Here is a 111,999-nt window from a genome sequence, read left to right on the forward strand (position 1 = left end):
TGCCATCTTGTTCCTGATGTTGGGGATTGCGGCCGGCCTGCAGATGGCGATCTCGGGCGACCACGCCGCTTTTCCCGCGCACGCGCATATCAATCTGCTCGGTTGGGTGACGAGCGCCATCTTCGGCGGCTACTACGCGCTCAATCCGCAAAAGGCGGCGCGTCGCATCGCCATGATCCACTACGGGCTCTACACTCTCGGCCTGGTGATCATGCTGCCGGCGCTGTATGTGATGCTGCAGGGAAACCCGGCGCTTGAACCGATCGTCGCCGGCGGCTCGCTCATTATCGCCGCTGCCGTTCTGGTTTTTGCTTTCGTGGTGTTTTCGCCCGAAACGGCGCGCTCGGTGTCCGGCGTGGTTCCGGCCTCTCGCTGACTGTTCGCGCGCGGCGATCAAAGTCCGACCCGCGTTCGCGACCCGCGACACGGGTTGGCCAGGCCGATGGCCGCAGCCGCTGGCTGCGGTGTCTATCGCCGCGTCGGCGTTTAACATACCCGAGTCCCACCACGTATTATTTCGTGACTATTTGGCGCCGGAACCTTCCCAGATATCGCGCGTTGCGGCGACTGTATTCGCGCTGCCTTATATATAGGCAGACTTGAGTACGTCCACAGCATGGGTTGGGGGAGGAGCAGGCCACCATGTCGAAAAGAGAAATCGGAACGTCGGCCTCACTGGGCCGACGCATCGCCGATCTGAAAGCCAGGATGCGAGACGCCAGCGTTACTGAACACGAGATGCAGACCTTCCAGAAGGTCGCAGCCATCATGGGAGGTGTCGAAGGCTCCCTACGCCTCGACGCCGACGACCTGATCGCGGCGTCCTTCGTCACCGAGGCGCTCGGCGATCCCGGGTCGAATTGAAGGTCAGAGCCCGTCGGCACTCAAGTGCCGGCGGTCGATGGCCCGGTTCGCAGCGCCGCGATGCCGGAGCGTGTCTGCACCGCCCGCGGCGGGGATTTCTTGCGCACTTTGAAGATTTCAGGCGAGCGGCCTCGACGGCGCTTGAAATATTGGGCTTCGCGTTCGTGCTTCTCGGCTGCTTCTCGGCTGTCGAAGGTGCCGAGATTGTCGCCGTCCAGCCCTTGACCACAAGGGCTAAGCCAAACCGCCAAGGCGCCTTAAACGAAGGATCCGGCCAGCCGGATCCTTCGAAATATCGCGATGCTCCGGCATCGCCTTCAGCTCATCCTTGGTCCAACTGGTGACGGCGTGGACGTCCCGGGAAACCTCTCGGAAGTCCGCGGTCGCTGCCTTACACGTCGTCGAACGGGCCGCCGCGCCTCGCCAGATCGTGACCAATGGCGGCTTCCTCGGCGTCGTCGGGCAAGGCATCGTCACTGTCCTGGTAGGGGTTGTCGTCATCCTCCTCGGGCAATTCGCCTTCCTTCTCGACACCGGTGGTGTCCGGCAGGCTTTCCTCATCTGCTCCGTCGGGCAGGACCGTTGCGCCACGTAGCGCATCCCAATCCTGCCGGCGCGGCGTCGGCGCTTCCACCTCGTCATTGGCGATCCTGTCGCGGGCATCGTTTTTGCTCGGTGGCGCCTCGACCTCGTCATTGGGTTTTCTGTTTCGTTCTTCCATGATTGCCTCCTCCGGGCGGCTTTGCGTCGAGAAGGTGGAACTCACTTCCGGCTGTCAGGTTCCGGCAACCACTCCATCTCCGTGGAACCAATTGCCGCCAGTCTGCTTTGCCAAGGACTAGTCTGCTTTGCCAAGGAGATGAATCCAGAGGAGCTGGACCATGAAGACTTTCCCCCTCATCCCATGCGTGCTGCTCTTGGCGCTGGCCGACCCGGCGGCTGCGCAGGACAATGGCGACCGGAACGGCCCTGCCGCGCCTTGCCAGGCGCAGCCTCAGGACGATGGTCAGAAGCCGCCGGTCGCCAATGGCGGCGGCGAATCGACCAGCACGCTCGGTCCCTGCGGCGGCGTGCTGCAGCCGCCGCCCAGTGGTGACCAGGGTATGACGCAGCCGCCGCCGGATCAGGGCAAGACGCCGGTGATCAAGCCTGGCGAGGTGCCTGCGCAGCCGCCGGATCAATGACCTTTGCTTGAAACTTCACGGCGTGGCACGAAGGCGGTCGGTTCCGGTCTTGGCCGGGCGACGCGGTCACCGGATCAATGCCGGCGCCGGCCGCAATCGCCACCGGAATTGGAGCCGTGCATCATCCATGTCGAAGGTCTCCTGAGGGATTGTGCTTCAATGCGAATCTTGCGGGTGCGGGTTCTGCTGGCATGACCGGGAAGCCGATCAATTTAGTCTCCGCTTGCGGAACAAGACCGTACCGGCTGCGTTTGCCTCCAGGAGCCCGCCACCTCGATCTGCGCTGTTTTCGCCTCATGCGGGAACACGGCGGAGCTCGCCAACAACGACAGGAGACGAAGATGAAAACCATCCTTATTCCCGCCGTCGCCGGGCTCGCCATGATCGCTGGTATCGGCATTGCCGCCGCCGACGAGGTCATCGTCACGCAGCCGGCACAGCAGCAGGTGATCATCACCCCGGAACAGCGCACGGTCGTGCACCAGTACGTAAAGAAACATCCGCTTGCCTCGGTCAATCTGCTCGGCGTCGAATTGAATGTCGGCACTGCCTTGCCTGACACTGTCGAGCTGCAGGAGGTTCCCGACGTTCAGTACAGATACGCCGTCGTCGACAACCATACCGTGTTGGTCGACCCCAGCACGCGCAGGATTGTCGAGGTGGTCGAGTAACGCTCGACAACCTAACCATTCATCGGTGATACGGCCCTGTCGTTCTTCCCAAAAGGGCGGCAGGGCCGAATGACGAACATGATGAAAGGAGAATTGCCATGTTGCCGCATGTCGAGACCCCGAACTCCGCCAATGTTGCGGCGTGTTGCGACAAGTTGCTGGCCGAGCGCAACACGGCGCTGCTATCGATGAAGGAAGCGATCGCGCTCCTGCGGGAGCGCACCGGCACCGATCGTTCGGATGCCGACCTCGCGGGGCTGATCGTCAAGAAAGCGGCGCTACTCGGCGTTGCGGTGATTTCCGACCCGCGCTGAGATGTCTCGTCACTCAAGACGCCGGCCGAATTTTCGGCTAATGTTTTCGTGGAATCTGGACCAACCGACCGGACCCAACCACGGAGGCTTAAGTGACGGACGACAAACAGGACCGCATTCGCCAGCGCGCGCACGAGATCTGGGAAAAGGCCGGCCGGCCTGAAGGCGCGCATCAGGAACACTGGGAGCAGGCCACGGCTGAAGTCGATGGCGCGGTCGCCAAGCCCAAAAAGGCGGCGAAGAAAGCTGACGCCAAGCCCGCCAAGGCAGCCGCCAAGCCAAAGGCGGCGAAGCCTGCCGCCGCAAAGTCCGGCAAAGCCAAATCGAAATAAGGCCAGAAATAAGGCCAGTCGAAATAAAGCAAGGCCGGAATTCGCTGGCCGGGGCCATCCTTGGCGCCCGCCGTTCAGGCGCGCCCGAGCCTCTCAACCTGACGAATTGCGCCTGCGACGGGCAGCGCAATTCCTTGTGTTTGGCGACAGGCGCCCTCATGCCTCCCAGGCATAACTCGACAGCGCAAAGCGAATGCCGGCAGCTGTCATGGCCAGTTCGCATTCGGTGATCTGGCGCAGGTGGCGCAGATAGCGCGTCACGGTCTGTGGCAGCCAGCCGGCGCAGGCCTCGACATAGGCGCGGCTGTGAACAAGGGTGCCGGTCGACAGCCTCTCGTCCTTCTCGGCAACGACTTTCAGATATTGGCGGATGAAGCGGATGTCGTCGGCGATGTCTTGGCTGGCCATTCGCCAGGCCCCGGCGAGGCGTTCGCACTGATCGAATGACAAGGGCAACAAAGGGGGCGGCAATAAAGGCGGCGGCAACAAAGGCGGCGGCAACGACGGGGGGGACAGCAAAGGCCGAGAGAGATCGGCGAAGGCAACATGGTTCGCTGTGCTCAAGGACATTCCTCTCTGCGAAAAGAGATATCGTACTTTATGTACGAATAAGCGTCAAGCCAATTTCGTACGGTTGGGACGATGGAAATGAATATAGCAGCGGTCGCTTCAGCTAATCCCGCATCGTGAATCCTTCAGGAGTCGCACCAATTTCGCGGAGGGATTTCCCCAGGATGGTGTGACTGTTTTCCCTCGTGGCGGCGTCGAACAGGTTCAAGCCGCCCCGGATCGTCTCGCGCCAGTTTTCGCCCTTGTCCCACGCTTCCATGAAGGCGAAGGCAAGGTCGTCCTGGCGACGCGTGGCTTCGAGCGCTTGGGTCAGCAGGCGCGCTTGATGGAGATCCTTCTCCCGCTTGGCGCCAGCGCTCGGCCCGCGTCGCGAGGCGACGATCAGCTTGTGGATGGCGTAGCGCTGGGGCGAGGGGACCAGCACAGGCAAGCCCGAGCGATGCAGGAGCACAGTCCGGATGGGGTCGCGGATAAGGAAATCCAGAAACCGTAAGGGCTGCGCGGAGTCTCTGCCGTTTTCTTATAATTACGTTTATCAGCTTGAATTTCAACGCAGTTATAAGAAGTTCGTGGAAACCTTATAACGCAACGAGTCGTCTGTTAACGCCCGGGCGCCCGGCACGTCTGGCCCAAAACACTTTCCCGCAGTGCCTCAACAAACGGCTTCCCCAATGCCGCGAACGGTGCTTTAACCCGCTCATCCACAGGGGTGCTCCGTATGGTCGGGGCTGAGATGAGGGCGGCAAGCCTTCGGACCCTAAAGCTGATCTGGATAATACCAGCGGAGCGAGGCGGGCGATGTTTTCAGGCGCACAGATTTCCCTTTATCCCATGACCGACGATTTCGTCGGCGTCATCCTCGGCGCGCTCGATCCCTGGCGCGATCGGCTGCGGATCGAAACCGATGACATCTCGACCCTTACGGTCGGGCCGCCCGAGGTGCTGTTTCCCGCAATGCGCGACCTGTTCGTGGCGGCGGCCAAAAGCGGCAAGCACTGCGTGCTTTCGGCGGCGGTCTCGCGCGGCTGTCCGGGTGAGCCCGACGATCCGATCTGCCGCTCCGACGAGACCGGCGGCCCCGCCATTCCGCTGGACGAGCGCAAGATCGCCGCGATCCGCGCTGTCCAGGCCACGCCGTCGACCGGCCAGCAGGTGGCGGCGCAGTTCTCGCTCTACGTTATGGGCACGGGCGACCATATGGACGAGATCTACGGCTGCATCGATTTCCTGAAACAGTCCGGCGTCTTTGAGCGCTCAAAGAACTTCTGCACCAAATTGCGTGGCGATGCCGGTGCGGTGTTTGCCACGCTCAACGAGGCCTTCTGCCGCTTCGGCCCCGGCGCCGGCCACGTCACCCTCGACATCACGATCTCGGCGAACAGCCCGAGCGCCGTCTGAGCCGCGGCTCAAGCGTCGTTCCTTGAGGATATTGCCGTGGCTGGTTTATCTGACCCATTGCGTGGAGGAGATGCCTCTGACCCCTCAGCACAAAGAGGAGGGGAGCCATTGGCGATTGGCGAAGACCGCGATGCCCACGAATCTCCCCCCTCGAGCGGGAGATGGCTGGCAGGCCAGAGGGGGTCCCAGCGCGTGGAGCGCCGACGTCCTTTTCGCATCGGCAAGGCGTGGGCGCTCTATGCTAGACGACCCCCTCTGTCGCCTTCGGCGACATCTCCCCCTCGAGGGGGGAGATTAGCCGCCGGCATCGCCAAGACCATCCCCGCCGCCTTCGCCTTCGCCCTGCTCCTCGCGGCCTGGGAGCTCTACGCCCGCTACGGCGGTGTCGCCCCCACCGTGCTGCCGGCGCCGTCGCGCGTGCTGCAGCAGGCCTGGGAGCATCGCGCCGCCCTGGCCGACAACACGCTGCCTACCATCCGCGCCACATCAGCCGGCTTCGCCTGCTCGTTGGTCGCTGCCTTCGTGCTTTCGGCGCTGGTCGATTTCCTGGCCCCGCTGCGCCGCACGCTGTTTCCGCTGCTGATCGTCAGCCAGACCTTGCCGCTGGTCGCGATCGCGCCGCTCATCGTGCTGTGGTTCGGCTTCGGGCTGATGCCAAAAATCCTGCTTGTGGCGCTCGTCACCTTCTTCCCGATGATGGTCGCGCTGGTCGAAGGTTTTGCTGCGACCAGCAAGGAGATTTCGCAGATGCTCGCCGCCATGGGGGCAGGGCGCTGGCGTATCTTCTGGCTGGCGCGCCTGCCTTCGGCGCTGCCCTATTTCTTCGCCGGGCTGCGCATCTCCATCACCTACGCCGTGGTCGGCGCGATCTTCGCCGAATATGCGGGGGCGGCGAAGGGGCTGGGCATCTACATGCTGAATGCCAAGAACAACTTTCGGCCCGATCTGGTGCTCGCCGCGGTCGCCGTCAGCGCCGCGCTCACGCTTGTCTTGTTCGCCATTGCGGTGCTCGTCCAGCGCTTCGCCATGCCTTGGGAGAATGCAGGGAGCGAAAGCCGCGACGGCAAGGTTGAAGCTGCAGAAGAGAACCGTCAATGACGCGGCTCGAACTCCGGGACATCAGGAAGAACTTCGGCGCGCTTGAGGTGCTCGCCGGAATTTCGCTTCATGTCGCGGCCGGCGAGTTCGTTTCCATCCTCGGCCCTTCCGGCGCCGGCAAGTCGACGCTGTTCCAGTTGCTGACCGGCGCACTGAAAGGTGAGGTCGACATGCGCTTCGACGGCGCGCCAATGCAGGGCAACCCCTTCGCCTTCATGCCGCAGCGCGACTCGCTGATGCCGTGGCGGCGCGTCATCGACAATGTGACGCTGGGGCTGGAAGTGCAGGGTCTTGGCCGCAAGGCGGCGCGCGAACGCGTCGCGCCTTTGTTTGCCGAGTTCGGCCTTGCCGGCTTCGAGCGCGCCTGGCCGGCGGAACTTTCCGGCGGCATGCGCCAGCGCGCCGCCCTTTTGCGCACCGTGGTGCAGCAGCGCGACATGCTGCTGCTCGACGAGCCCTTTGGCGCGCTGGATGCACTGACCCGCGCGGGTATGCAGCGCTGGCTGGAAGGCATGTGGCAGCGCCAACGCTGGACGGCGCTGCTGATCACCCATGACGTGCGCGAAGCCGTCTACCTCTCCGATCGCATCTATCTGATGTCGGCGCGGCCGGCCCGCATCATCGGCGAGATTGCCGTGCCGCTGCCGCGCCCGCGCACCACCGGCAGCGATGCCGCGCGCCAGGCCGCCGCGCTCGAAGCCGACATCCTCGACACGCTGCTCAATCCCGGGACTGACCGGCCCTCGTTCCCGCAGACCGCTCAAAGGAGTTTTTCATGACCGAATTCACACGCCGGCAGGCTTTGCTGCTGACGCTGGCTGCCGGACTGCCGCTTGCCTCTCGCGCTCATGCGGCTACGCAAAAAATCACCGTCGCGCTCGACTGGACGGTCAACACCAACCATGTCGGCCTGTTCGTTGCCCGCGACAAAGGGTTCTACCACGAGGCCGGGCTCGATGTTGAGATCCTGCCCTATGGCGATACTGGCGCCGGCACGCTGGTCGCCAACCGCATCGCCGATTTCGGCATTGCCGGCGTCGGCCTGTTCACCCAGCGGGCTGCCGGCGCCGATCTCAAGGCGGTCTACGCCGTGGTCCAGCAGGAGACCGGCCGGTTGGTCTTCAACGCGGATCGCGGCGAGATCAAGAGTCCCAGGAATCTCGACGGTCTGACCTATGGCGGCTTCGGCAGCGCCTGGGAAAACACGCTGATCTCGACCATCATCCGCCACGATGGCGGCAAGGGCGTTTTCGAGACGGTGACATTAGGCACCTCGGCCTATGAGGCGCTGGCCAACGGCTCGGTCGACTTCACGCTGGAGGTCTCGACCTGGGAAGGCGTCGCTGCCGAGTTGAAAGGCGTCAGGCAGCGCGGCTTCCGCTACGCCGACTACGGCGTGCCCGACGAGCACACCACCTTGATCGCCTCCAGCAATGCATATCTCCAGGCAAACCCGAAGGCCGCATCGGCCTTCGTCGAGGCAACGCGGCGCGGCTACCAATTTGCCTGCGATCACCCGCAGGAAGCCGGCGATCTGCTGATCGCTTCCAACAGGGATGCGCTGACCGACCCGGCGCTGATCCACGCTTCGCTGAAAATGCTGGTCGACGGACACTTCTTGCGCAGCCAGGACGGCGTCATCGGCACCATCGCCAGGGCCAAGATCGAGGCGATCGGAACCTACCTCTTCAGGGCCGGCATATTGCTCGATGGCGATGGCAAGGTTCTGAAGGAGAAGCCGGATTTCGGGGGGTATTTTACGAACGAGTTTTTGGGCGCGTAATCTCCCCCCTCGAGGGGGAGATGTCGCCGAAGGCGACAGAGGGGGTCGGTACGTCCTGACGCGACTTCCTATCGCGGACAGAGGACGTCAGCGCCTTACGCGCGGCGACCCCCTCTGGCCTGCCGGCCATCTCCCCTTCGAGGGGGGAGATTGCGCCTCACCGCCTTCTCCCTCACATATCGATCATCGAGCGCTTCACCCGGCCGATGATGGTGATGGCGCCTTCCAGCGCCGGCGGCGGGATGTCCATGTAGGAGGCCGGCTGGAAGGGCGGGTTCTCGTTGGGGCGGTAACGCTTGTAGGTGGCCTGGCCGGATTCGTCCGAAATGACGTAGCAGCCATTGGTCACCAGCCGCTTGTCCCTGAGGTTGACGAAGATGATCGAATCCGGTGGCGAGATCTTGTTCATCGACGGGCCGTCGACGCGCAGAGCAATCCATTGGCCCTGCTCCAGATCGGTGGTGGGGATGGTCGGATAGTCGCTGAGATTGACCACCATGTCCTGGCTGCCGAGTTCGCCGGCGCTGATCCATGAGACGATGGGCACATCGACGGTGGCCAGCGACGGCATCGGGATCTGCCGGCCCGACTCGTCAAAGCCGAAATGGCCCCCCGCAAGGCTGCCGCCGTCACCGTTGAACAAGAGCCAGCCGGGATCGACGCCGAACAGGCGGCCGTATTTCTCCGCCGCCTTGCGCGACAGCGGCCGGTTACCATTCTCGTGACTGATCAGCGTGTTCTTGTTGATGTCGCGCAATGCCCGCGCCGCGTCGCTCGGCGAGGCATAACCCGCCTCCGCCCGCGCCTGCTGCAATCTGTGCCTCGGTTCCTGCATCGTACAAATCGCCTGAAATTTATCGTCCAATATGTACGATTTCGCTTGCGTACGTTTCGTACATATCGTACGCTTAGCGCATGATCGAACAAACCGCAAGCGTTTCCGCAGACATCGTAAGCTTTCTCCCATCGTCCGGGCTGTCCTCCTCCCCGGTCCGGACGCAAACCGGGGCTCTTGCCCCGGATCCGGTCGAACCGTCGTCCCCCCGATCGACCGGAACGGCCGGAGCCGCTCCTCTCCCGGCTCCGGCCACCTCTTCAGCCCATGGCGCCGCCGGTGCGCCAAGGGCTGTTTCCGGCGGGCAGGGCCTTTCCTGCATCCGCACGGAAGACGGCACCGTCATCCTGTTCGACCGGCTGACGGGCAGGGCAGTTTCCGCCCTCACCAAAGCTGCCGCCGAAGCCGCCTTGCGGCATCTCGCCGGCTCGCTGCCGGCCGTCAGTATCGGCTGACCGCACCGACCATCCGCTCTGATTTCTCCCGTGGCCCTCGGGGCCGGCGCTCGGTCTTTGCGCGCGCAATCAATGGATACCGACATGACTGCCTATACCGACACCGAATTGCAGGAGATCGCCGTCTGGCTGAGGGATGGCCTGTCGGCCACAGGGATCGCCGTCCGCTTCACGGCGCTGCGCGGCAGTCCGGTCTCGCGCAATGCCATCATCGGCATCGTCCACCGCAACAGCGCGTTGAAGACCATCGGCCTCGCCAACCCCAGAGGCGGCAGGTCCGGCGGCCGACCGAGGAAGAATGCGACGGGGAAGACTGCGGCAAACGAGAATACCGCCAAGAGGAATCCGCCGGCGCAGCCAAGCAAGCTCGTAAGGGAAGTAGGAGTTTCGAAGCAGGCCGCGCCGGTCAAACCGGCCGCCAAACCGACCCGTCAGCCATCGGCCAGGCCACTGTTGCCAGCCCGTCCGGCGCCCTCGATCCCGGGCGAAGGACGGCTGGTGGTGGACGGCGAAATCTACCGCTTCAATGTGCCGGCGCCGCGCCCTGCCTCGCTCGGGCGTCAGCCGCATGTCGCCGCCATGCGCTTCATCGACTGCCTGTTCGACCGCTGCCGCGCGCCGCTCGACCTGACGCTGGAGGAAGACCCCGACAACGATGCTCCCGGCAGTCGGCCGGGGCTCGAGATGCTGTGCTGCGGCCTGCGCACAAGGGCGCTGAAAAGCTACTGCGAATATCATCAGACGCGTTTCCACCGACCTGTGGCGGAGGTGGTGTGAGCGGCTGGGCTCCGTTCCTCGCCTCCGGACGACCCCACCAATGATCGAAAGCCGGCGGGACAGCGCCCCCTCTGTCCTGCCGGACGTTCGTCGCTCGGAAAGCCAAGCAATTGGCTTTCCGTCCGCTTCGCGGACCACTCCTCAACCCTCACGAGGGGGGCGATCGGATATCGCCGCCGATTTCGCCAATTGCCAACGTTGCAGAGGCGCAGCCGCCGAAACTGCCAATCTCCCCCTCGTGGGGGAGATGCCCGGCAGGGCAGAGGGGGGCGCGAAGGAACGCCAACCTTCCGGCTCAACAACCCAATCCCACAAGGATCCTCCGATGAGCAAAAAAACCGCGCAGAAACGGCAGCCACCAAAACTCCCCACAGGCGAAGCCGAGCAGGTGCGCATCCGCCGCGAGATCGGCCATGATTTCGCGCTGAAGGACGATCGCTTCGGCCGCAAGCGGTTGAGCGTCGGCACCGAAGAGGCGCGGCGCGTCTACGAGGTCTCCAATGACGGCTACACCGCGACCGGCGGCATCGTGCGGGTGCGCAATGTCGATCCGCTGGTCGGCATCACCTCACTGACCCGCCAGCAGCGTGAGGCCGGCCAGCGGTTTCGCGACGATTTCGAGCGCGCCTCGCGTGACGGGCTGAGGCCGATGCCGTGGGAAGAGCGCATTGACGGCGGCCGCATCAATGGCGGCATCCCCGACCGCGTGCTCAACGCCGGCCGCGCCCACACCCATGCCATCGCCGCCATGGCCCACTGGGAAGTGGCGGAGGTGGTTCGCAAAATCTGCCTCGAAGGCCAGTCGGTGAAGGCGCTCGCCGAACGCACCGGCGAGGGACGAGATGTGGTGGTGAAGCTGTTGAAGGTCGGGCTCGACCTTTTGGCCGTTGATTACGGGATGATGATGCGGAAGCCGCGATAAGGCCGGCAGCCGCGTAGTGAAGCGGCCGGCCGGCAGATGCCGGCCGAACCGGTTTCACCCTATCGGATCACCGTTCGCAAACGCGAATTTCCTCGACGATCCTGTGATGATGGCGCCAATGCTTGACCAACTCTATGCGGCAATGGCGATGGTGCCTGTGATACCTGTGGTACCTGAAGCCGTTATCGTAGGCATTATACTGGTAGTAAGGGCGAGGAGCGTAGCGATCGTAATAGTCGCCATAGCTGTCATTGTAGTCATCGTCATAGTAGCCGTTGCCGATGCCGATCACGACGCGCCCGCCGGCATTCGCCGGAGCGATCATCGCCGCCGCCGCAGTGATAGCGATAGCCGAAGCAAGCAGGAGCTTTCTCATAGCTGCCTCCTATTCAAGGTTGCGCTAATATAACTCGCTGGACACGACCTCGTTCCATAATTTTGCAAGATGCGAACGACCCCTGCGCCGTGCATTGCGAGGAAAGTCAGCGTCACCTCCTGTCAGCATCGTCCCCCGATTTTTGAACCCTTCGCCGCCCCAGCCATTAATCCGGCATGAATCAGCAAGGGAAGGACGAGACCATGCATGTCATTCTTGGAGGTACCGGCCATGTCGGCTCGGCGGCGGCAATGGCGCTGTTGCGGCAGGGCGAGGATGTCACGGTGGTGACGCGCGACGAGGCGAAGGCCGCATGGTTGGTTGAACAGGGCGCGGAGGCCGCGGTTGCCGATGTGCTCGATGTCGAGGCGCTGCGTGAAGTCTTGCGGCGCGGCAAGCGGGCGTTTCTGCTCAACCCGCCGGCCGATCCATCGACCGACACCGACGCCGAGGAGCGCAAGACGGTTGGCGCCATTGCGGCGGCGCTGGAGGGCTCCGGCCTTGAAAAGCTGGTGGCGGAATCGACCTACGGCGCGCAGGCCGGCGAGGGTGTCGGCGATCTCACCGTCCTTTACGGCCTCGAGCAGAAGCTGAAGGCCCAGGCCATTCCGGCAAGCATCAACCGCGCCGCCTATTACATGAGCAACTGGGATCAGGCCCTGGAGACGGCGCGGCGCGACGGCGTCATCACCTCCTTCTTCCCGGCGGATTTCGAGCTGCCGATGGTGGCGCCGCAGGATCTCGGCGAGGCCGCGGCGAGACGTCTGCTGGAGCCGACGGACAAGACCGGCACGCACTATATCGAGGGCCCTCGGCGCTACTCAGCCGCCGATGTCGCCGCAGCCTTCAGTGCGGCGTTGCGCAAAAACGTGCGCGTGGTCACGGTGCCGCGCGAGCGCTGGACAGAAACCTACGAAAAACTCGGCTTCTCCAAAGCGGCGGCCGAGTCCTACACCCGCATGACCGGGGCCACGCTGGACAAGCCGGCGGAGCCGGAAAACCCGGAGCGCGGCACGACCAGCCTGGAAAGCTATATTGCTGCGCTCGTCGAGGGGCGGCCGGAAGACCTGTTGAAGGGTGCCGCGTAAAGTGAAGGGTTGCTGTTGAGAAACAGGCGCTTCGACGACCTACGTGGCCCGCTATTCCTATTGCCTGACCGTTCGGCAGTTGCCCGCCGGCGGCGTGGTCTTGCAGATATCGATGGAGGTGCGCGTGTCGCCGTGACCGGTTTCGGTTATCAGATTCAGGTCCAAAAGTTCGTATGTCACGAGGTATCGTATGCTGTCGTCGGGTATTTTTTGCATGGCCGATACGATCCACGAACCTGCTTTCATCTCGGTGAAATAGCTGTCGACCTTGCGTTCATACCATTTGGGTATCGGAACGAGGACGATGGTCTTCTTGCCGTGGATTTTCTTGGCGGTCGGCAGCATGATCCGGTGAATGCCGACAAAGGCGCGGCTGTCTGCCAGGCGCCGTACGCCGCCCGCAAGAACCATCGTACAAGCTGACGAACAGACTGCGCCGACGGGGTTGGCGACGCCGAAGCGGAGGTCGCCCGGCCCGCAGGCTTTCGTGTCTGGCGCGCATTCGGAGAACTCCGTCTTGCCAACCATCGTGTCGAGCCCGCTGGCGCGGATCATATGGCCAAGCGCCATCGCCGCATCGGTCTCGCCGCCCGGGGAATTCAACGCCAAAGGCAATTTGCGGGGGCCGAGTTTTTTCAGCAAAGCCTTCAGCAAAGCTGGCGTGCCGGCCACGATGTGACCTTCCGCCGAAATCCATTCCGGGCATGTCGGCTCGCATCCTGGCGTGCTGTTGCGTACAACGACGAAGTGCATCGGCGGTGTATATGCCAGTATGACAGGCTCAGGCGTCGTTTGGGCGATCGCGCCGCCAATCGCCAGCAGCACGAAAACCAACGTCCATGCGAATGTCTTCATGCCGAGCCTCGCCTGGCAGAGCATCACTTGAGAAATGGGTCTTTGCAAGCATTATCAAAACAGCCGAGCACGTGTTTCTATGGGCCGCGCACTATCTCTGCATGATGGACAGGCCGCTACTGGCGGCCCCTGTCTGAACCGTCGTCGCTTTCCGCCGCCTTCTCCCACCCGAACACACTGCGCCCTCCCAGCAGATGCGACTGGTCGAACTCGCCGGCGACGATCTCCTTAAGGCTCGGCCCGGTGACGTAGCGCTCCAGCCGGCGCGCCTCGCCATCCAGGCGCTTCAGCGCGCCAAGCTCTTCCTCGCGGCCGAGCTTGGCCTTGCCGACGGCCGATTTCAGCACCGCGATCGTCTCGTCATAGACTTTCAGCGGCACCGGGAAGGGATGGCGGTCCTTGCCGCCATGGGCAAGCGAAAAGCGCGCCGGGTCGGAGAACCGGCAAGGCGCGCCATGCACCACTTCCGCCACCATGGCCAGCGCCCGCACTGTGCGCGCGCCGACGCCGGGCACCAGCAGCAGTTCGGGAAAATTGGCCGGCCCGCTTTCGATGGCCGCCGAGATGTTGCCGTGCAGCCGGTGCATGACGATGTCGCTCTCGCGCACGTCGTGATGCGCCGGCATCACCAGATTGGGCAGCATCGGCTGCGCGGATGATTTCGCAGGCGCTGCTTTCGACGGCGGCTCCAGCACCGCTAGCTCGTCAAGGATCCGCTCCGGGCTCATGGTCTTCAACAGGTCGAGCTGTCCGGTCCGCGATGGCTCGGCGCGATGATCGGTCAGGTTGACGATCTCGCCCTGCCGCTCGCCCTCGATCGCCGCATGCGGCTGGTCGACGAAACTGGTCAGCCCTTCCGACAGCCAGTGGTAGCGGCGCGCCTGCCTGCTGTCGCCGTTCATGCCTTGCTGCACCACCACCCAGCGGCTGTCGTCGGTGACGATGAAGCCGTGCAGATAGAGGTCGAAACCGTCCTGCACGGCGGCACTGTCGACCTTGGCGACCAGGCGGCTGGCGGTCGCAAGGGCCGCGCCATCGATGCCGACGCGCTCGCCGATCGCCGCCAGCTCCTGCGGCGTCTTGCGTGAATGCGCGCCGCGCCCGCCGCAGACATGGATGCCGAGCTCGCGCGACATCGGATTGAGCCCGCGCTTCAGCGCGCCGACGACCGAAGTGGTGATGCCCGAGGAGTGCCAGTCCATGCCCATGACGGCGCCGAAAGACTGGAACCAGAACGGATGCGCCAGCCGCCGCAACAGCTCGTCGCGGCCATAATGATGGATGATCGCCTCGCACAGCACCGCGCCCAGCCGCGTCATGCGGTCACCCAGCCATTTCGGAACCCGCCCGCCATGCAGCGGCAAGTCCGCACTGCCGCTTCGCTGCGTCAAGTGAATGCTCCGTGGCTAAGGCGCACCGGCGGTGCGCCTGTGATCTAGATGGCATTTGGGGGGCGATTTGCAAGCGGGGTGGGGGCGGCGACTATCGTCGCCCTACGCTCTTCTTGGCGTCTCGCCGAAAGATGCAGTTACGCCGCCTGTCGCACCTGGCAATAAGGTCGGCTCCCTGCTTGTAGGCGAGACAGGTCTCGAATAGAGCTTACCCCCGACGGCAACTATTAAAATCAAAAACGATGTCGCAATTCTGGTGGGTAAATCACAGTCAGACCGCCCGCCAAGAGATCGACGGGCAATATCTCTGGTCGCCCAAAACTCAGAAGAATGGGGCACGCAGCGAGTTCTACAAAAATATGCGTCGGGCGACACCTGGTGACCTCGTGTTGTCTTTTTTCGGTCAAGCCGTGCGCTATATTGGTCGGGTAGCGGAGTTTGCATTCACAGCACCGAAACCACCGGAGTTCAAGAACACTGGAGCCAATTGGAACGAGGAAGGTTGGCTTCTCCCGGTGTATTGGGCGCCGCTCCTGCCGACGGTGCGCCCGTCGGACATAATTGGCGAATTGGGTCCGCTTCTGCCTGCCCGATACTCGCCCATCGACCCAAACTCCGGATCAGGCCGTCAAAACGCCTATCTCGCGAGCGTATCGCAAGAGGTGTTTCACACAATTGTCGCGGGTACAGCTTTCGACCGCGAAGCTTTGAGGCGTGGTGGCGCAAACAGTCTCACTTTCGAAGTCGTCAATGAAATTTTAGAGGACGTCGTTGAGCGCCGTATCCGAGACGACCTCCAACTCGAGGACACTGTAAAGACGAGCGTCATTCAAGCTCGTCGCGGCCAAGGTAAATTTCGTTCCAATGTCGAAGCCATGGAGCGCTCGTGCCGACTCACAGGGGTCACCAATCCCTCGTTGCTGATTGCAAGCCACATCAAACCTTGGCGCCTATGCGCTTCCGCGCAGGAGCGCTTGGACGGCATGAACGGGCTGCTCCTCACGCCTGATGCCGACCACCTCTTTGACCGTGGCTTCATCAGTTTTGAAGATAGCGGGCAGGTCCTCATATCCCAGCGCGTCGACAAGACTGATTTGCGGCGGCTCGGATTCGAGCAATTGGTGATGCAGAGTTTCGGCTTTGCCGAAGCCCCCGCCGTCTGGCGCACTAGCACCTTCACCCCGCCGCAGCAGGCTTACCTCGCTCACCATCGAGAGGATGTGTTTGTGGCATAGCTCGCATCAACTGAGCGTCAGCCGTCAGGTCCCCCTACCTCGCCGCCCCTAAAACACCGCCTTCTCCAAGAGCGGCTCCAGTGATTCAGCAAATGGCGTCGCCAGGTGGTGCCGGTCGCGGAAGGCGAGTTGGCCGTTGATGAACACGTGGCAGGTTTGGGCGTCGCAGAACTGGCTGGTCAGGTCGACATAGGTGGCGCCGGGCACGCTGCGCACGACGTCGCGCTCGGCCGCGGCGATGTCGTCGTTCGCCGCCGCGTCCCTCGGCGTGTCGCAGACTTCAGGCACCTGCCCGCGCCACAGCGCCCGCGCCACGCATTTGTCGGCATAGCTTCCATTGTAGGGAACGTCCCGGATTACCGCGACCTTGATCCCGGCCCGGCTGAATGCCGCCAGCGTCCAGCGCAGGCCGGCCTTCCACTCCTCGTTCCAATCGGCGTGCTTCAGTTCCTCGGGTGATTCCTTCATCACATTGCCGATCGAGAATTCCGAGATCACCACCATGTGCGGGTGCAACGCGATAATGTCCTTGACCGATTGCTCCCGCCACTGGTCGCATTCGGTGTAGTCGCGCTTCAGCCGCCAGTTCCAGGTCGTCACCCGCGAGGCACGGCAGGACGATTTGAGATAGGTGACGAGGCGATAATTGTTCTTGGCCGCCGCCTCGATCAGCGGCGTCGACCAGTGGTCGGCATGCGAATCGCCGAACAGCGCAATCGAGCGCCCGGCGTCCTTGTTGCCGAACACGCAGGCCTTCGGCGTCACCGTCTCAAAGGAGAGAATACAGCCGGCCGCGCGCGCCGTGGACGGCTGCGCGGCGCTGGCGGCAATGCTGCGCTGCTCAGGGTCCAGATCGTGGACGGCAAGCCTGGCATTGGCGTAGGCGGCTGCGACGCCGGTGCCGGTCAGGAGGACGGCCGGCACCAGCGCCCGCGCCGCACTGGCCATCAGCCAGCCATTGCGGCGGATCGGGTTTTCGATGACATGATAGGTGAACCCCGACAGCGCCAGCGTCAGCGCCAAGCAGCCGAGCCGCTGCAGCGGCGAAAGTTCCGGCGTCAGCATCGTGGCATACACGATCACCGGCCAGTGCCAGAGATAGAGCGAGTAGGAGAGTTTGCCGACCCATTGCAGCGGCGCCAGCGCCAGTGTCTCGATCGGGCTTTTCTTAGCGCTCTCCTGCTGCGCGTGCGCCGCTCCTGCCAGCAGCAACAGCACGGTGCCGGCCACCGGCACCAGGGCGAGGAAACCCGGGAAGGGCGTTTCGTCGCTGAAGGAAAGATAGGCGCCGGCAATCAGCGCTAGGCCGAGCCACGCCAGCGGCGTGGCGAGCCGCGGGCGGTTTTGCCAGACTTGCTGCGGCACCATGCTGGCCAGCCCGCCGGCGGCGAACTCCCAGGCGCGTAGCGGCGAGAAATAGAAGGCCCAGGGCTGCGAGACCGTGGTGAGCCACGCGCAGACGGCGAACGAGACGAGGCCGGCAATGCCGATCACCAGGATCGCGCCGCGCTTGCCGGGGCGCAGCCATGCCGCCAGCACAAGCAGCGCCGGCCAGGCGACATAGAACTGCTCCTCCACCGACAGCGACCAGAAATGGACAAACGGGTTGCTGGCCGCATCGGCGGCGAAATAATCGAACGACCAGCGGATCAGCCACAGATTGATCATGTAGGCCGAGGCGAACATGGCGCCTTTGGAATAGAGCGATTGTTCCTCCGGCGACAGGATGAAGGCGCCGGCCACCAGTGTGGCGAGGATGACGAACAGCGACGCCGGCAACAGCCGCCGAGCGCGCCTGGCATAGAAGCGCCACAGGTTGAGCCGCCCGGTCTCGGTGATTTCGGCAAGCAGGTGTTTTGTGATCAGATAGCCCGAGATGACGAAGAAGATGTCGACGCCGGTGAAGCCGCCGGGCAGGCCGGTGAAGCCGAAATGAAAGGCGATCACGCCTGCCACCGCCAAGGCACGCAGTCCTTCGATATCGGGCCGGAACGATGCTGACACGATTTGCCACCTCGTGCTGGTGCATGACCCCGCCTCGGCGAGTAACGATCGCGCCGGGATCATACGTGCGGCAGCTTTGCGCCCAACGGGACACGGCGCTGCAACCGTTGACAGTCGGACCAAGACTCCGCCCTATGGGTCGATATCGCAATGCAACAAATCTAACGCAGTGCAACATTGGAGGAGGCGACGCCGCTGATCTCCCCCCTTGAGGGGGAGATGGCCGCGAAGCGGCCAGAGGGGGTCGTCTCGCGTGAAGCGCCAACTTCCGTCTGGTGCAGGGCGCCGCGTCCAGTCGAACCGACCCCCTCTGTCGCCTTCGGCGACATCTCCCCCTCGAGGGGGGAGATTAGCGCGCGCCGTTCGCCAAATCTCCGACATCCGGGGTCGGCCCTTGCGTTGCTCCCGTCACACGCATCGGCTATCCAACCGGCAGCCATGCAATTCAAACGGAGCCTCCCATGACCAACACCACCATTTTCAAATTCGGCGCTGTCGAGCATGCCGAGGGCGGCGACTTACCGGGCTGGATCGTTGTCGCGGGCCGGCCGACCATGCAGACCGCCGTGCAGCACACCACCGCCGACGGCAAGGTGCTGTCGGGCACCTGGCGGGCCTCGCCCGGCACTTATCACGCCACCTACACCGACTATGAGTTCGTGCACATGATCGCCGGCCGCATCATCATCACGCCCGATGGCGGCACGCCTGTCGAGGTCGGTCCGGGCGATGCGTTCGTGGTCGAAGCCGATTTCAAGGGCACCTGGCAGATCATCGAGCCGGTAACCAAGCACTTCGTCGTCAAGCTTACTTGATCGACGTCGTCAAGCTTGCTTGATCGACGTCGTCAGGCTTGCCTGATCGGTGCCGATACACCTCGGCCGGCGCGGTTCATCGCCAGCGTCCCCCTCGCCCAGCAGGGGAGGGGGACGTAGCGAAGCGAATATCGGTTAAGAGGGCGTCACCTCGTTCGCTTCGAACCGATGCGGATCGAAAAGCTGAGACGATGGCGTTCTGCGGAGCCTGGTCGAGAGAACGCAGGCCAGGACTGCTGCCGGGTCGCCGGCGCGTCAGCCAAGAGCGAGCGGCGCACTTCGAGAGTGCATGCCGCCCGTCCGGCGCCGGGCCGTCAATGCTGTTGTTACGAAACCCCCCAGCCCCGTCTCAACCGCCACGGCCATGGCGTGACCCATGGCTTGCTATACGCATGCAGCACCGCGGTCTGTCAACGCCGCCCGCAATGGCCGCGCGAGGTCCCTTTTGCGCCTCCCGGCCAGCTTTCCAGCCGGCCTCGCGCAAGCCTCTCGCCGCTCCAAAATGCGCTTGAAATGGCGGTTTTCCGGGTGTTCCGGCCGCTCCGGAGGGGACCTTTGGCGCGACAGAGGTCGCGATCTAGGCGATTGGATGAATTTGTCTTTCGCGGCTGAAACGTTTCAGGAGCCGGATTGTAGACCTGACTTTTTTTGGGTGTATTTCCCTCACATCAGTTTTGCACCCCAGCCGGCCCGATCGACCTGCCGGAGGGCAAGCCTCAGGGGCCGGCGTCGGCGCTCTGAGTCTCTCGGACCGACGGGCGCCGGACCATGCCGCTGACGACATAGGCCGCCGCGCCCAGCGCCGTGATCCAGAAGCTCGTCGGCCAGTCGGTCAGAAAGGCGAGCGTCAGGCTGATCCAGGCGATGATCACGGCAAGCGCGATGGACGCCAGCACGCCGGCTCCGACGCCGCTGGTAAGCCTGAGCGCGGTGGCTGCAGGCGCCACCATCAGCGCGAAGACGAGCAGCACGCCGACGATCTGCACCGCCTCGGACGTGGCGACGGCGACCAGCACCATGAACAGGGTCGAGACAAGAGTGAGCGGCACGCCGCGCGCTTCGGCGAGTTCCGGCTGCAGGCTGGCGAACAGCAGCGGCCGCGCTATCAGCAAAAGCGCGACAAGGATCGCCACCGCCAGCACCGCAAGCACGATGACGGTGCGCAGGCTGATGCCCAGCACATTGCCGAACAGCACGTTGGTCGCCTGCGAGGCGAAGGCGGTGTAGAAATGCAGGAACAGCAAGCCCAGGCCGAGCGACAGCGTCAAAACGATGCCGATGGCGACGTCGCGATGCGCGCGCTCGCCGAGCAGGCCGATGCCGATGCCGGCGACGACGGTAAACACGGTGAGGCCGAGAAACGGCGACAGCCCGATCAGGCCGGCGCCGGTGGCGCCGGGAAAGCCGACATGGGAGAGCGCATGGCCGGCGAAGGTCTGGCCCCGGAGCACGAGGAAATAGCCGACCGCGCCCGAAACGATGCCGACGATGGTGCAGGCATAGAAGGCGTTGCGCATGAATTCATAGTCAAAGATCGTGGACATGCGCCCCGCTCTCCAGTTCGACATCGTCGGCCATGACGAAGATGCGGCCGGCAACCCGCACCACATTGATATGCGTGCCGTAGAGTTTCGACAGCACCGGACCGCTGATGACCTCGTCGACGGAGCCGATCGCCGCCTTGCGGTTGCCGAGATAGAGCACGCGGTCGACGGCGCGCAGCAGCGGGTTGATCTCGTGCGAGCAGAACAGCACGGCAATGCCGAGCCGCTCGCCGATCTGATGCACCAGGTCGATGATCGCGCGCTGATGGCCTGCATCGAGGCTGATCAGCGGCTCGTCGAGCAAAAGCAGTTGCGGATTGCCGATCAACGATTGAGCGATCAGGATGCGCTGGCGCTCGCCACCGGAAAGCTCGCCCAGCGGCCGCCGCGCAAGGTCGCCGGCGCCCACCTCTTCAAGAGCCTTCCACGCCGCCTCCTTCTCGGCAGCCGATGCGACGGGCCAGCCCCAGCGATGCCCGCCGGCGGCACTCAGCACGAAGTCGAGGCCGCTGACGCCGACATCGCCAAGCGCGCGCCGCGCCTGCGGCATATAGCCGATGTCGGCGTTGCCGCGCGTCGGCGATTTGCCGAGCACCGAAATGGCGCCGCCGGCCGGTTTGATCAGGCCGAGAATGGCGCGCAGCATCGTCGTCTTGCCGGCGCCATTGGCGCCGAGCAGGCCGACAAAGGCGCCTTGCGGTAGAGAAAAGGAGACGTCGGATAAAACCCGGCGCCCCCCATAGGTCAGCGTGACCTTGTCGAATTCGATTGCGTTCATTTAGTCACGTTCATTGGTGGTTCATTGTGTGCGGGCGGCAAGCGCCTTCTGGACCGCGTCGATCTGGCCGCCGAACCAGGTCTGGATAGTCTGGCCCGCCGGTTCCGTCTCGGTGACGCCGATGACAGTGACCTTATTCTGCCTGGCGATGTCGAGCAGCCTTGTCGTTGCCTCGTCGGTCACCTGCGAATTGTAGAACAGGATCTTGGCCGAGCCGTCCTTCAGGCTGTTTTCGAACGCCGCCACCTGCGTGGCGCTCGGCTCCGCATCGTTCATCAAGGCCACCTGGAAATCGTAGTTCAGCATTTTCAGGCCGAGCGCTTCCGCCATGTAGCCGAAGACCGGCTCGGTAGCCGTCACCTCGGTGCCGGCATAGGTGTTCTTGACGTCGGCGATTTCCTTGTCAATGGCCTCGAGCGAGGTCTGGAATGCCTTGAGATTGGCCTCGTAATGCGCTGCATTGGCCGGATCGCGTTTGGCAAGATCGGCGCTCAGCGCCTTGGCGATGGCCGGCAGCGTCGCCGGGTCGTACCACAGATGCGGGTTGTCGCCCGACTTCTTGCCGATCAGGTCGGCGGCGACGATGGTCGTGCGATCCTTGGCTGTCGAGGCGGACAGCAGCTTGTCCATCCACGGATCGTAGTCGGCGCCGTTATAGATGACGATCTTGGCGTCGGCGATGGTGCGCGCCGTCGACGGGCTGGTCTCGAACAGATGCGGATCGTCATCGGGATTGGCCAGGATGCTGGCAACGGTGACGTTGCCGCCGCCGATCTGGCGGGCAAGGTCGCCATAGAAATTCTCGGCCGCCACGATGGTCAGCTTGTCTTCGGCGCCGACAGCCGTGCCGGCCAAAAGCGGCACCGCGACGAGCAGCGCGGCGAGAAAGGGAATGCGACGCATCCGTGGTCTCCTTGCAGTCTGAAAGGTATGTCGCCGGAGAGGCGGGCTGTGTAACTGTATAACAGTAACAATATAACGTTTGCGTCGAAAATACGGCTGATGTCAATGGGCTTTTCGAGCCGCGCAGTTTTTCACGCGCACAAAAGCGTGAGCGGCCTGCGCCGACCAGGCGGAGCCACTCATGCCTGTCGGCTATATGCGAAAGGGCAGACGATCGCCGGCACCGCGAGGCCGCCGCGAGCACACCGGTCGTGGCGGTATCCCGATTGATTCGCGGCGGGTAAGTTCCTTGCTTGTTGCCGTCAGTTTTGCGGACGCCTTCCCTCCCACGCGTCCTGCAACAGGGCGCGGATTGCGGCGCGGTCGAAAGGCCGCGGATTCCAGTATGGGTTCCTGGTCGCAATCTCAGCGGCGCGGTCGAGATCGGCCTGCTTGAGGCCGAGTTCGTTCAATGTAAGGGGCGCGCCGACCGCCTTGGCGAAATCCTGGAGACCGCTGCCGGCGCTGCCGCCAAACAAGTCGGCGACTGGCTTCAACAAGTCGGGCACCGCGACGGCGTTGAAGCCGATCGTGTGCGGCAACATCACCGCATGGGTCTCGGCATGCGGCATGTCGAAAGAGCCGCCGAGCGTGTGACAGATCTTGTGATGCAGCGCCATGCCGACGGCGCCGAGCACCGTACCGCACAGCCAGGCGCCGTAAAGCGCATCGCCCCGTGCATCGATGTTTCCAGGCTCCTTGGTCAACACCGGCAGCGCAGTCTTCATGGCGCGCAATCCTTCTTTCGCCATCAGGGTGGAAATCGGATTGCGATCCTGCGCGTAAAGCGCTTCGGCCGAGTGCGCCATGGCGTTGAGTCCTGACGCGACGCTCATCGCTATCGGCAGGCCGACGGTCAGCTCTGGATCGTAGATCACCACTTCCGGCAGGATCCTTGCGTCACGCATTGTGGTTTTTTCGCCGTTCTCGGTCTGACCGAGGATCGGCGTCACCTCCGAGCCGGCATAGGTGGTCGGGATGACGATCTGCGGCAGGTCGGTGCGCCAGGCGATCGCCTTGCCGAGACCGGTGGTAGAGCCGCCGCCAAGCGCGACAACGCAGTCAGCGTTGACCTCGGTCGCCTTGGCCATTGCCGTTTGGGTTACCTCGACCGGCGTGTGCATGGCGGCGCCCGAAAAGGTGCCGGCCGCCAGCGCGCCGAGGGATTTGGCAAGCGCCTCGCCGTCGGCAGCCCGATGCGGCGTCGACAGCACCAGCGCGCGATTGCAGCCGAGTTTTTCGATCCAGGTGCCCACCTCGGACGACGCGCCATTGCCGAAGACAATATGCGCAGGGCTGCCGGAATAGGTGAACGTCCTTGTCATGCCGATCCGCTCCCTTTGCATATTATCACTGTGACGGAGCCGAAATCGAGCGACCAGCTCTCGCCGCCGGCGACATCGTTTGCGTCGTCACCGTCTCGCAAGCGGGGCCTGATCTCTCCCGCGTACTCGCAAACGTATCGCCTTGACCACAAAAACGTCAAAAAAGTATCAGTGAGGTGGACACACCGTGGTGGCGGCTGCATGAATTGCCGCCTAAGCTTCGATCACTGCAGAGAGCGGCAAACGCGGCCTGCGGGAGATGGCACTGCAACTGGTCGCATGACCGGACCGGCGCCGGGAGGAACTGACATGAATCCGGACTTGGAAGTCGTCCAGATCAGACGCGGCGAGTCGTTCAAGGCCTGGGCCCACGGCTACCCCTTCCATACCGTGCGCTGGCACTTCCACCCCGAATACGAAATCCATCACGTCGTCGCCACCACGGGCCATTATTTCGTCGGTGACTTCATCGGCGAGTTCGAGCCCGGCAATCTCGTGCTCACCGGCCCGAACCTGCCGCACAACTGGGTCAGCGACGTGCCGGCAGGCGCCAGCGTGCCGCTGCGCGGCCGCGTCGTGCAGTTCTCGCAAGAGTTCATTGCCGACGCCACCGCCGCGTTGCCGGAACTTGCCGGTTGTGAAAACATTCTCGAGCTCAGCCGCCGCGGCGCGCTGTTCTCCATCGCTACCGCCAAGCTCACCGCACCTGTGCTGGCCGAACTGGTCGAAGCGCAAGGCGTGCGTCGCATCGCTTTGTTCATGGAGCTCATCGACATTCTGAGCCGCGCCGCCGATGTGCGGACGCTCACCAGCGCCAGCTATCTGCCAGATCCCTCAGGCTTCATGTCGGCCGGCGTCAACAAGGCGCTTGCCTATATCAACGCCAACCTGACCGAGCCGTTCAGCGAAAGCGATCTGGCGGCGATTGCCGGGCGCAGCCCGAGCGCGTTTTCGCGCAGCTTCCGCCGTCATACCGGCATGGCGCTGGTTCAGTACGTCAACCGGCTGCGCATCAACCTTGCCTGCCAGCTGCTGATGAGTGAGGCCGACATGCCGATCACCGAGATCTGCTATGCCGCCGGCTACAACAACATCTCGAATTTCAACCGCCAGTTCCTGACCCAGAAAGGCATGTCGCCTTCGCGCTTCAGGGCCCTGCTGGCGGAAAACATCAGCGCGGAGATTGCCGCCTAACAGGGAGGACCGGGAGGAGCCTAGACATTTACTGAGGTAAGAACGCGGGGTGCGTTGGAGGCGTCCCGTGCTGGAGATCGCTTGTCCCGAAATCCAGAGATATAAAGAGGATGCGCAGCACGGATCAAGTGCTCCGTTGTTCCTCGCAACAGCCCGACTGCAGTCAAGGCCCGGCGCCATGTGGTGTCCAGGGCTTCATGAAACCATTCCTTGAAACGGAGCTATCGAAATGACCAGATTTGCCTGGAAATCGACGGGAGCCATCGCGCTCACTCTTTCTCTTCTTGGCGGCACCGCTGCCTTTGCCGCCCCGGTTACCGACGCCACGGTCGCCTTCTTGATGCCCGACCAGGCCTCGACGCGCTACGAGCAGCACGACTATCCCGGCTTCGTCGCCGAGATGAAAAAACTCTGCCCCGGCTGCAAGGTGATCTATCAGAACGCCGATGCCGACGCCTCGCGCCAGCAGCAGCAGTTCAACTCGGTGATCTCGCAAGGCGCCAAGGCGATCGTGCTTGACCCCGTCGACTCGACCGCCGCCGCCTCGCTGGTCAAGCTGGCGCAGAGCCAGGGCGTCAAGGTCATCGCCTATGATCGCCCGATCCCGACCGCACCTGCCGACTTCTACGTCTCGTTCAACAATGAAGGCATCGGCAAGGCCATTGCCGACTCGCTCGTCGAACACCTCAAGGCGCTGAAGGTCGACCCCGCCAGCGGCGGCCTGCTGCAGATCAACGGATCGCCGACCGACGCGGCCGCCGGGCTGATCAAGAAGGGCATCCATTCCAGCCTCGACAACAGCGGCTACAAGATCCTTGCCGAATACGACACGCCGGAATGGGCGCCGCCGAAGGCGCAGCAATGGGCAAGCGGCCAGATCACCCGCTTCTCCACGCAGATCGTCGGCGTCGTTGCGGCCAATGACGGCACCGGTGGTGGCGCCATCGCCGCGTTCAAGGCCGCCGGTGTCGATCCGGTACCGCCGGTGACCGGCAACGACGCGACGATCGCCGCACTGCAGCTGATCATCGCCGGCGATCAGTACAACACCATCTCCAAGCCGAGCGAGATCGTTGCGGCGGCTGCCGCCAACGTCGCCGTCCAGCTTCTGTCGGGCGAGACGCCGAAGGCCGAAATGACCCTCTACGACACCCCATCGCAGCTGTTCACGCCGGCGGTGGTGACGCAGGAAAACCTCAAGGCCGAGATCATCGACAAGAAGATCAACACCGCCGAAGAGCTCTGCGTCGACCGCTATGCCGAAGGCTGCAAGAAGCTCGGCATCACAAAGTGACAATGCAGGTCGCCCAAAATCGCGCAGCGGTTTTGGGATAAGACATGCATAAAAGGATGACCTAGAATCCTGATCCTGCTTTCCGGCCGCCCTTGCGGCGGCCGGAAGTTCGCAGTCACTCTTGACCGTCCATCCGGAAAGGTTTGCCACCATGTCTGACATCTCTGACGGACCGGTTTCGGCAGGCGAGCTGGTGCTCAGCCTGCGCGGCATCTCGAAGAATTTCGGCGCCGTTTCGGCGCTCACCGATATCGATCTCGATGTCCATGCCGGCGAGGTGGTGGCGCTGGTCGGCGACAATGGCGCCGGCAAGTCGACGCTGGTCAAGATTCTGGCCGGCGTCCACCAGCCGAGCTCGGGCACCATCAATTTCCGCGGCAGGCAAGTGACGATGCCCGACCCGAGCGCCGCGCTGACGCTCGGCATCGCCACCGTTTTCCAGGATCTGGCGCTGTGCGAAAACCTCGACGTCGTCGCCAACATCTTTCTCGGCAAGGAGCTCAACCCGCTGCGGCTGGACGAGGTGGCGATGGAAATTCGCGCCTGGACGCTGCTCAACGAATTGTCGGCGCGTATTCCAAGCGTCCGCGAGGCGGTCGCCTCGCTGTCCGGCGGCCAGCGCCAGACGGTGGCGATCGCCCGCTCGCTGCTGCTCGACCCCAAGGTCATCCTCCTCGACGAGCCGACCGCCGCGCTTGGCGTCGCCCAGACGGCGGAAGTGCTGAACCTCATCGACCGGGTGCGCGAACGTGGGCTCGGCGTGCTGATGATCAGTCACAATATGGAGGACGTGCGCGCCGTCGCCGATCGCATCGTGGTGCTCAGGCTCGGCCGCAACAACGGCGTCTTCGAACCCGACGCCTCGAACCAGGAACTGGTCAGCGCCATCACCGGCGCCGCCAACAATGCAGTGTCGCGCCGCGCCGAACGGCGCAAGGCCGCCGAACAAGCGAACAATCAGGAGCAGCGGCCATGAGCGCGGAGCCCAAGCAGGACACCTCCTCGTCGACGGCGCTCGACCGCAGCGACGTCCGCGTCAAGCACCAGGCCGGCGTTGGTGGCGCCATCAGCGCCTTCTTCGACCGCGTCCGCTCCGGCGACCTCGGCTCGCTGCCGGTGATTGTCGGACTGGTCATCATCTGGAGCGTGTTCACTGCCCTCAATCCGGTCTTCGTCTCGTCGAGCAATCTGGTCAATCTCCTGTTCGACTGCTCGACCGTCGGCGTCATCGCGCTCGGTATCGTCTGTGTGCTGATGGTCGGTGAGATCGACCTGTCGGTCGGCTCGATCAGCGGCTTTGCTTCGGCCATGGTCGGCACGCTGTGGGTCAACCAGGGCTGGCCGGTGGCGCTCGCCATCCTCGCCGCGATCGCCGTCGGCGGCTTCATCGGCGCGCTCTATGCCTTGCTGTTCAACCGGCTCGGCATGCCGAGTTTCGTCTCGACGCTGGCCGGCTTGCTCGCCGTGCTGGGCCTGCAGCTGTATATTCTGGGCTCCACCGGCTCGATCAATCTGCCCTATGGCTCGAACCTGGTGAATTTCGGCCAGTTGCTGGTCATGCCGGACTGGCTGTCCTATGCACTGGCGGCATTGCCCGGCATCGTCATGCTGATCAGCGGCCTGCGCACCGTCAGCCGCCGCCGGGCCGTCAATTTGTCGGCGCCGTCTGTCGGCGGCCTCATCGTGCGCGTCGCCGCCCTGACCATCCTGCTAGAACTGATCGTCGGTTATCTCAACCAGGCGCGCGGCATACCGTGGATGTTCGGCCTGTTCGTCGGCCTGGTGGTGGCGATGAACTATGCGCTGACCCGCACCCAATGGGGCCGCTCGATGACCGCCGTCGGCGGCAACCGCGAAGCGGCGCGCCGGGCCGGCATCAAGGTGCGCTCGATCTACCTCAGCGCCTTCGTCATGTGCTCGATGTTTGCCGCCCTCGGCGGCGTCCTGTCGGCGGCGCGGCTGGCCTCCGCCAGCCAGCAGGCCGGCACCGGCGACGTCAACCTCAACGCCATTGCGGCGGCGGTCATAGGCGGCACCAGCCTGTTTGGCGGCCGTGGCAGCGCCTATTCCGCGCTGCTCGGCATCATCGTCATCCAGTCGATCGCCAGCGGGCTGACCTTGCTCGATTTGTCATCGTCGCTTCGCTACATGATCACCGGCGCCGTTCTGGCAATTGCGGTCATCGTCGACTCCCTGGCACGCCGCTCGCGGGTTTCCCACGGCCGAGCCTGAACCAACAGAGAATACGAGGATAGAAGAATGGCTCAGGATTTGAGTGGAAAAGTCGCGGCGATTACCGGCGCCGCGTCGGGCATAGGCCTGGAATGCGCGAGAGCGCTGATTGCCGCCGGCGTTCGCGTTGTGCTCGTCGATCGTGCCGAAGACGCGCTGAAAAGCGTCTGCACCGAACTCGGTCCCAACGCGATCCCGCTGGTGATCGATCTGATGAAGCCGGCCAGCGTCGCGACGATGATGCCGCAAATCCTGGACAAGGCCGGCCAGCTCGATATCTTCCACGCCAATGCCGGCGCCTATGTCGGCGGCCCGGTGCTCGAAGGCGACCCGGATGCCTGGGACCGCATGCTGAACCTCAACATCAATGCGGTCTTTCGTTCCATCCACGCCGTGCTGCCGCATATGGTCGAACGAAAGACCGGCGACATCATCGTCACGTCCTCGATCGCCGGACTGGTGCCGGTGGTCTGGGAGCCGATCTATACGGCATCCAAGCATGCCGTGCAGGCCTTCGTCCACACGGTGCGCCGGCAGGTCGCCCCGCACGGCCTGCGCGTCGGCGCGGTGCAGCCGGGGCCGGTGGTGACAGCGCTGATCAGCGACTGGCCGAAGGACAAGCTTGAGGATGAACTGGCCAAGGGCGGCCTGATACAACCGGTCGAGGTCGCCGAAGCCGTGCTGTTCATGCTGACGCGGCCGAGAAATGTCACTATCCGGGATCTGGTTATCCTGCCGCAGAGCAATGATTTGTGAGGCGTTAGGCGGTAGGAAATGGGGAGAGGCTCTTGCAACTGACGGTTCACTGCTGACCATCTCGCCTACTGCCTACTGCCTACTGCCTACTGCCTACTGCCTAACTTCTGAGGTTCCCCATGTCCCACTTCCTCGGCATCGACGTCGGCACTGGCAGTGCCAGGGCGGGGGTGTTCGACAGCAAGGGCACCATGCTTGCCTCGGCGAAGCGCGACATCGCTCTATTCATCGAGCCCGGCGAAATCGCCGAACAGTCGAGCGAGGACATCTGGCGTGCGGTTTGCGCCAGCGTGCGCGAGGCGGTGACGAAGTCGGGGCTCGCTGGGCGCGACATTGCCGGCATCGGCTTCGACGCCACCTGTTCGCTGGTCGTGGTCGGCAAGGACGGCGCGCCGTTGCCGGTCGGCAGTTCCGGCGACAGCCAGCGCAACATCATCGTCTGGATGGATCACCGCGCGCTCGATCAGGCGCAGCGCATCAATGCCGGCAAGCACGCCGTGCTCGACTATGTCGGCGGCACCATCTCGCCGGAAATGGAAACGCCGAAGCTGCTGTGGCTGCGCGAGAACCTGCCCGCCACCTTCGATGCGGCCGAGCATTTCTTCGACCTGACGGACTATCTGACCTGGCGCTCAGCCGGCAGCCTGGCGCGCTCGATCTGCACGCTGACCTGCAAATGGACCTATCTCGGTCATGAGCGGCGCTGGGACGATGCCTATTTCCGTGCCATCGGCCTCGGCGCGCTCGCCGATGAAGGCTTTGCCCGCATCGGTACCGAAATCGTCGAGGGTGGCACGGCACTTGCCCAAGGCCTCACTGAGGCCGCCGCGGCCGATCTCGGCCTGCTGCCGGGAACGCCGGTTGCGGCGGGCCTGATCGATGCCCATGCCGGCGGCGTCGGCACGGTTGGCGGGCAGGGCTCGGTCGGCACCTTGCAGTCGCGCATGGCCTATGTGTTCGGCACTTCGGCCTGCACCATGGCCAGCACCAGCGAGCCGGCCTTCGTGCCCGGCGTCTGGGGTCCGTATTTTTCCTCGATGGTGCCGGGGCTTTGGCTCAATGAAGGCGGGCAATCGGCGGCGGGTGCTGCAATCGACCACCTCGTCGCTTTCCATCCGGCCACGGCTGAGGCATCCGCAAAAGCCAAGGCGGAAGGTCTCGGCCTGACCGCTTGGCTTGGTCAGCAGGCGGCGAAACAGTCCGCCGACCTGTCCGCAGTAGCGCACCTAGCCGATGGACTGCATGTCGTGCCGGAATTCCTCGGCAACCGCTCGCCCTTCGCCGATCCCGAGTCCAAGGCCCTGATCGCCGGCCTTGGCATGGACACGTCCCTCGACAGTCTGGTCGCGCTCTATGTCGCCGGCCTGCTGGGCATTGGCTACGGCGTTCGCCAGATCCTGGCGGCGATGGCCAAAAAAGGCATTGCCATCGACACTATCGTCGTCAGCGGCGGTGCGGCGCAAAGCGAGCTGGTACGTCAGCTTTTGGCCGACACCACAGGCCTGACCGTCGCCGGTTCGACCTCGCCCGAACCGGTGCTGCTCGGCTCAACCATATTGGCTGCGGTGGCGGCGCAAAAATTTCCCGATGTGATCGCGGCGATGACCGGCATGTCGCGCATCGGCGACATCTATCACCCGGCCGGTGGCGACCTCGTGCCCTGGCACGACAAGCGCTTCGCCGCCTTCGAATTGCTGCAGCAGGCAGGCCGCGCCATCCGCGATTGAACGGCTTAGCTCACGTCCAGAAATAGCGGACGATGTGGAAGAACACCGGTGCGGCGAAGACCAGGCTGTCGGCGCGGTCCATCATGCCGCCGTGACCCTCGATCAGGTGACCCCAGTCCTTGACGCCCTGGTCGCGCTTGATCGCCGACGCCACCAGCCCGCCGAGGAACCCCATCAGGCAGGCGATGAAGGCGACGCCTGCCGCCGCGAGCGGCGAGAACGGCGTCAGGAACGACAGCAGCGCGCCGAGCAGGCTCGATGACACCAGCCCGCCGATCAGCCCTTCCCAAGTCTTTGATGGCGAAACGGACGGCGACAAAAAATGCCGGCCGAACAGCTTGCCGAAAATGTATTGCAGCACGTCGCTGCCTTGCACGGTGATGATCAGGAAGGCGATGAGCAGGAGGTTGCGGCCCTCGAAACCGGGCACGTTGAGCGTCAGCAGCGCCGGCACATGGCTGACGCAGTAGACCGAGATCATGACCGCCCATTGCTGCGCGGACACGCGCTCGAGGAAGCGCTCGGTGTCGCCGTTGAGCGCGGTGATCGCCGGCATCAAGAGGAAGCAGTAGACGGGGATGAAGATGGTGAACAGCCCGTACCAGGCGGTCCACACCAGCCAGTACTGGAAGGGAATGATGATGCCGAACATGCCGAGCAGCACCCAGTGGTCGCTGCGCCGGCTGTGCGTCAGCGTCACGAACTCGCGCAGCGCGGCAAACGAGATCAGCGCAAACAGGATGGTCATGCCGGTGCGGCCGAAGAAGAAGGCGACGGTGATCGCCAGCACCATCACCCACCAGGCGTTGATGCGCTGGTTCAAGTTGACGAGCGTCGAGGGCAACGGCTTCGGCGCCCGCCACGACAGGATGCCGGCAATGACGCTCGCCGTGGTCAGCACGCAGACAAGGCCGACCAGCAGGATGACGGTTTCATGCATCGGTGGAAGCGTGAGTGGCATCAGCCGTCTCGATCCGGACGCGGGTTGAGCGACAGCAGCGTCTGGCGCGCGCGCTCGAGGAAGGTGCGGCGTTCTTCGCCGGGCGCGATCGCCACCGGCGGACCAAAGACGACGCGGCACAGAAGCGGCACCGGCAGGAACTGGCCCTTGGGCAGCACGCGCGACATGTTCTCGATCCAGCACGGGATGAGTTCGACATCGGGCCGCGCCATCGACAGATTGTAGAGGCCGGAGCGGAACGGCAGCAGATCCGCCTCCGTCGTGTTGCGAGTGCCTTCGGGAAACAGGATCAGCGAGTGGCCGTCGTCGAGCACCGACAGCATGATCGAGATCGGGTGTTGCGTTTCGTCGGTCCACTGCCGGTGGATGAGCACGGACGACAGCATGTCCTGCGCGATGAAGCGGCGCAGCCGCGACTTGCCCCAATATTCGGCCGCCGCGATCGCATGGGTGCGGGCGCGCACCTTCTCGCTCAGACAAGCCGACAGCAGGATGAAATCACCATGGCTGGCATGGTTGGCGAAGTAGATGCGCTGCCGCTCCGACGGCTGGCTGCCGTTCCAGATTGGTCTGACGCCGGTTACCACCCAGGCCGCCGCCGACAGGCCGACCGACGTCACCGTCTGCAGCAAGGTGAAGGTGTTGGCGCGCAGGTGAAGTTTTGTCATGGCTCAAACAAATGCTGCGAAAAGGGATGCCGCAGCAAACATGGCGAGCGCCATGCGCTGCCTTGTCAGCAGGCGGCGCGTGCCTGCCATGCGATGGTCGAGCGAGCGGCCGCCGGCAGTGGTGGATTTCAGGCGCATGCGCGCCAGCACATCGTCGACCGCGGCACCCCCGGCGGCCTCGCTGGCGTGGCTTGCCATCAGCCGGAACAGCAGCGCATCGAACAAAAGCAAGGCCGAAAGAGCCAGCGTGGCCACGGCGCTCGCCGCCGCGACCAGCCAGGCCGCCGCGGACAGCGCTGTCGTCTGCGGTCCGGCCACCAGGCCGATGACCGGCGCTGCCATCACAGCCGCCACCACGAGCAGGATCGGCCACACCGCCTGCACCATCAGTCCGGCGGCGAATATTTCGGCGTTCTCGGGAAAATTCTCGCCACTCATGCCGGCCAACTCATGTCGGTTCTTCCAGCCCCGGTTCATCCAGCCCGATCTGAAGGTGCACGGGCCTGCCCGACGCGGCGAGTTTCTTGCGCGCCTGTGCAGCTGTGTACGAGCGCCCCGTCACCACCAGCCAGTCGGCGACGATGGCCGCACTGCGCTGGAAGCCGAGCGCGCAGCAGACCAGAACGGTGCCGCGCCGGCGCGCCAGCTCGATCGCCGCCACGGCCCGCTCCAGCCTGTCGTGAGGCGGCGCCACGAGGTCGAGCATCGCGTAGCTGATCCAGCGGCAGGTCACGCCACCGGGCCGTTCCAACTCGCCGGCAAGGTCGATCACCGTGCCGAAACGGTTGGCCTCGTCGGCACTCGGAAACCGGCCGAGGAAAACACCGTCGATGATCTCCGCTTGCGGCGCCAGTTGGCGGGTCCATACCCACACATTGATCCGGGCGCCAAGCCGGTAGGGCAGGAGCAGGATACGGTTGGCCAGTGAGACGCTACCATCGGCTGCCTTCTGGAACACTTTGGCGCCGGCCCCAGCATAGCCGAAGGCGACGATGGCCAGCGCCAATGCCGGCCACAACAGGATGAGAAAATCGGCGGAGACCAACGCGCCCTCGGCAGCGCCGGCCAGGGCAAGGGCCGCCCCCAGCCCGTAATAAACCGCCAGCCGCCGCGCCCTTGGGTCGGCGGTCAGCCGAAAACCCCAGAATGGCAGCTCGCCCTTGGACGGAAACAGCCACAGCGCAAACAGGCCGAGCAGGGCGCCGGTCGGAATGTCGATGAAATGATGCTGCCAGGTCGTCAGCACCGAGGCGCCGATGAGAAAACACCAGACGTGCCAGACCGGGCGGAGAATGCCGCCGAGACGGTGACGTGCCAGAACGTGACGCCAATGGTCCCAGATGATCACCAGGAGTGCGATGTGCAGGGATGGCGCCTGGTTGAACGGCTTGTCGAAACCACCGAGCACCGCAAACAGAAAACCCGGCAGGCCGGTGGTTTCCGGCCGCACGAAGGTCGCCGTCAGCGGGAACGCGATGAAGCAGGCGACGGCAATGATCTGCGCCGAGAGATAGCGGCCGGCGAGCCGGTCGACGCCGCGCCTGGTCGTGTTGAGCAACAGCGACAGGCCGTAGAACAGATTGATAGACCAATAGGGCACGATCGTCCAGGCGACGAACGGGATGGCGTGTTCCCAGGCAAACACGATGCTGCCGACATGGTCGCGCCGCGACGCCAGCCAGTTGGCGAAGCCATAGGTCGAATAGAAGAACGGCGCCAGCAGCGCCAGCCAAAGGGCGGCCCTCAGCACGATACCCAAATTGTGTTCCCGAGCCGGGGCCATGGTCTCAGACGCGCCGAGCGACCGAAACAGTGAAGATGCCCCATTGGTCGATGCGCTGGTCGATCTTCTCGAAACCGGCCGCCGTCACCAACTGGTCCATCTCGCCCTGCGTGCGCCGCCGCATCACCCAGGCCTGGCCGCCGCGATGCGAGGTCAGGCTGCGCGCGATCATCTCCAGCTGCGGATGCCATGGCTGATTGGTGTAGACGAGCAGGCTGCCGGACTGCATGGCGCTCGCCAGCCCGCCGAGCGAGCGGGAAATCATCGTGTTGTCGGCGAACAATTCGTAAAGTCCGGAGACGATGGCGAGGTCCGGCGCCGGCTTTTGCCCGGCCAGCATGTCGGCATCGAAGGCGTCGGCCTGATGAAAGGTGACGCTGGTCGGCAGACGCCGCTCGGCGATCAGCTTCGAGCCGAGCCCGACATTGAGTTCGGAATAATCCTGCAGCCGCACGCTTGCTGGCGGTTCAGTGCATTTGGCGACGGCATCGAGCACATAGCGGCCGTGGCCGGCGGCGATGTCGAGCATGTGGACGGGACGGCCAGTCGCCACCAGGCTGGCGGCGGCGTTGCCGATCAGCTCTTCCAGATGCAGCTTGCGCTGGCGGATGCCGCGCCAGCCGATGGCGTCGAGGAAGGTGCGGTCGATCATGCGGCCGATGAAGCCGCTGCCGCGCGCGTCGTTCTCGTAGACATAGTCGAGCGTCGAGCCGGAATCGAAGCCGGTGGCAATGCCGGTCTTCATGCCCGAAGACAGCCAGGCGCCCACGCGGATCGAGGCGCGGCTCATCGCCCAGAAAATACCCTTGGGCGACAGCAGCGTCAGCGGCGAGGCGAGCCTCTCGGCCTCGTCGCGGGTGTAGCCGGCGCGGTCGGCCTGAAGCAAGTCGATGGTTTTCTCCGGCGTGGCAAATTGCTTTTCGAGGAATGGCCGGATCAGGTCCAGCGCCTGCTGGCGATCGCGCTCGCCCAGCGTGTCGTGGAAGAAGCCGGGCAGCACATGCCGCTCCTTGGCGCTGCTGCCGAGATTGACGAAGAATTCGTGCTGCGGTCCATGCCGCACCACCCAATCGCTGCCGGAGATCAAGAGCTGCGTCGGCACGGTGATGGCGCGCGCGTCCGAGACGATGCGGGCAGCGTGGTCGTAAAGCTCGACCAGGATGTTGGAGGCGATCGGTCGCGTGATCAGCGGATCGCCGTCGAAGGAAGCGATGCGCTCGGCATCATGCGTCAGGAACTTCGCCTTGACGTAGGAATTGACGAAGAAGCGGCCCTTGAGCTTCTGCCACAGCGCAATGCCCTCTTTGGCGAAGGGCACGTAGAGCTTGACCGAAAAGGCCGGTGAAGCCACCACCAGCGCGCGGATGTCGGGCGCATAGTCATGCACCCAGGCAGCGGCCAGCACGGCGCCGAAGGACTGCGCGATCAGCGCGATGTCGCGCTGGCCAAAACCATCCCGGCCGATCTCACGCACCAGGCAGTCGATGTCACGAACCAGGGCGGCAAAGGACGGCGCATAGCCGCGCTCGCCGGCCGAGCGGCCATTGCCGCGCGCGTCCCAGGCGTAGAAGGCATGATCGGGCATGGCGAGTTCGTCGACCAGATGCGCCATGCGGCCGCCATGCTCGTGGCCGCGATGGAACAGAAGGATCGCACCCTTTGGCGTCGACTCGGCGGCCGGCCAGTAGCGGTAGAAGATCTCGGTGCCGTCATGGCTCTTGAACGTGCGCTCCTGCGCGATGCGCTCGAGGCTTGCCGGTGCTCCGGCTGCAATGGTCTGGTGGATCATGGTTTCCCTCTGGCGGTCGGGTGCCTGACGCTTTGGCATCATGCGCCGCCCGCTCTAAGGCCGCCGCGTATCCGGTTGATGGCGGTTACGACTGACAGTGTAGCCATGACCGGAAACACAAAGGGCACAATCGCTTGGAACCATAGGCCGCAGGCGATGAGGAAGGCGATGACGCCGAGCACCAGGGCTCGGTCGCTCTTGCCGAACGGCCCGGCATAGTTGCGCCCGCTGCCTGCGGCAACGCCAAGCACGCCGGCGAACTCGACAAGCATGGCGGTAATAGCGAAGGCAACGACACCCCAGGCCGGGAACAAGGTGGCAAAGGCCAGGATCAGCGCCAGGTCCGAGACGACGTCGCAGAGTTCGTTGAGATACATGCCGAGTTTTGATGCTTGTCGATGTTCCCTGGCCAGCATCCCGTCAACGGCGTTGAGCACCATGCGCACGAACAGCACCACCGGCATCAACAGGAACACCAGGAGATGGAAGGCAAAGGCAGTGACCACCAGGCCTGTGGCGATGGACAGTGCTGCGGCGAGAAGCGTGATCTGGTTGGCGGTGACGCCGGCATCGGCCAGCCGGTCGGCCAGCGGCCGCAGCCTGGCCTGAAAGGCCGGTTTCAGTTGATAAAGCGTTGGCATGTGCGATCCCCCAACCGCGGCTCATGACAGTGTCGGCGAGATTGGTCAATCGGCAGGCAGGGCGCAAGGGCTCGCACCAGCATCCGCACCGTTGCGGGACTCGAAACTCCCGGCATGGATGCAGAGGCGCAGCCGAAGATCTCCGCCAACCAGGATGTTGCGCGCTACAAACCGTCTCGCAAATGAGAACTTTACAAGTATTCGTATTTGTGTGAAGTAAATCACTGAAAGGTCGATCATGACAAACAGTCGCTTCGCCACCCGCCTGAATTCCTTCGCCTCGCGGCCGCAAGCCGAATGGCCTGATCTCACCGGCAAGCCGTCCATGCTGCAGATGGCAGCCCGCGCGGCCAAGGTCGACGGGTTGACCGATCTTGATCTTAATTTCCCCGATCATGTCAGTGAAAAGCCGGCTGAAATCGCCCGAAAGCTCGGCGGTCTCGGGCTTTCCATCAATGGCTTTGCCATGCGTTACTACTCCAATCCGGCCTTCAAGCTCGGCGCCTTCACCAATCCGGACCCGGCGGTACGCCGCGAAGCCATCGACCTGACCAAGGCCGGTATCGATGCGGTGCGCGCGGCGGGCGCCAGTTTGATGACGCTGTGGCTCGGCCAGGATGGCTTCGACTATGCATTTCAAACTGACTATGCGACGCTCTGGCAGCACGAAATCGAGGGGATTCGTGAAGTTGCCGCGCATGATCCCGGCTGCCAGATCAGCCTGGAGTACAAGCCTAACGAACCGCGCTCCTACTCGCTGATGCCGGATGCCGCGACCACCTTGCTGGCGATCCGCGAGGTCGGCCTACCCAATCTCGGCGTCACGCTCGATTTTGCCCATGTGCTCTATGCCGACGAACAGCCGGCCTTCGCCGCGGCGCTGATCGCTCGCCACAGCAAGCTGCTCGGCGTCCATCTCAACGATGGCTATGCCAAGCGCGACGACGGCCTGATGGTCGGCGCGGTGCACACGCTGCAGACCATCGAACTGCTGCGCCAGATTCGGTGCGACGGCTATGCCGGCGCCATCTACTTCGACACCTTTCCCGACATGACCGGGCTCGATCCGGTGCGCGAATGCGAAGTCAACATCGCCACCGTCAAGCGCCTGCTGCGCGTTGTCGACCGGCTGGAGAAGGATAACCGCCTGTCCGCCGCCATGGACAGCCAGGACGCCGTGACGTCGCAGGCTATCGTCCAGGAAGCCATGCTCGGGCCGGAGACGAGGGGACGTGGATGACGTTGAGCAATCTCGATCTGAAAGCCGTGGGGCCGCGCATCCGCATGATGATGCCGCATCTCACCCCGCTTGAGGCCAAGGTGGTGGAAACCGTCTTCGGCCGGCGCGGTTTCGACGAGACCATTCCGCTCAAGCAGATCGCCGAGGAGGCCGGCGTGTCCGAGGCGATGGTGGTCAAGATCGCCAAGAAACTCGGCTTCTCCGGCTACCGCGACTTCCGCACCGCCGTCTATGAATACAGCCGCCTCCCGACCGCCGAGATGCACCAGGAACTGTCGGTCGACGACAGCTCGGCCGAGATCGTGCAGAAAGTGTTCCGCACCTCGATCCAGGCGCTGGAGGAGACGCTCGCGATCCTCGACATGGACGATTTCGACCGTGCCGCCGATCTGCTCTACCGCGCCAGGAACCGCGATTTCTATGGCGTCGGCGGCTCCGCCCAGATCGCCCGCGACGTCTCGCACAAATTCCTGCGCATCGGCATCCGCGCGTCTGTCTATGACGACTCGCACATGATGCTGATGTCGGCCTCGCTCCTCGGCGCCGACGACATCGCCGTCGGCTTCTCGCATTCCGGCAACACGTCGGCCGTCATCGACGCCATCCATCTTGCCCGCAAGAGCGGCGCCCGCACGCTGGCCATCACCAACTACGACAACTCGCCGCTGGCCCGGATTGCCGACATCGTGCTGTGCTCGACGGCGCAGGGATCGCCGCTGATGGGCGAGAACGCGGCGGCGCGCATCGCGCAGCTCAACATCCTCGACGCGCTGTTCGTGGCGGTGGCGCAGCGCGACTACCAGGCGGCGGAGCGCAATCTCGGCCGCACCATGTCGGCGGTCACCTCGAAGCGAAAAGACCGCGGCACATGACGGTTCCGCTGGTCACCGTCTTCGGCAGCCTGCACTACGACATCATGGTCGACGCGCCCGACCGTCCGCGCAAGGGCGAGACGGTGACCGGCCATGCCTGGCAGCCGAAATGCGGCGGCAAGGGCGGCAACCAGGCGGTCTCGGCGGCACGCGCCGGCGTGCGTGCGGCGATGATCGGCGCCGTCGGCGACGACGATTTCGGCACGGTGCTGCTGGCCAATCTCGATCGCGCCGGCGTCGATCGCCGCTTCGTGCGCGTGGCGGCAGGCGCAGGCTCCGGCATGAGCGTGGCGATCTTCGACAGCGATGGCGACTACGGTGCGGTCATCGTCTCCGGCAGCAATCTCACCCTGGGCGGTGATGACATCGCGGCTGCGGGCGAGGTGGTGGTACAGACGGCAGTGCTGTTGCTGCAGAACGAAGTGCCCGATGCCGCCAACATCGCTGCCGCGCGCGCGGTGAAGGCATCCGGCGGCAGCGTCGTGCTCAACGCCGCACCGGCGCGAACACTGTCGGCCGAATTGACCGCGCTGATAGACATCGTCATCGTCAACGCCATCGAAGCGGAATTTTTGGCCGGCGTTCCGGTTGTCGATACGCTCGCCGGCGCAACCGAAGCCGCGCGGCGGCTGATCGATGCCTACCCCTCGGCGATCGTCACCGCCGGCGGCGAAGGTGTCGCCTATTGCGACCGGACCGGCGCGGCCTTCGCACTGGCGGCCGTCCCGGTCAAGGTCGTCAGCACCCATGGCGCCGGCGACGAATTCGTCGGCGCCTTCGCGGCAGGCCTCGCCCGTGGCCATCCGATGGAAGCGGCGATCGCCACGGCCAATGCCGCCGCCGCCTCGCTGGTGGCGACACCGGAGGGAAAGCGCAGCTCGCGTTGAAAACTCAGGCCGCATATTGCCGCCTCCAAACCCGTGCCCCCGTCGATGAGCGAAACGGCAAACCGGGCGCGGCGAGAACCTGCTTGGCTTTGCCCTGATGGAGGCGCGGGACCAAGCTGCGTGGTCGAAAGTAGGGAGCTTCAGTCCGCTTCGCCGGCCGAACTTTTGCCGCACTGCGTCAGCACCTTGCCGATGGCCGCGCTCGAGCCGGTCAGCGGAAAGCTGTTCCCGCCATATTTGTCGGCCGTAACCGTGACGTCGCCCTTGCCGCGCAACAGGCCGAGCAGTGGATCGTCTTTGCTCAGCTCAGCCGTGAAGTAATTATACATGGCCTCGAGGTCGAGCTTTTTGGTCACGCTCTTGTCACCGCCCTTGAAGGTGAAGGAAGCGCTGATGCCGGGCTCCAGCTGCTGGCCGGCCCCACCCAGATCGTAGCTCAGCACCGGCTTGTCGAAACAGACGAGCATCAGATGCGCATCGGCCTTCGGTCCGCCGCACACCGAAGCCGTCAGCACGCTGCCGCCTTCGTCTTCTTCCATCTTGGCGCTCCAGTTGCAGGACGCGGCAAAAGCCGGCTGCGCGGCTTGCAGCGCGGCCAGAACGGAACCTGCCATCATGAACTTCGCCAATGCACTTTGCATGATCACCTCCCAAGCTTCCTTCAACGAGATCATACAGGACAAAAGGCCTGGTGACAGCGGCATATGCCGTCTTAGCCCCCGGCGCGCCCCATTGATCAAGCCTTTGAGACCGGCCTCGACGTCCAGGGCGGCTCCGGCGCGAAGCGCTTGCCGATCCACTCGGCGAAGGCGCGTGTCTTGGCGGCTTGTCCCTTGGCCGAGGGCATGACGACATAGACCGCGCCTTCGTCGGCCAGCGTCCAGTCCGCCAGCACCGGCACCAGCCGTCCGTCGGCGAGTTCGCGTCCGACAAGCCAGTCGGTGCTCATCATCAGGCCGAGGCCTTGCACCGCGGCTTCGACCAGCACCTCGGCATCGTCGCACACCATCGGCCCCGAGACGTCGACGTTGACGCGGCGTCCCGAACTGTCGGTCATCTCCCAGGTTGGAAAGGTCTGGAAGCCGGAGAAGCCGAGGCAGGCGTGTTCTGTGAGCGCTTCCGGCGCTTCCGGCGTGCCCCGGCGGGCGAGGTAGGAGGGAGCAGCGCACAGCAACCGCCGCCGTGTCGCGATCTTGCGCGCCACCAGGCGCGAGTCCTCCAGCGCGCCGAGACGGACGGCGACATCGAAGTTCTCTGCAACGAGATCGACGAACCGGTTGGAGAACTCGGCCTCGATGCGGACATCCGGGAACGTCGCTAGAAATTGCGGCAGCAGCGGCCCGATCCACATACGGCCAAAGGTTCCCGGCATCGCCAGCCGCAGCAAGCCCCGCGGAGCCCCGCTGGCATGCGCGGAAGCAGCAGCCTCAGCTTCGTCTACCGAGGCGAGGATGGCGCGGACACGCACCAGGAACTCCGCTCCGGCCTCCGTCAACGACACGCTTCGGGTGGTCCGGTGCAGCAGCCGCACGCCGAGCCGCTCCTCCAGCGATTGCAGGCGGCGTGACAGAACCGTCGAGTCGCGCCCGACGCGCAACGCTGCCTTGGTGAAGGAGCGCGCTTCCGTGATGGCCGCAAAGGCGGCCATTTCGGCAAGGCTGGCGGGGTCGTGTGATTGCTGCATAAAGCACAGGATTCAAATGTAAAAATTCCAGATTATCTGCTTGTAGCGCAGCAGATAGCTTCACTCAATCCTGACGATTGACCCCTTAAACAGGAATGCGTGAGCCATGAAAGCCATCGAACTGACCGCCGCCAAGCTGGACGCCTTTCGCGCCACCACCATTGCCACGCCTGAACCGCAGCGCGGCGAAGTGCTGATCCGCCAGCGCGCCGCGAGCCTGAATTTCGTCGATGTGGCGGTGGCCAGCGGCAATTATGGCGTGCCCGGCTTTCCGCTCATTCCCGTCGCCGACGGCGCCGGCGAGATCGTCGCGCTGGGGGAGGGCGTTACGGATTTCGCCGTCGGCGATCGCGTCGTTGCCCATGCCAAGCCGCGCTGGATCGGCGGTCCGCCCCGGCCTAACGAGATGACGCAGATGCGCGGAATTTCGCTGCCGGGGTCGCTCGCCGAATATGTCGCGCTGCCGGCCAACTCGCTCGTGCCGGTACCGGCTCGTCTCTCCTTCGAGGCGGCGTCGACCCTGCCGATCGCCGCGACCACCGCCTGGAACGCCGTCCGCGCCGCCGATGTCGGGCCGGGCTCGGTCGTCGTGCTGCTCGGCACCGGCGGCGTCTCCATCTTCACCCTTCAGCTGGCGAAAGCCGCCGGCGCAACCGTCATCATCACTTCTTCGTCGGACGAGAAGCTGGAGCGGGCGAAGGCACTCGGCGCCGATCATCTCATCAACTACCGCGCAACGCCCGACTGGGACGGCAAGGTGCTGGAACTGACCGGCGGCCTCGGCGCCGACCTCGTCGTCGAGACCGCCGGCACCGCCACCTTCGCCCGCGCCGTCAACGCCACCGCGCCTGGCGGCACGCTGTTCACCATCGGTTTCGTCACCGGCGCCGAGGCCACGGTCGACCTGCTGCCGATCATCATCAAGGCACTGAAGGTGGTCGGCAACAACACCGGGTCGGTATCTGACCTTCGCGCCGCCGTCCGCGCCATCGCCGCCGCCCGCATCGACCCGGTCGTCGACAAGGTGTTCAGCCAGGAGCAGGCGGCCGAAGCCTACGCGCACATGGCGGCAGGCGGGCAGCATTTCGGCAAGCTTGCGTTCAAGCTCGACTGGTAACCGAGGCGCGCGAGCTGCCAATCTCCCCCCTTGAGGGGGAGATGCCCGGCAGGGCAGAGGGGGTCGGTCCGACCGGGCTCGACCTACTGCGGCGGAAGGAGGTTGGCGCTCTACGAGAGGCGACCCCCTCTGTCGCCTTCGGCGACATCTCCCCCTCAAGGGGGGAGATTACGCACGCCGCTTCCTAGATCAACTTCTCCAGCGTGATCGGCAAATCCCGCACTCTTTTTCCCGTCGCATGGAACACCGCATTGGCGATCGCTGGCGCTACGCCGACGATGGCCAGTTCGCCGACACCCTTGCCGCCGAGCACCGAAGAGTGCAGGTCGGGAATGCCGACCGAGATGACCTCGATATCGGGGATGTCGGCATTGGTCGGCACCAGATAGTCGCCGAGATTGTTGTTGACGATGCGGCCATGCCTGCGGTCGACAATGCCTTCTTCCAGCAGCGCCTGGCCGATGCCCATGATGATGCCGCCCTTCCACTGGCTTTCGGCCAGCTTGGGGTTGTAGAGCCGGCCCGAATCCAGCGCCGATACCACGCGCGACACGCGCACCGTGCCGAAATCCTCGTCGACGCGCACCTCGATGAAATGCGCGCACCAGGAGTGGCGCGAGTAATCGCCCTCGGTGTGCGGCAGCGCCGCCGCGATGGTGGTGTAGTTCTTGTAGCGATCCTCGGCGGTCGAGTTCGCCGGCATGGTGTCGCCGGTGGCCTCGATGCGGTCGCGGCCGACGCTGGCCAGCAGTTCGGCAATCGAGACATCGGGACCGTCGCCGCGCGGCGACCTGATGCGGCCATTGGCGATGACCAGCGTGTTGGCCTGCAGCGCGTGGAAGGGCGAGCGCGGATCGCTGATCGCCAGTCCGACAAGCTGATCGAGCGCCGATGTCGCCGCCTTGTAGACCGCGCCCGTCATCACGCCGGCCAGCCGCGACCCGCCGGCCACGCCGGCGCGGGGATACCGGGAATCGCCGAGCTTCACGACGACATGGTCGGCCGCCACGCCGACCGTTTCGGCCGCCGTCTGCGCCAGGATCGTGTACGTGCCTTGGCCCATGTCGATCGAGGAGCTTTCGACCTCGACCGAGCCGTTGGCAAGGATACGCACGATGGCCTCGCCATAAGCGCGCCGCACCGGATAGGTGCCGGCGGCGACGCCCCAGCCGATCAGCTGGTTGCCGTCGCGCATCGAACGCGGTTTGGACGTGCGCTGGGCCCAGCCGAAGCGTTCGGCGCCAGCCGCGAAAGCCTCGCGCAACTGCCGCGTCGACCAAGCCTTTTTTGCGTGCGGATCCTGCTCGGCGTAATTCCTCAGCCGGATCTCCAGCGGATCGATGCCGACCTCGTAGGCGAGCTCGTCAATGGCGCTTTCGATGCCGAAGGCGCTAGGGTTTTCGCCCGGCGCGCGCATGGCGCCAGGCACCACCGAATTCACCCGCACGACATTCTGCTTCGAGGAGAAGTTGGGCGTCGCATACATGATCGAGGTGACCACGCCCAAAGGCTCGACCCACATGCCGTCGATCGACGTTTCATTGACGCCGCGATGCACGATCGACTGGATTTTTCCGTCACGGTCGGCGCCGATCGTCACCGTCTGGCGGGTCGCGGCGCGGCCGCCATAGCCGGTAAAAGTCTGCGGCCGAGTCATGACCACCCTCACGGGCCGTCCCAGCATCTTGGCTGCGGCAGCCGCTACCGCGCCGTGGCCGAGCGCCAGCGCCTTGGAGCCGAAGCCGCCACCAATATAGGGCGAGACCAGCCGTACATTTTCGAACGGCACGCCGAACCATTCGGCATAGGTGCGGGCCATACCGTCGAGCCACTGGCTCGGTTCCCACACGGTCAGCCGGTCGCCCTCCCAGCGGGCGATGAGGCCATGCGGCTCCATCGGCGCCTGGTATTCGCGCGGCGTGTTATAGGCGCCGCAGACGCGCACCGGGGCAGCGGCGAAAGCGGCCTGCGCATCGCCCCATTCCTTGGTCATGGCGGCGATCGGAATGCCGTCGCCCGCCTTGGCGTCGCTGAGGTCGACGATGGCCGGCGTCTCGTCATAGCTGACCTTGACCAGGGCTGCGGCCGCAACGGCCTGCTCGAAGGTCTCCGCGATGACCGCGGCGACATGCTGGCCCGAAAAGGTGATATCGCGCGCCAGCGGGCAGTAGGGCTTGTCCGGCGGCGGTGTGCCGAACCAGTCCGATGCAGTCTTCAGCGGCATGATGGTGTCCGCCGTCAGCACCTTGAGCACACCAGGTGCCGCCTCGGCGGCTGACGTGTCGATCGAGCGCACCTTGCCTGATGCGATCGTGCTTTCGACCAGGACGCCGTAGGTTAGCCCGTCGAGCTGCTGCTCGACGGCGTATTTTGCCGCACCGGTAATCTTGGCCGGGCCGTCGACGCGCGACAGCCGCCCGCCGACCTGATCGGCAGTGCCGTCCGAAGCGTCGCCGTGCCGTGTTCTTGGGTCGTGAATGGTCATGACATGGCTCCCGTCTTGAGGATGGCGCGGGCAACGACGCGCGGCGCCAGTTCGATCTTGTAGTGGTTGGCGCCGTGGTCGATCGCCCCTTCCATGGCGAGCAAGCTGGCTGCCCGCACCCTGTCTTCGCTGAGCACCTTGCCCTTCAGTGCCGCTTCCACGGCATGCGAACGCCATGGCTTTGTCGCGACGCCGCCCAGCGCGACGCGCAGGTCGCGAATGGTGTGGCCATCGGCTTCGAAGTCGATGCCGACCGCGGCACTTGCAGCGGCGAACTCATAGGACTGCCGGTCGCGGATCTTGAGATAGGTCGAACGCCGGGCCGTGCCGGAAGCCGGTATGCTGATGGCGGTGATCATCTCGCCCGGTTGGATGGCATGTTCCCTGTCGGGCGTGGCGCCGGGCAGGAGAAAGAAGTCGTCGACGGCAACCTGGCGTTCGCCAAGATGAACCACGGCGTCGAAGGCGACCAGCGCGGTGGCGAGGTCACCGGGATACATGGCGATGCAGGCGTCGCTGGTGCCGAGCACGGCATGGCCGCGGGTGACGCCACCGATTGCCGAGCAGCCGCTGCCGGGCGAGCGCTTGTTGCAGGCGGAAAAATTCGCGGGATCGCGGAAATAGGGGCAGCGCGTGCGCTGCATGAGATTGCCGCCGATGGTCGCCATGTTGCGCAGTTGCGCGGAAGCCGCCTGCCACAGCGCTTCGGAGACCGCGGGAAAGCGGCTCTTGATCTCGGCATGGTCGGCGACGTGGCTCATCTTGGCCAGCGCGCCGATCATGGCACTGTCAGCGTCGACCTTGATGGCGTCGAGTCCTTTGAGATGGGTGATGTCGACCAGGCTGTCGGGTTCGGCCACGCCGCATTTGGCGAGATCGACCAGCGTCGTGCCACCGGCAAGCAGCATGGCCCCAGGCAGGGCGGCCGCCTGTCGTGCCGCATCGATGCTATCGGCGCGAACGTAGGAAAAATCCCTCATGACGCGACCTCCAGTGCCGCCTGGCGCACGGCGGCAACGATGTGCGGATAAGCGCCGCAGCGGCAGAGATTGCCTGCCATGTATTCGCGGATCTCGTCATCCGAGCCGGCATGGCCCTCGCGGATGCAGGCCACCGCCGACATGATCTGTCCCGGCGTGCAGTAACCGCACTGGAAAGCATCCTGGTCGAGGAAGGCGGCCTGGACCGCGTTAAGCGTGCCGTCGTCGCCGGCCAATCCTTCGATGGTGGTGATCTCGCGGCCTTCGACCTGTGCTGCAAGCGTCAGGCAGGCCAGCACGCGCTGTCCCTCGACATGCACCGTGCAGGCGCCGCACTGGCCCTGGTCGCAACCCTTCTTGGTGCCGGTCAGGTTAAGACGGTCGCGTAAGGCGTCGAGCAACGTGACGCGCGGCTCGACCTGCAGTTCGTGACTGTGTCCGTTGATGGTGAGACGGATGGGGATAGTGATGGATTTGGTTTGGTCGATCATGAGGCGTCTGGCTCCAGTTGCTTGACGCTAGGGATTGATGGGGCTCGAGTGGGAGAGGACACGGGAAGAGGCGACGGTGCGCCTAATCTCCCCCCTTGTGGGGGAGATGCCCGGCAGGGCAGAGGGGGGCGCGAAGGAATGCGACGTTCCCGATTTACATGCGTCGAAATAGACCTTTTCCAAGCGGGTGTTGGTCAGGCCTTGATAGGCTGGCGGGACAGCGCCCCCCTCTGTCCTGCCGGACATCTCCCCCACGAGGGGGGAGATTGGCAGCTCTGCCGCCCCGACTCTCCAGCGGGCAGGGGATGCTTCAGTCTTCACAATCTCAACACGTGACATACCGGCTCCCCCGATTATATGATAAGACTGCTCCACTAAAACGGAGGCGCCTCCGTTTATCTAGTTGGGGGCTTACCCCTTTGGGTTCAAGCCCCCATATATCGACAGTGGAGAAAAAATTGACCGAGCAGTCGCAAGCAATTGCCGACGAGAAGCGCGAAGCCGCAGCGCCAAGGCCGCTGCGCGCCGATGCGCAGCGCAACCGCGACCGGCTGGTCGAGGTTGCGGCAGCGGCCTTTGCCGAGCACGGTGTCGATGCCTCGCTGGAGGAGATCGCGCGCCAGGCGGGCGTCGGCATCGGCACGCTGTACCGGCATTTTCCAACCCGCGAGCATCTGGTCGAGGTGGTCTATCGGCGTGAAGTCGAGGCGCTCTGCGCGGCGGCCGATGATCTCGCCAGGCACCATTCGGCCGATGTGGCGCTGGAACAGTGGATGCAGCGCTTCGTCGACTACATCGCCACCAAGCGCGGCCTTGCGGCCAGCCTGCGCATCCTGTTCAACACCAATTCCGCCGTGTTCTCCGACATGTCGGGCCGGGTGTCGCTGGCCTTGCGCCAGCTGGTCGAGGCGGCGGGCGCCGAAGGCTCGATCCGCAACGACGTCGACGCCTCCGATGTGCTGCATGCGCTGGGCGGCATCTATTCGGCGCCCGACACCAAGGACTGGCGCGACCGCTCGCGCCGTCTGGTCAAGCTGCTGATGGACGGGTTGAGGTTCAGGGCAGGGAAGAGGTGACCTAGCGGCTCAAGCCGAACCATCGACCGCATAGAACGGAAACGCGCCGGGCAGCCCGCTTGCCGCCATTTCGCCACGCTCCTCGAACCGCAGGCCGGAGCCGACCACGAGATCGCGCACCGTCCTTGATGCGATGATTTCGCCCGGCCGCGCATGGTCAAGCAGACGCGATGACAGTTCGATCGCCGCGCCTGAAAATTGATGGCCCCGCTGCTCGCACTCGCCGATATGCACCGCCGAGCGGACCTCGACACCGGATTGCCGCAAGCGATCGCGGATGGCGATCGCGCACTGGATCGACCGCGTTGGCCGCTGGAACACCGCGAGCACCTTGCCGTCCGATCGGCTGATCTCTCTGCCTTCGGCCGCGAGGAGTTCGCCACGGAGCGCTTCGGCGTGCCGCTCGGCCGGCTCGATGCCGAAAGGCGAGCCCGTCATATCGAGGGACAGCACCGACACAAGCAGCCGTTCGCCTGGGGCCGCCGGCAAGGCGCCGGTGACGAAAGCCTGGATCTCGTCGACGATCCGATCGGAATTCTCGCCCCAGATGACGTGGTCGCGGCCGGCGAACTCAATGTATCGGGCGCCCTCGATGTGCGTCGCCAGGTAACGTCCTTCTTCCCGCTTCACCCAGCCGTCGCCAGTCGTCTGCATGATCAGTGTCGGAACATGGACAGCAGGCAGAATGTCGCGAACATCGATTTCGGCTCCCCAGCGCCACAGGGCGATCGCGTCGGCGGGCGAGGCAGAATTCCTGAGATAGGCGGCGAACCATTCTGTCTCGAACGTGTCGCTCATCAGACTGGGCGCCGCGTTGCTCATATCCGCCGCCGCTCCCCATTCTTTCTCGACGATCGCCAGATCCTCTTCCACCTGCTCGCTTGTCTTCGCCCACGGATAGTCTTGTGACCACCTGCCGCGGGCGTAGGCCCCATTGAGCACGAGTGCCGCTGTGCGCTCGGGATAGGTCGCCGCGAACAGCATGCACATCGGGCCGCCCTCGGAGCTGCCGAAAAGCACCGTGCGCTTCGAGCCAACCGCATCCAGCACTGCCCGCACATCTTCCATCCGCTCTTCCAGGGTCGGCAGACCGACATTGCGGTCCGAGAGCCCGGTGCCGCGCTTGTCCATGCGGATTAGGCGCGAGAAAGTGCCGAGCCGCCGGTGCACATGCGAAAGCCGCGGCGAGCCCCAGGCGTGGTCGAGGTTGGAGACCCATCCCGGCACATGGATCAGGTCGACCGGACCGTCGCCGGTCACCTGATACGCGATGTTGATCCCGGCCGATTTGACATAGTGGGTCGGGGGGGCTGCGAGTTCGTGGCTGAAGCCGGTAGCGTCATCCGCATCGGTCGTGGGTGGCCGTGCCGGCGCCATTGTGCGGCGTGTGCGCAGCGTCTCAAACAATTGCCGCGTCTCCGGCTCCGGCTGCAGCTTGAGATCGCGTAGAAGCGCGGTGCGGCAGTGCTCATATTGCTTCAGCGCGAGATTGGTCCTGCCTTGCGCCGCATAGGCGCGCATCAGGGCACGGTGGACATCCTCCCTCAACGGGTCCATGGCCAGCAGGCGCGCCGCCGCGCGCACGCATGCGGCAGGATCGTTCGTCGCTGCATAATGCGCGACGAGCCTGTCGAGCGCCGCGACGGCCAGTGCCCGCAGCCGCTCGCGTTCGATCCTCAGCCAGTCCTCGAATGGCTCCTCCTTCAGGCCGAAGCCGTCGAGCAGGTCGCCGCGGTAGACATTGAGCGCCAGTTCGAGGTCTTCGGGTGCCGGGCTGGCGACCAGCGCCTCGAACCGCGCGACGTCGAAATCAAGGCCGTCGAGATGCAGAGCGACGCTGTTGCCATCGGTGAGGAAGCGGCCGCCGCCGCACGTCTGCATGGCCTTCCTGACAGACGATACCGCTTGCCGCAGGCTCATTCGCGCCTGCGCCTCGCTGTTGATGCCCCAGAGCAGGGTCGCCAGCTTCTCGCGCGACTGCGAATGCCCCGACTGCAGCGCGAGATAGGCGACCATCGCACGCGCCTTGCGGCTGATGGCTGGAACCGTGGCCCCGACGCCGGCAAAGTCGAAACCACCCAGCAGGTGAAGATAAGGTCCGGTCATCGGATCCGCCACGGTCACAGCGCGACGACGATCCGCTCAAGCTCACTCCATTTCAACACTTATTCCGCCGCCGAGGCGCTTTTCACGATTCCATCACGCAGGTTCCCACGCGTTGCTCACGGCGCTTGAGGAGATTGTTCGCACTGGATCTCTTTTCGCAGGAGGATACCGTGCATCACCCTGGCCCGACCGAGTGGCCCATCTGGCATGACGACCCCGGGCGCGACCGGCAGGAGCTTGGCGCACCATCGCGTCACGATATTGCGCTGGCCCGCTATCTCGAAACACAACAGGCCCATCGGGCATTGGCGGCTCGCAGACTCGATCCGGCGGCGGTCGTGGCCTCTGCACTGGCAGCGTTCGTCCGCTGCCTTTTCCGTGCAGCGCTGCGCCGAATTGTCCGCTGGCCAACCGATGCCGCGACAGGGATGGACGATTTCGGCTTGACGTTGTCCAAGGCTCATGCGGATCTTAGCAAGACCCTTTGGGGCCGCTGAGTGCAGCGCCCTTGGTCGACGATCTCATCCCCAACCGCCGCCGCCGCCGCCAGCCCCACCGCCGCCTCCGCTGCCGCCGAGAGAAGGAATCACGGGCGGTTTTTGCGGGATCTCCTCGGCCGGCTTGATCACTTTGCCGGTGGTCGCCTTCTTGTATCTGACCACCTTTGGCTGAGGTGCTGCGCGAACCACCTTGCGATGTTTCACCGGCGGTGCCGGCTCAAACATCGGCGACACCGAGGTGCAGCCCATGAGCCCGGCCAGAACGCCGGATAGAATTATCCCGATGAATGCCTGCCCGATGAATGTTTGCTTGAATGCCTTGCCCACCATGGCCTCCTTATTGTTCAGAACAAATCCCGACGCGGATTGGCTTCTTCCCAGACCCCCCGGGCCGCATTGACCAGTTGCGTGTCCAGCGAACCGGACGCGGGAATCTTCGACTTGAGCTCTCGACGCAGGGCGTCCAAAGCTGCCGTTTTCGGCTTGGTGCCGAACTGCGCCAGGCCCTTTTTGGCGTCCGGCAGCTCCTTGCGCAGATCGAGCGCGACGGCGAATGCCAGGAAGCGCACCGCGACAGCCTGATCGGCCTTGTCGCCTTTCGCCATTTCAAGCGCCGCGCGATCATAGGCGCTCGACGGATCGCCGCGCGTGGTCGCCAGTTCGAACAGCCTTTGCGCTTCCGCCGGGTCCTGGCGCACACCGGCGCCGTCCCTGTACATGCGGGCGAGGCTGCCCGGAGCGTAGGGCTGGCCAAGATCGGTGGCCTGCTGGAACAACGCCTGCGCCGTCTTCGGATCCTTGTCGATGCCCTGGCCGGCCAGGTAATTGCGGCCGAGCAGGTTCATCGAATACATGTCCTGGCGCTGCACCCCCGCTTGCAGGAAGGCGACGGCGCGGGCCGGATCGGCAGGCACGCCGTTGCGGCCCTCGGTGAAGATGGCGGCAAGATCGTTCATGGCATAGGTGTGCCCCATGGCCGCCGCCTTGAGCAGCAGGTCGAGGCCCTTGGCCGTATCGCGGTTGACGCCATAGCCATTGAACAGCGCGCGTCCCCACGAGGTCATGCCGTAAGGATCGCCCTTGTCTGCGGCAGCCTTGTAGAGAGCGTTGGCCTGGGTGCGGTCTATGGTCGTTCCGGTTCCGGTTGCGTTGAGATAGCCGAGTTCGAAGACGGCGCGCACATGGCCTTTCTTGGCGGCGTCCTCGATGGCTGTCCTGGCCTCTCTAACCTGGCCTGCCGCAAGCAGGGCGCGGCCGAGCTCGTAGTGGAAGCGGGCGACGTCTGGATAGGTTTTCACGGCCGCCTCGCAGGCTGCCACCGCACCGGCGCCGATCTCGTTCGGCAGCAGGCCGGGCACCACCCCTTGCAGGTCGAGAGGCTCGCCGGCGGCGGTATCGCAGGCATCGACCGTCGGCGACAGCTTCATTGTCGCGGGCTTAGCCGAGCTGCTGTCGGCCCGGATTTCGAAGCCGACCTCGACCGGCGCGCCGGCGCCGATCTGCGGCTCGTAACGGAGATGGTCGACTTCACCGGCCAGAAGGCTGGATTGCGGCGACAAGGTTCGATCAGGCAATGACAGCGTTCCCGTTGCCGGATACCCCGAGACCTTCAGGCTGACCGCCGGATCGTCGGTGGGGAAATCCAGATTGAGCGCGACCGGGCCGACGCCGACGGGAATATCAAGCTTGCGGTTCTCGATTGCTTCGGCGGCGCCGGTGATGTGGATGCCGCGCTCCAGCACCTGCTGTTTCTGCTCGGCCTCGAGCGAAGCCATGATCTGCTGGCCGGCAGCGCCTTCGCCGCTCTTGACGCGGAATACGAGTATGCCCTGGCTCCCGCCGCCCCAAATGTCATGCGTGGCGTAGGCCAGCATATCCACCTCGTCCTGCGTGGCGGCTCCTTTGGGGATATCCATCTGCAGGCGCGGCAGGTCCTTGCCGGCAATCGGTTCGCCCACCGCGACGTCTTTGCCGTCCAGCACCAGACGGCCCATTGCCGGCGGCCGTTCGATGCTGATGCTGATGGCGCCGCCATCGACATCGACCGGCTCCGGCAGGCCGAGAGCGACAGGCCCGACCCCCGACAGCACCACCTTCTCCAGCACTGGCGGCAGCGAAGGCCGATTGTTGCGGCGCACCAGCACCACGTCGTCGATCAGCGAGGAATTTTCCCATGGCACCTGCATGCCGTTGGTGGCCTGCACGACATCGCGGCGCACCGCCGACATGACCGTTCGGATCTCCTGGTTCGGCGCCAGCGCGCGCCGCGAAAACGCCGATGAAAACGGGCTCAGGTCGCCGCTGCCGTCATAGGCGACCGCACCTGGTTCGGTGGCGAAGGCAATCAGCGTGTTGAGCGAGCTTCGCACCTGCGCCAGCCCATTATTGCCGGCGGTGACAAGCTGGTCGCGCAGCCAGTAATTGTTGCGCGGGAAGGGGTTGTTGCGGCAGGCATCGAGGATGATCACCTGGATCTTCGACTTCGAGCGCAGCTGCTCCAGCACGTCGTTGAGCTTGATGGCCTGGACCTCGATGTCGGCCGCCTTCTTCAACGAGGCGTCGACGGGTATCAGGAAATTCTCGCCGCCGATCTGAAGGCCGTGCCCGGAATAGTAGACGACGGCGAGATCGGCGCCGTCGGCGGCGGCAAGATAGTCCCGGAACTGGCCTTCGAACTGCTGCTTGGTGAGGTTCTCGGCGACGAAAACCTCGAAGCCGGCCAGCCGGAACGTGGCCGATACGTCCTGGGCATCCTTGGCCGGGTTCTTCAGCGCCGGGATGTCGCGATAATCGGAATTGCCGATGATGAGCGCGACCCTTCGATCGGCGCAGGCCTCAAAGCTTGTGAGGCCGGCAAGGATGAAGGCCGCGATGAATCCGCAAAGTCGGAGCATGACAAAACTCCTGGTCGCGGCCTGACGCCGACGAGAACACCGCTTGCGGCATCAAGGTCCGTTGAGAGTATGCAACCTGCCACAGCATAAAGTGAAAGGCCCGTCACCGCCAGACCATGGCAGGCGATTTCTTTCGGCGTCGACCGACCGCAGAGTGCAAGTAGCACGCGCTTCACGAGCAGGTATGTGACAAGTCTCACAGTTCGCTGTTTTGGGGGAATGCCTGGTGCCGGCGGCTGCGCGCCTATTCCTTGAAGAGCAATTCCTTGTCGTTCGAATATTTCACCAGCAGCGGAATGCTGGCGCCGCCGATAACGGGGCCGAGATGGCCAAACGTCCCCTCGATGACAGAGAACGGCTCGGGACGATCGACAAGGATACGTGCCAGTTTTCTGCGCATGGCCTTGGCGATCTCCTTGCGCACGCCATTGGGTATGGCGCCATCGATCACCACATTGTCGATGTCGAGCAAGGCAACGGCACTGCGGGCGGCATAGGCAAGCCCGTCCGAAACCTCATCGATCCACGCGGTGACCGGCTCTCCAAGGTCGCCCCAATCGTCGGGCGACGACCAGATGCGGCCGGCGTCCTTCTCCCCATTGTCCTGGTCGTTGAGCTTGCCGGCCAGCGAATGCAGCGAAGAGACGCGCAGCAGAGGCGTCATCCGGTCGCCCCTGCGCCCCGGCGCGGGCACCGGCATGTCGCCTAGCGCCCCGGCCAGCTTGTTGCGGCCGGGGAACAAGTGATGATCGAGCACCAGGCCGCCGCCGATGAAGTGCCCGACATAGGCATAGAGAAAGTCGGCGCGCGATCCGCCGGCGCCAAACATCAGTTCGGCCGCGGCCGACACCGTGGCGTCGTTGTAGAGGAACACCGGCCAGTCGAACGCCCGGTCCAGTTCGGCGCGAATGTCGATTTCCCTCCAGGCATCCAGCCTGCTCGCCGGCACCGCGCCCTCTTCGCTCAGGTTCCACTGATGGAATGGCGAGGCGATGCCAAGACCCGCGATGCGGTCTTGCTCTATCGATCTGTGCTTGCGGCACATGCGCGCGATGGCGCCCTTGGCGAATTTCATCACCTCGACGGGCGTCGGATAGTCGAACAGTGTGCGTTCGAACGACATCACGTCGCCGACGAAATTGACCAGGGCGACATCGGCGCTGCGATGGTCGACCTTGAGGCCGAAGGCGTACGCGGCTTTCGGGTTCAACGCATAGGGAACCGAGGGTTGCCCCAGCCGTCCGCGCAAAGGCTCCAGGCGCAGCAGCAGCTTGTTGTCGGCGGCGCGGTTGACGATGGTGGTGATGGTTTGCGCGGCCAGCCCGGTCAGCCGCGTCAAATCGGTCTTAGCCAGCTGCCCGTGCCGGCGGATGAGCGAGACGATCAGGCGTTCGTTGTAGATGCGGCTCTCGGCCTGCGTGGTTCCGCCGCTGCGGCCCTCGGCGATCTTTTCGAGACTGAAGAAGCTGGTTCCGGTCACGCTTTCCCCTGCGCAAGGAGTTTGGCCGCAAGGCGAGCCGATCAAAGCGCTGACGTAGCAATGCGGGCCTGGCAAGGCAACACTTAAATCCACCCGATGGAAAAATGTAGTTGACGCCGGCCGGCCTGCTCTCGTTCAAAGTATGCAGGCCTGGAGGAGCAATGCCGTGACGCAGACCCGGACCATCATGTGCTTTGGCGATTCCAATACCTATGGCGCCATTCCCACCCTGGCCCGGGTCGGACGGCACCGCTTCACGCCCGACCGGCGCTGGCCGGGCATCATGCGCCGCCAGCTCGGCAGCGGATGGGATGTGATCGAAGAAGGGCAGGGCGGGCGCACCACCGTGCACGACGATCCGATCGAAGGTCTCCACAAGAACGGGCTCAAATCGCTCCCGGTGTGCCTGGAAACGCATATGCCGCTCGACCTCGTCATCCTTATGCTCGGCACCAACGATCTCAAGCATAGGTTCTCGGTAACGCCGAATGATGTCGCTGATTCTATTGAGATCTTGGCCAGAATTGTGCTGCGCAGCGAAGCTGGCCCCGCAGGCGTGGCGCCCGCGGTCCTGATTGTTGCGCCGCCGCCGATGCTGGAGGTCGACTGGTTCGGCCAGATGTTCCTGGGCGGCGCTTCAAAGTCGATGCACTTTGCCGGCTTGTTCCGTGATGCCGCCCGGCGCGCCGGCGCCGCGTTCTTCAACGCCGGCGATGTCGTCGAGTCGAGCGCGGTAGACGGCATTCACCTCGACAGCGACGCGCATCGCGTGCTCGGCACGGAATTGGCCAAAGTCGTCCAGTCGCTGATCGGCAAGGCGTGATCGCGTGGGCGAGTCACCCGACTATCTCTGATTAATTAATTCCACTGGAAAAAGTTTTGACTTGCGAGCGGGAAGGTGGGTATCTGGGGAGACTGGGAAGAGTAGCGACCGCGAGGCTTGCGATGCGCGGCAACAATCAACGACAGGGAGGAAGTGAAATGCGATCTGACAGGAACATGATGCTGGCGACGCTGCTCGGCGTTGCCGGTGTGCTCGCGGGCGGTACCATTCTGGCAGGCGCGCAGGACGGCCCGGCCGGGCTCACCAAGCCGGCGGTATTTGCGCCGTTCGATCCGAAGGCGCCGGCCTGCAGCCCACCGCCCGGCCTGAACAAGGTGCTGGCCTTCGCGCAGGATAACGAGCGTGAATTCATGCAGGGCGTCGACCGCGGCCTGGCCGCCGCCGCCAAGGATCGCGGGCTGGGATATCGCCGCGCGCTTGCCAACAATGACGCCGCCAAGGGGGTCGAGCAGGTGCAATTGTTTCTCGCCTCCAAGATCGGCGGTCTGGTGGCGGCGCCTGTGGACCCGGCCTCCATGAGCCGCAGCCTGCAGGAGCTTATCTGGTCGGGCGCCTATGTCGGCACCATCGTGCCGCCGCCAGCCACGTCGCTGCTCAATGCGCCGCAATACGAGACCGGCAAGGTGCTGGCCGAAGCGGCCGCAGCCTACATAAAGGACAAGCTCGGCGGCAAGGCCAATGTCGTCATCCTGTCCCATGACAGCATGGAATTCCTGGCGCCGCGCTTTGCCGCCATGCGCGACATCTTCAAGGCCATGCCTGATGTCACCATCGTCGCCGACATCTCACCCAATCCCGTCAACAAGGAAGGCGGCTTTGCCACGATGAGCACCATTCTCCAGGCCCATCCCGACGTCGATGTCGTGCTCGGCGCCGACACGGTCGTGCTCGGCGCGCTGGCTGCCCTGGAAGCGGCGGGCAAGGCGCGGCCGGACCAGTTCCTTGGCGGCATCGACGGCGAACCGGAGGCAGTCGCCGCGATCAAGAAAGGCGGCGGTCCCTACAAGGCAAGCATCAGCCTGGCGTCGCCGGTCTTCGCTTATGCCATGGGCCAGCACGCGGCCGACTGGCTGGAGGGCAAGAGCATCCCGCAGGCGATGGATATCCTGCCCGTGGCGCTGACCAGCGACTACATGGCCCAGTACGAGGCCGATGTCGCCGACCCGGCCGCGGTCTACAAGGACCCGAAGCGCCGCGATATCTATCTCAGGATGTACGGCAACATCTGCTACGATACGCGCGACCAGTATGTGAATTTCCCCTGGTCATCCGAGGCAAAGTAGCGCCTGTTTTTCCCGCGCGATACGGGCGGTTCAGCCTGACCTGAAACCGCCCGCTTCAGTGAGAGGCAAGCATGAGCACAGACAGCCTTCGAACGGGGACGACACCGCTGCAAACGGGCCGGTTTTCATCCTTGCTGCCGGGCGTCAAGGCGCCGGGCGAAGCGTCTGGCCGCATCGGGCTGGCGCTGGTCGCGCTCGGCTTGATCGTCGCCTTCTCGCTGTTGAACAAATCGTTCTTCAGCCTCGACAATTTCGTCGTCATTGGCGTCAACTCGACCTCGATCCTGATCGCCGTGCTCGGCACCTCCGCGCTGCTGATCGCCGGCTATGTCGACCTCTCCATCGGCAGCATGGTCGCCTTGATCGGCATCATCACTGCCAAGGTTGCGGTGGCGACGCAGAGCGCGCTGCTGGCAATCTGCGTCGGCCTGGGTCTGGGCCTTTTACTCGGTCTGCTCAACGGTCTGCTGGTGCGCAGGCTGAGCATCTCGCCGTTGATCGTCACGCTGGCGATGCTGGCGCTCTATGGCGGCCTTGCCTTCGTCGTCTCCAGCACCGCGGTCTATGGTTTTCCCGAGGCTCTGCTCGAATTGGGGCGGGGCAAGATCTTCGGCATCCAGTACACCGTGATCATCGCCGCGCTGGTCTTTGTGATCGGAGCCTTTGTTTTGACCAGCACGGTCACCGGCTTGAGGCTCTACGCCATAGGCGGCGACCCGCGCGCGGCCGAACTCTGCGGCATTCCGGTGGGGCGCACGGTGGTCGGCCTCTACGCCGCCAATGGCTTGCTGATCGGTCTGGTATCGGTGCTGATCGCCGGCCGCCTCGGCAGCATCACGCCGACCATCGGCGTTCGCTTCGAGCTCGACGTGCTCACCGCCGCGATCCTTGGCGGCGTCGCTTTTTCCGGCGGCTCCGGCCGGCCGCTCGGCATCGCCATCGGCGTTGCCACCATCGGCATCCTCAATGCAGGACTGATCTTCGTCGGCCTGCAATCATGGTGGCAATCCATTTCGGTGGGAAGCATGCTGTTGCTGGCGCTGGTGGCCGACCAGGCTGCGATCGGTTTTCGCGGCCGGCGCGCTCGGGCCGCCGCGACCAACTTCACGGTGGCGGACAATGGTGCCGTCGCCTCGGCCGGCCCTGCCGTGACGGAGGGCAATGGAGAAGCCCCGCAAGGTCCGGCATTCTCGATTGCCGGCGCCCGCAAATCCTACGGCGCGCTGACGGCATTGGAAGAGGCGAGTTTCACGGTCGGCAAAGGCGAGATCGTCTGTCTGCTCGGCGACAATGGCGCCGGCAAGTCGACGCTGGTGAAGATTATTTCGGGCGCCATCCGGCCCGATGCCGGCGCGATGACCCTCGAGGGCCAGCCGATTTCCTTCAGGAGCCCGCAGGATGCACGCGGCGCCGGCCTGGAGACCGTCTATCAGGATTTGGCGCTCTGCCCGAACCTCAGCGTCGCCCACAATATGATCCTCGGGCGTGAGGAAACGCGGCGTTGGCTCGGTGTCTTCCCGGTTCGCGACGACCGAAAGGCCGCCGAGCAGTGTCGTGCCCGGCTTGCCGCGCTGGGCGTCACGCTTCGCGACGAAAACGTTCTGGTGCGCTCGCTGTCGGGCGGCCAGCGGCAGTCCATCGCCATTGCCCGCGCGCTTGCCGATCACGTCAAGCTGATTTGCCTCGACGAGCCCACCGCCGCGCTTGGCGTCAAGCAGACCGCGCAGGTCGTCAAACTGATCCGTTCGATCGCCGCCAGCGGCACCGCCGTCATCCTGGTCACGCACGACCTGTCGACGGTCAGGGCGCTGGCCGACAGGATCGTCGTGCTCAGCCTCGGCCAGGTGGCCTACGACGGCTCGGCCAGACAGCTGACGGCCGATCAACTCTGGGGCCTGATGGCAAGCGGGACGCTGGCGCCGGCCGCTGGGTAGGAATGCCGATCGCAGGGTCTAAAGCTCGAGGCAGATCCTGCCGAAATGCCTTTGCGCTTTGTAATGCCTGAAGGCGGCGGCGATGTCCTGCAGTGGAAAGCTGCTGTCGATGACGGGCTTCAGGCGGTTGACCTCTATGGCACGGATCATGTCCTGCTGGTCGGCTTTGCTGCCGATGGAAATCCCGCTGATGCGGATCTGGTTTGAAAACAGCGCCGGGACTGACACTTCTGCTGCAAAGCCGGTCAGGACGCCGATGAGTGCGATATGCCCGCCTGTCCGGCAGGCCGCTATCGACTGCGCCAGCGTCGCCGGTCCGCCGACCTCGATCACATGATCGACGCCGCGTCCGTCCGTCAGTTCCCTGGCCCTGCCGCCCCACTCCGGCACCGCCTTGTAGTTGATGACGCTGTCGGCTCCGAGTCGTCTGAGCTTCTCCAGCTTCTCTTCATCGGACGACGTGGCGATGACCCTTGCGCCGGCGGCCTTGGCAAATTGCAGCGCAAACAATGACACGCTGCCGGTGCGAAGGATCAGCACCGTGTCGCCGGGCTTTACCTTGCCGCATGTCACCAGGCCGCGCCAGGCGGTGACGCCCGTGCAGGTCAGCGTTGCCGCCTCGAGATGCGTATAGCCCGCCGGCGCCGTGGTGAAGGCCTGCGCCGGCATGCACACATACTCGCTGGCGAAGCCGTCGAAACTGTCTCCGGGAATGTCGCGGCTTGTATCGGATCTCATGTCGCTGGCCAGCCACCAGGGGTAGAAAACACTGACGACGCTGTCGCCCGGCTTGAACGTGTCGACGCCGTCACCGATCGCGATCACCTCGCCGGCGCCATCCGACAGCGGCACGCGGCCGTCGGCGAGCGGCACCTTGCCTTGTACGGCGAAATCGTCGCGCATGTTCAGCGCGCAGGCGCGAATCCTGACCAGCATTTCGCCCGGCCCAGGCCGGGGCTGATCCTCCTCGACCAGGTCGAGCTTGTCCAACCCGCCCGGCGCTCTCAGCCTGACCAGCTTCATTGTCTCTCTCCGACGTAAAGAGCGGTAGAATGGCGGCGGCGGTCCAGCCTATCGCCGGACCGGCCGGCCGGAAATCACGCGCAGCCAGGGCGCCAGATGGACGGCGCTCATCAAGAGATACATCACCGGCATGCCGGTGAGCGGGGAGGCATCGGCCCCCAGGCACGACATGACGCCGTCGCCAGCGTGAATGCAGGTGAGCAGCGCCATCACGGCGAAAACAGGGGCCGCGGCGAGGCATAGCCACTCGGCGGTGCGGAGAGAAACTGCATCGGAGCGTTGAGGGACCTCACTGCCGGTGCCTGTGCCGATATCGCTCATGGTCATAATCCCTTGATGATCAATGCCCGGGTTTCCTGTCCCGTGAGGGACAGGAAACCAAGCTGGATGGGCGCCGCTCCAGGTCCTTACTTGCCGTCCTTGTTGCGGAACGCGGCTTCGCCGGCCGCCGACACTTCCTCCCACGTCTTGTCGGGTGCGGCGTCGTAATTGTCGTGCCAGTTCCACCAGCTGTAGAGCTCGGTCTGCGGATAGCCTTCGGGCGAATCCTCCCAGATTTCCTGGCGGCCGAGCGGCGTTGCGTCGAGGTAGCTCCAGACCGTGCCCATCTGCTCGTCGCCGCGGTTGTTGATGAAGTAGGTGCGATACACTTTCTTGCCGTCCTGGATGAACACGTTGTGGCCGTGCCATTCGTCGACGCCGAAATCCTTGTCGAAACTGTCGGTGATTGTGTACCAGGGCATCTCCCAACCCATCCGCTGCTTCAAGCTGGCAATGTCGGCCTGCGGCGCGCGGGAGGCATAGGCAAGCGTGGTGTTGCGGGCGTTGAGATGGGCGAGATGGCCGACCTGGTCGGCGCCGAGCGAACAGCCGCGGCAGGCATGTTCGGGCCAGCCGTGGACGCCGGGTTCGTAGAAGGCGCGGTAGACGATCAACTGGCGCCGGCTCTCGAACAAATCGAGCAGGCTCGCTTTGCCGTTGGGACCTTCAAACACATAGGCCTTGTCTACTTCCATCCATGGCATGCGCCGGCGCTCGGCCGACAGCGCGTCCCTGGCGCGCATCGTTGCCTTTTCCTTCACCAGCATCTTTTCGCGCTCGGCTTCCCATTCCTGCCTTGAAACGACCGGTGGGGTCTTCATTGCCACGTGCTGGGTCATTGCTTGTTTCCTTTGCCAGTTGTTGAGCCGTTGTGGCTTGTCGTTGCCTGTTGATCGTGAGGCAGGCTAGGGCCGCGAGGCGGCGAGGGCGGAGTTACAAATGTGACGGCATTTGCAGGCGGGCCACCGCAGCAGGGGTGGCGAGGCCGCACGGTGGGCTCGAAGTCCTCGGAAGCAGGCATGGTCGGTTTTTCCTTATTGAGAAGCTTAACACGACTGTCTGAGATGCTCAGGCTAGCGAATGCGAATATTGCCGTCAACGCAGGCCTGGGCGTCTTCAACCAGTCCAGATGGCTAGGTCGCCGTCCGCGGCTTGCTGCTTGGCGGTGGTGACTTAAGTTAGGGCCGATAAGGGAGCGGTGGGAGTTACAAATGTGACGGGATTTGCATGGACTCGCTGATCACCGCGGCAGGGCTGGCGCTGGCGGCGGGCAATCCGCTGGCGGCACTCGACCGCGTCGCCTTGCGCGAGGATGCCCCGGCGCTGGCGTTGCGCGGCATTGCCATGGCGCAGCTCGGCGATTTCGATCGCGCCAAAGTACTGTTGCGTAGGGCCGGCCGTGCCTTCGGTCCAAAGGAGGCGGTGGCGCGCGCCAGGTGCGTTGTCGCCGAAGCCGAGATCGCACTTGTTTCGCGTGATCTCGGCTGGCCATCCAAGGCGCTCGACGCGGCGCGGTCGACATTGGAAAAGCATGGCGACCGGCTGAACGCGGCGCATGCCGGGCATCTCAAAGTGCGCCGCCTGCTGCTGATCGGCCGCCTCGACGAGGCTGAAGACGTGCTGGCTGGGCTCGATCCGTCGCCGCTTCCGCCGGCCTCACGCGCCGCGCATGAACTCGCGGTTGCCGGCATCGCCATGCGGCGCCTGAAGACGAAGGCCGCGCGCGCAGCCCTTGAGTGGGCGCGCCATGCCGCCCGCCGGGCCGGCATTCCGGGTCTCATGGCGGAGGTCGACAGCGCCTTCCTGGCGCTGGAGACGCCGGCGGCGCGGCTGATCGCAGGCGGCGAGGAGCATCCGCTGTTGCTCGAAGAGGTCGAGGCGCTGCAGGCGTCGCGCGCGCTGGTCGTCGATACGTTCCGCTATATCGTGCACAAGCAGGAAACAACGATCTCGCTGGCAACGCGGCCGGTGCTGTTTGCGCTGGCGCGCGCGCTTGCCGAAGCCTGGCCGGCGGATGTGCCGAGGGCGACGCTGATTGCCCGCGCCTTTGGCGGCCGGCATGCCGATGAATCGCATCGCGCCAGGCTGCGGGTCGAGATCGGCCGGCTGCGCGCCGAATTGCGGCCGCTGGCGGGCATCGGCGCGACCAGCCAGGGCTTTGCGCTAAAGCCGCGCGAAGCAGGCTCCGTGGCGGTGCTGGCGCGGCCGATCGAGGAGCGGCACGCCGCGGTGCTGGCCTTCCTGGCCGATGGTGAATCCTGGGCCAGCTCGGCGTTGGCGCTGGCGCTGGGCGCCGGACAGCGCAGCGTACAGCGGGCGCTCGAGCAGTTGGCCGAGACCGGCAAAGTGCAGTCCTTCGGCCACGGCCGGGCGCGGCGCTGGATGACGCCACCGGTCGCTGGTTTCACGACCACCTTGTTACTCCCGTCGCCGCTGCCGAACGGCTAGGAAAGGTGACCATGATCGAGGACCAGGACATGAAACATTCAGCAGCGGAAATCCTGCGCGAATACGGGCCCTTTCCTGATGTCGACACCGTGCACGGCGTGAGCTTCGACGGACAGAATGTCTGGTTTGCGACGGGCGAGCGGCTGACCGCCTTCGATCCGGCAAGCGGTGAGACGCTGCGCTCGATCGATGTCGCCGCCCATGCCGGCACCGCCTATGACGGCCGGCATCTGTTTCAGCTCGCCGGGGACCGCATCCAGAAGATCGACCCGGATACCGGCAAGGTGCTCTCCACCATCCCGGCGCCCGGCGGCGGCCGCGATTCCGGCATGACCTGGGCCGAGGGCACGCTCTGGGTGGGGCAGAACCGGGAGCGCAAGATCCACCAGATCGATCCCGAGACCGGGAAAATCCTGCGGACCATCGACTCGAACCGCTTCGTCACCGGAGTGACCTGGGTCGATGGCGAGCTCTGGCACGGCACCTGGGAAGGCGACCAGAGCGATGTCCGGCGCGTCGATCCGCAAAGCGGAAAGGTGCTGGAACGGCTCGACATGCCGGCAGGGGTGGGCGTTTCCGGGCTCGAATCCGACGGCGGCGACCGCTTCTTCTGCGGCAGCGGCCCCGGCGGCATGGTGCGATCGGTGCGCCGGCCCAGATCGGCCGGCAGCGTATAAGGCCGCGGCCGGCGGCGTTCGCCTTATGGTGCGAAACGTCCCGCCGAGATCATATCCCGGAGCCGTCGAGCAGCGGGACGTCTTCGCCTTGCCACGGACTTGGCATTGAAGCCCGGCTCAGATTGGCCGTCGGCAGCGGCATCCAGCATTTCAACTCCGGTTCGGGGTATTCGATCACCCGTCCTGGCGACGAATCGGAAGAGCGCCAGCCCTCCGTGCCGAACTGGTCGGCGCGCGACCAGTAAGCGAGGTCGACCTCGGCCGGCCCCTGTTCCGATGGCCTGACCGTGACCAGGATGCGGCTGCCGTCCTTGGGCGCGCTCGCCATGTGCCGCCAGCGATCGGGTTCGTCCATTCTCATGTCCTCCTGCACGTTGCAGGGATAGTCGCCGCGCTCTTGGCAGCGGTCAACCCGAACTTTGCCCAAGCACGAGATCTGTTTAGTACTCCCGCGCCGTCGGCCGAAACTGGATCTGGTTCATGTCGACCTCGTCGGGCTGGCTCACGGCGAACGCCCACATGGCGAAAGAATCCGGGTGCCGGGCCGCAACAAGAAAATCGAAGCCGGCATGTGAACGGGCTCACATGCCGCCACTGCAAGGAACGCTATGGGACGTCCGGCCATGACAGGGGTTTCGGATGACACTTGCTGATCTGTCTTTTTATCTCTTCACTATTTTCAATGGCTTGCGCGTGGTGTCCTACCTGCCGCAGATCGTGCGGGTGGCCCGGGACAGGCACGGGGCGTCGGCGATTTCCTACGCGACCTGGCTGTTGTGGACAGGCGCCAACGCCACGACGGGACTCTACGCCCACATCAATCTGAACGATCCCGCTCTGGCGGCGATCAACTGGCTGAACGCCGTATGCTGCGTGCTGGTCATCGCGCTCACCGCCTACAAGCGCCATCGCGCACGGCTTCCAGTTGAGGAAGCCGCAAGCCGGTCGGAAGCGACCGCTCTGATGGTCGACAATGTCTGCTGAAGATCACCGCGGCAGATTGCGCTTTTCGAGGCCGCTCTCAGACATGCACGGTGCCATGCGAAAGCTCGCCCTCGTCGCTTGAGATGAGGAAAGCGGCTGCGAGTAGGCCGACATAGAACAGCCCGACCATGCACACGACATAGATGCCTGGAACCGGGCCGAGCTGCGCCACGCGCGCGGCGTCGAGAAATGACGCGCCCAAGCCTATCGGCGACCCTTCGCGCTGCAGACTGGGCGTCGTGATCTTCAGCACCCACGCCAGCATCAGGATCGTGTACATGAAAATGTAGTTGCGGCGCAGCCGGCGCACCAACGCCGCGCGTTGCGAGATCAGGAAGCGCGGCGAACGCAGGCCTTCGCCGACGATGGCCAGCCAGTTGGAGGCGTAGTCGGGCTGCGGCGAGAAGATCTGCGCGAAATAATAGCGCTCGAACTGGCGCACCCTGGCCCGGTAGACGTCGAAGAAACGATAGCGCCGCGCCTCGATCCATAGCAGCAGCGTGGTCAGCAGCATGGCAAAGAGCAGCACCCCGTGATGGGCGCTGGGCGTCGAGAGTGAGACTGAGAGCATGGCGGCGACGACAGTAATCGCCCAGTTGCTGGTACGGTCGAGCCGGTCGCGCCAGCCGGCCATGCGGGCGATTTCGGCGCGGTGGAAATGCGACATGGTGGCCACGAATTCCGATGAGGTGAGCTTCAGCGCGAACGCATCAGACGCCCGCGGCGCTGCAGCCGCTTCGTCGGTTTTCACGGTCTTGACCTGGGACATCCCTTGCCATGCGCCTCCCAACGCCATGGCCGGCCGAAACGACGCCGGTCATCCCCATCTGCGCAACGCGCAATCGGTTGAAAATGTTCCGTCGCCGGCCCGGGTCTCGGCGGTTTATCCGCAGTCAGATAGGCCTGTTATGCGATTCAGGTAATGAGTAACCTGCGGCGCGCCAAGGGAGCGTGGCGTGCAACCGATCTCGCCCGCAAACGTTATACCGGGCACAATGAGGGGGTGCATGTCCTTCGTGGTCAACCGGCGCCGGTCGGTCGCGCTTGCCGTGGCAGCTTTGGCATTCATGCCGGCCGCATCGTTGGCAGCCGAAAAGACCGGCATGTCCAGCGAGGGCATTTTCGTTCTCGAAATCCTCCTTCTGCTTCTCGTCGGCCGCGGCATCGGCGAATTGCTGGAGCGTCTCGGCCAGCCGGCGGTGATGGGTCAGCTCATCGGCGGCATCCTGCTCGGGCCATCGCTGCTCGGCTGGCTATTGCCGGAAGCAGAACGCGTGATCTTTTCAGGCGACGCCACCCAAAAGAGCATGATCAGCGCCATCGCCCAGCTCGGCGTGTTGATGCTTCTGTTGCTCACCGGGATGGAGACGGATCTGCGGCTGGTGCGCAGGGTCGGCCGTGCGTGCTTTTCCATCTCCGCCGCGGGCGTCGCCGTGCCTTTCGCGCTCGGCTTCACCGCCGCACAGTTCATGCCGGCCTCGCTGCTGGCCGACGGAACCGAGCGCATTGTCGCCGGTCTCTTCCTCGGCACGGCGCTGTCGATCTCCTCGGTCAAGATCGTCGCCATGGTGGTGCGCGAGATGAACTTCATGCGCCGCGATCTCGGTCAGATCATCGTCTCGTCGGCCATCATCGAGGACACGATCGGCTGGGTGATCATCGCCATCACCATCGGCATCGCCACCAAGGGGCGCATCGAGCTCGGCAGCCTTGCCTTCACCATTGTCGGCGTCGCCGCCTTCATGGGGTTTTCCTTCACGATTGGCCGCCGCATCGTCTTCGACGCCATCCGCTGGACCAACGATACGTTCCGCAGCGAATACGCCGTCGTCACCGTCATTCTCGCCATCATGGGCGCAATGGCGCTGATCACCGATCTGATCGGCGTCCACACCGTGCTCGGCGCCTTCGTCGCCGGCATACTGGTTGGGTAATCGCCGATCCTGTCGCGTCATATCGAAGGGCAATTGCGCGGCGTCATCATGGCGCTGTTCATGCCGGTTTTCTTCGGCGTCGCCGGCCTTTCGGCGGATCTCACCGTGCTTGTTGACCACGAGCTTGCGCTACTCACGGCCGCTTTGGTGCTGATCGCCAGCTTCGGCAAATTCGCCGGCGCCTTCATCGGCGCCGAGCTTGCCGGCTTGAGCCGCAAGGAAGGCATCGCCGTCGGTTGCGGCATGAACGCGCGCGGCTCGACCGAAGTCATCGTCGCCTCTATTGGCCTGTCGATCGGCGTTCTGTCGCACAATCTTTTCACCATGATCGTGACCATGGCCGTCATCACCACGCTCGCCATGCCGCCGACCTTGCGTTGGGCACTCGGCCGCTTGCCGATGGGCGAGACCGAGAAGAAGCGTCTGGAGCGCGAGGAGATCGACCAACGCGGCTTCATCGCCAATCTGGAACGACTGCTGGTGGTGACCGATGAGGGCGTTGTCGGCCGCTTTGCTGCTTACCTCGCAGGAGTCGTGGGCGCCGGCAGGCCGACGACGGTGCTGCATGCCCGAGGCGAGGGGGAGGAGGCCGAGCCCGGCACGGATGCGAAGCTCGAGCCGATCGAAAAGGGTGCCGAGGACAGCCGCGAGGCCGCCAGGAGTTCGGACGAGGAGCTGGCCCGCGCGGCGCCTGTCACGCGGCGCCACGAGGCCGAGCTTTCGGCCGAAACGGTTGCCAAGGAGGCGCGCAAAGGCTATGGGCTGCTGCTGATCGGGCTCGGCCGCGCGGTCACGTCGAAAGGTGGGTTTGCCCGCCGCATCAACGAGATCGCCGGCGCCTTCGAGGGCCCGCTATGCCTGGTGCTGAAGGCGACCGGCGCCGGCCGCCAGATGCCAAGGCTAGGACCTGAAGGCGGGAAGATTCTGGTTCCGGTCAACGGCACCGCGATCGCCCGCCGGTGCAGAAATGGCGCTGGCGATTGCAGCGGTCACGGGTGCGCGGGTCAAGATACTTTATGTCGCGCGCGTCGGCCGCGACGAACCGCGCGACACTGTCTCGCATCGCCGCAGGGAGGCGGTGCTGAAGGATACCGTCGCACTAGCCGACCGCTATGGCGTCGAGATCGAGACGGCCATCCGCAGCCGGGCCGCCGCCGCCGATGCCATTGCCCGCCAGGCCGGCAGGGGGGCGGCGCTGATCGTCATCGGCGTGGCGCGGCGCCCTGGCGAGGAACTCTTCTTCGGCGAGACGACCACCGGCGTGCTGCAGCGCTGCCAATGCCCGGTGGTGCTGATCTCGGACGCCAGGCTCAGCCGCGACGACGAGGGCAGAGAAGAGCTGCGCTCGGGAACGGGGACAGGGTGATGAGTATTTCCCCTCGAGGGGAAATTTCGCTCATGCCGCCTGCAGCCTCTCTCGGCCGGGCTGCGGCGGGAAGGCGATGGCGATGCCGGCAGCACCGAGGCCGATCAGCGCCGAGCCGATGAACAGCCAGGAATAGCTGGCATAGGCGTCGAAGATCATGCCGCCGGCGAGCGGGCCGAACGACATGCCGAGGCTGGACAACAGGGTCGCGGCGCCAAGTATCGTGCCGATGATGCGTGGCCCGAAATAGTCGCGCGCCAGAACCGCATAGAGCGGCATGACGCCGCCATATGTGGCGCCGAAGATGATCGCCAGGAGATAGAACTGCTCGAGATTGCCGACGGCGAGATAGGCGGCGATCACCACCGCCTGGATGGCGAGGCCCACGATCAGCACCGGCTTGGCGCCCAACCTGTCGCCGAGCACGCCGTAGAGCACGCGCCCGCCAAGGCCGGCAAGGCCCTCGACGCTGTAGATCGACACGGCTGCCATCGGCGCCACGCCGCACGACATGGCATAGCTCACCATGTGGAAGATCGGCCCCGAATGCGCCGCGCAACAGGCGAAGAAGGTCATGCCCAGCACCAGGAATTGCGGCGAGCGCAGCGCCTGGCCGACTGACATGCCGGGGGCCGCGGCAGGCGCGGGCGCGCTGCCACCCGCTGCCGCGACCGCCGCCGACGGCTGGCGCACCAGGAAGACGGCCGGCAGCAACAGCACCCAGGCCATGATCCCGATGTCGAACATGGCGGTACGCCAGTCATAGGCCGTGATCAGCCAGCGCGCGAAGGGCGAAATGGTCATCGGCGCCACGCCCATGCCGGCCGAGACCAGCGACACGGCCAGGCTGCGATGGGTCTCGAACCAGGCGGTGGTCAGCGCGATCATCGGCGCGAAGAAGGCGCTGGCCGCCAGCCCGACGATGACGCCATAGCTCAGCTGGAAGACCAGCAGCGATTGGGCTCGGCTCGCCACCACCAGCGACAGGCCGAGCAGCACCGCGCCGGCAAAAACCACCGGGCGGGCGCCGACACGGTCATAGATGGCGCCCCAGGCGAAACCGCCTGCACCCATCACCAAGAAATTCAGCGTCATGGCGCTGGAAATGCCGGTTCGCGACCAGTTGGTGTCGAGCGCCATCGGCTCGAGAAAGATCGCCAGCGAAAACATCGCGCCGAGCGCCACACAGGTCATCAGCGCGCCGCACGCGACGATCACCCAACGGTAGGAATTGTTCATGCTCTTCTCCCGAGATCGGTTTCGATGCGGCGCCACTCGCTCCAGCTCCGTTGCGCCGCTTGCGTCCGAAGGACGTTGGCGGGATTTCGAATCCGACAATCCGGTTGCATTTTTTATCCGGTCTGCGTGGAAGTCCATCCGGATATGACAAAAGCAGGGTGTAAGGCTGCCAAGCGCGCCGACAAGATAGACTGCCGAATTGACGAGCCGCTCCGCGGCACTAGCTTTGTGGTCTCGCGACGGGAGAGATCGCTCATGGAACTGCATCGCGGCCGCCTCATCGACCACGTCCAGCTGGTGGTCAGGGACCTCGAGGCGAGCCGGCGCTTCTATGAAGCCGTCTTCAAGGTGCTCGGCATTCCGATCGGCGGCGAGGCCGAGGACTATTTCTGGGCCGACGAACTGTTCATCTCAAGCCTCGACAGCCGGGCGGCGAGAGGACAACTGACCGGGCGCCATCATCTGGCCTTCCAGGCCAGCGACAACGCCATGGTCGATGCCTTCTACAGGGCCGGCCTCAATGCCGGCGGGGCCGACAATGGCGCGCCGGGTGAGCGGCCCTACCACCCCGGCTACTACGCCGCCTTCCTGCTCGACCCCGACGGCAACAACATCGAGGCGGTGTTTCACGGGCCGGCAAAGCGAAGTGCCGCTTCGGTCGAGATCAATTTCTAGCGCAGGTTCACGAGGAGCGGGTTGCGGTGATCCGTCCGGAGTTCTCGCAAAAACAAAGAGTTGAAGCGGTCCACGGATTCAATCGCTGAACTGCTTCACATTGCCGGCGCGTAGCGGTTCACCACCATTCCGCAGGCATAGGCTTTAGAGCCGAGCAGGCGCAATTTCCGGAAGCCACCACGGTCGAAAATCCGCTCGCCGTCGCCCAGCGCGGCCGGATTGATGAACAGCTGGAACTCATCGACCAGTCCCGCTGCAATCAGCGCCGAGGCAAAGCCGGCGCCGCCGAATACCGCCATGTCGCCTTCACCTTCAGCTTTCAGCGCCTTGACCTCGCGCGGCAGGTTGCCGCTGGCAACCGTCGTGCGCTCCCACCGCGATGCCGCGAGCTTGTCGCTCAGCACCACCTTGCGCGCCTCGACGATGCGCTGCGCAAAGGCGTAGAAGGGATCGCGCGGATAGTTTTTTGCCGCATTGCCCCAATGGGTTAGATAGCCTTCTTCGGCCATCTTGCGGCTGAGCAGAATGGTGTCGATGCCGGCGAACACCGCGTTGAAATCCTGCTTCAAGTCGTCGTCCCACGGGCAGTTGGCGCCCCATTCCCAGAGCTGCCAGTGCTCATCGCCGGCCGCGCCGACAAAACCGTCGACCGATATCTGTATCTGCAGGATCAGTTTTCTCATCGTCGTTCTCCTGAGCTCTGGTGTCACCAGCGCCAGGTCAGGCGGCGTTGGTTATTGCTTTACTTTCGGAACCATTGACATGAGTGAAAAATGATGTCAATAGTAAAGTGATTTAAAAATGGAAGCATTTAAATGTCGACCAGGGAAAGATCCGGCTGTCCCATCAGCCTATCGCTCGAATTGCTCGGTGACCGCTGGACGCTGCTGATCATCCGCGACATGATTTTCGCCGGAAAAAGGCACTTCCGGGAGTTTCTGCTATCAGGCGAAGGCATCTCGTCGCGCACCCTGGCCGAGCGGCTGCAGACCTTGCAGGATGAGGGCATCGTCACCAGAAGCGACGACCCCACGCACAAGCTCAAGGCGATCTACAAGCTGACGGAGGCGGGCATCGACCTGTTGCCGGTGCTGGCGACGCTCGGCGCCTGGGGCAGCAAATACCGCAACGCCGATGACAAGCTGGCAAGGATCGCCGATGAACTGGCGAGGGGCGGCGAGGCAGCGCTCGAGCAGATAAAGAAGAAGCTGCGCGCCGAGCATGTCGGCTAGGGAGGAACGCCTCCCTTCGCGCTGGTGGCGGGCTAGATCGACACGACGTCGCGCAGCCTCACCCTTCCCATCCCGCAAATCGCTGTGGCCGGAGCCATGTCTGCTTCGGATTGCCATCGCCCGAACCACGGCCTCTTCCAGCCAGCGCGCGGTGGCGGGGGCGGCATGCATGCCGATTGGGCCATGCGCCATGCACGTAGAGCTCTTCGGTCGCGGTGCGGCCGGCGACAGGCAGCCCGTCCGACAGCATGGGGCGATTGCCGGGATAGACATTCGTCACCGGGGGTGAGCCGAGACCGGACAGGATGCGCAGCGTGCGCGCCGCGATGCGAAGGCGTCTCGGCGCTAGCGCGCCGATCCACCTTCTCCAACAAGGGGAGAAGGTGAGGCGCGCCTTGTCCCGCCTGCGCTTCTACGCGTAGCCTAAGGAGCTAGCGGGAGGAGAATCGCTTGGACACCACTGTCGTTATTGTCGGCGCCGGGCCCGCCGGCCTTGCGGTCGGTGCCTGCCTGAAGCGGGCAGGAGTGGATTTCATCCTGCTCGAAAAATCGCAGGAGATCGCGCCCGCCTGGCGGCGGCACTATCGGCGGCTGCATCTGCATACGGTCAAGTCGTTCTCGTCGCTGCCGTTCCTGCCCTTTCCCAAAAACTATCCGCGCTACGTGCCGCGCGAACTGGTGGTCCGCTATCTCGACGACTACGCGGAAAAATTCGATCTGCGCCCGCGCTTCGGCGTGACGGTGAAAGCCATTCGCCTCGGGGACGGCGGTTTTCTGGTCGAGACAGGATCGGACAACCTCAAGGCGCGCCATGTCGTTATCGCCAGCGGTAACAATGCCGAGCCGATCATCCCCCGGCTCCCTGCCATCGAGGCTTTCAAGGGCGAGGTGCTGCACAGCGCCGACTATACGCAAGCGACGCCCTTTGCCGGCCGCTCGGTGCTGATCGTCGGCATGGGCAACACCGGCGCCGAGATCGCGCTCGACTTGGTGGAAAGTGGCGCGCGTCCGACCATTTCGGTGCGCAAGGGCGTCCACATCGTGCCGCGCCAGCTGTTTGGCGTGCCGATCCAGATGGTCGGCATCGCCAGCCGGCCAATGCCGCAGGCGCTGAACGACTGGATGTTTCCGATCATCCTCGATTTCGCGCTGGGCAAGCTCGAGAAATACGGCATCGTCAGGCCGAAACAGGGCATCCTGCAACAGATCGACGAAGTCGGCCGCATCCCGGTCATCGACGTCGGCACGGTCGACGCCATCACCAAAGGCGCCATCAAGATCGCGCCCGACATAGCGGGCTTCACCGAGCGCGGCGCTGCGTTCACCGACGGCAGGCAGGAAAATTTCGACGCCGTCATCCTCGCCACCGGCTATCGCCCGGGCTACGAAAAGTTTCTGCCCGTGGAATTGCAGCCGGAGCGCAGTGGCGTCAACGCCCGCGCCTCGCAACTCGGCCTCTACCTCGTCGGCTTCTACAATCCGGTCACCGGTCTGCTCAGGGAAATTGGACGCGAGGCGAAGGCAGTGGCGGCCGACATTGCTCGGCGAGGCTGAAAGGGGCGGCGTCGGCCAAGCTGCGGATCTCCCGCCTTGCGGGGAGATCGGCTATCCATCACAGCCCCGCCGCGTCGCCCTCATCGAGCAGCCATTGCCGCACGGCTTGCGTCGGTTCTGGGTGCCGTTGCTTGCGCGGCATCACGACATAGAAATCGTGCGTCCCACGCATCTCTGCGTTGATCGGCTGCACCAGCCGGCCGGCGGCAATGTCGGCAGCGACGAGAAACCGGCTGGCCAGCGCGATGCCCTGGCCGGCAATGGCGGCGTCGATCGCGAGGCCTGTCTGGTTGAAGCGCATGCGTTTGGCCTCGGTGGCCATCTTCAGCCCGAGCGCTCTCTCCATGAATTCCGGCCACAGATTGTGCGCGTCGTGCAACAGGACATGATGCTGGATATCGGCCGTCGCGATCTCGTTCGCCTCGGTAGGCAGCAGGGCAGGGCTGCAGATGGCGACGATCTGCTGTGGGAACAACAGGTCGACCATCAGGCCGGCGCCGAAGGGCGGGCGGCCTTGCCTGACCGCAATGTCGACGCCGTCGGCCTGAAAACTCGACAGGCTTTGGCTGGCCAGGATGCGCAAATCGACGAGCGGGTTGTGTGCGACGAACTCCGGCAGTTTGGGGATCAGCCATTTGGTGGCAAAGCTCGGCGTGACGCTGATCGTCAGCCGCGCCGGCTCGGGCCGCAACAGCAGCGTTGCCTTGGAGATCAGCTCGAAGGCGCGGCGAATGTTCGGCGCATAGGCACGTCCCTCATCGGTCAGCGCCAGGCCGCGCGGCAGCCGGTCGAACAGCTTTGCGCCGAGATCCGCCTCCAGCCCGCGTATATGCTGCGCCACCGCCCCTTGCGTCACGTTCAGCTCCTGCGCGGCGATGCGGAAGTTGAGATGACGCGCGGCGGCTTCGAAGGCACGCAGCGCATTCAACGGCGGCAGGCTCAGGAAGGCTTCGGGCATGCAGGAGTTTTTCTACAGCTTGATTTCAGGCTTTCTGGTTCGAACCAGATGGCAAGACCGGCTATATCATCCTTTGAAGTCGCGAGACACACGCCGCAAAACCCCAAGGAGAGAAAAATGAGTGTAGAAAAAGTAGCAGTCGTCGTCGCCGGTGGCAGCGGTATGGGCGCGGCGGCGGCCAAGCGGCTGGCGGCGGACGGGTTCAAGGTCGCGATCCTGTCGTCCTCCGGCAAGGGCGAGGCTCTGGCCAAGGAGCTTGGCGGCCTCGGCGTCACCGGCTCCAACCAGTCGAATGACGATCTGCAGCGGCTCGCGGATCTGACGCTCGAGCGCTTTGGCCGCATCGACGTGCTGGTCAACAGCGGTGGCCACGGGCCACGCGCGCCGATCCTCGAAATCACCGACGAGCAGTGGCACACCGGTCTCGACGTCTATCTGATGAACGTCATCCGGCCGGTGCGCATCGTGGCGCCGCAGATGGTCAAGCAGAGGGCTGGCGCCATCATCAACATCTCGACCGCCTGGGTGGTCGAGCCGAGCCCGATGTTCCCGACATCCGCCGTGTTCCGCGCCGGGCTTGCCGCCTACACCAAGATCTTCGCCAACACCTACGCCGCCGACAATGTGCGCATGAACAATGTGCTGCCCGGCTGGATCGACAGCCTGCCGGCCACCGAGGAGCGCCGCGACAGCGTGCCGATGCAGCGCTACGGCACGTCGGAGGAGATCGCCGCGACCATCGCCTTCCTCGCTTCCGAAGGTGCGGGCTACATCACCGGCCAGAACATCCGCGTCGACGGCGGCATCATCGGCGCGATCTGACCGCGCCGGTCGCCTTGCGTGAGCCGGCGCGTCACTCCTTCACCGCGCCGGTCATCGACGAGACATAGTGCTCGACGAAGAACGAATAGAGCACCACCACCGGCAGCGAGCCGATCAGCGCTCCCGCCATCAGCGCCCCCCATTCGTAGACGTCGGAGCGCACCAACTCGGTCAGCACACCCACCGGCACGGTCTTGTTTTCCGAGGACTGGATGAATGTCAGCGCATAGATGAACTCGTTCCATGACAGGGTGAAGGCGAATATGCCGGCGGAGATCAGGCTCGGCACCGACAGCGGCAGCACGATCTTGGTGAGGATCTGCCACCGGCTCGCTCCGTCTATCAGCGCGCATTCTTCCAGTTCGAACGGGATGGAGCGGAAGTAGCCCATCAACAGCCACGTGCAGAACGGCACCAGGAAGGTCGGATAGGTAAGGATGAGCGCGAAGGGCGTGTCGTAGAGCCCGAGGTTGAACACCATCACCGACAGCGGAATGAACAGGATCGAGGGCGGCACCAGATAGGCGAGGAAGATGCCGAGGCCGACCTGCCGCGCCCCGGAAAAGCGCAACCGCTCGATCGCATAGGCGGCGAACACCGACGCCAGCAGCGACAGGAACGTAGCGGCGGTCGAGATGATGATCGTGTTGAGCAGCCAGCCCGGATAGGAGGTCTCGAACAGGAGATAGCGGATGTGCTCCAATGTCGGATGCACCACCCAGAACGGATTGAACTGCGCATAGTCGGTCATTTCGAGATTGGGTTTAACCGCCGTGATCGTCATCCAGTAAAACGGAAACAAAAGCACGAAGACGAACACCAGCAGCGGCAGATAGACCGTCACCACGCGGCGCGGCAGGCTCTGCAGGTAGCCCATGCCGCCTTCGTCGATATCCCCACGTTTCGCCTTCCTTGTCGCGGCCGTCTTGACCATGTCAGTCTCCGCCGCCTTGTTGCCATTTGCGGCGTTGCAGGCCGAAATAGCTGAACAGGATCGCCGCCAGCAGGAACGGGATCATGGCCACCGCGATGGCCGCGCCCTCGCCAAGCTGGCCGCCGGAAATGCCGCGCTGGAAAGACAATGTCGCCATCAGATGCGTGGCATTCACCGGTCCGCCCCGGGTCAGCACGTAGATCAGCTGGAAATCGGTGAAAGTGAACAGCACCGAGAAGGTCATGGTGATGGCGATGATCGGCGTCAGCAGCGGCAGAGTCACATAACGAAACAACTGCCAGCGACTGGCGCCGTCGAGCGTGGCCGCCTCGTAGAGCGACTGCGGAATGGTCTGCAGGCCGGCGAGCAGCGTGATGGCGACGAAAGGAATGCCGCGCCAGACGTTGGCGGCGATAACCGAAGCGCGCGCATTCTCCGGATCGCCGAGGAAATTGATGCGGTGGTCGATCAGGCCCATTTGCTGCAGCGCCCAGGACAGGATGGAGAACTGCGAATCGTAGATCCACCAGAAGGCGATGGCTGACAGTACGGTGGGCACCACCCAAGGCAGCAGGACTATCGCGCGGAAGAACGATTTGAACGGCAGGTTTTCATTGAGAATGAGCGCCAGCCACAGGCCGAGCACGAACTTCAGGATCGAGGCGCTGACCGTGTAGAGCAAGGTGTTGAAGACGGACAGCCAGAAGACGGCGTCACTCCACAGATACTGATAGTTCTCGGTGCCAATGAAGATGCCGGGGCGGCCGATACGGGCATCGGTGAAGCCGAGCCAGACGCCCAGCCCGAGCGGATAGGTCAGGAAGACCAGCAGCAGCGCCGCCGCCGGCAGCATGAAGCCGAAGCCCAGCGCGTTGCGGCTTTCGGAGATCCGCGAAAGCATCGACGGACGCGGCTGGGCGGCAACGGACGGCACGGCCATGGAGGGCTCCTCATCGGGGAATCAGGTCACGGCGTCAATGGCCGCCATGGGATTGTGCGACGGGCCGGGCAGCGCACTAGACGCTGCCCGGCGGTGCCGTGATCAAACGCGGTAGTAGCGGTTGGCGCGCTTCTCCGCCTCCTCCATCGCCTCCTGCGGCGTCGCCTGGCCGGTCACCGCCTTGGCAAACATGTCGACCAGGACATAGTCGGCCATGGTCGCCGCCGAGGCATAGCCGAGCGGCCCGGCATAGCCGTTGGGGCGCAGCGTCGCCGAGGCCTTGGCATAGGCGGCATTGTTCGGGTCGGCCGTCCACACTGGATTGTTGTCGAAGGCCTTCAGCGTCTGGCAGCAATAGCCCGCCGAGGAGGTGATCCAGTCGGTCATCTGCGGATCCTCGAACATGAACTGCAGATAGGCCTTGGCCGCATTGGGGTAGGGCGTGTAGTTGAAGATGACGGCGGTGGTCACCTGGAACAGTTCGACCGATTTCCCGACGGGACCGATCGGCAGGTTGGTGGTGCGGATGTCCTTGGCGATCTCAGCCAGCTTCGGATCGTTGTCCTTGTTGATCTTGGCCGTATTGTAGGCGGAAATGCCGTTGGCGATGACGCCGAGTTCGCCGGCCAGGAAGGCGCGGTTGTTATTGACGTCGAGCCAGCTTTCGGTCCCGGGAATGAAGGTCTTGTAGAGTTCCTGCGCGTATCCGATCGCCTTTAGCGTCTCGGGGCTGTTGATCGCCACCTTGCCGCTCTCGTCGACCATCTGGCCGCCATGGCTCCACAGCAGCCAGTGCGCGTAATTGTTGCCGTCGCCGACGCCGTGGCCGTGCGTGAAGCCGGCCGGATGTCCCTTCGCCTGCAACGCCTTGCAAAGCTCGAGGAAGCCTGCCGTGTCCTTCGGAAATTCGGAGAAGCCGGCCTCCTTCACCCAGCTTTCGCGATAGACGATGGCATTGCCGATCGTGGCCAGCGGCAGGCCGACGAACTTGCCGTCCCGCGTCGCATATTGCTTTGGTCCGTCGTGCCAGCCGCCATATTTCGAGCCCAGATACTCGCCGAGCTCGGTCACGTCGTGCAGCTTGTCGGGATATTGATGCGGGTCGTCGAACCAGACGAACATGAGGTCCGGGCCGGAACCGACATTGGCGGCGACCGCTGCCTTGGGGCGAATGTCCTCCCAGCTTTCCTTGTCGACACGAACCTCGACACCTGTCGCCTCGGTGAAGCGCTTGGTGTTGGCCAGCCATTGATCCTCATCGCCCTTGACGAAGGGCGACCAGCGCAGCAGCCGCAGCTTTGCGCCTTCCTCGGGCTTGTATTTCAAGCCCTCCTGGGCAAAAGCCGGCGAGCCGACGAACCGGCTTCCCAGAGCTCCCGCCGCGGCACCTGCGGTCGTGCGGATTACATCGCGTCTCGTGAATTTCATGGTCGTCTCCTCCGGTTTATCTTCCTTGCTATGCGGTCCTTACCATCCGTTACGCGTTTCAAATCGTGTTCCGGTCTTGCCGTCAAAGAGATGAATCAGGCCAGGCGCGGCAGAGAGCCGTATGGATTCGCCCGGTGTGAAGGCATGGCGTTCGCGGAAATTGGCGACGATCTCGTCGCCGCCGGCGGTGCGGCCGATGATCTGCACTTCCGACCCGGTCGGCTCGACCACCGCGACGGTGACTTGAATGCCTTGGTCTGACGATAGCCGCAAATGCTCGGGCCGTATTCCCAGCACCACCGGATGACCGTTGCCAACCGCCGGCGCGCCGGCCAGCGGCACGGAAATTCCCCCGGCGCCGCGAAAGGACGGAGACCCGTCGGTGACGATCTCGCCCTTGATCAGGTTCATGGCGGGCGAGCCGATGAAACTGGCGACGAAGAGATTGTTGGGCCTGTCGTAGAGCTCCAGCGGCGGTCCGATCTGTTCGACGATGCCGTCATGCATGACGACGATCTTGTCGGCCATGGTCATGGCCTCGATCTGGTCGTGGGTGACATAGACTGTCGTCGTCTTGAGCCGCTGGTGCAGTTCCTTGATCTCGGCGCGCATCTGCACCCTGAGCTTGGCGTCGAGATTGGAGAGCGGTTCGTCGAACAGGAAAACCTGTGGATCGCGCACGATCGCCCGGCCCATGGCGACGCGCTGGCGCTGGCCGCCGGAAAGCTGGCGCGGATATCGCGTCAGCAATGGCACCAGCCCGAGGATTTCGGCGGCGCGCTGAATGCTGGTAGCGCAATCGGCCTTCGAAACACCTTTGAGCATGAGCGAGAACGCCATGTTCTCGGCGACCGTCATGTGCGGGTAGAGCGCGTAGTTCTGGAACACCATGGCAACGTCGCGCTCTTTCGGCGCAACGTTGTTGACGACCCGATCCCCGATCGCGATCTCGCCCCGAGAAATCTTTTCCAGGCCGGCGATCATCCTGAGAAGGGTCGATTTTCCGCAACCCGACGGGCCGACCAGCGTGACGAATTCGCCGTCGTCGATATCCACACTGACGCCATGCAGGACCTCGACGGTCCCGAACGATTTGTAAACATCGCCGATCACGACAGACGCCATCGATCTCCTCCCGAATGCTTCTTGCGACGCCCCGAAGGAAACCGCTCCTCTCCCGCCTCGCGGCCGTCTCCCATTCCCCCAACAGGTCGCGTGACGATCAGACGGTAGCGCTACCAAGCCTGCCTGTAAAGCGGCCATGCGGACGGTTTTCTTGTCGTTCGAAACACTCGGCGCAATGAACGGCACACCGGCAAACTACCCCCCATTCACAAAAGCCAGCACCAGCTTTTGCAGGTTTCCGCCGGGGCCGAATTCGACCCGGTCGAAGTCGCGGCTCGCCTGCCGCTGTGCCAGCGAGATCTGGACGAGTTGCCTCGTCAGCTCGGTTCTGATCTTGCTGCAGCCGGGGTCATCATTAACGGTCAGGCCGACGCTCACCGCCTCGATCTTGCGCACCATCTCGGCGATGGCTGCGCCATGCACTCTCTCGTGGGCGGCGAGCCCGGCGATGAACACCGTCCAGTTCTTCTGGACGGAAGCCGGCAACGGTTCGGCCGGCTTTGGCAAGGTGTAGGTGATGATCAGTTTCGGGCGCGCCGATTTGAGCACGCAGGCGTCACCTTGCGGCCTGTAGTCCCTGGTCCAGGTCAGCTTGAAATTGGTGTGCGCAATGACCCGACCCTTGCCGAGCAAGGGGCCGGCTTCGCCGATCGCGGCATAGAGTTCCGGGCCGGTCCGCCCTGCGATGGCGTAGGTCTCGACCTTTTCGACCGGCTTCCAGTCGGCGCGTGCCGGCGACGCCAGCAGGGAGGCCGCGAACAGGAGAAAGAACATGGCTGGTTTCATGGAAACGTCAGAGACACTGGGCTGAGGCAAAGATCAACCCGGCGCAATGCACTCAGGTCCCACGGCAGGCCGCGTCATAGTCGGCCAGCACCTGATCGACAGCTTCGAGAAGGATAGCCTCGGGATTGCCCGCCGGCCCGAGTTCGGCCGGCAGCGCCGGCAGGAATTGCCGCATCAGCGTTTCGGGAATGGCAACGTCGTCCAGCGCCTTGCGCAGGCGCTCGACCGCCGCGACAGCGGTGGGGTTGCTCCAATAATAGCGGATGCGATCGCTGTAGCTGTAATGCCGCTGCACATAGAGCTCTGCTTCGTTGCCATGATAGTGGCTGTGCCAATGGCCGGGTGCTGCCAGCATCGCGCTTTCCATGGTGCGGGCGAGCGACCGGTCGCCATAGTCCCTGGCCATTTCGGAGGCGATCAGGTCGAGCCCGTAAAGCGCCTCGCGCAAGGCGAAGGTCAGGCCGGGGCCGACCTTGAGGATAGGAAAGCCGTTTGCGACCAGCGCGGTCAAAGCCGCACGGGTCTGGTAGTCGGTCGAATGCGCCTCGTAGACGAGCGACGGCTGCTCATCGAGCAAGCCGGTCAGGCCCTTGGATTTTTCGGGCGCGTAGGCGACGACATTCTGGCTGCCGAATTCCACGCCCGGCTGCACCACCACGGCCATGACGCGGCCGAACGCCTCGGTCAGGCCTTCGCGGGCAAAGATCTCCCGGTGAACCTCGATCGTGCGCCGCGCCGCCGCCGCCTCGGTCGGCTTCAACTCGCTGATCGCATGGTCGACGCCGCCGGGGGCGGGAACTTCGGTGCCGATGATGTAGACCGGCAAGGTGCTGCCTGCGGCGTGCGCGCCCGTTTCGGCCGCCTTTGCCAGCCGCGCCGCCCGGGTGGCGATGGTCTCGTCGTCAAGCGCCGCCGGCTCGCCGGCGCAGCCCATCGATGCGTCGAGATGGATCTTGGTGAAGCCGGCCGCGATATAGGCGCCGACCATGGCCTCGGCCTTGTCCATCGCCTGCGCCGCCGGCTCTGCGCGCCACGGGTTCGGTCCCAGATGGTCGCCGCCGAAGATGATACGCGAGGCTTCCAGCCCCTCGCGGCAGGCGATCTCCAGCACGAAGGCGACGAACAGCGCCGGGGTCATTCCGGTATAGCCGCCGAACTGGTTGACCTGATTGCAGGTTGCCTCAATCAGCAGGTTTTTCTCCCTGTCGGCAACGGCGCGCCTGATCGCCGTCTGGATCACCAGCGGATGCGCGGAGCAGATCGAGGTGATGCCGTAGGGCGAGCCGTTTTTGCGCGCGCTGGCGAGGCCTGCAAGCGGGTTGGCGCTCATGTCCGTCTCGCTGTTCCCTTGATGAATTGATCGAGTCCGTCGAAGCTGGTGACGCCCTCCATCGGGCCGCGCCGGGTGACGTTGCGGGCGCCGGCGGCATTGGCATAAAGCAGCGCCTTGCCGGGCTCCATCCCCTGGCGGCGGCAGGTCAGGTAGGTGGCGCCGAAACAATCGCCGGCGCCCGTGGGGTCGACTTCCTCGACCTGAAAACCGGCGCAGTCGATCCTGGCGCCGTCGGCGCCGAACCAGGAAGAGCCGTCAGCACCGCGCTTCAGCACGATCTCGCCGACGCCCCTGGCAAACAGCGCCGCCACCGCCCGGTGCTCGTCATCGACGCCCGCCGTAGCGAGCAATTCGTCGCCGGACGGCAGCAGCAGGTCGGCATCGTCGATGAGTGCGGAAAACAGTGCGCCGTCGGAGCCGTCGATCAGCTCCTTGCGCACATTCGGGTCGAATGAGGTCGAGCCGCCGCGGGCACGAACCGCCTGCACTGCGTAGCTGACGATCTCCTTCAGCCCTGCCACCGACAGCGTCGATCCCATGATATGCAGATGGCCGGCCCTGTCCGCCAGCAGGCGCGCAGCAGTGGTCAGGTGGATCTGCCCGGCGGCGGATTCGGCGATGTTGTAGACGAAGTCCCTGATACCATCGGGCCGGTAGCGCACGAAGGCGCATCCCGTCGGGAAGCGGTCGCTGATATCGACGGCTGAGACGTCGACGCCGTCGCGCTCCAGCCTGTCCAGGTTGAGCGTGCCGAAATCGTCGCGGCCGACGCAGCCGATAATGCCGGCGCCGCCTCCCAGCCGGGCGACCTGATCGATGAAGATCGCCGGCGCACCGCTGGGGAATGGCCCGACAAGCGATTGCGGCTCGAGGAAGCCGAAACCCCGTTCCGTCGCCATGATCTCGACCAGGATTTCGCCGGCGACAATCGTTGGCCCCACGGCCTCGGCGGCGATCTCGCTTCGGCGCGAAAGGCTCATGCTTGCGATTCCTCTCACACGCAAACTGATTGCTTGCCCGCGCAGTTATCCGACGCAAGTGTTTATCGGGTAAATCGCACATACAGCGAAGTCAATAAAACTCTACATGCGTATAGTTTATCTGTTTCCGCGCGTACACATTGCAGGATTCGGGTGGCTGGGATCGTGGCACCGTGCAAATCAGGCGTCGACCGCAGCGAAAGGACAGCCATGCTCACGCTTCATGATTATTTGCCGTCGCAAAACGTTTGGAAGGCGAGGGTCGTGCTCGGCCTGCTCAACATTCCCTATGAAAGCCGCCTGGTGTCGATTTTCGAGGGCGAGAGCCACACCGACGCCTTCCTGAAGCTCAACCCGGCCGGCGCCGTTCCTGTGCTCGAACTCGAGGATGGCCGTGCGATCGCCGAATCGAATGCGATCCTCATTTATCTCGCCGAAGGCACGCCCTTGCTGCCGGCGGATCGCTATGTCAGCGCGAAAATTATGCAATGGCTGTTCTTCGAACAGTACCATGTCGAGCCGGTCATCGGCTCCCTGCGCTTCTGGACGCTGGCCGGAAGGCTGGAGCGCAACCAGGCGATGGTTCCGGCCAAGCGCGAAGCCGGCGCCCGCACGCTGGCAGCGCTGGAGCGCAGCCTGAACGACACGCCGTTCCTTGTCGGCGACACGCTCACCATCGCCGACATTGCTGTCTATGCCTACGGCCACCGTGCCGAAGATTGCGGCTTTGCGCTGGCGGCTTATCCGGCGGTCCTCGCCTGGACGGACCGGGTGCGCGACGCCATCGGTCCCGGCTATCCCGTGCATCTCTACAGCATCGATCCGCACTCGGCTGCTTGACGGCAAAAGGCGCGCGCGTTCATCTTGCTTAGTCGAAAAGAAGACCCAGATTCTGCTTTGTCGGCGGTTTTTACTCGCAATCCGTTGGCTGGATGGCCGGGTCTCGGCGTCATCTCGACGACCGGCCGGCACTTAGCATGGAGGTGACCATGACACGCGACGACATCATTTCGGTGTTGGGGCCGGTAGACGAGGCAGTCATAGCCGACATCGCGCTGACCGGCGCCACCCTTGAAGAACTGCGCGAGGCGTTCGCCTGGCTCGGTGCCGACGAGGCGCTGGTCAACGAGGGCCGCCGCTTGCCGGGAACGAAGGTGGCGCGGCTGATCGAAATTCTCGATATGCCGGACGACGAGGACGGCCGGCAAGCGGCGGCGCAGTAGGCTGTAGGCGTAGGGTATCGATCCGCGCCACCTTATTCCCTATTCCACACTGCCTGTTCCCTTCCTTACGCCCTCGACAGCAGCCGGCGCATGATCAGCGAGGCGTGGCCGCCAACGCCGTGCGCGGCCGTGTGGCGCTCGACCACTTCGAAACCGTGCTTGCGATAGAAGGCGATCGCCCGGTCGTTGCCCTCGATCACTTCCAGCGCAATGCTGGGGATGCCGGCATGCGCGACAAGCACCGCGTGCAGCAGGTCGGTGGCGAGCCCGCTGCCGAACTCTGTCTTGTCGATGTGCAGCCGGTCGAGCAGGACATCGCCACGATCGTCCATCGCCGCCATCGCGTAGCCGGCGATCGAACCGTCCGGCCGTTCGGCCACGAACGACATCTTGTTGTCGTCCCCAAGTTCCTCTGCCAGCCGCTCGGGCGCATGCTTGTCGTCCGAGAGCCGCGCGGTATTTTCAGGTCCCAGGATCGACGAATAGGTGCGCCGCCAAGACTCTCCCAGCAGCCGCGATACCGACGCTACATCGTTCTCTGCCATCGCCCTGATCTGAACCATGGCCGATCCCTTACCGCCTTACCCGCGACTTCAGCCAACGATCGAAGGCCACGGCCAGGATCAGGATCAGGCCGATGACGATGCTTTGTGTGTAGGACGAGACATTGTTGAACTGCAGCCCGTTCTGCAGCACGCCGATCAGCGCTGCGCCCACCACCGTGCCGCCGACCGAGCCGATGCCGCCGAATAGCGAGGTACCGCCGATGACCACGGCGGAAATCACCGTAAGTTCGTAGCCGATGCCGGCTACGGCTTCGGAGGAGTTGAGCCGTGCTGACAAAACGAAGGCCGCCAGCCCGGCGAAGAAGCCGACGATGACATAGACCGAGATCAGAATGCGGTCGACGCGCAGGCCCGAAAGGCGCGCGGCCTCGGCATTGCCGCCGACGGCATAGACGGCGCGGCCGTAGCGCGTATAGCGCAGCACGATGTGGCACAGGATGGCCGCCACCGCGAAGATGATCGCCGGCACCGGCACCGGTCCGATGAGCCCGGTGCCGAACCAGCGCATCGAGGCGTCGAAACCGGAGATCGGTCCACCATTGGAGATGGTCAGCGTCAGGCCGCGAAACACTGTGAGACCACCCAGCGTGACGACGAAGGGCGGCACTTTCAGCCTGGTGATGGCAAAGCCCTGGACGCCGCCGGCCAGCGCCCCGACGATGACGGCGGCAAGCAAGGCGGCGAACCAGCCATATCCTTGCGTGCCCGTGGTCGACAGCGACAGCGTGTTGGCGGTGCCGCCCTTGGCCACCACCGCCGCCACCATGCCGCAGAAGGCGAGCAGTGAGCCGACCGACAGGTCGATGCCGGCAGTGAGGATGACGAAAGTCATGCCGAGCGCGATCAGCCCGGTGATCGAGATCTGCCTCAAAATGTTGAACAGGTTGATTGGATCGATGAAGCTCGGCTTCAGCACGGTGAAGATGACGATCAACACCGCCAGGAACATCAGCGGCCCAAAACTCATCAGAAGCCGCGCGATGTTGATGCCGCTGCGCTGGGTCTGTTCGGTGGTGCTGGTCATTGCGTTGCGTCCTGCTTGCGGTCGAGCGCCATCAGTTCCATCAGTTTTTCCTCGGTCGCTTCGATGCCCGGCATTTCGCCAGTGATACGGCCGCGCCGCATCGTAACGATGCGATCCGACACCGCCAGCACCTCCGGCAGCTCCGACGAGATCATCATGATGGCGATGCCGCGTGCGGCAAGCTGCACCAGGATCTGGTGCACTTCGGCCTTGGCGCCGACATCGACGCCGCGCGTCGGCTCGTCGACGATCAGTACTTTCGGGTCGCGCGCCAGCCAGCGGGCCAGGATCACCTTTTGCTGGTTGCCGCCGGACAGCCCCTCGATCGCCTGCTCGGGCGAAGCCATGCGGATCGACAGTGCCTTGCGATAGCCGGCCAGCGCCTCGCGCTCGCGCCGTTCGGCCATGAAGCCGGCGCCATTGCTGTAGCGGCCGAGCGAGGCGATGGAGAAATTGTTGAGAATGCCAAGTGCTGCAAAAATCGCCTGGTGCTTGCGGTCTTCCGGCACCAGCCCGATGCCGAGTTTGATGGCGTCGGCGGGGGAGGCCGGGGCGATCGGCTTGCCGTCCAGCGTGATGTTACCCGCCGCGATGCGGTCGGCGCCGAAAATGGCGCGGGCAAGCTCGGTGCGGCCGGAACCGACGAGACCGGCAACGCCGAGGATTTCGCCGGCCTTCACATCGAGGTCGACGCCTTCGAGCACGATGGCGTGCGGCGCCAGCGGATCGCGCACCGTTCGCAAGCCTCGCACCGAGAGCCGGACCTCGCCGGCGACGTCGCGCTGCGTCGGCCGCGCGTAGAGTTCGGAGGCGGCGCGGCCGACCATCTTCTCGATGATCTTCGGAATCTGGATGGGCCGGCCGTCGCGGTCGAGATGACCGGCCAGCCTGCCGTCCCGCAGCACGGTCATGCGGTCGCAAATGGCGGACGCTTCTTCCAGCCGGTGGGTGACGAACATGATGGCGACACCGTCCTTGCGCAGCCTGTCCATGATCGACATAAGCTTCTGCACCTCAGTCTCGGTCAGCGCCGAGGTCGGCTCGTCCATGATGATCAGGCGGCTTTCCAGCGACAGAGCGCGGGCGATTTCGACCAGCTGCTGTTCGGCTACCGATAGCGAGGACACCGGCGTTGCCGGATCGATGTCGAGACCGACGCGGGCGATGATCGCGCGCGAGGCCTCCTCCATCCTGCGCCAGCTGACCAGCCCGAGCGGACCGATCGGCGCGCGGCCGATGAAGATGTTTTCCGCAACCGTCAGCGTCGGGATCAGGCTCAGTTCCTGATAGATGGTGACGATGCCATGCCGCTTCGCATCCTGCGGACTGGACGGCGCGTAGTCGGCGCCGTCGAAGACGATGCGGCCGCTTGACGGCGGCATCACGCCGGACAGGATTTTCAACAGCGTCGACTTGCCGGCGCCGTTCTCGCCGAGCAGGCCAAGGATCTCACTGGGCCGCACCTCGAGCGAAACGTCGATGAGCGCGGTGACGCCGGAAAAATGCTTGGTCACGCCTTCGACGGAAAGGAGCGGGGGCGATGATGCGGTGGGCTCAACGGCGGACAAGCATTGCTCCCGGATTGCGATAGGCAGGGGGACAGCGCCCCCCTCTGTCCTGCCGGACATCTCCCCCACACGGGGGGAGATCAGCAGTTTTGCCGGCAGCACTTTTTCTACAGCGTTGGCGATTGGCGAAAACAGACGTGACGGCCAATCTCCCCCCAAGTGGGGGAGATGTCCGGCAGGACAGAGGGGGGCGCGACAGAGCGCGACCTCCACCCGTCATGGGCCTTACTCTCACTTCGTCTCGTTCAACCTCTCCGCCTTGTCGAGATTGTCCTTGCCGATGACGATCGGCGTCAACAGCACCAGCTTCTCCTTCGGCTCGGTCTTGTCCCTGGCGAAGGCGACCGCGATCTGCACCGCCGTGCGCGACTGTTCGCCGGGGAACTGTTCGACAGTGCCGGCGAGCTTGCCGTCGCGCACGGCGACCAGCGCTTCCGGCAGCGCGTCGAAGCCGTAGATCTTGACGTCGGTGAAGTTGCGCGCGGCACAGGCTTCGAGCGCGCCGAGCGCCATGTCGTCATTGGCGCAGATGATGGCGTCCGGCTTGCCGTTGGCGGCAAGCCCGGCCTCGGTCACCGACAGCGCTTCGGCGCGGGCGAAGTTGGCGGTCTGCTCGAAGATGATCTGGTACTTGTCCTTGAGCGGATCGAGCACATTGTGGACGCCTTTGTTGCGGTCGATCGCGGGCCCGGCACCCGGCTGGCCCTGCAAATGGAACAGCTTGGCGCCGTTGGGGAACGCCGCCACCATGGCCTGCGCCTCGGCCTCGCCGCCCTTGACATTGTCGGCGCCGACATGGGCCAGAATGCCCTCGACGCCGTCGACGCGGCGGTCGATCGTCACCACCGGAACCCCGGCCTTGACCGCTTCCTCGATCGCCGGCGCCAGCGCGTTGACGTCAAGCGGCGAAATCACGATGGCGTTGACCTTCTGCACAAGTGCGGCCTCGATGTCGGCGGTCTGCTTCGGCGCCGAGTTCTGGCCGTCGCTCTCGGTCAGATTGACGCCTTGCGCTTGCGCCTCCGCCTTGATCTCGTTCAGCATGTGCACAAAGAACGGGAAGCCGAGATTGGGCACCGAACCCAATATGGTCAGTTTGTCGGCGGCAAAGGCCATGGGCACAGCCAGCGCCATGGCGCCGGTCGCCACGGTCGACAACAGGAATTCGCGTCTGTTCATCAGATATCCTCCCACATGGATGCAGGAGCCCGAAACCGTTAGCGGCTCGGGATTTTCCTGCGTCGATTCAAAAATGGAGTGTCCTGTGAGCGCCCGAACGGACGCGACGGCGCTCCAGCCGGTCCACCGCAACGTCTCCTCCGCTCGGCGCCGACCCAGGGATGCTAGCCAAGGAAAATCGATTACGCAAGGTGAGGCGAGGGGCTGAAACTGCTAATCTCCCCCCTTGTGGGGGAGATGTCCGGCAGGACAGAGGGGGGCGCTGTCCCGCCGACATTGGCCAATTTCACTTACATCTTTGAGCTAACCTCTACGCAGAATACTTGATGCGGGCGATCCTTCGCGCCCCCCTCTGCCTTGCCAGGCATCTCCCCCACGAGGGGGGAGATTGGCAGCTTAGACGCCTCTACCGATCGATCGTCGTCATCACCCGCTCATTGTAGCGCGGCCCTGAGACCTTGCCCGGCGCAAGGGCAGCGTCGAGCGCAGCTATCTCGGCCGCTCGAGCGTGATCGCGGCCGCAGCAACATTTTCCTCCAGATACTTGCGCCGCTTTGTCCCCGGGATCGGCACGATGTCAATGCCGAAACCGTCGCCCTTGCCGAGCACCCAGGCCAGCGCGATCTGTGCGGGCTTTGCCCCTTTGGCCGCGGCCACCTCCTGCACCGCAGCCGCAGCCGCGACATTAGCGTCGTAGTTGGCGCCCTGGTAGCGGGGGTCGCCGCGGCGGAAATCGCCTTCCGGATAATCCTCGGCGCGCTTGACGTCGCCGGCGAGGAAACCGCGGCCGAGCGGCGCGAACGGCACCAGGCCGATGCCGAGCTTTTTGAGCAGCGGGATGATCTCCGGCTCCAGATTGCGCTCCCAAAGCGAATACTCGCTCTGCAGCGCCGAGACAGGGTGCACGGCATGCGCACGGCCGATATTCGCCGCGCCCGCTTCCGACAGGCCGAAGAAGCGCACCTTGCCATCGGCAACCAGCCGGCCGACCGTGCCGGCGACGTCTTCCATCGGCACCGCCGGATCGACGCGATGCTGGTAGTAAAGGTCGATATGGTCGGTGCCGAGCCGCTTCAGCGAGCCCTCCAGCGCCTCGCGGATATGGTCGGGCCGGCTGTCACGCTCCGTGCCGACCTGTCTGCCGTTTTCGATGCGGAAGCCGAATTTGGTGGCAAGGGTCACCTCATCGCGCCGGCCCTTCAGCGCCCGCCCGAGCAGTTCTTCATTGGCATAGGCGCCGTAGACTTCCGCCGTGTCGAGGAAGGTACAGCCGAGTTCGATGGCTCGGTGCAGGGTGGCGATCGATTCCGCCTCGTCGGCAGGGCCGTAGGACTGGCTCATGCCCATGCAGCCGAGGCCGATCACCGAGACCTGCAGCCCCTGGCTGCCGAGTTTGCGGGTGCTGAGGGTCATTGCCGTTCTCCTTGGGGCTGAGGAAAACTATAGCGGCCGCTCCTCCAGTTTCCATAGCTGTTCGGCGGAAGAACAGCGCTTCCCTTGACAAAACCCAGCCGCAAGCGCCTTTGCCGGCGGCCATTGGGGGCCATGGGATACCAATGAAGAAGATCTACGAGAAGCCGACGCTGAACCGGCGTCAGCAGCTCTCGCGCGTCACCGCGCTCATAATTCCTTCGGACCACTAACCGAATATTGTCGTCGCCATTGCAAAGTCCGCTGCCGAGGCGCAGCGGTTTTTTGCTGCCGTCGGATCGTAGCGCTGCCAGAAGCAGGCGGTCAAAATTGACAGAGCGGCCGATCTCCAGCATCCTTATGCCGCCGCCATGCCGGGCGGCTTGTGTATGAGTGAGCCATGGCCAGTTCCGTCACCAGCCAGAATTCCAAGCGCGCCGCGGTGCGCAAGGCGCTCGACCGCCACAAGGTCTACGTCACCGCGCAAAGCTTTTCCGGCGGCGTCTACTCGGCCCGCGTGCTGGTCGACGGCGAGGCCTACTGGGTCGACGAGTTCCGGCTGAGCCAGCTCCAGCAAGGGCTGTCCCCGGCCGAGCTAGACCTGACGCCGGCCACCGACGATTGAGTGTGAACGCCGTTCCTTCGCACCGCGCTGGGAAATTTGAAATGTTGGCGGGACAGCACTGTGCAGGAACACGGCGCAGGGAAGCTTCGTCCGCCGCCGCTCCCGCCTGACCCATGCCAACCCCGCCAACACTCAAGGCCTATCGCGCCAAGCGCGAATTTACGAAGACGCCGGAACCGGCGGGCGGGCTCATTTCAGGCGACGGCAACCGCTTCGTCGTCCACAAGCATCACGCCACCGCCGACCATTACGATTTGCGCCTGCAGGTCGGCGGCGTGCTGAAAAGCTGGGCGGTGCCGCGCGGCCCCTCGCTCAACCCTGCCGACAAGCGGCTCGCAGTTGAGACCGAGGACCATCCGCTCGAATATATCGACTTCGAGGGCGTCATTCCTGAAGGCGAATATGGCGGCGGGCCGATGATCGTCTGGGACACCGGCACGTGGGCGCCGATGGACGATGTCGACAAGAGCCTGCGCACCGGCGCCTTCAAGTTCCGGCTGGCCGGCGACAAGTTGAATGGCGGCTGGATGCTGACCCGTCTGAAGCCCAAGCCCGGCGAAGACAGCGAGAAGAAAAACTGGCTGCTGTTCAAGGAGCGCGATCTCGCCGCCGATACCGGCCTCGACATCCTGGAAGCGCGGCCGGAAAGCGTGAAGTCCGGCAAGCGCATCGAGGAGCTGGTGGCGCCGCCGAAAAAGCCGGCCCGCCTGCCCCCCAAACCCGGCGCGCTGAAACCCGGTGCGTTGCCCGGTGCGGTCAGGGGCGATCCGCCGTCGCGCATCGAGCCGCAGCTCGCCACGCAGGTGCCGAAGCCACCGGGTGGGCCAGTGGAAGACACAGGTGAACTCTGGTTGCACGAAATAAAATTCGACGGCTATCGTACCATGGCGCATGTCGGAGATGGCGAGGTCAGGTTGATCACCCGCGGCGGCATCGACTGGACGAAGCGTTACGGCGACCTGCCGCAAGCCTTTTCCCGGCTACCGCTCAGCCAGGCGATCATCGACGGCGAGATCATGGTGCTGGACGAGAAGGGCATCTCGCGTTTCGCGCTGCTGCAGGATGCGCTGTCGGCGGGTGCGGGCAGCAAGCTCCATTTCTATGCCTTCGACCTGCTGCATCTCGACGGCTGGGACCTCCGCAAGGCGCCGCTCGCAAAGCGCAAGGCCCTGCTCGCCGAACTGCTAGCCGGACAGGGCGCCAACTCCGCCATCCAGCTGAGCGACCATGTCGAAGGCGACGGACAGGGGCTGTACGATCAGGCCTCGATCCTTGGGCTGGAAGGCGTCGTCTCCAAGCGCGCCAACGCCATGTACCAGAGCGGCCGCACGAAGAGCTGGACCAAGGTCAAGGCGCTGGAGACCGGCGATTTCATCATCGCCGGCTACACCGTTTCCGACGCGGCCGAAGGACTGGCGGCACTCGGCATGGCTGAATTCGCGGATGGCGAACTGCACTATCGCGGCAAGGTTGGCACCGGCTTCGATGCCGCTACGGCGGGCGACTTGCTGGCCCGGCTGCAGCCGCTGCGCGACGGCGCGACAGCACCCGAGGGTGTGCCGCGCGAGATCATGCGCGAGATGAAATGGGTGCGGCCGATGCTGTCGGCCCGCATCCACTACGCCAACCGAACGGCGGACAATTCGCTGCGCCACGGTGTGTTTCGGGGCTTGCGCGATGTCGGCCTGTCGACGCCGGTGTCGCCGAAGCGCAAGCGGCTGATCGCCGAAGCTGATCTCGCAACCATCTGGGTGACCAATCCGGAGCGGCGGCTGTTCGGCAAGACCGGGCCGACCAAACTCGACATCGCCGTCTATTACGCGCTGGTCGGCGATTTCATGCTGCCGCACATTATGGGCCGCCCGGTGTCGCTGGTGCGCTGCCCGACGGGCCTGCCGAAGGACTGTTTCTTCCAGCGCCACGCCTTCACCGGCATGCCGCCGTCGGTGGTCACTTTTGACGCCACCAACTCCGAAGGTGAAACCAAATCCTATCTGTCGGTCGAGGGAGCAAAAGGCTATCTGGCGCTGGCGCAGTTCGGCGTCGTCGAGTTCCACACCTGGGGCACGCATCGCTTGAGCCTCGACAAGCCCGACCAGATCGTTTTCGATCTCGATCCGGGTGAGGGCATCGCCTGGCGCGAGGTGGTCGAGGCCGCCGTCCACATCAAGGGCGAATTGGAACGGCTCGGCCTGGTGCCGTTCGCCAAGACATCCGGCGGCAGCGGCATCCACATAACCGTGCCGGTGACGCAAAAGCAGAACTGGAAGAAGCTGCACCAGGCGACCAGCGCCATCTCCACGCACCTAGCGGCCACCGCGCCCGACACTTTCACCACCACAATGGGCAAGGAAAACCGCAAGCGCCGCATCTTCATCGACTATCACCGCAACGCGCGCGGCCACACCTCCGCGGCGCCTTATTCGCTGCGCGCCCGCACCAACCTGCCGGCGTCGACGCCGGTGAGTTGGGCAGACCTTGAGACGATCGATGCGCCGCAGGATCTGAACTATTCGTCCTTGCCGGGGCTGTTGGCGACGTCGGGCGATCCGTGGGCGGACATGGAGGATTTCGCAAGAGATTTGCCGTTGTTTTCGGGGAAGTAGATCGGGAGGTGTTGGCGATCCGGCACACCCCCCCTCTGTCCTGCCGGACATCTCCCCCGCAAGGGGGGAGATCGGATGTCGCCTCTGCTTTCGCCAATCGCAAACCTTGCAAGAGGAGCGATAAGGTTGAAGCTGCCAATCTCCCCACTTGCGGGGGAGATGTCCGGCAGGACAGAGGGGGGTGCTGTCCCTCCGGCATGACTTACTTCCCCAAGTCCATCGACCATGCGGACAATTTGAATTATCCTCCGTCGGTGCCCTCCAGCTCACCTGGAAGGTTTCGTCAGGAATTTGCCGGTATGTTTGGGGCCGGTGTAGGATTTCCGCAGCACCATTCGTCCTTTGGACGAAGCGCTGCAGTAAGCATGATCCCGAAACGTGGGAACCGGTTTTCGGTTAAGATCATGCTCAGTCTGAAATGTCAGTGCGTGGCCGCGTAGGAGAGTATCATGGCGCCCAGGGCAAGTTGGAAAGGTTACCTCAAGCTCAGCCTCGTCAGCTGTCCGGTCCGGCTCTATCCGGCAACGACGACCAGCGAGCGCATATCGTTCAACCAATTGCACAAGAAGACCCACAACCGCATCAACATGAAGCCGGTCGACCCTGAACTCGGCCTCGTCGAGCGCGCGGACTTGGTCAAGGGTTACGAATACGAGGACAAGCAGTACATCATCATCGATGAGGCCGACCTCGAAGCAGTGCGCATCGAATCCAATCACACGATGAACATCGAGGCCTTCGTCGACGAAGACGAGGTCGACGTCATTTATCAGGATGCGCCGTACTACATGGCGCCGGATGGCGCCATGGCGGAAGAAACCTTCGCCGTGCTGCGCGAGGCCATGCGCAAATCCGGCAAGCTGGCCATTGCCCGCCTTGTCCTGTCCAGCCGAGAGCGCGTGGTGACGATCGGCGCGCGCGAGAACGGCATGTTCGTCTGCACCTTGAGGAACCCGAACGAAGTGCGCGGCACGGCTGAATATTTCGGCAACATCCCTGCCGGCAAGCCCGATCCCGAAATGCTGCAATTGGCCGAAGCGCTGATCAAGCAGAAGGAAACCACCTTCGATCCGAAGAATTATGAGGACCGCTACGAGATCGCGCTGATGACGATGATCCGCGAGAAACTGAAGGGCCATAAGCCGATCATTGCGGCGGCGCCCGAGCGTGGCAATGTCATCAACCTCATGGACGCGTTGAAGGCGAGCCTGTCGCAATCAGCCAAGCCGCCGGCCAAGTCGAAGAGCAAGGCCGACGACGCTGAAAAACCTGCCGCCAAGGGTAAGGCGGGTGCGGCCAAGGAAAACCCGTTGAAGGCCAATCTGCTCAAGGCCGTCGGCAAGAGCAAGGGGTGACGGCGCCGACCGGTATAATCCTGGGCGCCGTCTTCGGCGCCATCGGCGCGCTGGCGGCATTTCCGCTGCGGCTCGCGGCCCGTGAGGTGGAGCGTCAGCACGGCCAGTTGCGGCGCGGCGTCACCAGGCGCACCAGCCATGTTGTGTTCGGCCGAACGCTGATCGCAAAGGCCGGCACGGCGAAGGGCGGCGATGCCGAGATCGAGCGCCGCGTTGCAGCCGAGGGCTCCGCTGGCCGAACACTCCTTAGCGAAAATGGCTTCCTGCGCCTGCTTGGTCTGATGAAGGCGCCGGAGGCGTCTTCGCTGTCCAGGCAGTCTCTCGTCGACCAGTCCAGACTGTCCGGTGCCGACCTCGACCTGCTCAGCCTGTTCGACGCCTTCGAGCACGATTGTGAACCCTACTCGTTCCGCGATCTGATCCTTGCCCGCAAATATGCCGGGCTGGTCGCCGGCGGTGCATCCTGGGGCGCGATCGCGCGCTCCGTGCATCGCTCCGGTCCGGTCGCTTCGCTCACCGCCAAATCGCTCAATGTCGGCTCGCAGCATGGCCGGCCCGATCAGATCTATCTCGAGGATGGCCAGAGCGAACTCGACGGCCAGCTGCTGTTCGATCTCGGCAGCGCAAGCGCAGCCGGCGACGACACGCTGGAAGAATTGTTCGCCGAGGCTGAAAGCGCGGAAGAGGAGGGCCGGCACGACGATGCCGCGGCGCTCTACCAACGCTGCCTCAGCATCGATCCGAGCGACGCCATCGCCGCGTTCAACCGCGCCAATTGCTTGCGTGGCGCCGGTCGCGTGGCCGACTCGGCGCATGACTATGCAAGAGCGATCAAGCTCGATCCGGCGTTCGTCGAGGCCTGGTTCAACCTCGCCGGGCTGATGAGCGACGAAGGCAAGATCGCCTCGGCGCGCCGGCATCTGGTCAAGGCCATTGCGCTCGACAAGAGCTACGCCGATCCGGTGTTCAACCTTGCCCGGCTGGAGTTCGACGCCGGCAATCTGACCGAAGCCCGCCGCCACTGGGTGCGCTATCTCGAACTCGATGCTGACAGCGAATGGGCGCGCACTGCGCAAAAGGGGATACAGTTCGTCGATCTGCAGCTGGCGCGGACGGCGGGGTGAGGCTGCCGTGGATAATCTTGTTCAGATTTCGAGTATGGGATTAACCGCGTGCTTCGTCGTTTTGGCGGTGCAGGAGGCCCACGAGCTGCTCTTCTACTGGAGCAATGGCTGGAATTTTTTCGAAGACAGCAAAATCAATTGGGGCACATATTACAACCGCAGAACTTGGCCATTTCCCCAGCGCCCCGAGGACCGTATGTCGAACAAGCAGCGCGTTTGCTTCGGCCGGCCATTCTTCATCGTGCTCGTGGGGGTTTTTGCAGCCATTTTCACCCATGTTTCCCTGCATCCGGAGCAGTGGCGTAAGGAAGTTCACGGTTCCAAAACCACCTACCACTATATCGGGGTCCAGCAGCCTGATGCCCACTAGCTTCCTCTTCGACGGCTTTGACACAGCCCCCCTCACCATCCTGCTGGCCCACGGCGCCGGCGCGTCGATGGATTCCCCCTCGATGACCGACACCGCCAAGGCGATCGCCACAGCCGGCTTCCAGGTTGCGCGCTTCGAATTCCACTATATGGCGGCGCGACGCTATGGCCAGCGCAAGCCGCCGCCGCGTGCCGAGACGGTCAACCCGGAATACATCAAGGCCATCGCCGATCTGAGGGCGAGGGGCGTCGCTGGTCCGCTCATCATCGGCGGCAAGTCGATGGGCGGGCGCGTCGCCTCGATGGTCGCCGACGAGATGTTCGCCAAGGGCGAGATTTCGGGCCTCGTCTGCCTCGGCTATCCCTTTCATCCGCCGGCCAAGCCCGAGCAACTCAGGACAAAACATCTCGCCGACCTCAAGACGCCGACGCTGATCTTCCAGGGCACCCGCGACGAGTTCGGCACGAAAGAAGAGGTCGCGACCTACGGCCTTTCCAAAGCCATCGAGGTGATCTGGCTGGAGGATGGCGACCACGACCTGAAGCCGCGCAAGAGCGTGTCGGGGTTTTCGACCGCCGATCATTTGAAGACGCTGGCCGGGACGGTGAAGGCGTGGACAGGGCGGATCGTTTCCTGATCGCCAAATGAAAATCGCCACCTTCAATATCAACAACATCAACAGCCGGCTGCAAAACCTGCTGGCGTGGCTGGCGGCAGCCAAGCCCGATGTCGTCTGCCTGCAGGAGCTGAAGGCGCGCGACCTGCAGTTTCCGCGCACGGCACTGGCCGACGCCGGCTATGGCGCGGTGTGGAAGGGCGAGCCGACCTGGAACGGCGTAGCCATACTGGCGCGAGGAGCCGAGCCGGTGCTGACCCGTGACGAACTGCCCGGCGATACCGCCGACAAGCAGAGCCGCTACATCGAGGCGGCGGTGTCGGGCGTCGTCATCGCCTGTCTCTACGCGCCCAACGGTAACCCGCAGCCGGGGCCGAAATTTCAGTACAAGCTGGCGTGGCACGCGCGGCTGGAGGCGCATGCCGCAGAACTGTTCGACACCGGCCTGCCGGTGGCGCTGGTCGGCGACTACAACATCGTGCCCGAGCCGCGCGACATCTACGCCACCCGCTCCTATGACGACAACGCGTTGGTGCAGCCGGAAAGCCGGGCGTCGTTCCAGCGTCTGCTCGAGCAGGGCTGGACCGATGCGCTGCGCAAGAAGCATCCGAAGGAAACGCTCTACACATTCTGGGACTACCGCCGCAACCGCTGGCCGCGCGATGCCGGGCTGCGGCTCGACCACATCTTGCTGTCGAAGAAACTGGCGCGCCGCCTCACCGCTGCCGGCATCGACCGCGATGTCAGAGGTGAGGACGGCGCCAGCGACCACGCGCCGGTATGGGTGGAATTGAAGTGAATTTGGCTGCGTGATCGCGCCCACTTTCGTGGGCGCAGTTTTGCGCTATTTGTTTCGCTGCGGCGGCCGCATGATGAGCAAGGTGCGGCACCGGAGGGGGAGTCCGATGGACAGGTTGGCCGAAAGGCTGTTTGCGCTTCCGCTGCTGGCGGCCGCTGTGGCTTGTCTGGTGCGGGCGTATCTCCTGCTCGGCGACAGAGATTTCAGCTGGAGCGGGATCGACCACATGCTGCACGGCCCAGCCACGCTGCAGCCCGTGGTGTTCCTGACCGTCGGCGGGCTTTGCCTGCTTGGCGCCCTGTTGTTCTGGGCTGGGCTGCTGCCGGGTCGGCGAAGCCAGCCTGCTGGAACGCCGCTTTTTGGCCGCGACGCCGGGATCGAATCTAAGGGTCGCCCGGGCTGGCGGCGCGCCTTCCTCATGTTGCCGGTGCTCGCCGTTCTGGCGCTGCTGGCCGACCACTTCCCTTGGGCGCGTGACGCCGGCCCGGGCGCTGAGGTCGTCGCCCCGAAGGAGCCCAAAGCCGAGCCGAAGGGCCAGGATATCGCCGGCGTCCCACCGGACTTGGCGACGCCGGCGGTTCCACCGAGTTCCCCGCCGCTCGCCATGCCTCCCGAGCCAACCCCGCCTGAGCAGGCTGCCAAACCGCCGGAACCGGCGCACCCTAGGCCTCCGGCTGCTCCCCCTCGGCCGCCACAAGTCGCACTCGCTCCGGCGACACCGCCACCGGAGACTGCTCCACCACCGGCTCCGGCCACGCCACCGCAAACCGTCGCGCCCTTGCCGCCGCCTCCGCCGGCGCTGCCGACCGAGCCCGACGGCCACCGCGACGCCGTCGTCTGGCTAGCCGTCTCGGCCGATGGCCGCGACATCATGAGCGCCAGCACCGACCATATGATCAAGCTCTGGGACGTCGCCGGCAAGCGGCTGATCCGCAACCTTGGTGAACACAAGGACATGGCGCGCACGGCGCTGTTCATGCCCGACGGCGCCACCGCGCTGACCGCCGGCGACGATGGCGAGATCGTGCTGCGAAAGCTTGCCGACGGCGCGGTGCTGCATGTCTTCTCGTCGGGCGCGAATGGCGGCGTGCGCAAGCTGGCGATCAGCCCGGACGGCAAGCGCGCCGTCAGTGGCCACGACACCGGCAACGTCATCGTCTGGGATCTCGTCAACAAGTCGGTGCTGCATGTGATGACCGGACATGACTGGCCGATCAGCACGGTCGCAATCTCGCCCGACGGCACGCGCGCGCTGAGCGGCTCCATCGACGGCACGCTGAAATTGTGGGACGTTGAAAGCGGCAAGCAATTGCGAAGCTGGCACGGCCACGAGCAAGGCACCTACGGCGCCGTCTTCACCGCCGACGGCCATCATGTCGTCACCGGCAGCGGCGACTACACGATCAAGCTCTGGGACCTCGACACGTTTAGGGAATTGCGCCGCTTCGAGGGCCACGAAGGCACCGTCTATACGCTGGCGCTGTCGGCCGACGGCAAGCGCCTGGCCTCCGGCTCGCTCGACGGCACGGCGCGGCTGTGGGATCTCGGCACTGGAGACCAGATCGCCATGTTCGACAGCCGCACCGGCCCGATCTACGCCGTTGCCTTCGCCACCGACGGCACACTGGTCACCGGCGGCGACGATCGCACCATCAGGGATTGGCCGGCGGCTGGCGGCGATGGCGAAATCCTGTTCGCCGGCGCACCGCAGTAGCGACATCAAATGCTTTGGATATTCCAGAACAGCCTGGCTTGCGCTATGGATTACTGGTGGCTGCAAATGGATTGGGGACGGTGAGCAACAACGACTGGGCGCCCAAAGTGGATACACCTGTCTACAGCCCGCCCAAGTCGCGTCGCCGAGGGGTCCTTACCGTCGTTCTGGTGTTGCTGGCGGCTTATGTGCTGCTCGGTCCTGGCCGAAATTATTATGTGCAGTGGTCGGCCATTAAGAAGATTCAAGCGGCTGTCCTGGCAAAGGATTATCGCGAGCAATTCCATCAGATCTCCGTGCTGGCCGACCTGGGAAATGCTGACGCACAGTACAATCTGGGATTAATGTACTGGCGTGGCCAGGGTATTGCCCAAAATGACAGGCAGGCGACCTACTGGTGGGGCAAAGCAGCCGAGCAAGGAAATGCAGATGCGGCATCCTTGCTCGCCCAGGCCTATTCCCATGGCCGAGGTGTCGAAAGAAACGACCAGCTGGCGTTAAAATTTGCCACACAGTCGGCCGACAAGGGCAACGCGAATGGTTACTATGCCATCGGCACCCTGTACGCGCAGGGCCAAGGTGTTCCGCAAAGCTATGAGCAAGCTCTCTCCTGGTGGCGCAAGGCAGCCGATGGCGGCAGTACCGAAGCTGCCTACTGCATCGGTCGATCCTATTATCTCGGTGAAGGCGTCGAGAAGGACGATCAGCTCGCCGTGACGTGGGTGCGAAAGGCGGTCGACAAGGGTGAGCCGAATGCCCAGTCTCTGTTGGGCACGCTGTATTCGCTTGGCCACGGCGTCGGTCAGGATGACCGCCTGGCCTTCGAATGGTGGATGAAGGCCGCGGTCGCCGGTGTGCCGGAAGCGCAATACTCATTAGCAAATGCGTATGAATTGGGAAAAGGCATCGGCAAGGACGACGCCCAGTCGTTCGCCTGGTTGGTCAAGGCGGCGGAACAGGACAATGTCCGGGCGCAGTCTGCGCTGGCCTATGCCTATGCTACGGGCAAGGGCACTGCCAAAAGTGATGCCGAAGCATCGTCCTGGTGGCTGAAGGCGGCGAGCCAGGGAGACGCTTATGCGCAGGCGAACCTCGGCCTTGCATATTGGACGGGCGTCGGACTGACCCAGAGCGACGCTGATGCCGTTTCGTGGTGGCTCAAGGCCGCAAAGCAGGGGGACGTTTCGTCTGAACTGTACCTGGCTGTTGCCTATGCCCGCGGCAGAGGGATAGCCAAGGATGACAAATCCGCCGAATTCTGGTTGCTGGAGGCAGCCAAGGTGGGAAATGTCGAAGCAGAACTCAACCTTGGCAAGCTTTATTACACCGGCATCGACGGCAAGCCGAACTATCCGGAAGCTGCCAAGTGGTTTTCCACATCGGCAAGCCACGGAAACGCCGAGGCCAGGATCTTCCTCGAAATGATGAAGGAAAAAGGCCGGTTCGACAGCAAGACGCTGTGAGCTGAGGTCAGGCAACTCCGCTGAAATCGCCGAGATCGTGTCATATAACGGACATGCAGCAGCGGACACCAAAACTGTCTTTCATCAGTCAATTTCGGAGGCCACTTATGCCTGCCGGCCATCTCCCCACTTGGGGGAGACCAGCAGCGTCGCCGTCACGCCTTCCGTTTGAGGCGTGACACTCGCATCGCACGATGCGAAGACTCATTTGCCGCTGCATCTCGAGAATCCCATGCCCCTCCACATCGTCGAAGCCTCGATCGCCGACCTGCGCCGGGCGCTGGAGGCCGGCACCGTCACCAGCGTCGAGCTGGTCGGTGCGTATCTCAGGCGCATCGCGCATTACGACCGCCATGGCATCGCGCTCAATGCCGTGCCGGTGCTTAACCCGGCAATGTTCGAGGAGGCGGCGGCCTCCGACCTGCGCCGCCGCAAAGGCGCTTCCCTCGGGCCGCTCGACGGCATCCCCTACACCGCCAAGGACAGCTATAAGGTCAAGGGCCTGACGGTGGCCGCCGGCTCGCCCGCCTTCGAGCATCTCGTCGCCAATGAGGACGCTTTCACCATTGCCAGGCTGAGGGCCGGTGGTGCTGTGCTGATCGGGCTGACCAACATGCCGCCAATGGCGAATGGCGGCATGCAGCGAGGCGTCCATGGCCGCGCCGAGAGCCCCTACAATGCGGACTATCTGACCGCCGCCTTCGCTTCCGGCTCGTCCAACGGTTCCGGCACCGCGACCGCTGCGAGCTTTGCCGCTTTCGGGCTGGGCGAGGAGACATGGTCTTCCGGCCGCGCGCCGGCGTCCAACAATGCACTTGTCGCCTACACGCCGTCGCGCGGCGTCATTTCGGTCAGGGGCAACTGGCCGCTGGTGCCGACCATGGATGTGGTGGTGCCGCACACGCGCGGCATTGCCGACATGCTGGAGCTGCTCGACGTGATCGTCGCCGACGATACCGAGACGCGCGGCGATTTCTGGCGCGCGCAGCCCTGGGTGTCGATCGCGAAAAGCGCTGATCTCAGGCCGCCAAGCTACACTACACTCGCCTTGGAGGGCTCGTTGAAAGGCAAACGCCTCGGCGTGCCGAAAATGTATATCGGCCGCGACGGCGGCGCGCTCAAACCCATCGAGACCCGCGCCTCGGTGCTCGACCTCTGGCGGCAGGCAGCGCGTGACTTGGAAAAGCTCGGCGCGGAGGTGGTCGAGGTCGATTTCCCCGTCGTCTCGAACTATGAGCGCGACCGTCCGGGCACAAAAACCATGGTCGAACGCGGGCTGGTGCCGGAAGCATTCGCCGAGCGCGAAATCTGGGATCTCTGCATCTGGGGCTGGGACGATTTCCTGCGCGCCAATGCCGACCCGGCCATCCCCGACCTGGCCACGGTCGACGGGCCAAAAATCTTCCCGCGGCCGCCGGGCGCGCTGCCGGACCGCTATGGCGACGACGGTTTCGATCTGGCCGACTACGTCACGAGCGCCAAGCAGGGCGTGATGCCATTGCTGGATATCCCAACGCTGGCGGAAGGTCTGAAGGGATTGGAGGCGACGCGGCGCATCGACTTCGAGGACTGGCTGGACGAGCACAGGCTCGACGCCGTCGTGCTGCCGGCGGTCGCCGATGTCGGCCCGGCCGATGCCGACGTCAACGAGACCTCTGCAGCAATCGCCTGGCGCAACGGCACCTGGGTCGCCAACGGCAATCTGGTCTGGCGTCATCTAGGCATCCCGACCGTCACCGTGCCGATGGGAACGATGGCCGATATCGGCATGCCGGTCGGGCTGACCTTTGCGGGCAAGGCCTATGATGATGCGGAGTTGCTGCGGCTCGCCGGCGATTACGAGCGCGCCACCCAACGCCGCACGGCCCCGCCGCGCACGCCGGAATTGCCGGGCGATGTGTTTGCGCAACATGGTGGATCGAAGTCCAGCGATGCGCCGCCGCCGGCACTCAGGCTTGTTGCGGAGACGATGGGGCGAGGAGACCAGGCCGAGATCGCCGTGACGGTTGAACTCGATGCGGAGACCGCTGATCTCAAGGTTCACGTCAATGGCGAAGCCGTTGTCATGGAGCGAAGCGGCACAAGCTTTCACGGTCTCATCCTGGTGCCGGCCGGCGAGCATGAAAGAATGCACAGTGTGTGGCGAGGCGCTTACGGCTCGATCGTTACGGCCGTCATGCGGCTGGAGGATGGACGCACGGCTGGTGCTTACGTGGTCGCGGGTGGAATCGGGTGAGGGTACAGGTAATCTCCCCAAGGGGGAGATCAGCAGCTTCGCCGTCTTGACCCTCCCATCGCCCGCGTTATCTTCGCGCCATGCCAAACCTCGCTCCCCTCATCGTCATCGATCTCCAGACCAACATGTTCGACGGGCGCGTCGAGCCGCCGATCCATGATGCGCCGGGTATCGCCGAGCGTACCCGCTCGCTGATCGACTGGGCGCGGCGCGAGGGGCGCCGGATAGCGTTCGTGCGGCATGATGGGCCGGCCGGCGATCCGCTGGCGCCGGGCGAGCCGGGTTGGCCGGTATGGCCGGAACTCGGCCAGGCCAAGGACGAGCCGACATTCTCCAAGACCGTCCGCAACGCCTTCTCGAATGCCGAGCTTGGCGCCTGGGTGGCCGGGCAGGGGGCCGGCGAAGTCGTGCTTGCCGGAGCGCAAACCGATTTCTGCATCGCCGGCACCGTTGAGGGCGCCCTGGCCGAAGGCCTCGGCGTCACCGTCGTTTCCGATGCGCACTCGACGCTGGACACTGAAGGCGAAACCGCGACCGAGATCATCGCCCGGTACAATGCGGACTTCACCGATGCCGGCGTCACGCTGGTCACGACGAAGGCGCTGACCGGCGACTGAAGCACCGCGCTTTGAAGAGTGGGAGACTGCCGTGCCAACCCTGACCTTGCCGGCCGAAGGCGGATGCCGCTGCGGACGCGTGCGGCTCAAGATTTCCGCAAAACCGCTTTTGACCATGGCTTGCCATTGCACCGGCTGCCAGCGCATGTCGGCCAGCGCCTATTCGCTAAGCGCCGCCATTCCCTCCGACGGCTTCGAGATCACGCTAGGCGAGCCGGTATTCGGCGGGCTGCACGGCGCCTCGAAACATTTCTTCTGCCCACATTGCATGAGCTGGATGTTCACGCGCCCCGAAGGGCTCGACTGGTTCGTCAATCTGCGTCCGACCATGCTCGACGAGCCCGGCTGGTTCACGCCGTTCATCGAGACATGGACCAGCGAGAAGCTGCCTTGGGCAACCACGCCTGCGGTGCACAGTTACGAGGCGCTGCCGGCCTTTGAGGAATATGAGGGGCTGGTGGCGGAGTTCGGTGAAACCGCGAATCTCCCCCCTTGAGGGGGAGATGGCCGGCAGGCCAGAGGGGGTCGGTGCGACTGGGCTCGACGTCCTTGCTGCAGATGGAAGGTTGGCGCTTCACGCGCGGCGACCCCCTCTGTCGCCTTCGGCGACATCTCCCCCTCGAGGGGGGAGATAAGCCCCGCTAAAAATTTCCATCGAATCGATTGCGCAAACGTTTCGATCACCCTAAGCTCCCTTGAAATCCGCCATCAGAGCGGACGGGAAACGCATAAGGGAGGAGCGCTTGCAGGCGCTGATATGTCTTGCCGACAATGGCTGAAGTGGCGCGGCGCGCCGGCGTGTCGGTGTCGACCGTCTCGCATGTCGTCAACAACACGCGCTTCGTTTCGCTGGAAAAGGCGAGGCTGATCAACGACGCCATTGCCGCCATGGGCTACCAGCCCAACGAGCTGGCGCGCTCGCTGAAGGCCTCAACCACCAACAGCGTCGGCCTGGCGATCTCGGCGATCTCCAACCCTTATTTCACCGACATCATCTGCGCGGTCGAGGCCGAATGCGCACGGCTCGGGCTGATGGTCTTCCTGTCGGATACCCAGGAGGATCCCGACCGCGAGCTGCAGGTGGTGCGCGCTTTCCATCAGCGCCGCGTCGACGGCGTCATCCTGGCCCCGTCGGGCTCGCCGCAGCGCGCCATCGATTACCTCGCCGACAAGAAGATGCCATGCGTTCTGATCGACCGTTTCGCCGACCAGCGCTTCGACCAGATCGGCGTCGAGAACGAAACGTCGATGCGCGCGCTGATCGACCATGTCGCCTCCTTCGGCCACAAGCGCATCGGCTATATCGCCGGACAGCCCGGCCTGACGACGACGCGCGAGCGCATCGAGGCGTTCCAGGCTTCGCTCGCCGCCAATGGACTTGAGTGCGTGCCGCGCTATCTCTCGGCCGAGAATGTCGACACGGCGGCGGCGACCGCATCCACCCACGCCATCCTGTCGCTGCCGTCGCCACCAACCGCATTGGTCACCGGCAACAACATGACGACGATCGGAGCCGTCCGCGCCATCCGCGAAAAGGGCCTCACCATTCCGGGCGATCTGTCGCTGGCCGGCTTCGACGATTTCGAATGGGCCGATTGTTTCGAACCGCGCCTGACGCTGGTTGCCCAGCCCTGCACCGAGATAGGCAGGCAGGCCGCGGCCCTGCTCAGCGCCCGCATCGCGGCGACCGGTTCAGAGCCACGTTCGGTGCGGCTGCAGGCGACGCTGCGGGCGCGCGCCTCCTGCGGGAGGCCGACCCACACGAGGCTAACATGACCGCGCCGCTGCTGGTGATGACCGGCGCCGTCAAACGCTTCGGCGGCGTGCAGGCGCTGCGCGGTGTCGACTTCGACCTCAAGGCGGGCGAGATCCACGCGCTGCTCGGCGAGAACGGCGCCGGCAAGTCGACGCTGATGAACCTGTTGTCGGGCGTCTACACGCCGGACGAAGGCATCATCGAGATCGACGGCAAACCCGTGCGTTTCAACAACCCGCGTGAGGCGCAAGCGGCCGGCATCGCCACCATCTTCCAGGAGCTCGACCTGGTGCCGTCGCTCGATGTCGCCGCCAATCTGTTCCTCGGCCGCGAATTGATGCGTCCGGGCGGCTTCCTCGACGTGCCGGCAATGCGCCGCGAGGCCAAGAAGCGGCTGGAAGCCATCGAGATCGCCATCGATCCGGCCGCCATGGTGGCGGATCTGTCGATCGGCCAGCGCCAGGTGGTGGCGATCGTCAAGGCGCTGTCTTACGCCTCCCGCGTGCTGATCATGGACGAGCCGACGGCCGCACTCACCGTCGGCGAAGTCGAGCGGCTGTTCGATATCATGCGCAAGCTCGCCGCCACCGGCGTCGGCATCGTCTACATCTCGCACCGGCTGGAGGAAGTGCCCGGCATTGCCGACCGGGTGACGGTAATGCGCGACGGCCGTGTCGCCGGCATCACCGAGCCGCACGCGCCGCAGGCCGAGCTGGTCAGGCTGCTGGTCGGACGTCCGCTGGACGAACTCTATCCGCAACGCGCCAAGGCCGCGGGCAAGCCGCTGCTCAGCCTGAGGAACGCCAGCTTCAAGCTCGCCCGCGACAGCGCCGGCTGGCAGGCGCCGCAAGGCGTTTCGCTCGATGTCCATGAAGGCGAGATCGTCGGCCTGGCCGGCATTATGGGGGCAGGGCGCACCGAACTGTTGTCCGCGCTCTACGGCACCGGCCTGTCCGGCCGCTGGGAGGGCGAGGTCGCTGTCGGCGGCAAGCCGGTGAAACTGGATTCGATCAGCGCTGCCCGCCACGCCGGCATCGCCTTCGTCACCGACGACCGCCGGGGCTCGGGCCTGATGCTGCGCATGGCCGTCGGCCTCAATCTGGTGATGTCGGTCATATCCCGAATCTCGCCGAACTGGCTGGTCTCGCCGCGCCGCCAGGCCGAGGCGGTGAAGGAATCCTTCGGTCAGTTCGATATCCGGCCGAAGAACCCCGATATCGCCGTCGGCGCGCTCTCGGGCGGCAACCAGCAGAAGGTGGTGCTGGCCAAGGAAATCCTCGGCAACCCGCGCCTGTTGCTTCTCGACGAGCCGACACGCGGCGTCGATGTCGGCGCCAAGGGCGAGATCTACCAGCGGCTCAGGGCACTCGCCGCGCAAGGGCTGGGCATTCTGGTGGCGTCCAGCGAGATGCCGGAGCTGATCGGTCTGTGCGACCGCATCGTGGTGCTGCGCCAGGGGCGCAATGTGGCGGAATTTTTGGGCGGCGTCGACGAGCACACGGTGCTTGCCGCGGCTAACGGCAGGGAGGCCTGATGTCTGACGAGAAGATTTCCGTGGCAGCAAGCCCAGTCACAGCAGCAGCGCAAAAGCATCGCGACCCGCTGGCGCTGATCGTGCGCTTCCAGAGCCTGATCGGCCTGGTGCTGGTGGCGATCGGCGGCATCATCTTCTCGCCGCGCCGCCACGGCGAGATCCTGTTCCTCAACCCCGACAACATCGCCAACATCGTGCGCGCGGTGTCGGAGACCGGCATCATCGCCATCGGCATGACCTTCGTCATCATCACCGCCGGCATCGACCTCTCCGTCGGCGCGGTGCTTGGCCTGTCCAGCGTCGTCACCGCATCGATGATGATCTCCGGCGGCTTCGGCCTGATCCCCACCATCCTCGCCGTGCTCGCTTTGGGCATCGTCTTCGGCGCCATCCAGGGCACCATCTCGACGCGCTTCCGGCTGGAGCCGTTCATCGTCACGCTGGCTGGCCTGCAGGCCGCGCGCGGGCTGGCGCTGGTCGTCTCCGGCAACCAGTACATCAACATTTCCTACGGCGAAGGGCCGGGCTTGGCGCCGCCGGTGTTCGCCGTGCTGGGCGAGCGGCTGTTCAACAACACCGTGCCGGTGGCAACGCTTGTGTTCGTCGTCTTTGCCGCGATCGCCACCATCGTGCTCAACACCACGCGCTTCGGCCGCTATGTTTTTGCCGTCGGCGGCAATGAGCGCGCCGCGCGCATATCCGGCGTGCCGGTCTCGATGGTGAAGATATCGGTCTATGCCATCACCGGCTTTGCCGCTGCACTCGCAGGCATCGTCCATGCCGGCCAGTTCAATTTCGGCAGCGCCAATGACGGCATGGGCTATGAGCTGACGGCCATCGCCGCCGTGGTCATCGGCGGCACCAGCCTGTTCGGCGGCGCCGGCTCGATGGTCGGCACCGTTGCCGGCACCATCATGCTGGGTGCGCTCGCCAACATCCTGCAGCTCAACAATATCACGCCCGCCATGCAGCTGCTCGCGACCGCCGCGATCATCGTTTTGGCGGCAGTGCTTCAATCCCTCGTTCGCCGCCGCGAGGGGTTGGGTCGTTAGTGCATGTCGCGCAAAAGTGACATCGGTTTTGCGATGACGACATGCACAAACAAACAAGGAGGAGACGGCAACACGTGAACGTCAAACCAAGGTCTGGCCCCCCGGCTGGACGAGGAGGAGAGTGAGTTATGAAAACGACACTAAGAGGATCGACCCTCAAGGCCGTGCTGCTGGCCGGCGCCGGCCTGTGCATTGCAGGCTCCGCTTACGCCGCCGAGCCGCTGGTGAAAGCCTGCGCCAAGGACGGCCAGTTCGTCATCGGTTTTTCGCAGGCCAACAATGCCGAGCCCTACCGCCAGCACGTCAATGACGAGCTGGAGGCGGCCGCCAAGGAAGTGCCTGGTATCACGCTGCAGATCGCCGACGGCGCCGGCAACGTCAACACGCAGACCTCGCAGGTCGACAATTTCATTACGCAGAAGGTCGACATCCTGCTGATCTCGCCCTTCGAGGCCGCACCGCTGACGCCGGCGGTGAAGCGCGCCATGGATGCCGGCATCCCGGTCATCGAGCTCGACCGCAAGACGGTCGGCGACCCCGGCAAGGACTACACCGCCTTCATCGGCGGCGACAATTTCAAGATCGCCGAGGAAGCCGGCAAGTACACCGCCAAGACGCTGCTGCCCGATGGCGGCGAGGCGGCGGTGCTGCAAGGTCTGCCGAGCTCGACGCCGGCGGTGGAGCGCCTCAACGGCTTCAAGGAAGGCGTGAAAGGCAACCCGAAGGTCCAGATCGTCGCCGAGCAGGCCGCCGACTGGGTGCCGGACAAAGCGCAGGTCGCCTTCGCCGCCATGCTGCAGGCACACCCCGACATCAAGGTGCTCTACGCCTCCAACGACATGATGGCCGCCGGCGCGCTGCTCGCCGCCAAGGGTGCGGGCAAGGACGTCAAGATCATCGGCACCGACGGCCTGCCGGGCCCGGCAGGCGGCATCGAGGCGGTCGCCAAGGGCGATTGGGTCGCAACCTTCACCTACCCGACGGGCGCCAAGGAAGCGATCGAGATGTCGAAAAAGATCCTGCTCGATTGCGCGACCGAGGTGGACAAGACGGTGACGGTGGAGACCACCGCGATCACGGCCGAGAATGCCAAGCAGCTGATGGGGAAGTGAGGGGCGGGCAGAGCGCGTCTATTGAGGTGATGCGCAAGGCCCCGAGGGGCCTTGTTGCATTGCGGCAACGTATGGGAACGGCCGCTTCGCGCCTCATCTCGGTCATCGAAGTCATCCCGGCCGCCCGCCAAAAGCGGTCACAGTTGGTGTCAACGCCATGGGGAGTTTGCGCCGTGAGCATTTCTCTCCATAATGATCCCAGCATCGGCTTTTTCCTGCCCTGCCCACCGATCAAGTGTTTTGTGAACAGCATCGCACTTTGCTAATATTGCCGTCACTGTGCTCGGCGAGGAAATCCCAGCATGTCGGAGAAGAGTCCGGTCGCGTTGCCGGCGGCGTCGGTGGCAACAGGTTTTCTGGGCGGCAACGGCAACAATGCGTCGGAAGCCCGGCATGAGCGCCGGATCCTGACCGCGCTCTGCTACGACCTGGTCGGATCGACCGACCTTCTTGGCATCCTGGACATCGAAGAGTTCGAGGAACTGATATCAGCCTTCCAGCGGGCGGCGAGACAGGCGGTCGCGTCGTGCTCGGGTGCCGTAGAGGTCGAGGTCGGCGATGGCGGCGTTGCTTTGTTTCCTGCCGAAATAGACGCCAAGGATGCGGCATCGCTGGCGATCCGGGCCGGGCTCGAAATCATCGACGCCTGCAGGCGCGTCGGTTCGAACCAAGGCCGCGCCGATTTGCATGTCCGGGTCGGAATCGCGACATCGATGACCCTGATCCAGAAGGGTGACGCCGAGACGGGTCGTGACAATGTCACCGGCCCTGCCTTCGCGATGGCCACGCGGCTCCAGGCCATCGCGCAGCCGGATACGGTGTTAGTCTCGGAGGCGACACGCAACCTGGCGCGACGGTCGCATGTGTTCAGCTTTAGGGGCAGCCATACGATCAAGGGTTTTGCCGAGCCGGAGCTGGTCTGGCGCGCGCTGAGTCACAAGCGCGAGGTCGACCGCTTCTTCGCCTTCGGGCGGCTGAGCAGTCCGCTCGTCGATCGCGAGGCCGAACTTGCCACGATCGCCGAAGCATGGGACAGCGCCGTTGCAGGAAACGGCGGCGTGGTGGTGATCGAGGGCGAGGCCGGGATCGGCAAGTCGCGCATTCTTCACGAAGTGCGCCGGCGCACGCGTCACCAGCGCGCGAAACTGCTGCTCTTCCAGTGCACGCCCGGCGGCTTGCGCTCGGCGCTGCATCCGCTGCTACAGAACGTACGCGGCGATTTCGCCGGCAACGAAGGACAGCTGAGCGCTGCCGCTGTGGCAGAAGTATTCCGCGATCATGACGTCCGCGATCCTGAAATCATAGACGTCTTCTCGTTCCTGCTCGGCGCTGCGGGAGCCGATCCGATGCTTAAGGAAATCGACGCCGAGGCGATGCGCGCGAAAGCCAATTGGGCGGTTCGCCACTCGCTCGAAGCCCTGTGCGCCAGCGGACCGATCGTCCTGGTGGTCGAGGACATCCATTGGATCGACCTGACGTCTAGACAATTGTTGGCTGAGCTTGCACAGTCGGCCCGTCACTTCCGGGCGCTTGTCATCGCGACCACGCGCCCTGAATCCGGGAGCTGGCTGGGAGCATCGAATCCAAGGCATATCTCGCTAAAGCCGCTCAACCGCGAGCAAACGCGGCTGGCGATCGCGGCCATGTGGCCGCAAGGCAAGCCTTCAACTTCCCCGGAATTGCTCGACGTGGTGGAACGCGTGACCGGAGGCGTCCCGCTGTTCATCGAAGAAATCTGCCAGTGGATGGCCGAGAACGCGGCCTCGGCAACGGATCGGCTGGCGCAGACCGCGACGCGCAGTCATGCCTCGGTGTTTGAAAGCGTGATCGAGGCCAGGCTCGAAACGCTAGGGCCGGCACGCGAAGTCGCGCGCGCCGCGGCCGTCGCGGGCAATCGTTTCAATCAGGAATTGTTGCGCGCGTTGTTGCCGGAGCTCGACGACGAAATCATCACAAACGCGCTGGATTCACTGAGCGAGGCCGGGTTCCTGATCCGCGTGCGGCCTTTTGGCGTTCCGGTCTATGGCGTGCGCCATGCGCTTATCCAGGAGACGATCTACAACGCAACGCTGCGCAAGAAACGGCAGGCCTTGCATCGCCACCTGTTTGCCGCGGTGAGCCGCAACCGAAACCTGGCCGGGTGGCTGAGCACCGCCGAGGTCGCCGAGCACGCCGAGCGCGCAGGCCTTATGGAGGACGCGATCGCTCAGTTCGTGATCGCAGGCACGGAAAGCTCGTCGCGCTCGGCAATGGCGGAAGCGAGGCAGATACTCGAGCATGCATTGGCGCTCTGCGAGCACGTTGCGGCAGCCGACAGGCGAGACGCGCTGCGGCTATCGGCCATGATCGTGCTCGGTCCCATCCTGACCGCTGTCGAAGGTCCGAACTCGGGGCCCGCCCGCAAATTGTACGAGGACGGCGTGGTGATAGCCCGGCGGCGGCCGGTGGCCGAGCGGGCCAAGTGGTTCCCGATCTACTGGGGCTGGTGGTTCACGGATACCGTCATGGACGGCGAGCGCGCGGAAGTGGTGCTCAGCGATCTCAGGGATGTCGAGGATGCCGAAGTGCAACTCCAGGCCAGGCATTGCGTGTGGGCAATCGACTTCAATCTTGGCCGCCACGACCGCTGCATCGCGGCAGTCGACGCAGGACTTTCGCTCTATGAGCACGGCCAGGGCAAAGCCAATGCTGCGTTGTTCGGCGGGCATGACGCGAGGGTCTGCGGGCTCGCCCACCGCGCCTTGTCGCTTTGGTTTGTCGGAAAGCCGGCAAGCGCGATCCATTCGATGTCGGAAGCTAGGAGCTGGGCGCAGCAAACCGGACATGCCGGCAGCATCGCACATGCCTATCTCAACGAGGCGATGCTGCATTGCTATCGCCGAGATTTTTCGAGGTTACGAAGCGTGATAGCGGATCTGCGCCACTTGACGGAGCGCCATTATATGCCCGCTCTCGCCGCCGCAGCGCAAATCTTCGAAGGCTGGTGCGACGGCAACGCCGGCCAGGTCGAGAGCGGCAGGGAGAAAATGCGGCAAGGCCTTGGCCTCCATGGCGAGTTCCAGACGCCTGAGGACGAACCGGTCTATTGCGGCATGCTGGCAGAGCTTTTGACACGAACTGCCGAGGTCGATGAGGCGCTCGCGTTGCTGGGCTCGGCTGTGGCGCAGGCCGAGGCCGGCGGCAGCCGCTTCTGGCTGGCAGAGCTCTACAGGCGAAGGGCGGAGCTACTTCTTCTCCAGGGCGATGCGGAGGCGGACGTAATCGCTGCCCTCGAAAAGAGCATCGCCATAGCCGCGGAGCAAAGTGCCGTGCCTTTCCTCGTCAGTACATACGAGACCCTTCAATCATCAGGCCTGTCGCCTGAACTGTCGTCGCGCTATCGCGATCGGGTCGAACGTGCGAAATCCGCTCTCGAGCCGGGCGCCGCGCTGATCGTCAATCCCGAATCGGCCGTTCGGCACTAGCGGGCCCTGCAAGAGCATCCGCGATGCTGGAGCGATATCAACGCCTTGGTCCGCCGCCCGACGAGGCGCTGGCGAGGCTGATGAAGATGCGCGAAGGCCTGGGCATCACGCGGATCGCCGACATCACCGGGCTCGACCAGCTCGGCATCCCGGTCGTGCAGGTGACAAGACCTTTCTCGCTCTCCAACGCGGTCGCGCAAGGCAAGGGCGCCACCCTGGTGCAAGCCGGGATATCGGCCATGCTGGAATCGGCCGAGAGCTTCTTTGCAGAGCAGGTGGCGAATTTCGAACCAGTCGTCGGCTGCGCCGATCAATTGGGCATCCCGCCAGATCGTTTCGAAAGGTATCTCCAAGGGGGCACCGCGCCGGGATGGCGCGGCAGGGAGACCGCGTGGGTAGCCGCAGACAATCTTCTTACCGGCAGCCGCGACCTGGTCCCGTTCGAGCTCGTGCACACCGCCTATGTGTTGCCGTCGCTGCCCCATGACGGCATTTTCGCGGCATCGACGAGCGGTTTGGCAGCAGGCTTCGCGGAGCCGGATGCCATCGTTCATGGCATGCTTGAATGCATCGAACGCGACGCGATCGCCACGGCATACCGGACCCACGGGTTTTTCCACCGTCAACGCATCGATCCCGAGACGATCGATGATCCGTCGCTCCGCGATCTCCTGGAAACTTTGGCGGCCAAGAACGTGCTGGTTGGCCTTTGGCAAGCTTTGTCGCCGTTGGGCATACCGGTGGTGTGGTGCCATCTGCTGGAAGACGAACCGACAGAAACGGTCCTTTTGGATCATCCGGCTGATGGCTCGGCTGCCGGTTTCAGTCCCGCCGGCGCGGCGGTGCACGCCATCTACGAAGCGGCCCAGGCCCGTCTGGCGGCGATCTCGGGCGCGCGCGATGACCTGACGCGCGCGTCCTATCCGAAATACCCCGATCGGCAGGTGATTGCAGCGCATCGCCGGCTCCTCCGCGACGGCCCGCGCAGCGTGGATTTCGGCGCGTTCGCCGAGCAGAAGTTCAACACGGCGTCGGACGGGCTGTCGGTCCTCTTGGCAATTCTCGAAGAGAGAGGGTTCGATGCGGTTCACCTAATCCGGGTGGGAACGAAACCGTTCGACGCCCTGTCGGTTGTCAGGATTGTCATCCCTGCCTTGCAGCCGCTCTTGCAGGGGTAGGGATTATGCGCCCGAAACTCGTCTTCACTGGCCCTACCGTGTCCCATTCCGACGCGTTGAAGGTCGTCGATGCGGTATGCCTTCCCCCGGCCGTGCAAGGCTCGATCGTTTCGGCCGTGCAGCATTTCGACCCGAGTGCGATCCTTCTCATAGATGGCGGTTTTCAGACCGAGCC

General features: G+C 64.4%; 107 protein-coding genes, 3 pseudogenes and 1 riboswitch (2 of these 111 running past the window's edge). Of the genes and pseudogenes, 60 read left to right on the forward strand and 50 right to left on the reverse strand.

All coding sequences use genetic code 11. The annotated features are described in order from the left end of the window. On the forward strand, positions 1 to 376 hold the 3' portion of the coding sequence (locus NKI64_RS15295) for a heme-copper oxidase family protein (protein ID WP_023733947.1). It extends 32 nt beyond the left edge of the window; only the last 376 of its 408 coding nucleotides appear in the window; its start codon lies off the left edge, out of view; the stop codon is at positions 374 to 376. 266 nt (positions 377 to 642) lie between these two features. Next, positions 643 to 864, forward strand: a complete 222-nt coding sequence (locus NKI64_RS15300) for a hypothetical protein (RefSeq protein ID WP_023693867.1) — start codon at positions 643 to 645, stop codon at positions 862 to 864. 20 nt (positions 865 to 884) lie between these two features. Here NKI64_RS15300 and NKI64_RS15305 read toward each other — a convergent pair whose 3' ends face one another. Next, positions 885 to 1,115 (reverse strand): hypothetical protein, encoded by a 231-nt coding sequence (locus NKI64_RS15305; protein WP_023702926.1) that lies wholly within the window; start codon positions 1,113 to 1,115, stop codon positions 885 to 887. A 140-nt stretch (positions 1,116 to 1,255) separates the two neighbouring features. Beyond that, a complete protein-coding gene (locus NKI64_RS15310) occupies positions 1,256 to 1,585 on the reverse strand; it encodes a hypothetical protein (RefSeq protein ID WP_023705173.1) in 330 nt (109 codons plus the stop codon). Between the two features lie 160 nt (positions 1,586 to 1,745). Here NKI64_RS15310 and NKI64_RS15315 point away from each other — a divergent pair, with 160 nt between their 5' ends. The 4 genes from NKI64_RS15315 to NKI64_RS15330 all read left to right on the forward strand — a co-directional run bounded on the left by NKI64_RS15315 (position 1,746) and on the right by NKI64_RS15330 (position 3,365). After that, positions 1,746 to 2,048 carry a hypothetical protein gene (locus NKI64_RS15315; protein WP_352668561.1) on the forward strand — a complete coding sequence of 101 codons (303 nt, stop codon included), beginning with the start codon at positions 1,746 to 1,748 and terminating at the stop codon, positions 2,046 to 2,048. Between the two features lie 341 nt (positions 2,049 to 2,389). Beyond that, on the forward strand, positions 2,390 to 2,719 hold the full coding sequence (locus NKI64_RS15320; protein WP_023670359.1) for a DUF1236 domain-containing protein: 330 nt from the start codon (positions 2,390 to 2,392) through the stop codon (positions 2,717 to 2,719). A gap of 98 nt (positions 2,720 to 2,817) precedes the next feature. After that, positions 2,818 to 3,033: a hypothetical protein gene (locus NKI64_RS15325; protein WP_023670360.1), complete on the forward strand. Its 216-nt coding sequence runs from the start codon at positions 2,818 to 2,820 to the stop codon at positions 3,031 to 3,033. 92 nt (positions 3,034 to 3,125) lie between these two features. Continuing rightward, a complete protein-coding gene (locus tag NKI64_RS15330; RefSeq protein WP_023684825.1) occupies positions 3,126 to 3,365 on the forward strand; it encodes a DUF2934 domain-containing protein in 240 nt (79 codons plus the stop codon). Between the two features lie 156 nt (positions 3,366 to 3,521). Here the strand turns inward: NKI64_RS15330 and NKI64_RS15335 are convergent, their stop codons facing one another. Continuing rightward, positions 3,522 to 3,773: a hypothetical protein gene (locus tag NKI64_RS15335; protein WP_023684826.1), complete on the reverse strand. Its 252-nt coding sequence runs from the start codon at positions 3,771 to 3,773 to the stop codon at positions 3,522 to 3,524. Between the two features lie 265 nt (positions 3,774 to 4,038). After that, positions 4,039 to 4,428, reverse strand: a pseudogene (locus NKI64_RS15340) (GSU2403 family nucleotidyltransferase fold protein); the annotation flags it as partial. 202 nt (positions 4,429 to 4,630) lie between these two features. Beyond that, positions 4,631 to 4,743: riboswitch (TPP riboswitch) on the forward strand. Between NKI64_RS15340 and NKI64_RS15345 the strand changes: the two are divergent. The 4 genes from NKI64_RS15345 to NKI64_RS15360 all read left to right on the forward strand — a co-directional run bounded on the left by NKI64_RS15345 (position 4,734) and on the right by NKI64_RS15360 (position 8,214). Continuing rightward, positions 4,734 to 5,333 (forward strand): YkoF family thiamine/hydroxymethylpyrimidine-binding protein, encoded by a 600-nt coding sequence (locus NKI64_RS15345; RefSeq protein ID WP_352668563.1) that lies wholly within the window; start codon positions 4,734 to 4,736, stop codon positions 5,331 to 5,333. It overlaps the preceding riboswitch by 10 nt. A gap of 255 nt (positions 5,334 to 5,588) precedes the next feature. Next, positions 5,589 to 6,431 (forward strand): ABC transporter permease, encoded by an 843-nt coding sequence (locus NKI64_RS15350; protein WP_502901378.1) that lies wholly within the window; start codon positions 5,589 to 5,591, stop codon positions 6,429 to 6,431. Continuing rightward, the gene (locus tag NKI64_RS15355) at positions 6,428 to 7,210 is read left to right on the forward strand and encodes an ABC transporter ATP-binding protein (protein ID WP_352668566.1); all 783 of its coding nucleotides are present in this window, start codon (positions 6,428 to 6,430) and stop codon (positions 7,208 to 7,210) included. Before NKI64_RS15350 ends, NKI64_RS15355 begins: the two co-directional genes overlap by 4 nt. Beyond that, on the forward strand, positions 7,207 to 8,214 hold the full coding sequence (locus NKI64_RS15360) for an ABC transporter substrate-binding protein (protein WP_023693858.1): 1,008 nt from the start codon (positions 7,207 to 7,209) through the stop codon (positions 8,212 to 8,214). Before NKI64_RS15355 ends, NKI64_RS15360 begins: the two co-directional genes overlap by 4 nt. A gap of 172 nt (positions 8,215 to 8,386) precedes the next feature. Here the strand turns inward: NKI64_RS15360 and NKI64_RS15365 are convergent, their stop codons facing one another. Then, positions 8,387 to 9,049: a LexA family transcriptional regulator gene (locus NKI64_RS15365; RefSeq protein WP_023672482.1), complete on the reverse strand. Its 663-nt coding sequence runs from the start codon at positions 9,047 to 9,049 to the stop codon at positions 8,387 to 8,389. A gap of 260 nt (positions 9,050 to 9,309) precedes the next feature. Then, positions 9,310 to 9,510, reverse strand: coding sequence for a hypothetical protein (locus NKI64_RS15370; RefSeq protein WP_352668568.1), 201 nt, complete (start codon positions 9,508 to 9,510; stop codon positions 9,310 to 9,312). 78 nt (positions 9,511 to 9,588) lie between these two features. Here NKI64_RS15370 and NKI64_RS15375 point away from each other — a divergent pair, with 78 nt between their 5' ends. Together NKI64_RS15375 and NKI64_RS15380 are read left to right on the forward strand one after the other, a co-directional pair. Continuing rightward, on the forward strand, positions 9,589 to 10,281 hold the full coding sequence (locus NKI64_RS15375) for a GcrA cell cycle regulator (protein WP_352668570.1): 693 nt from the start codon (positions 9,589 to 9,591) through the stop codon (positions 10,279 to 10,281). Positions 10,282 to 10,606: 325 nt separating this feature from the next. Beyond that, on the forward strand, positions 10,607 to 11,203 hold the full coding sequence (locus NKI64_RS15380) for a DUF6456 domain-containing protein (RefSeq protein WP_352497216.1): 597 nt from the start codon (positions 10,607 to 10,609) through the stop codon (positions 11,201 to 11,203). A gap of 67 nt (positions 11,204 to 11,270) precedes the next feature. On the opposite strand, the gene NKI64_RS15385 is transcribed toward NKI64_RS15380, so the two are convergent. After that, the gene (locus tag NKI64_RS15385) at positions 11,271 to 11,579 is read right to left on the reverse strand and encodes a hypothetical protein (RefSeq protein ID WP_023672486.1); all 309 of its coding nucleotides are present in this window, start codon (positions 11,577 to 11,579) and stop codon (positions 11,271 to 11,273) included. 203 nt (positions 11,580 to 11,782) lie between these two features. Here NKI64_RS15385 and NKI64_RS15390 point away from each other — a divergent pair, with 203 nt between their 5' ends. Then, positions 11,783 to 12,667, forward strand: coding sequence for an NmrA family NAD(P)-binding protein (locus NKI64_RS15390; protein ID WP_352668572.1), 885 nt, complete (start codon positions 11,783 to 11,785; stop codon positions 12,665 to 12,667). Positions 12,668 to 12,724: 57 nt separating this feature from the next. Here NKI64_RS15390 and NKI64_RS15395 read toward each other — a convergent pair whose 3' ends face one another. Both NKI64_RS15395 and NKI64_RS15400 read right to left on the reverse strand, forming a co-directional pair. Further along, the gene (locus NKI64_RS15395) at positions 12,725 to 13,492 is read right to left on the reverse strand and encodes a COG3904 family protein (protein WP_352668575.1); all 768 of its coding nucleotides are present in this window, start codon (positions 13,490 to 13,492) and stop codon (positions 12,725 to 12,727) included. Between the two features lie 146 nt (positions 13,493 to 13,638). Then, positions 13,639 to 14,913 carry a DUF763 domain-containing protein gene (locus NKI64_RS15400; protein ID WP_023805597.1) on the reverse strand — a complete coding sequence of 425 codons (1,275 nt, stop codon included), beginning with the start codon at positions 14,911 to 14,913 and terminating at the stop codon, positions 13,639 to 13,641. Between the two features lie 242 nt (positions 14,914 to 15,155). Between NKI64_RS15400 and NKI64_RS15405 the strand changes: the two genes are divergently transcribed. After that, positions 15,156 to 16,148, forward strand: a complete 993-nt coding sequence (locus tag NKI64_RS15405) for an HNH endonuclease (protein WP_023805596.1) — start codon at positions 15,156 to 15,158, stop codon at positions 16,146 to 16,148. Between the two features lie 48 nt (positions 16,149 to 16,196). Here NKI64_RS15405 and NKI64_RS15410 read toward each other — a convergent pair whose 3' ends face one another. Beyond that, positions 16,197 to 18,152: an acyltransferase family protein gene (locus NKI64_RS15410; protein WP_352668577.1), complete on the reverse strand. Its 1,956-nt coding sequence runs from the start codon at positions 18,150 to 18,152 to the stop codon at positions 16,197 to 16,199. 461 nt (positions 18,153 to 18,613) lie between these two features. On the opposite strand from NKI64_RS15410, the gene NKI64_RS15415 reads away from it, so the two are divergent. Then, positions 18,614 to 18,967: a cupin domain-containing protein gene (locus NKI64_RS15415; RefSeq protein WP_023824440.1), complete on the forward strand. Its 354-nt coding sequence runs from the start codon at positions 18,614 to 18,616 to the stop codon at positions 18,965 to 18,967. Positions 18,968 to 19,683: 716 nt separating this feature from the next. On the opposite strand, the gene NKI64_RS15420 is transcribed toward NKI64_RS15415, so the two are convergent. The 4 genes from NKI64_RS15420 to NKI64_RS15435 form a co-directional block, all read right to left on the reverse strand. After that, positions 19,684 to 20,511 carry a metal ABC transporter permease gene (locus NKI64_RS15420; RefSeq protein ID WP_352668579.1) on the reverse strand — a complete coding sequence of 276 codons (828 nt, stop codon included), beginning with the start codon at positions 20,509 to 20,511 and terminating at the stop codon, positions 19,684 to 19,686. Further along, on the reverse strand, positions 20,495 to 21,289 hold the full coding sequence (locus NKI64_RS15425; RefSeq protein ID WP_023685455.1) for a metal ABC transporter ATP-binding protein: 795 nt from the start codon (positions 21,287 to 21,289) through the stop codon (positions 20,495 to 20,497). The genes NKI64_RS15420 and NKI64_RS15425 overlap by 17 nt, the downstream gene beginning before the upstream one ends. 21 nt (positions 21,290 to 21,310) lie before the next feature. Then, positions 21,311 to 22,192 carry a metal ABC transporter solute-binding protein, Zn/Mn family gene (locus tag NKI64_RS15430; RefSeq protein ID WP_352668582.1) on the reverse strand — a complete coding sequence of 294 codons (882 nt, stop codon included), beginning with the start codon at positions 22,190 to 22,192 and terminating at the stop codon, positions 21,311 to 21,313. A 302-nt stretch (positions 22,193 to 22,494) separates the two neighbouring features. After that, complete coding sequence (locus NKI64_RS15435; RefSeq protein ID WP_352668584.1) at positions 22,495 to 23,556, reverse strand: maleylacetate reductase; 1,062 nt, start codon at positions 23,554 to 23,556, stop codon at positions 22,495 to 22,497. A 309-nt stretch (positions 23,557 to 23,865) separates the two neighbouring features. Here NKI64_RS15435 and NKI64_RS15440 point away from each other — a divergent pair, with 309 nt between their 5' ends. The 6 genes from NKI64_RS15440 (at position 23,866) to NKI64_RS15465 (ending at position 30,759) form a co-directional block, all read left to right on the forward strand. Continuing rightward, positions 23,866 to 24,750: an AraC family transcriptional regulator gene (locus tag NKI64_RS15440; RefSeq protein WP_023824443.1), complete on the forward strand. Its 885-nt coding sequence runs from the start codon at positions 23,866 to 23,868 to the stop codon at positions 24,748 to 24,750. A 229-nt stretch (positions 24,751 to 24,979) separates the two neighbouring features. Beyond that, entirely contained in the window at positions 24,980 to 26,044 is a 1,065-nt protein-coding gene (locus tag NKI64_RS15445; RefSeq protein ID WP_023672498.1) for an ABC transporter substrate-binding protein, read from the forward strand. Between the two features lie 151 nt (positions 26,045 to 26,195). Next, a complete protein-coding gene (locus tag NKI64_RS15450) occupies positions 26,196 to 27,020 on the forward strand; it encodes an ATP-binding cassette domain-containing protein (protein ID WP_023695497.1) in 825 nt (274 codons plus the stop codon). Continuing rightward, complete coding sequence (locus NKI64_RS15455) at positions 27,017 to 28,276, forward strand: sugar ABC transporter permease (RefSeq protein ID WP_023672500.1); 1,260 nt, start codon at positions 27,017 to 27,019, stop codon at positions 28,274 to 28,276. The genes NKI64_RS15450 and NKI64_RS15455 overlap by 4 nt, the downstream gene beginning before the upstream one ends. Before the next feature lie 27 nt (positions 28,277 to 28,303). Further along, complete coding sequence (locus tag NKI64_RS15460; protein WP_023688988.1) at positions 28,304 to 29,032, forward strand: SDR family oxidoreductase; 729 nt, start codon at positions 28,304 to 28,306, stop codon at positions 29,030 to 29,032. Positions 29,033 to 29,151: 119 nt separating this feature from the next. Continuing rightward, on the forward strand, positions 29,152 to 30,759 hold the full coding sequence (locus tag NKI64_RS15465) for an FGGY-family carbohydrate kinase (RefSeq protein ID WP_023821251.1): 1,608 nt from the start codon (positions 29,152 to 29,154) through the stop codon (positions 30,757 to 30,759). A gap of 10 nt (positions 30,760 to 30,769) precedes the next feature. On the opposite strand, the gene NKI64_RS15470 is transcribed toward NKI64_RS15465, so the two are convergent. The 6 genes from NKI64_RS15470 to NKI64_RS15495 are packed head-to-tail and all read right to left on the reverse strand — an operon-like array spanning position 30,770 to position 36,601. Next, the gene (locus NKI64_RS15470) at positions 30,770 to 31,699 is read right to left on the reverse strand and encodes a phosphatidate cytidylyltransferase (RefSeq protein WP_023751871.1); all 930 of its coding nucleotides are present in this window, start codon (positions 31,697 to 31,699) and stop codon (positions 30,770 to 30,772) included. A gap of 20 nt (positions 31,700 to 31,719) precedes the next feature. After that, positions 31,720 to 32,388, reverse strand: a complete 669-nt coding sequence (locus NKI64_RS15475) for a lysophospholipid acyltransferase family protein (protein WP_031198069.1) — start codon at positions 32,386 to 32,388, stop codon at positions 31,720 to 31,722. A 3-nt stretch (positions 32,389 to 32,391) separates the two neighbouring features. After that, positions 32,392 to 32,826 (reverse strand): hypothetical protein, encoded by a 435-nt coding sequence (locus NKI64_RS15480; protein ID WP_352668588.1) that lies wholly within the window; start codon positions 32,824 to 32,826, stop codon positions 32,392 to 32,394. Between the two features lie 10 nt (positions 32,827 to 32,836). Continuing rightward, on the reverse strand, positions 32,837 to 34,171 hold the full coding sequence (locus NKI64_RS15485) for a phosphatase PAP2/dual specificity phosphatase family protein (protein WP_502901376.1): 1,335 nt from the start codon (positions 34,169 to 34,171) through the stop codon (positions 32,837 to 32,839). Between the two features lie 4 nt (positions 34,172 to 34,175). Continuing rightward, the gene (locus NKI64_RS15490) at positions 34,176 to 35,957 is read right to left on the reverse strand and encodes a bifunctional alpha/beta hydrolase/class I SAM-dependent methyltransferase (RefSeq protein ID WP_502901379.1); all 1,782 of its coding nucleotides are present in this window, start codon (positions 35,955 to 35,957) and stop codon (positions 34,176 to 34,178) included. 41 nt (positions 35,958 to 35,998) lie between these two features. Continuing rightward, positions 35,999 to 36,601 (reverse strand): CDP-alcohol phosphatidyltransferase family protein, encoded by a 603-nt coding sequence (locus NKI64_RS15495; RefSeq protein ID WP_352668594.1) that lies wholly within the window; start codon positions 36,599 to 36,601, stop codon positions 35,999 to 36,001. A 238-nt stretch (positions 36,602 to 36,839) separates the two neighbouring features. On the opposite strand from NKI64_RS15495, the gene NKI64_RS15500 reads away from it, so the two are divergent. The 3 genes from NKI64_RS15500 to NKI64_RS15510 are packed head-to-tail and all read left to right on the forward strand — an operon-like array spanning position 36,840 to position 39,600. Then, a complete protein-coding gene (locus NKI64_RS15500) occupies positions 36,840 to 37,841 on the forward strand; it encodes a TIM barrel protein (protein WP_352668597.1) in 1,002 nt (333 codons plus the stop codon). Then, the gene (locus tag NKI64_RS15505; RefSeq protein ID WP_023730361.1) at positions 37,838 to 38,713 is read left to right on the forward strand and encodes a MurR/RpiR family transcriptional regulator; all 876 of its coding nucleotides are present in this window, start codon (positions 37,838 to 37,840) and stop codon (positions 38,711 to 38,713) included. The genes NKI64_RS15500 and NKI64_RS15505 overlap by 4 nt, the downstream gene beginning before the upstream one ends. Beyond that, positions 38,710 to 39,600 (forward strand): ribokinase, encoded by an 891-nt coding sequence (locus NKI64_RS15510; RefSeq protein ID WP_352668598.1) that lies wholly within the window; start codon positions 38,710 to 38,712, stop codon positions 39,598 to 39,600. Before NKI64_RS15505 ends, NKI64_RS15510 begins: the two co-directional genes overlap by 4 nt. 140 nt (positions 39,601 to 39,740) lie before the next feature. Here NKI64_RS15510 and NKI64_RS15515 read toward each other — a convergent pair whose 3' ends face one another. Together NKI64_RS15515 and NKI64_RS15520 are read right to left on the reverse strand one after the other, a co-directional pair. After that, positions 39,741 to 40,241: a hypothetical protein gene (locus NKI64_RS15515; protein ID WP_352668600.1), complete on the reverse strand. Its 501-nt coding sequence runs from the start codon at positions 40,239 to 40,241 to the stop codon at positions 39,741 to 39,743. A gap of 95 nt (positions 40,242 to 40,336) precedes the next feature. Continuing rightward, positions 40,337 to 41,284, reverse strand: coding sequence for a LysR family transcriptional regulator (locus tag NKI64_RS15520; RefSeq protein WP_023688979.1), 948 nt, complete (start codon positions 41,282 to 41,284; stop codon positions 40,337 to 40,339). Between the two features lie 106 nt (positions 41,285 to 41,390). Between NKI64_RS15520 and NKI64_RS15525 the strand changes: the two genes are divergently transcribed. Next, a complete protein-coding gene (locus tag NKI64_RS15525; RefSeq protein ID WP_352668603.1) occupies positions 41,391 to 42,401 on the forward strand; it encodes a zinc-dependent alcohol dehydrogenase family protein in 1,011 nt (336 codons plus the stop codon). Positions 42,402 to 42,585: 184 nt separating this feature from the next. Here the strand turns inward: NKI64_RS15525 and NKI64_RS15530 are convergent, their stop codons facing one another. Genes NKI64_RS15530 through NKI64_RS15540 form a run of 3 tightly spaced genes read right to left on the reverse strand, consistent with a single transcriptional unit; the run spans position 42,586 to position 46,357 of the window. Further along, entirely contained in the window at positions 42,586 to 44,886 is a 2,301-nt protein-coding gene (locus tag NKI64_RS15530; RefSeq protein ID WP_352668605.1) for a xanthine dehydrogenase family protein molybdopterin-binding subunit, read from the reverse strand. After that, positions 44,883 to 45,866, reverse strand: a complete 984-nt coding sequence (locus NKI64_RS15535) for an FAD binding domain-containing protein (RefSeq protein WP_352668607.1) — start codon at positions 45,864 to 45,866, stop codon at positions 44,883 to 44,885. The genes NKI64_RS15530 and NKI64_RS15535 overlap by 4 nt, the downstream gene beginning before the upstream one ends. Beyond that, a complete protein-coding gene (locus NKI64_RS15540) occupies positions 45,863 to 46,357 on the reverse strand; it encodes a (2Fe-2S)-binding protein (protein WP_352668609.1) in 495 nt (164 codons plus the stop codon). Before NKI64_RS15540 ends, NKI64_RS15535 begins: the two co-directional genes overlap by 4 nt. 458 nt (positions 46,358 to 46,815) lie before the next feature. Between NKI64_RS15540 and NKI64_RS15545 the strand changes: the two genes are divergently transcribed. Further along, the gene (locus NKI64_RS15545; RefSeq protein WP_352668611.1) at positions 46,816 to 47,433 is read left to right on the forward strand and encodes a TetR/AcrR family transcriptional regulator; all 618 of its coding nucleotides are present in this window, start codon (positions 46,816 to 46,818) and stop codon (positions 47,431 to 47,433) included. A 9-nt stretch (positions 47,434 to 47,442) separates the two neighbouring features. Here the strand turns inward: NKI64_RS15545 and NKI64_RS15550 are convergent, their stop codons facing one another. Then, positions 47,443 to 49,539: an alpha/beta fold hydrolase gene (locus NKI64_RS15550; RefSeq protein ID WP_032996325.1), complete on the reverse strand. Its 2,097-nt coding sequence runs from the start codon at positions 49,537 to 49,539 to the stop codon at positions 47,443 to 47,445. 134 nt (positions 49,540 to 49,673) lie between these two features. Here NKI64_RS15550 and NKI64_RS15555 point away from each other — a divergent pair, with 134 nt between their 5' ends. Further along, a complete protein-coding gene (locus tag NKI64_RS15555; protein ID WP_023685480.1) occupies positions 49,674 to 50,036 on the forward strand; it encodes a hypothetical protein in 363 nt (120 codons plus the stop codon). A gap of 24 nt (positions 50,037 to 50,060) precedes the next feature. Here NKI64_RS15555 and NKI64_RS15560 read toward each other — a convergent pair whose 3' ends face one another. From NKI64_RS15560 to NKI64_RS15570, 3 genes are all read right to left on the reverse strand, one after another. Further along, on the reverse strand, positions 50,061 to 50,369 hold the full coding sequence (locus NKI64_RS15560) for a hypothetical protein (RefSeq protein WP_352668614.1): 309 nt from the start codon (positions 50,367 to 50,369) through the stop codon (positions 50,061 to 50,063). Positions 50,370 to 50,383: 14 nt separating this feature from the next. Further along, the gene (locus tag NKI64_RS15565; RefSeq protein ID WP_352668616.1) at positions 50,384 to 52,933 is read right to left on the reverse strand and encodes a caspase family protein; all 2,550 of its coding nucleotides are present in this window, start codon (positions 52,931 to 52,933) and stop codon (positions 50,384 to 50,386) included. Positions 52,934 to 53,177: 244 nt separating this feature from the next. After that, complete coding sequence (locus tag NKI64_RS15570; RefSeq protein ID WP_352668620.1) at positions 53,178 to 54,413, reverse strand: ROK family protein; 1,236 nt, start codon at positions 54,411 to 54,413, stop codon at positions 53,178 to 53,180. Positions 54,414 to 54,579: 166 nt separating this feature from the next. On the opposite strand from NKI64_RS15570, the gene NKI64_RS15575 reads away from it, so the two are divergent. From NKI64_RS15575 to NKI64_RS15585, 3 genes are all read left to right on the forward strand, one after another. After that, a complete protein-coding gene (locus NKI64_RS15575) occupies positions 54,580 to 55,236 on the forward strand; it encodes an SGNH/GDSL hydrolase family protein (RefSeq protein ID WP_023715137.1) in 657 nt (218 codons plus the stop codon). Positions 55,237 to 55,394: 158 nt separating this feature from the next. Then, complete coding sequence (locus NKI64_RS15580) at positions 55,395 to 56,540, forward strand: sugar ABC transporter substrate-binding protein (protein WP_032886623.1); 1,146 nt, start codon at positions 55,395 to 55,397, stop codon at positions 56,538 to 56,540. Positions 56,541 to 56,611: 71 nt separating this feature from the next. Further along, positions 56,612 to 58,474, forward strand: coding sequence for an ATP-binding cassette domain-containing protein (locus NKI64_RS15585; RefSeq protein ID WP_352668622.1), 1,863 nt, complete (start codon positions 56,612 to 56,614; stop codon positions 58,472 to 58,474). 18 nt (positions 58,475 to 58,492) lie between these two features. On the opposite strand, the gene NKI64_RS15590 is transcribed toward NKI64_RS15585, so the two are convergent. From NKI64_RS15590 to NKI64_RS15600, 3 genes are all read right to left on the reverse strand, one after another. After that, on the reverse strand, positions 58,493 to 59,497 hold the full coding sequence (locus NKI64_RS15590; RefSeq protein WP_352668624.1) for a zinc-dependent alcohol dehydrogenase family protein: 1,005 nt from the start codon (positions 59,495 to 59,497) through the stop codon (positions 58,493 to 58,495). A gap of 48 nt (positions 59,498 to 59,545) precedes the next feature. After that, positions 59,546 to 59,818, reverse strand: a complete 273-nt coding sequence (locus NKI64_RS15595; RefSeq protein ID WP_023695475.1) for a hypothetical protein — start codon at positions 59,816 to 59,818, stop codon at positions 59,546 to 59,548. A gap of 86 nt (positions 59,819 to 59,904) precedes the next feature. Then, on the reverse strand, positions 59,905 to 60,657 hold the full coding sequence (locus tag NKI64_RS15600) for a DUF899 domain-containing protein (protein WP_352668627.1): 753 nt from the start codon (positions 60,655 to 60,657) through the stop codon (positions 59,905 to 59,907). A gap of 388 nt (positions 60,658 to 61,045) precedes the next feature. Between NKI64_RS15600 and NKI64_RS15605 the strand changes: the two genes are divergently transcribed. Together NKI64_RS15605 and NKI64_RS15610 are read left to right on the forward strand one after the other, a co-directional pair. After that, entirely contained in the window at positions 61,046 to 62,266 is a 1,221-nt protein-coding gene (locus tag NKI64_RS15605) for a hypothetical protein (RefSeq protein ID WP_023685490.1), read from the forward strand. Positions 62,267 to 62,295: 29 nt separating this feature from the next. Then, positions 62,296 to 62,943, forward strand: a complete 648-nt coding sequence (locus NKI64_RS15610) for a Vgb family protein (protein ID WP_352510869.1) — start codon at positions 62,296 to 62,298, stop codon at positions 62,941 to 62,943. Between the two features lie 49 nt (positions 62,944 to 62,992). Here NKI64_RS15610 and NKI64_RS15615 read toward each other — a convergent pair whose 3' ends face one another. After that, a complete protein-coding gene (locus NKI64_RS15615; protein ID WP_023689804.1) occupies positions 62,993 to 63,298 on the reverse strand; it encodes a hypothetical protein in 306 nt (101 codons plus the stop codon). 284 nt (positions 63,299 to 63,582) lie between these two features. Here NKI64_RS15615 and NKI64_RS15620 point away from each other — a divergent pair, with 284 nt between their 5' ends. After that, a complete protein-coding gene (locus NKI64_RS15620) occupies positions 63,583 to 63,927 on the forward strand; it encodes a PQ-loop domain-containing transporter (protein WP_023673886.1) in 345 nt (114 codons plus the stop codon). 37 nt (positions 63,928 to 63,964) lie between these two features. Here the strand turns inward: NKI64_RS15620 and NKI64_RS15625 are convergent, their stop codons facing one another. Further along, positions 63,965 to 64,696 carry a DUF2270 domain-containing protein gene (locus NKI64_RS15625; protein ID WP_023673885.1) on the reverse strand — a complete coding sequence of 244 codons (732 nt, stop codon included), beginning with the start codon at positions 64,694 to 64,696 and terminating at the stop codon, positions 63,965 to 63,967. Positions 64,697 to 65,129: 433 nt separating this feature from the next. Here NKI64_RS15625 and NKI64_RS15630 point away from each other — a divergent pair. Together NKI64_RS15630 and NKI64_RS15635 are read left to right on the forward strand one after the other, a co-directional pair. Beyond that, positions 65,130 to 66,185: pseudogene (locus NKI64_RS15630) on the forward strand (cation:proton antiporter); the annotation flags it as partial. Between the two features lie 643 nt (positions 66,186 to 66,828). Further along, positions 66,829 to 67,227 (forward strand): universal stress protein, encoded by a 399-nt coding sequence (locus NKI64_RS15635; RefSeq protein WP_352668674.1) that lies wholly within the window; start codon positions 66,829 to 66,831, stop codon positions 67,225 to 67,227. A gap of 30 nt (positions 67,228 to 67,257) precedes the next feature. On the opposite strand, the gene NKI64_RS15640 is transcribed toward NKI64_RS15635, so the two are convergent. Next, positions 67,258 to 68,466: an MFS transporter gene (locus NKI64_RS15640; protein WP_352668630.1), complete on the reverse strand. Its 1,209-nt coding sequence runs from the start codon at positions 68,464 to 68,466 to the stop codon at positions 67,258 to 67,260. A gap of 255 nt (positions 68,467 to 68,721) precedes the next feature. On the opposite strand from NKI64_RS15640, the gene NKI64_RS15645 reads away from it, so the two are divergent. Continuing rightward, positions 68,722 to 69,141 carry a VOC family protein gene (locus NKI64_RS15645; RefSeq protein ID WP_023747821.1) on the forward strand — a complete coding sequence of 140 codons (420 nt, stop codon included), beginning with the start codon at positions 68,722 to 68,724 and terminating at the stop codon, positions 69,139 to 69,141. Positions 69,142 to 69,236: 95 nt separating this feature from the next. Here NKI64_RS15645 and NKI64_RS15650 read toward each other — a convergent pair whose 3' ends face one another. Then, positions 69,237 to 69,824, reverse strand: coding sequence for a dihydrofolate reductase family protein (locus tag NKI64_RS15650; RefSeq protein WP_023703096.1), 588 nt, complete (start codon positions 69,822 to 69,824; stop codon positions 69,237 to 69,239). A gap of 132 nt (positions 69,825 to 69,956) precedes the next feature. On the opposite strand from NKI64_RS15650, the gene NKI64_RS15655 reads away from it, so the two are divergent. Further along, positions 69,957 to 70,373: a winged helix-turn-helix transcriptional regulator gene (locus NKI64_RS15655; RefSeq protein ID WP_023703095.1), complete on the forward strand. Its 417-nt coding sequence runs from the start codon at positions 69,957 to 69,959 to the stop codon at positions 70,371 to 70,373. 450 nt (positions 70,374 to 70,823) lie between these two features. Then, positions 70,824 to 71,927, forward strand: coding sequence for a flavin-containing monooxygenase (locus NKI64_RS15660; protein WP_023828769.1), 1,104 nt, complete (start codon positions 70,824 to 70,826; stop codon positions 71,925 to 71,927). Positions 71,928 to 71,985: 58 nt separating this feature from the next. Here the strand turns inward: NKI64_RS15660 and gcvA are convergent, their stop codons facing one another. Next, positions 71,986 to 72,885, reverse strand: a complete 900-nt coding sequence (gene gcvA, locus NKI64_RS15665; protein ID WP_352668634.1) for a transcriptional regulator GcvA — start codon at positions 72,883 to 72,885, stop codon at positions 71,986 to 71,988. A gap of 117 nt (positions 72,886 to 73,002) precedes the next feature. Here gcvA and NKI64_RS15670 point away from each other — a divergent pair, with 117 nt between their 5' ends. Then, positions 73,003 to 73,707 carry an SDR family oxidoreductase gene (locus tag NKI64_RS15670; protein WP_023673468.1) on the forward strand — a complete coding sequence of 235 codons (705 nt, stop codon included), beginning with the start codon at positions 73,003 to 73,005 and terminating at the stop codon, positions 73,705 to 73,707. 31 nt (positions 73,708 to 73,738) lie between these two features. Here the strand turns inward: NKI64_RS15670 and NKI64_RS15675 are convergent, their stop codons facing one another. The 7 genes from NKI64_RS15675 to NKI64_RS15705 form a co-directional block, all read right to left on the reverse strand. Continuing rightward, positions 73,739 to 74,641 carry a carbohydrate ABC transporter permease gene (locus tag NKI64_RS15675; protein ID WP_352668635.1) on the reverse strand — a complete coding sequence of 301 codons (903 nt, stop codon included), beginning with the start codon at positions 74,639 to 74,641 and terminating at the stop codon, positions 73,739 to 73,741. Between the two features lies 1 nt (position 74,642). Then, positions 74,643 to 75,542 (reverse strand): carbohydrate ABC transporter permease, encoded by a 900-nt coding sequence (locus NKI64_RS15680; RefSeq protein ID WP_444849008.1) that lies wholly within the window; start codon positions 75,540 to 75,542, stop codon positions 74,643 to 74,645. Between the two features lie 141 nt (positions 75,543 to 75,683). Then, positions 75,684 to 77,009, reverse strand: a complete 1,326-nt coding sequence (locus NKI64_RS15685) for an ABC transporter substrate-binding protein (protein ID WP_023693796.1) — start codon at positions 77,007 to 77,009, stop codon at positions 75,684 to 75,686. 39 nt (positions 77,010 to 77,048) lie between these two features. Further along, positions 77,049 to 78,134: an ABC transporter ATP-binding protein gene (locus NKI64_RS15690; protein WP_352668637.1), complete on the reverse strand. Its 1,086-nt coding sequence runs from the start codon at positions 78,132 to 78,134 to the stop codon at positions 77,049 to 77,051. A gap of 195 nt (positions 78,135 to 78,329) precedes the next feature. After that, the gene (locus tag NKI64_RS15695) at positions 78,330 to 78,920 is read right to left on the reverse strand and encodes a DUF922 domain-containing Zn-dependent protease (RefSeq protein WP_023699145.1); all 591 of its coding nucleotides are present in this window, start codon (positions 78,918 to 78,920) and stop codon (positions 78,330 to 78,332) included. Between the two features lie 52 nt (positions 78,921 to 78,972). After that, positions 78,973 to 80,250: a D-tagatose-bisphosphate aldolase, class II, non-catalytic subunit gene (locus NKI64_RS15700; RefSeq protein ID WP_023699146.1), complete on the reverse strand. Its 1,278-nt coding sequence runs from the start codon at positions 80,248 to 80,250 to the stop codon at positions 78,973 to 78,975. After that, positions 80,247 to 81,233 (reverse strand): tagatose kinase, encoded by a 987-nt coding sequence (locus NKI64_RS15705; RefSeq protein ID WP_023699147.1) that lies wholly within the window; start codon positions 81,231 to 81,233, stop codon positions 80,247 to 80,249. The genes NKI64_RS15700 and NKI64_RS15705 overlap by 4 nt, the downstream gene beginning before the upstream one ends. Positions 81,234 to 81,443: 210 nt before the next feature. Between NKI64_RS15705 and NKI64_RS15710 the strand changes: the two genes are divergently transcribed. Both NKI64_RS15710 and NKI64_RS15715 read left to right on the forward strand, forming a co-directional pair. Continuing rightward, positions 81,444 to 82,073 (forward strand): glutathione S-transferase family protein, encoded by a 630-nt coding sequence (locus NKI64_RS15710; RefSeq protein ID WP_023834505.1) that lies wholly within the window; start codon positions 81,444 to 81,446, stop codon positions 82,071 to 82,073. A 149-nt stretch (positions 82,074 to 82,222) separates the two neighbouring features. Beyond that, on the forward strand, positions 82,223 to 82,456 hold the full coding sequence (locus NKI64_RS15715; protein WP_031202909.1) for a hypothetical protein: 234 nt from the start codon (positions 82,223 to 82,225) through the stop codon (positions 82,454 to 82,456). A 65-nt stretch (positions 82,457 to 82,521) separates the two neighbouring features. Here NKI64_RS15715 and NKI64_RS15720 read toward each other — a convergent pair whose 3' ends face one another. The 6 genes and pseudogenes from NKI64_RS15720 to NKI64_RS15745 form a co-directional block, all read right to left on the reverse strand. After that, positions 82,522 to 83,019: a GNAT family N-acetyltransferase gene (locus NKI64_RS15720; protein WP_023828764.1), complete on the reverse strand. Its 498-nt coding sequence runs from the start codon at positions 83,017 to 83,019 to the stop codon at positions 82,522 to 82,524. Between the two features lie 10 nt (positions 83,020 to 83,029). After that, complete coding sequence (locus NKI64_RS15725) at positions 83,030 to 84,046, reverse strand: ABC transporter permease (protein ID WP_023673479.1); 1,017 nt, start codon at positions 84,044 to 84,046, stop codon at positions 83,030 to 83,032. Next, positions 84,043 to 85,674 carry a sugar ABC transporter ATP-binding protein gene (locus NKI64_RS15730; protein ID WP_502901377.1) on the reverse strand — a complete coding sequence of 544 codons (1,632 nt, stop codon included), beginning with the start codon at positions 85,672 to 85,674 and terminating at the stop codon, positions 84,043 to 84,045. Before NKI64_RS15730 ends, NKI64_RS15725 begins: the two co-directional genes overlap by 4 nt. 171 nt (positions 85,675 to 85,845) lie before the next feature. Next, entirely contained in the window at positions 85,846 to 86,793 is a 948-nt protein-coding gene (locus NKI64_RS15735; RefSeq protein WP_023834503.1) for a substrate-binding domain-containing protein, read from the reverse strand. A 406-nt stretch (positions 86,794 to 87,199) separates the two neighbouring features. Next, positions 87,200 to 88,206, reverse strand: a pseudogene (locus NKI64_RS15740) (aldo/keto reductase). After that, positions 88,203 to 88,559: a hypothetical protein gene (locus NKI64_RS15745; protein ID WP_155921580.1), complete on the reverse strand. Its 357-nt coding sequence runs from the start codon at positions 88,557 to 88,559 to the stop codon at positions 88,203 to 88,205. The pseudogene NKI64_RS15740 and the gene NKI64_RS15745 overlap by 4 nt, the downstream one beginning before the upstream one ends. A gap of 44 nt (positions 88,560 to 88,603) precedes the next feature. Here NKI64_RS15745 and NKI64_RS15750 point away from each other — a divergent pair, with 44 nt between their 5' ends. From NKI64_RS15750 to NKI64_RS15840, 19 genes are all read left to right on the forward strand, one after another. Continuing rightward, entirely contained in the window at positions 88,604 to 88,828 is a 225-nt protein-coding gene (locus NKI64_RS15750; RefSeq protein WP_023699154.1) for a hypothetical protein, read from the forward strand. A gap of 113 nt (positions 88,829 to 88,941) precedes the next feature. Continuing rightward, positions 88,942 to 91,434, forward strand: a complete 2,493-nt coding sequence (gene ligD / locus NKI64_RS15755) for a DNA ligase D (RefSeq protein ID WP_023819070.1) — start codon at positions 88,942 to 88,944, stop codon at positions 91,432 to 91,434. A gap of 449 nt (positions 91,435 to 91,883) precedes the next feature. Next, positions 91,884 to 92,789, forward strand: a complete 906-nt coding sequence (gene ku / locus NKI64_RS15760) for a non-homologous end joining protein Ku (RefSeq protein ID WP_023685883.1) — start codon at positions 91,884 to 91,886, stop codon at positions 92,787 to 92,789. Further along, positions 92,786 to 93,913, forward strand: a complete 1,128-nt coding sequence (locus NKI64_RS15765) for a tetratricopeptide repeat protein (RefSeq protein WP_352668644.1) — start codon at positions 92,786 to 92,788, stop codon at positions 93,911 to 93,913. Before ku ends, NKI64_RS15765 begins: the two co-directional genes overlap by 4 nt. A 7-nt stretch (positions 93,914 to 93,920) precedes the next feature. Continuing rightward, positions 93,921 to 94,283 (forward strand): hypothetical protein, encoded by a 363-nt coding sequence (locus NKI64_RS15770; protein WP_155929543.1) that lies wholly within the window; start codon positions 93,921 to 93,923, stop codon positions 94,281 to 94,283. Then, entirely contained in the window at positions 94,273 to 94,920 is a 648-nt protein-coding gene (locus tag NKI64_RS15775; RefSeq protein WP_023814837.1) for an alpha/beta hydrolase family protein, read from the forward strand. The genes NKI64_RS15770 and NKI64_RS15775 overlap by 11 nt, the downstream gene beginning before the upstream one ends. Before the next feature lie 7 nt (positions 94,921 to 94,927). Then, positions 94,928 to 95,698 carry an exodeoxyribonuclease III gene (locus tag NKI64_RS15780; protein WP_023685879.1) on the forward strand — a complete coding sequence of 257 codons (771 nt, stop codon included), beginning with the start codon at positions 94,928 to 94,930 and terminating at the stop codon, positions 95,696 to 95,698. A gap of 106 nt (positions 95,699 to 95,804) precedes the next feature. Next, entirely contained in the window at positions 95,805 to 97,412 is a 1,608-nt protein-coding gene (locus NKI64_RS15785; protein WP_023814836.1) for a WD40 repeat domain-containing protein, read from the forward strand. 80 nt (positions 97,413 to 97,492) lie between these two features. Further along, positions 97,493 to 98,875, forward strand: coding sequence for an SEL1-like repeat protein (locus tag NKI64_RS15790; protein WP_155929541.1), 1,383 nt, complete (start codon positions 97,493 to 97,495; stop codon positions 98,873 to 98,875). Between the two features lie 232 nt (positions 98,876 to 99,107). Then, a complete protein-coding gene (locus tag NKI64_RS15795; protein ID WP_031205192.1) occupies positions 99,108 to 101,111 on the forward strand; it encodes an amidase in 2,004 nt (667 codons plus the stop codon). An 80-nt stretch (positions 101,112 to 101,191) separates the two neighbouring features. Then, complete coding sequence (locus NKI64_RS15800) at positions 101,192 to 101,728, forward strand: isochorismatase family protein (RefSeq protein ID WP_023814833.1); 537 nt, start codon at positions 101,192 to 101,194, stop codon at positions 101,726 to 101,728. A 31-nt stretch (positions 101,729 to 101,759) separates the two neighbouring features. Beyond that, positions 101,760 to 102,224: a GFA family protein gene (locus NKI64_RS15805; RefSeq protein ID WP_023814832.1), complete on the forward strand. Its 465-nt coding sequence runs from the start codon at positions 101,760 to 101,762 to the stop codon at positions 102,222 to 102,224. Positions 102,225 to 102,490: 266 nt separating this feature from the next. Next, positions 102,491 to 103,504, forward strand: coding sequence for a LacI family DNA-binding transcriptional regulator (locus NKI64_RS15810; RefSeq protein WP_023814831.1), 1,014 nt, complete (start codon positions 102,491 to 102,493; stop codon positions 103,502 to 103,504). Then, entirely contained in the window at positions 103,501 to 105,018 is a 1,518-nt protein-coding gene (locus tag NKI64_RS15815; RefSeq protein WP_352519791.1) for a sugar ABC transporter ATP-binding protein, read from the forward strand. The genes NKI64_RS15810 and NKI64_RS15815 overlap by 4 nt, the downstream gene beginning before the upstream one ends. Next, positions 105,018 to 106,070, forward strand: a complete 1,053-nt coding sequence (locus NKI64_RS15820; RefSeq protein WP_031199588.1) for an ABC transporter permease — start codon at positions 105,018 to 105,020, stop codon at positions 106,068 to 106,070. The genes NKI64_RS15815 and NKI64_RS15820 overlap by 1 nt, the downstream gene beginning before the upstream one ends. A gap of 128 nt (positions 106,071 to 106,198) precedes the next feature. Further along, positions 106,199 to 107,182, forward strand: coding sequence for a substrate-binding domain-containing protein (locus tag NKI64_RS15825; RefSeq protein ID WP_352668649.1), 984 nt, complete (start codon positions 106,199 to 106,201; stop codon positions 107,180 to 107,182). A 302-nt stretch (positions 107,183 to 107,484) separates the two neighbouring features. Continuing rightward, entirely contained in the window at positions 107,485 to 110,646 is a 3,162-nt protein-coding gene (locus NKI64_RS15830; RefSeq protein ID WP_352668651.1) for an AAA family ATPase, read from the forward strand. A gap of 23 nt (positions 110,647 to 110,669) precedes the next feature. After that, positions 110,670 to 111,824: a YcaO-like family protein gene (locus NKI64_RS15835; RefSeq protein WP_023689834.1), complete on the forward strand. Its 1,155-nt coding sequence runs from the start codon at positions 110,670 to 110,672 to the stop codon at positions 111,822 to 111,824. Positions 111,825 to 111,829: 5 nt separating this feature from the next. Next, positions 111,830 to 111,999 carry the beginning of a TfuA-like protein gene (locus NKI64_RS15840; protein ID WP_352668654.1) on the forward strand. Its footprint extends 553 nt past the window's final position, so only the first 170 of its 723 coding nucleotides appear in the window; it begins with the start codon at positions 111,830 to 111,832; the stop codon falls past the right edge of the window.

The organism is Mesorhizobium sp. M0478 (assembly GCF_040321305.1).
Lineage (GTDB): Bacteria > Pseudomonadota > Alphaproteobacteria > Rhizobiales > Rhizobiaceae > Mesorhizobium.

What these genes read in the sequence shown, in the direction of transcription:
- NKI64_RS15500 (WP_352668597.1), top strand. Translation starts at nt 36,840, where the DNA reads ATGACAAACAGTCGCTTCGCCACCCGCCTGAATTCCTTCGCCTCGCGG.
- NKI64_RS15430 (WP_352668582.1), bottom strand. Translation starts at nt 22,192, where the DNA reads ATGCGTCGCATTCCCTTTCTCGCCGCGCTGCTCGTCGCGGTGCCGCTT.
- NKI64_RS15780 (WP_023685879.1), top strand. Translation starts at nt 94,928, where the DNA reads ATGAAAATCGCCACCTTCAATATCAACAACATCAACAGCCGGCTGCAA.
- NKI64_RS15405 (WP_023805596.1), top strand. Translation starts at nt 15,156, where the DNA reads ATGTCGCAATTCTGGTGGGTAAATCACAGTCAGACCGCCCGCCAAGAG.
- NKI64_RS15640 (WP_352668630.1), bottom strand. Translation starts at nt 68,466, where the DNA reads ATGAACAATTCCTACCGTTGGGTGATCGTCGCGTGCGGCGCGCTGATG.
- NKI64_RS15705 (WP_023699147.1), bottom strand. Translation starts at nt 81,233, where the DNA reads ATGAGCCTTTCGCGCCGAAGCGAGATCGCCGCCGAGGCCGTGGGGCCA.
- NKI64_RS15830 (WP_352668651.1), top strand. Translation starts at nt 107,485, where the DNA reads ATGTCGGAGAAGAGTCCGGTCGCGTTGCCGGCGGCGTCGGTGGCAACA.
- NKI64_RS15505 (WP_023730361.1), top strand. Translation starts at nt 37,838, where the DNA reads ATGACGTTGAGCAATCTCGATCTGAAAGCCGTGGGGCCGCGCATCCGC.
- NKI64_RS15495 (WP_352668594.1), bottom strand. Translation starts at nt 36,601, where the DNA reads ATGCCAACGCTTTATCAACTGAAACCGGCCTTTCAGGCCAGGCTGCGG.
- NKI64_RS15800 (WP_023814833.1), top strand. Translation starts at nt 101,192, where the DNA reads ATGCCAAACCTCGCTCCCCTCATCGTCATCGATCTCCAGACCAACATG.
- NKI64_RS15595 (WP_023695475.1), bottom strand. Translation starts at nt 59,818, where the DNA reads ATGAGCGATATCGGCACAGGCACCGGCAGTGAGGTCCCTCAACGCTCC.
- NKI64_RS15300 (WP_023693867.1), top strand. Translation starts at nt 643, where the DNA reads ATGTCGAAAAGAGAAATCGGAACGTCGGCCTCACTGGGCCGACGCATC.
- ku (WP_023685883.1), top strand. Translation starts at nt 91,884, where the DNA reads ATGGCGCCCAGGGCAAGTTGGAAAGGTTACCTCAAGCTCAGCCTCGTC.
- NKI64_RS15485 (WP_502901376.1), bottom strand. Translation starts at nt 34,171, where the DNA reads ATGGCCCCGGCTCGGGAACACAATTTGGGTATCGTGCTGAGGGCCGCC.
- NKI64_RS15605 (WP_023685490.1), top strand. Translation starts at nt 61,046, where the DNA reads ATGGACTCGCTGATCACCGCGGCAGGGCTGGCGCTGGCGGCGGGCAAT.
- ligD (WP_023819070.1), top strand. Translation starts at nt 88,942, where the DNA reads ATGCCAACCCCGCCAACACTCAAGGCCTATCGCGCCAAGCGCGAATTT.
- NKI64_RS15355 (WP_352668566.1), top strand. Translation starts at nt 6,428, where the DNA reads ATGACGCGGCTCGAACTCCGGGACATCAGGAAGAACTTCGGCGCGCTT.
- NKI64_RS15620 (WP_023673886.1), top strand. Translation starts at nt 63,583, where the DNA reads ATGACACTTGCTGATCTGTCTTTTTATCTCTTCACTATTTTCAATGGC.
- NKI64_RS15440 (WP_023824443.1), top strand. Translation starts at nt 23,866, where the DNA reads ATGAATCCGGACTTGGAAGTCGTCCAGATCAGACGCGGCGAGTCGTTC.
- NKI64_RS15525 (WP_352668603.1), top strand. Translation starts at nt 41,391, where the DNA reads ATGAAAGCCATCGAACTGACCGCCGCCAAGCTGGACGCCTTTCGCGCC.
- NKI64_RS15695 (WP_023699145.1), bottom strand. Translation starts at nt 78,920, where the DNA reads ATGAAACCAGCCATGTTCTTTCTCCTGTTCGCGGCCTCCCTGCTGGCG.
- NKI64_RS15475 (WP_031198069.1), bottom strand. Translation starts at nt 32,388, where the DNA reads ATGACAAAACTTCACCTGCGCGCCAACACCTTCACCTTGCTGCAGACG.
- NKI64_RS15375 (WP_352668570.1), top strand. Translation starts at nt 9,589, where the DNA reads ATGACTGCCTATACCGACACCGAATTGCAGGAGATCGCCGTCTGGCTG.
- NKI64_RS15650 (WP_023703096.1), bottom strand. Translation starts at nt 69,824, where the DNA reads ATGAGAAAACTGATCCTGCAGATACAGATATCGGTCGACGGTTTTGTC.
- NKI64_RS15655 (WP_023703095.1), top strand. Translation starts at nt 69,957, where the DNA reads ATGTCGACCAGGGAAAGATCCGGCTGTCCCATCAGCCTATCGCTCGAA.
- NKI64_RS15345 (WP_352668563.1), top strand. Translation starts at nt 4,734, where the DNA reads ATGTTTTCAGGCGCACAGATTTCCCTTTATCCCATGACCGACGATTTC.
- NKI64_RS15310 (WP_023705173.1), bottom strand. Translation starts at nt 1,585, where the DNA reads ATGGAAGAACGAAACAGAAAACCCAATGACGAGGTCGAGGCGCCACCG.
- NKI64_RS15795 (WP_031205192.1), top strand. Translation starts at nt 99,108, where the DNA reads ATGCCCCTCCACATCGTCGAAGCCTCGATCGCCGACCTGCGCCGGGCG.
- NKI64_RS15670 (WP_023673468.1), top strand. Translation starts at nt 73,003, where the DNA reads ATGAGTGTAGAAAAAGTAGCAGTCGTCGTCGCCGGTGGCAGCGGTATG.
- NKI64_RS15745 (WP_155921580.1), bottom strand. Translation starts at nt 88,559, where the DNA reads ATGCTGGAGATCGGCCGCTCTGTCAATTTTGACCGCCTGCTTCTGGCA.
- NKI64_RS15625 (WP_023673885.1), bottom strand. Translation starts at nt 64,696, where the DNA reads ATGTCCCAGGTCAAGACCGTGAAAACCGACGAAGCGGCTGCAGCGCCG.
- NKI64_RS15550 (WP_032996325.1), bottom strand. Translation starts at nt 49,539, where the DNA reads ATGACCGGACCTTATCTTCACCTGCTGGGTGGTTTCGACTTTGCCGGC.
- NKI64_RS15315 (WP_352668561.1), top strand. Translation starts at nt 1,746, where the DNA reads ATGAAGACTTTCCCCCTCATCCCATGCGTGCTGCTCTTGGCGCTGGCC.
- NKI64_RS15680 (WP_444849008.1), bottom strand. Translation starts at nt 75,542, where the DNA reads ATGCTTTCGCGGATCTCCGAAAGCCGCAACGCGCTGGGCTTCGGCTTC.
- NKI64_RS15455 (WP_023672500.1), top strand. Translation starts at nt 27,017, where the DNA reads ATGAGCGCGGAGCCCAAGCAGGACACCTCCTCGTCGACGGCGCTCGAC.
- NKI64_RS15700 (WP_023699146.1), bottom strand. Translation starts at nt 80,250, where the DNA reads ATGAGCGCCAACCCGCTTGCAGGCCTCGCCAGCGCGCGCAAAAACGGC.
- NKI64_RS15365 (WP_023672482.1), bottom strand. Translation starts at nt 9,049, where the DNA reads ATGCAGGAACCGAGGCACAGATTGCAGCAGGCGCGGGCGGAGGCGGGT.
- NKI64_RS15645 (WP_023747821.1), top strand. Translation starts at nt 68,722, where the DNA reads ATGGAACTGCATCGCGGCCGCCTCATCGACCACGTCCAGCTGGTGGTC.
- NKI64_RS15510 (WP_352668598.1), top strand. Translation starts at nt 38,710, where the DNA reads ATGACGGTTCCGCTGGTCACCGTCTTCGGCAGCCTGCACTACGACATC.
- NKI64_RS15530 (WP_352668605.1), bottom strand. Translation starts at nt 44,886, where the DNA reads ATGACCATTCACGACCCAAGAACACGGCACGGCGACGCTTCGGACGGC.
- NKI64_RS15560 (WP_352668614.1), bottom strand. Translation starts at nt 50,369, where the DNA reads ATGGTGGGCAAGGCATTCAAGCAAACATTCATCGGGCAGGCATTCATC.
- NKI64_RS15585 (WP_352668622.1), top strand. Translation starts at nt 56,612, where the DNA reads ATGAGCACAGACAGCCTTCGAACGGGGACGACACCGCTGCAAACGGGC.
- NKI64_RS15565 (WP_352668616.1), bottom strand. Translation starts at nt 52,933, where the DNA reads ATGCTCCGACTTTGCGGATTCATCGCGGCCTTCATCCTTGCCGGCCTC.
- NKI64_RS15600 (WP_352668627.1), bottom strand. Translation starts at nt 60,657, where the DNA reads ATGACCCAGCACGTGGCAATGAAGACCCCACCGGTCGTTTCAAGGCAG.
- NKI64_RS15580 (WP_032886623.1), top strand. Translation starts at nt 55,395, where the DNA reads ATGCGATCTGACAGGAACATGATGCTGGCGACGCTGCTCGGCGTTGCC.
- NKI64_RS15835 (WP_023689834.1), top strand. Translation starts at nt 110,670, where the DNA reads ATGCTGGAGCGATATCAACGCCTTGGTCCGCCGCCCGACGAGGCGCTG.
- NKI64_RS15725 (WP_023673479.1), bottom strand. Translation starts at nt 84,046, where the DNA reads ATGACCAGCACCACCGAACAGACCCAGCGCAGCGGCATCAACATCGCG.
- NKI64_RS15420 (WP_352668579.1), bottom strand. Translation starts at nt 20,511, where the DNA reads ATGTCCACGATCTTTGACTATGAATTCATGCGCAACGCCTTCTATGCC.
- NKI64_RS15715 (WP_031202909.1), top strand. Translation starts at nt 82,223, where the DNA reads ATGACACGCGACGACATCATTTCGGTGTTGGGGCCGGTAGACGAGGCA.
- NKI64_RS15735 (WP_023834503.1), bottom strand. Translation starts at nt 86,793, where the DNA reads ATGAACAGACGCGAATTCCTGTTGTCGACCGTGGCGACCGGCGCCATG.
- NKI64_RS15775 (WP_023814837.1), top strand. Translation starts at nt 94,273, where the DNA reads ATGCCCACTAGCTTCCTCTTCGACGGCTTTGACACAGCCCCCCTCACC.
- NKI64_RS15460 (WP_023688988.1), top strand. Translation starts at nt 28,304, where the DNA reads ATGGCTCAGGATTTGAGTGGAAAAGTCGCGGCGATTACCGGCGCCGCG.
- NKI64_RS15730 (WP_502901377.1), bottom strand. Translation starts at nt 85,674, where the DNA reads ATGTCCGGCAGGACAGAGGGGGGCGCTGTCCCCCTGCCTATCGCAATC.
- NKI64_RS15535 (WP_352668607.1), bottom strand. Translation starts at nt 45,866, where the DNA reads ATGAGGGATTTTTCCTACGTTCGCGCCGATAGCATCGATGCGGCACGA.
- NKI64_RS15540 (WP_352668609.1), bottom strand. Translation starts at nt 46,357, where the DNA reads ATGATCGACCAAACCAAATCCATCACTATCCCCATCCGTCTCACCATC.
- NKI64_RS15750 (WP_023699154.1), top strand. Translation starts at nt 88,604, where the DNA reads ATGGCCAGTTCCGTCACCAGCCAGAATTCCAAGCGCGCCGCGGTGCGC.
- NKI64_RS15470 (WP_023751871.1), bottom strand. Translation starts at nt 31,699, where the DNA reads ATGCATGAAACCGTCATCCTGCTGGTCGGCCTTGTCTGCGTGCTGACC.
- NKI64_RS15515 (WP_352668600.1), bottom strand. Translation starts at nt 40,241, where the DNA reads ATGCAAAGTGCATTGGCGAAGTTCATGATGGCAGGTTCCGTTCTGGCC.
- NKI64_RS15720 (WP_023828764.1), bottom strand. Translation starts at nt 83,019, where the DNA reads ATGGTTCAGATCAGGGCGATGGCAGAGAACGATGTAGCGTCGGTATCG.
- NKI64_RS15615 (WP_023689804.1), bottom strand. Translation starts at nt 63,298, where the DNA reads ATGGACGAACCCGATCGCTGGCGGCACATGGCGAGCGCGCCCAAGGAC.
- NKI64_RS15390 (WP_352668572.1), top strand. Translation starts at nt 11,783, where the DNA reads ATGCATGTCATTCTTGGAGGTACCGGCCATGTCGGCTCGGCGGCGGCA.
- NKI64_RS15450 (WP_023695497.1), top strand. Translation starts at nt 26,196, where the DNA reads ATGTCTGACATCTCTGACGGACCGGTTTCGGCAGGCGAGCTGGTGCTC.
- NKI64_RS15590 (WP_352668624.1), bottom strand. Translation starts at nt 59,497, where the DNA reads ATGAAGCTGGTCAGGCTGAGAGCGCCGGGCGGGTTGGACAAGCTCGAC.
- NKI64_RS15815 (WP_352519791.1), top strand. Translation starts at nt 103,501, where the DNA reads ATGACCGCGCCGCTGCTGGTGATGACCGGCGCCGTCAAACGCTTCGGC.
- NKI64_RS15820 (WP_031199588.1), top strand. Translation starts at nt 105,018, where the DNA reads ATGTCTGACGAGAAGATTTCCGTGGCAGCAAGCCCAGTCACAGCAGCA.
- NKI64_RS15610 (WP_352510869.1), top strand. Translation starts at nt 62,296, where the DNA reads ATGAAACATTCAGCAGCGGAAATCCTGCGCGAATACGGGCCCTTTCCT.
- NKI64_RS15465 (WP_023821251.1), top strand. Translation starts at nt 29,152, where the DNA reads ATGTCCCACTTCCTCGGCATCGACGTCGGCACTGGCAGTGCCAGGGCG.
- NKI64_RS15425 (WP_023685455.1), bottom strand. Translation starts at nt 21,289, where the DNA reads ATGAACGCAATCGAATTCGACAAGGTCACGCTGACCTATGGGGGGCGC.
- NKI64_RS15320 (WP_023670359.1), top strand. Translation starts at nt 2,390, where the DNA reads ATGAAAACCATCCTTATTCCCGCCGTCGCCGGGCTCGCCATGATCGCT.
- NKI64_RS15635 (WP_352668674.1), top strand. Translation starts at nt 66,829, where the DNA reads ATGGCGCTGGCGATTGCAGCGGTCACGGGTGCGCGGGTCAAGATACTT.
- NKI64_RS15785 (WP_023814836.1), top strand. Translation starts at nt 95,805, where the DNA reads ATGGACAGGTTGGCCGAAAGGCTGTTTGCGCTTCCGCTGCTGGCGGCC.
- NKI64_RS15710 (WP_023834505.1), top strand. Translation starts at nt 81,444, where the DNA reads ATGCTCACGCTTCATGATTATTTGCCGTCGCAAAACGTTTGGAAGGCG.
- NKI64_RS15685 (WP_023693796.1), bottom strand. Translation starts at nt 77,009, where the DNA reads ATGAAATTCACGAGACGCGATGTAATCCGCACGACCGCAGGTGCCGCG.
- NKI64_RS15335 (WP_023684826.1), bottom strand. Translation starts at nt 3,773, where the DNA reads ATGGCCAGCCAAGACATCGCCGACGACATCCGCTTCATCCGCCAATAT.
- NKI64_RS15480 (WP_352668588.1), bottom strand. Translation starts at nt 32,826, where the DNA reads ATGAGTGGCGAGAATTTTCCCGAGAACGCCGAAATATTCGCCGCCGGA.
- NKI64_RS15445 (WP_023672498.1), top strand. Translation starts at nt 24,980, where the DNA reads ATGACCAGATTTGCCTGGAAATCGACGGGAGCCATCGCGCTCACTCTT.
- gcvA (WP_352668634.1), bottom strand. Translation starts at nt 72,885, where the DNA reads ATGCCCGAAGCCTTCCTGAGCCTGCCGCCGTTGAATGCGCTGCGTGCC.
- NKI64_RS15825 (WP_352668649.1), top strand. Translation starts at nt 106,199, where the DNA reads ATGAAAACGACACTAAGAGGATCGACCCTCAAGGCCGTGCTGCTGGCC.
- NKI64_RS15325 (WP_023670360.1), top strand. Translation starts at nt 2,818, where the DNA reads ATGTTGCCGCATGTCGAGACCCCGAACTCCGCCAATGTTGCGGCGTGT.
- NKI64_RS15435 (WP_352668584.1), bottom strand. Translation starts at nt 23,556, where the DNA reads ATGACAAGGACGTTCACCTATTCCGGCAGCCCTGCGCATATTGTCTTC.
- NKI64_RS15520 (WP_023688979.1), bottom strand. Translation starts at nt 41,284, where the DNA reads ATGCAGCAATCACACGACCCCGCCAGCCTTGCCGAAATGGCCGCCTTT.
- NKI64_RS15380 (WP_352497216.1), top strand. Translation starts at nt 10,607, where the DNA reads ATGAGCAAAAAAACCGCGCAGAAACGGCAGCCACCAAAACTCCCCACA.
- NKI64_RS15690 (WP_352668637.1), bottom strand. Translation starts at nt 78,134, where the DNA reads ATGGCGTCTGTCGTGATCGGCGATGTTTACAAATCGTTCGGGACCGTC.
- NKI64_RS15415 (WP_023824440.1), top strand. Translation starts at nt 18,614, where the DNA reads ATGACCAACACCACCATTTTCAAATTCGGCGCTGTCGAGCATGCCGAG.
- NKI64_RS15385 (WP_023672486.1), bottom strand. Translation starts at nt 11,579, where the DNA reads ATGAGAAAGCTCCTGCTTGCTTCGGCTATCGCTATCACTGCGGCGGCG.
- NKI64_RS15675 (WP_352668635.1), bottom strand. Translation starts at nt 74,641, where the DNA reads ATGGTCAAGACGGCCGCGACAAGGAAGGCGAAACGTGGGGATATCGAC.
- NKI64_RS15360 (WP_023693858.1), top strand. Translation starts at nt 7,207, where the DNA reads ATGACCGAATTCACACGCCGGCAGGCTTTGCTGCTGACGCTGGCTGCC.